Source organism: Rhizobium sp. SU303 (genome assembly GCF_021052345.1).
Lineage (GTDB): Bacteria > Pseudomonadota > Alphaproteobacteria > Rhizobiales > Rhizobiaceae > Rhizobium > Rhizobium laguerreae.
In genome coordinates this window covers 889859-999671 of record NZ_CP088095.1, presented here as the reverse complement: position 1 = coordinate 999671, position 109813 = coordinate 889859, and the positions used below count along the sequence as shown (strand labels likewise).

Here is a 109813-nt window from a genome sequence, read left to right as displayed (position 1 = left end):
ACGACGCGACGTCATGCGCTGGATCCTTTTCGACAACCATAAATTCACGAGCTATTACGCGACGCTGAGGTTCATGTATGGCCTGCAGAAGAGCGGCGAGACACCCGTCGTCGAGTTTTTAAGACTGAGGGCTAAAGCTGCCTATGCCATTGTTGACGAACATCTGGCGCACCGGGCCTTCATGGTCGGCGACCGGCTGACGATCGCGGACCTCTCTCTGGCGGGCTACGTCTTCATGCCGGAGGAAACCGGGATCGATCACAGCGCCTTTCCGGCAATCGCAGCCTGGAAAGATCGGATCAGCAACATGCCCGGCTGGCGTCATCCCTATGATCTCATGCCTGGTCCTACATCCCTATAAGCAGGATCGAGATCGGCCTTCGGAAAATGCAGCGCCCTTTTATCCCGCAAAACCACTGCACACTTTTGCGCGACATGCTTTAACGCCCCGGCACCGCCTTCAGATAGGCGGCGATCGCCTCGCGGTCGGAGGCAGGCAGGCGGGCGATGTTCTGCTGGACATCGACCATCTGGCCGCCGACGGAATCGAAATCGGGGGTGAAGCCGGTTTCGAGGTAGCTCACGATATCGGCCTCGCTCCAGCCGCCGATGCTCTTGGAGGCCGGGGTGATATCGGGTATGCGGCCCTTGCCTTCCGGATTGGGCGCGCCGGCAAGCCACTGATCCGCCTTGAAGCCGCCGAGCGCATCACGCGGCGTATGGCATTCGCCGCAATGGCCGGGGCCTTCGACGAGATATTGTCCGCGCTTGATCTTATCGTCGCTCTTGGCGAGCGCGACGCGCGGCTGATCGTTGAGATAGAGGAACTTCCACCCGCCGAGCGCAAGCCGGATGTTGTAAGGAAAGGGCAGGTCATGCGGGGGCGCGACGTTGGGGCTCTTCGGCAGCGTCTTCAGGAAGGCGAAGAGATCGTTGACGTCCTTGTCACTCATTCGGGAATAGGAGCCATAGGGGAAAGACGGGTAGAGATGCTCACCACCCGGGCCGACGCCGCGCTTCATCGCGTTGCCGAACTCGGCAAGTGTCCAGCCGCCGATACCGGCCGTTTCATCGGGTGAGATGTTCGGCACGTGGAAGGTCCCGAAGGGGCTCTTCAGCGCCAGGCCGCCTGCAAGTGTCAGTTTGGCATCGCCTTCGGAACCGGGCGCGGCATGACAGCTGACACAGCCGCCCGCCCAGAAGACCGCCTGGCCGTTTGCCGGATCCGGTGCGCCGAGACCCGCCCAATGGCTTTCCGGCAGCGGATCGGGTGCGGTGACGAGATAGAAGGCGCCTCCGCCGAGGATGGCGACGCCGATCAGACAGAGCAGTACCCGGATGAACCTGCGGACCATGCGCCGCCTCCCCCTGTTGTCAACATTTCCCTGCGGTCGATCCCGCGACCGGTCCGCGCAGGCGGAGAATAAGGCGATCCGCGCCGGCGACAAGGCAGGCGCGGACCGAGCATCCGGATGAAAATGGCCTATCGCTCACTTGCCGAGGCGATAGGCCTTGTGACAGCCCGCGCAATTGGCCCCGAGCGAGTTCATCGTCGCGCCGATGGCCGCAGGATCGGCAGGAAGCTGAGCCAGCGCGGTTTCGGCATCAGCGGAGAGTTTGGCGGCGCGCGCCTTGAAGTCGTCCATGTTTTCCCAGATCTTCGGGCTCGCTGCCTCGTCGCCGGTCTCCGTGCCCGGCTTGAACTGGTCGGGGAAAACCTTGGCCGTTGTGGCGATCGTCGTCAGCGCCGCCTTCACCGCTTCGGCGTCATAGGGCTTGGTGCCCTTGGCGATGGCTGCTAAGGCCCCGGCCGAACCGCCGATCTGCTTCATCAACGCAACGCGCGAATCATGGGTGCCGTCGGCGGCGGTCACCGAACCGAAGGCCATGCCGGCCATGGCTACGGCCGCAGCTGCTGCTTTCCAATTCATATTGCTCTCCCTTTTCCTCGGCCAACCTGGCCGATGGCCAATCTGCACCGGCAGCATGACAAAATCCATGCTTCCGGGCAGTCACGTTTTGCCGGAGGGACATAAAAACAATGTGATAAACCGCGAGCAGCCCAGAACTGGCCAGCGCCAGATAGGCCGCCAACGCTACCAAACGAAAACAAGGAAGTGCGTTCCCCAGGCGGCGCTGACTTACGACGATAGCCTCGGGAGCGCGTCATGATCGACAATGGACCGTGCTATGCCTCAGAGGCATTTGCTCGCGCTCGCCGCGACTCTGTCTCAGGCACGTCCGAACAGACCCTATACGCCAAGAACCAATGGCAAGGTCTTCGCTACAATTGGCATCGACCGCATGGCAGCCTAAAATACGACAATCCCGTCGCCTGCGAGCGGTATCTGAGCCGTTTTGAATCGCGTGCAGAGAAGCTTCAAATATTCGTAGCAGTGTAAAATTCAAACGGCACGATGTGCTGCGAAACGGTCGGTGATCGGTTGGTATCGAGAGCTTGCGCCATTGCACGCACCAAGGTCTCCCCCAACTGCTTTGCCGGGTGAGATAGGACGACCTTGATCAATCCCTCAGCAAGACCGGCTTTTGTTTCATTCGTGAGCTCGTGTGCTATTACAACAAGGCGTTTTGCTGCCGGACCACCATGCTCCCGCAGGGCTCGCATCACGCCCGTGATGCCGCCGCCGGCAACGTAAAGCCCGACCCAATTAGGCTCGGTCTGCAAAAGGTGGCGCGTGGCCTCATACGCAATTTCGGGCTCTTCAAGAGTTGCAACCGTCTCCAGCATCTTGAAGCCCGGCGCGCTCTCCCGGAAGTATGATCGAAAGCCCATTTCGTTCAGCTCTTGGGCGAGATATCGGTGACTGCCGACGAAGACGGAAACCTTCCCGCCGTCCTTGTTCAGCCCAGCTATGAACCAAGCGGCCGTGCGGCCTTTTTTGATGCAGTCGTTGCCGACATATCCCGCGCGGGAGGCAGTGGAAATATCGGAAATCATGGTCACGACCGGAATGCTCTCTGCTGCAAGCCCATCGACGGCGTGGTTCACCTGCGGGTGGTCGGAGGTGATCATTCCAATGACGTCGGCTTCGCGACTGAGAGCGTAGATCGCCTCGGCAGCCTTATCAGGCGCAAGATCGTCCATGAATCTAACGATGGGCCTTCCGTGGGCATCGGGAAATGCTTCGGTCGCCGCAACGAGAATGTCCCCCCACATTTGATAGAGCTGGCGGTGAGACTGCTTGAGAAGGAAGCCGAACTTAATCACCGGCTTGTCGTGCTGGAGTCGCCGAGCAATGGCCGTCACGCCATGGAAGCCGATCTGGCGGGCGGCGTTAAGAACTCGCTCCGCCGTCTGTGGGCGCACGGGGTCGCGACCGTTCAGCACGCGATCGACTGTTGAAATGCTTACATTCGCGGCCTTTGCCAAGTCGGGGATCGTTGGGCGTGACATAATAAGCCTCTCATAACCTGACGTTATTTATGAGAGTTTCTGGGAGAAAAATCCACCGCTTCGTTGACACTTTCCATAATTTTCGCAATTTCGTCTGTCAGTACAAGCCGGTTTGGCGGGAGGGCTTGGGAGAGCTCTCTCATCTGGAGGAAATACTCTCATGTCTGCGACCTTACAAAAGGTGGCGCCGCCTTCGGGCGGCGATGGCCATCGCACGCCTATAGATAGCGGAGCCGGCTTCGTTCTTGAAATGCGCTCAATCACCAAGGCGTTCCCTGGAGTTCTCGCGCTCGATGGTATGAGCCTGAAGGTTCGTGCCGGCACGGTCCACGTCCTTGTCGGGGAGAACGGCGCAGGCAAGTCGACGCTTATGAAGATCCTGAGCGGTATCTACGCGATCGACGGCGGAGAAATCCTTTTCAGAGGCGAAAAACTCGACCATCAGAGCGCTGCAGCCGCGCTGGATCGCGGAATCTCGATGATCCACCAGGAACTCAGCCCCGTGCTCGACATGACCATCGCCGAAAACATCTTTCTCGGCCGCGAACCCACTTATGGCCGGACGGGCGTTCTGTCCCGTTTCGTGGATTTCACTCGCATGAATTCAGACACGCAGGCGCTCCTCGATCGTCTTGGGCTGAAGTATAACCCCCGAGCTAAGATGCGCGACCTGTCGATCGCGACGATGCAACTCATCGAGATCGTCAAGGCGATTTCGCGCGAGGCCTCTCTCGTCATCATGGACGAACCGACGTCGGCGATCAGCGACACGGAAGTTGCGATGCTATTCCGACAGATCGCAGACCTGAAAGCAGCAGGCGTCGCGATCATCTACATCACCCATAAGATGGACGAGATCTTTCAGATCGCCGACGACATCACGGTGATGCGTGACGGCCAGTTCGTCGCTGCCGCGCCGGCGAGCGAATACGCGCCGACAAAGCTGATTTCTCAGATGGTCGGCCGCACGATCTCCAGCATCTTTCCGAAGGAGGAAGTGCCGATCGGCGAGATTGTCCTTTCCGTCGAGAACCTCTCTCGTGACGGCAGCTTCGAAAATGTCAGCTTCGAGGTACGAGCCGGCGAGATCGTTGGCCTTTCCGGCCTGATCGGCGCAGGGCGAACAGAGGTCGCCCGGGTGATCTTCGGCCTGGACGCGGCGGACGCGGGCGTCATCCGTCTGAACGGAAAACCGCTAAAGCTCAGGTCCCCGAAGGATGCCATCGCCAGCGGCATCGCCATGGTCTCAGAGGATCGCAAAGCGGAAGGTCTGGTGCTTTGCCGGTCCGTCGGCGAGAACATTTCGCTCTCGAACCTCAAGAAGTTCGCTTCCGGCCTTTTCATCAGCGAGCGGCAGGAAGAGACAGCCTCCCAGCGCATGATCAAGATGCTCCAGATCAAGACGCCCAATACGACAATGATCGTGGAGAACCTCAGCGGCGGCAATCAACAGAAAATCGTTCTCGCCAAGTGGCTGCTGGGTGATCTGAAGCTGCTCATTCTCGACGAACCCACACGAGGCATCGACGTCGGGTCGAAATCCGAAATTCACAGACTGATGACCGAGTTCGCTCGCCAGGGGCTCGCGATCGTCATGATCTCCTCCGAGCTTCCCGAGATCCTCGGCATGAGTGATCGCGTGGTGGTGATGAGCGAAGGCCGGGTCACCGGCGAACTAACAAGAGACGAGGCCACTCAGGAAACAGTCATGCGCCTCGCAACGGGAGGACACTGATGAATATTGAACGCGCAGACGCGGCTGTGAAACGAGAAGGCCAGGTGATTTCAGGCTCCTGGAACATGAGCTTTTCCCAGATCTACCGCAAATACGGTACAATCCTGATCTTCGCCGCTATCTGCGTCCTCGCCTCGATCCTAAGTCCGACATTTCTGACAGAAGCCAACCTCACCAACGTCCTGCGTCAGGTCGTCGTGGTGAGCCTCCTTGCGTGCGGCGTTACTTTCATCATCATCCTGGGACACATCGACGTCTCGCTGGGATCTGTCCTGGCGCTCTGTGGCGTCTTGGCGGCCAGCGTGATGGCCATGACCGGAAGCGTCATTCTGGCTGTCTCCGCGGGCGTTACAGTCGGGATCATTACGGGCATCATCAACGGCTTCGTCGTCACTTTTTTCCGCATCCCGTCGTTTATCATGACATTGGCCATGACGACGGTGGCACGCGGCACGGTGCTGCTTTACACGGGCGGTTCGCCGGTGACGGGACTGGGCAATTTCAAAGTGATCGGCCAGGGCTCGCTCGGCCCGATGCCGATTTCCGTAATCATTCTCGCGGCCGTCGTCGTTGTATCGTGGATTCTTCTCAACAAGACCAAGTTCGGCCGGTACGTCTATGCGGTCGGCGGCAATGAACGTGCCGCTCGCGCTTCCGGCATCAATCCTGACAGCATCGTCGTAAAGGCTTTCATCTTCAACGGCATTCTGTGCGCCGTCGCAGGCATCGTCCTTATGTCTCGCATCAATTCCGGCCAGCCGGCCGGCGGCATCGGCTATGAGTTCGATGCGATCACTGCGGTGGTCGTCGGCGGCACCAGCCTGATGGGCGGCACTGGAACTATCACCGGCACAATCATCGGCTCGATGATCATCGGCGTCATCAACAACATGCTCAACCTCATGAATGTCAGCTCGTACTGGCAGCAGATCATCAAGGGTCTGATCATCGCGATCGCCGTGATCCTCGATGTCTGGACCAAGTCTGCCCGCAGTAAAAAGAAGGCATGACCGATGTTCTTCGGCGGGTCAGTCCTGCTCCGGAACCACCTCTTTGTCGGCGGGGATTTCCCGCATCCGAATGAATCTGAAACTCTATGGGAGGACCCTATGAAAGCCATTTCCAAACTCGCTCTCGCGTGCGCCATGTCCGTTGCCGCGATCTCCACCGGCACTGCATTGGCCGCCGATAAATTCGTCGTCGGTTACGCCAACATGGCGGATACGGACGTCTTCGTCATGGCACGCAAAAATGCCTTCATCGAAGCGTCGCAATCCGATCCGGCAGTCGAGGTGAACTTCTCCGACGCGAACAATGACGTCAGCAAGCAACTCGATCAGATCGACAACTTCATTGCGCAGAAAGTCAACGCGATCGTCGTTGTCCCGGTCGATTACCAAGGCATTGTACCGGGTGTCGAAAAAGCCAACGAGGCCGGCATCCCCGTCATCGCCCTCGGCATTCAATCGGCAGGCGGCAAGTACACGTTCGTAGGCTCGAAGAACATCGACGCCGGCCGTCTTCAGGGCGAATACATGAAGGAACACCTGCCGAAGGACGCCAAGATCCTATACCTCGAAGGCACGCCGGGGCTTTCGCACACGCAGGAGCGCAAGAAGGGCTTCGAGGATGCGCTCGGCCGTTCTGACGTGACCACCCTCGCCAGCCTCTCAGCCAACTACGACCGCGCTGAAGGCATGAACGTCACGGAAGACTGGATCCAAAGCTTTCCGAAGTTCGATGCAATCATCGCAGCCAACGACCAGATGGCGCTCGGCGCCCTGGAGGCACTTCAGGGCGCTGACCGCCTCAAGGGCGTAATGATTTCCGGTGTCGATGGCACGGCAGATGCTCTGACCGCGATTAAGGCCGGCACCATGTCGCAGACCATTTTCCAGGACGCCGCAGGCCAAGCGAAGGCCGCTTTCGAGGTCGTGGAAGGCCTGAAAAAGGGTGGGGATGCGCCGGCCGAAAAGCTGGTGCCGTTCGCTTCGATCACCAAGGACAATGTTGATCAATACGCAAAGAAGTAAGCCCTCCCAAGGGTGCGTGCCGGGATGGGTTCCCGGCACGCATTTCACACGAGGAGGTGTAATGCTTGCCGCAGATCGCTGATACTCTAACGACAGGAAAATATCGAAATGACAATAAGGATCGCCGTCATCGGGGCAGGACTGATGGGAGCCGATCATGCAAGAATCGTCGCGGAAGATCTGCCAGGGGCAAGCCTCCAGGTCGTTTGCGACATGGACGCGGACCGCGCCCGAACGGTGGCGGACACTTACGGCGCTCACGATGTCGACTCTGATCCCGATCGGGTCGCCGCTCGTCAGGACGTGGACGCAGTTATCATCGCAAGCCCCGATTTCACACATGCACCCCTGTCGCTGTCCTGCATAAGAGCCGGCAAACGGGCTCTCTGTGAAAAGCCGCTGTCGCAGTCATCGACAGAATGCTTCGAGATCATGCAGGCGGAAGAAGCGGCGGGATCAAAATTCATAATGCTCGGCTTCATGCGCCGCTTCGATCAGTCCTATGTCGAAATGAAGCGGGCTCTGGAGCATGGTGCGATTGGCCGCGCCCTGATGATGCACAACTTTCATCGCAATGTCGCAACGCCCGCGTCGGACTTCACCGGAGCGATGGCGATCACGAATTCCGCCCCGCACGAATTCGATGTCGTCCGACACGTACTCGATACTGAATACGTCTCGATCTCGGCCTTCCAGCCGAAGCGATCCGACGCGCTGGTCGCACCGGTTTATATGGTGCTCGAAACGGCGGATGATCAACTCGTCAATATCGAGATCAACAACAACGCAGCCTATGGATACGACGTCCGCGCGGAACTGGTGGGCGAGAAGGCAACAATCGCCATGAACGCAGTCAACTACACCCGCGTCGACCGGGAACTCGGCCAGAGCACAAGCTACGAGGCGGATTGGCGCGGCCGCTACGCCGAAGCCTATCGCCGTCAAAACCGCGCTTTCATTCGGTTCGTCGAGACCGGAGTCTTCCCGCGCATCGCGTCGAGCAGTTGGGATGGATATTGTGCCGCAAAGGTCGCCGAAGCTGGCGTCAGAGCCCTGAATGACGGCCGCAAGATTCCCGTCGAAATGATTACCAAACCGGAGTTTTACGCATGAAGCTTGGATTCGTATCAGACAGCCTCGGCGGCCTCCCTTTTGAGGCAATGCTCGACCATGCGCAAAGACTGGGCGTCTCCGGCGTCGAGGTCAACACCTGTGGCTGGTCGACGGCGCCGCATTTCGATCTATCGACGATCCTCCGGGACAAGAACGCGCAGAAGTCATTCCTGGGAGCTTTCGCCGACCGGGAACTGGAAGTGGTAAGCCTGAACGCAAACGGAAATCCCCTGCATCCGACCGATCTTGCCCAGGGACAGGGCCTGGAGGATACGATCCGCGCAGCGGGCGAACTGGGAATCAAGACGGTCTGCGCAATGTCGGGACTTCCAGCCGGCAATGCCACCGATACCATGCCGAACTGGGTGGTCTCCTCGTGGCCGCCGGAGACGCAAGCGATCCTTCGCTATCAGTGGGAGGAGAAGCTCCTCCCGTACTGGATCAAGATCGTGGCGCTGGCGAGGGATCACGGCGTGGAACGCATCGCGCTGGAACTGCATGGCAATCAGTGCGTCTATAACGTCCCCTCGTTGTTGAGACTACGAGAAGCAGTTGGCCCGGTTGTCGGCGCGAACCTGGACCCGTCGCACCTCTTCTGGATGGGTGCCGATCCTCTTGTCGCGGCAGAAGCACTCGGCGAGGCCGTATACCACGTTCATGCAAAGGATACCTTCCTCAACACCGCGAAACAGGCCGTCACAAGCCTTTTGGAAAACGGCGGCCTGATGAACCTCCCTGCGCGTAGCTGGTCCTACATAACACTGGGTTTTGGCCATGGCGAAGAATGGTGGCGGCAGTTCTGCTACAGGCTGAGGATGGCCGGTTACGATGGCTGGCTCTCGATAGAGCATGAGGATGTGCTTCTGAACAGCCTTGAAGGGCTGGAGAAGTCCGTTGCTCTGTTGCAGGGCGTGATGCCGGTTGCTGCCAGTGATTTCAAGCCGCAGGCGATCTAGTCGGAGCGAAACGCGTCCGACTTCACTTTGCGGCATCTCATGTGAGGCGCCGCCTCTGTGCAGGCTTCGACTAAGATTGCGTAATGGCGGCTCTTTTGAAAGTGCGTGCAATGCTAAAGGATCGGAACTCTCTTCCTCCCTCAACACTGCAAGAACTGAAGCACCTAATCGCCAGCCGGCGGCTGGTATTTCGCATCAGTCTCGAACGGGTCGCAAGGGAGATTTTAGAAAGACCTGACATAACGGCCTTTGAAAGTGCTGCCGCGGTTGCGCGTAGGTGCCGCGTTTCTCCAACAACGGTCCATCGGCTTGTACGGCACATTGGATTTCAGACATTCGGCGAGTTTCGCGCGATGATAAGAGAAGATCTCTGCAGCACCTCCGCAAGTCATCGCTGAAGATGAAGTGACTTTCGCCGCTGCATCCGCCCCAATCGCCAGATGCAGCAACAGTGCTCGACGATCGGGCTGAAGTGGCAGCACTTCGAGGCTCAGGCGCTTTTCCACCCCTGCCAGAGGCTGAAGGCAGAGACCGCAACCAGCAGCAGTCCGGCGAAGCGGCCGACAAAGGCCGTGACATCAGGGTTGGCGACGAGCAAGTCGCGGCTGCGGCCGGCCGTCATCGCCAGCGTGCCGTAGATGGCGAACTGGGTGACGACGGTCATGGCGCCCATGATCAGCCCCTGCATCCAGATCGGACCATATTCCGGTCTGAGGAACTGCGGATAGACGGCAAACATGAAGATATAGGCCTTCGGATTGACCAGGCAGGTGACGGCGCCCTGGCGGAAGGCGCGCCAGCCGGAGCGTGCGGTTCCCGGCCCGACCGCCTCGACGGTGATCGAACTGCGGATCAGCGAGATGCCGATCCAGATCATGTAGGCGACGCCGGCAAAGAGCAGTACGTTGAAAAACTGCGGCAGCATGGTGACGAGCACGCCGACGCCGGCCGCGCCATAGGCCGAATGCACGGCGCCGCCGGCCATGATACCGCCGGTCGCCGCCAGCCCGCGCTTGACGCCGCCGGTCAGCGAATTGGCGAGCACGAAGAGCATGTCCATGCCAGGCACGATGATGATGCCGAAGAGAAGGGTGAAGAAGAGCCAGAGGTTTTCATGGTAGTTCATGTCAGTTACCGCCTGGGTTCTGCGGGCCTTTTTGAAAGACCCTGATTGATTTCAATCCGATAGGCGGCTCTATACGCAAACCCAACTGACAGTGTATTGTCAGGAGCGTGACGGATGGAGAGGTAAAATGCGCAAGGCCTCACGGCTTTTCGAGATCATTCAGATCCTCAGGCTGGCAAGAAAGCCGATGACGGCGGCGACGATGGCGGAGACGCTCGAAGTGACCGTGCGTTCGATCTATCGCGACATCGCTGCGCTTCAGGCAATGCGGGTGCCGATCGAAGGCGGGCGCGGCATCGGCTACATCATGCGGCCGGGTTTCGACCTGCCGCCGCTGATGTTCTCGATCGAGGAGATGGAAGCGATCGTGCTGTCGCTGGCGCTGCTCGAACGGACGGCGGACGAGGAGCTGAAGCAGGCCGCGCGCCGGGTCAACCGGAAGATATCAGGCGCCGTGCCGGCGCCGCTGCGCCAGGCGATGGACAACAAGGCGCTTTATGCCTGGGGCTCGATTGCGCAGCCGGCAGGCTTCGACCTTGCGATCGTGCGCCGCGCGATCCGCGACGAACGCAAGCTGATGCTCGGCTACCGCGACGAGCTCGGCCGTGCCAGCGAGCGGACGATCCGGCCGGTTGCGCTGATCTATTATTCGCAGACCGCCAATATCGTCGCCTGGTGCGAGTTGCGCCAGGCGATCCGCAATTTCCGCAGCGACCGGGTCGAACGCTGCGTGGTGGGTGAGGATTTCTTCAAGGGCGACGGCGACCGGTTGCGGGAATTGTGGACCAGTGGCTGGACGGATAAACCGATCGCCGTCTAGCTACTCGCCCAAATCGCGATTATTCAGAGCGACATGCCGCCTGAAACCTCGATGCGCTGGGCGTTGACCCAACGGTTGGCATCGCTCAGGAGGGAAGCAATCATCGGCCCTATATCGTCGGGCACACCGGCGCGGCCCAGTGCGGTCATGGAGGCGACTGCACGGTTGATCTCCGGATTGTCCCGCACCATGCCGCCGCTGAAATCGGTTTCGATGGCGCCCGGGGCGACGGTATTGACGGCGATGCCGCGTGGGCCGAGCTCCTTGGCCATGTAGCGCGTCAGCACCTCGACTGCGCCCTTCATCGAGCCGTAGGCCGAAGCGCCGACCATGGCCATGCGGGCAAGACCGCTAGAGAGGTTGACGATGCGACCGCCGTCCTCGATCACCGGCAGGAGCTTCTGCGTGAGGAAGAAAACCCCCTTGAAATGCAGGTTGTAAAGCTTGTCCATCTCCGCTTCGGTCGTCTCCGAAATCGGCGCGTGGTAGCTGGTGCCGGCATTGTTGACGAGAAAGTCGAAATGCTCACGCCCCCAGCCCTTAAGGATCTCGCGTACACTTTCGACAAAGGCATCGAACGCCGCCACGTTGCCGGCATCGAGTTGAAGTGCGGCGGCCTTGCGGCCCAGCGCCTCGATCTCAGCGACGACTTTCTCTGCCTCGTCGCGGTTCGAGTTGTAGGTCAAGATCACATCGACGCCGCTCCTTGCCAGATTGACGACCGTATTGCGGCCCAGGCCGCGGCTTCCGCCGGTAACGATTGCGACTTTCGAGGTTGAATTCTGGTTAGGCATTTCAGGTACTCCTGATGTTTTGATAGACCAGCTTATGCGCCGCAAGCCTGGAATCCTGAATGCCGAAGTCCCGCAATTTCTTGCCTATTTCTCCAAACGCCTTGCCCAGCCGGGCTGAGGGATTAAGATCATCCTCACCGGCGCGGCAGACCGACCCCGCGTTCACTGGAGGCGAAGATGTCCGCAGATCTGAAGCAGGCGCTCAATGGGTACATGGATGCACATGGCGGAGGTGACGGGCTCTTTGCCACCGCTATCGACGGTTTTTTCCTGATGCGCTCCAGCACTCTCTCCATGCCGAAACCGGCGATCTACCGACCGGCGCTCTGCATCATTGTCGATGGCGCCAAGCAGCTCATGTTCGGAGACCGCCTTTTCGATTACGAAGCGATGCAAGCGCTGATCATCAGCGTCGAGATGCCGGCCTTCGGACAGGTGACGAAAGCCAGTGCCGAACGGCCGATGATCGCCATCAACCTGGAACTCGACGTCACGATCCTGCGCGAGGTGCTGGAGGAGATGGATGTACCGCCGAGGCCGGCGGGCGACGGCGGGCCGGGTGTTTTCGTACAAGAATTCGGCCCCGAGCTGCAGGACTGCATACTGAGGCTGATCCGGATGCTCGCGACGCCCAACGCGATCCCAATCCTTCATCCGGCAATCATGCGAGAGATCAGTTTCTGGTTGCTTTCCGGAAAAAATGGCGATGAGATCTGCAAGCTTGCATTGCCCGACAGCCATACGCGCCGCGTGGCCGAGGCCATCTACCTGTTGCGCGGTAATTTTACGGACGCCGTCCGGGTGGAAAAGCTTGCGGCGGCAGCCAGGATGAGCCCTTCCTCCTTTTACCAGCATTTCAAGATGCTGACCTCGATGACGCCACTGCAGTATCAGAAGCAATTGCGGTTGCTCGAGGCCCGGCGGCTGATGGTGACCGATGGGTTCAACGCCGCAAACGCGGCCTATCGGGTGGGTTACGAGAGCGCCTCCCAGTTCAGTCGCGAATATGCCCGCATGTTCGGGACACCACCGAAGCGCGACATCAGTGAAATGACGGCGATGCCGGCTGGGCCGGCGATCAGCTAGATGGACAGCGTGCGGCTCACCTCGCGGCCGAAGCCGCGGATTTCGATGCTGGAGGCATGGACTTCGACGATCGCGAAGGCGTTTTCCGTCTCGGTATCGACCACGCCCCTGAAATTGACGAAGTGGCAGGCGCCGGCCATGCCGTAATTGCCGACGTGGTCGTGACCGTTGAGATAGGCGACGACATTGGCCTGCGAGGCGAGCAGCGCGACGATGCGCTCGCTGTCCCACATGCCGTGCTCACTGGGCGGATGCACCGGATAGTGATTCATGACGATCACCTTCTCGCCGGCCTCGGCCGCTTTTGCGATTTCATCGCCAAGCCAGGCGAACTGCTCGTCGCTCAGCGCGGCATTCCAGCGATGGGCATTCCTCGCACCCTTGGCCTGCAGCTCGGCCAGCATCTCGGCGGCAAGGGCGCGATGATGATGGCCTTCTGGCGGCGCGAAGATGCTGACCTCGTTGCCGTCGAGCACGATAAAGCGCCAGCCGTGGCGCAAGAAGCTGTAATAGGGCGACGGCATGCCGAGGCGCGCGGCGACTTCGGACAAGTGTCCTGCAGAGACCGAGAAATCGTGGTTGCCGAGCAGGAAGAGCGCCTCGTGCCTCAGCTTGCCGTAGACCGGCAGGATATCGTCGAAGCTTGAAAAGCTGCGATCGATGACATCGCCGAGCGTCATGACGAAGCTCAGCTCCTCACCGTTGAAGATCTCGATCGCCTCGGCGACCTTGGAAAGGCTGTTGGCATAATAACGATCCATGGCCACATGCGGCGCGATCGCCGCATATTGCGGGTCGGCGATGATGCCGAAGCGGAACAGGGGAGGAGCAGAAGAAGTCATGGGCGTGATTAGGAGCGGCCGATGACAGGCATGTGACGGCCTCGTGTGAAAACGAAACACCCGGCGTTTGCGGCGCCGGGTGCTGAATTTGAGAGGCGGACGGACATCGCCGCCATAGCGGCGAGCCTGGTACCGCTTACTTCGTGGCTTCTTCGTAACGTTCCAGGACGTAGTCCCAGTTGATCAGGCTGTCGACGAAGGCTTCGAGATATTTCGGGCGGGCGTTGCGATAGTCGATGTAGTAGGAGTGTTCCCAGACGTCGACGCCGAGGATCGGGGTGGCGCCGTGAACCAGCGGGTTTTCGCCGTTCGGGGTCTTGGAGATTTCGAGCTTGCCGTTCTTGACGGAAACCCAGGCCCAGCCGGAGCCGAACTGGGTGGCGCCGGCATTGGCGAAATCGGCCTTGAACTTGTCGTAACCGCCGAGATCGGACGAAAAGGCCGCTTCGAGCTTGCCCGGCAGCTTGTTGCCGCCGCCGCCCTTCTTCATCCACTTCCAGAAATGGATGTGGTTGTAGTGCTGGGCGGCGTTGTTGAAGAGGCCGGCATTGGTGCCGAAGGACTTCTTGACGACGTCTTCGAGCGACAGGTCCGAAAGACCGGCTTCGGCGGCGAGCTTGTTGCCGTTGTCGACATAGGCCTTGTGGTGCTTGTCGTGGTGGAACTCCAGCGTTTCCTTCGACATGAAGGGAGCAAGCGCTTCGTAGTCATAGGGAAGTTCAGGCAATTCGAAAGCCATGTCAGATCTCCTCTTGGCAATAGATTGCGTCTCGGCAGGTGAGGCGGAACATAGGAGGGGAAAGGGGGAGAGGCAACCGGCGAATTATCAAAAAACGACCGGCCGGAGGAAAATTTGCCTCAGTTGCAGGGTTGGAGTCGTGCGTAGAAATCGCCTGGGCAAATCAATGGGAATACCCGCGGCGAAAACCACTTTGCCTGATATGGAGATCAACGGAGACCCGATATGAACAGGAATATAATCCAGCCTCTCGCTGCCGCCGCACTGCTTTCGCTCTCAGGTGTGGCGCATGCCTCCTCCGATGAGGCCTGGAAGCAGCTCGCCGCCGACGTCGAGGCCAAATGCAAGAAGGCAGCGGTCACGATCGAGAAGCCCAGCGCCACCGTCGATCCCTTCGGCAGCTCGCATTACGGGCTTGCCCTGGTGACCGGCAAGCCGAAGGGCGCCAAGGGGCTGATCGCCCAGATCTGCGTCTACGACAAGCAAAAGAAGACCGTCGAGATCGGCAGCGAACTGGACGCCAAACAGCTTGGGCTGATGCCGGCAAAATAGGCGGCAGCGGACTGCCACCCAGGCGCCCCTAAAGTGGTCGCAGGTGAGAATCTGTGCCTTGCGTCACATTTCGTGGGGAACCGGAGCCTACCCTTACGAGTTGAAAGGCTGGGCTTTACGGCGGATCGCGCTATTTCATGGAAGCGCAGAACCGCTGAAATCTTTTGTTTTATGCAATTCCTGGAAAACCGCTTTTCACTTTTCCTGGAATTTTCTGGGGAGGTGCCGGCATGTCAGAGCTTCGCAGCAGGGCGGAAGATCAGCAAAAAATCTATCAGCGCTGGGCACCGGTCTATGACCGGGTTTATCGCGGCATCCTGCGCGATGGCCACCGCAAGCTTGCAGCCCTGGCCGCTGCGGCCGGCACCGACATCCTGGAGATCGGCGTCGGCACCGGCCTGACGCTCGGGCATTACCCGCGCCACTGCCGGGTGACCGGCATTGACATTTCCAAACACATGATCGCGCGGGCGCGTGAAAAGGCGAAACGCGAAAACTTTGAGCATGTGCAGGCGCTGGAGGTAATGGATGCGCATGCGCTCACCTTTGCCGACCGGTCTTTCGATGCGGTCTGCCTGCCCTTCGTCATCACCCTCATCCCCGAACCCGAACGGGCGCTGGACGAATGCGCCAGGGTGCTGAGGCCGGGCGGCGAAATCATCCTTGCCAGCAAACTTGGCGACGGCGCCGGTCTGCAGGGCGCGATCGAGACGGCGGTGGCGCCGCTGGTGCGTCACATCGGCTGGTCCTCCGCCTTCCGCATTCACCGCATCGTCGCCTGGGCCGAGCGCCGCGGCGACTTTGCCGCTGCCGATATCCTGCCGGTCTTTCCGAACGGCTTTTTCAAGATCATCCGGCTGAAGCAGCGCGGACTTGCCGGCTGAGACCGGAAATTTTTTCCCCGCGTCGCTTATTCTGATGCTACCGTTCGTCTGAGGGGACTGCATGACATCGGATTTCTTCTTTTTCATCGTCGTGGGTTTCTGCGCGCAGATCGTCGACGGCGCACTCGGCATGGCCTTCGGCGTGCTGTCGACGACGAGCCTTCTCGCCTTCGGAGTGCCGGCGGCCAATGCCAGCGCCATGACGCATGTGGCGGAAATGTTCACCACCGCCGCCTCAGGCCTCTCGCATGCCTATCATCGCAACGTCGACTGGCGCCTGGTGGCGCGGCTGGCACCCGCCGGCATGATCGGCGGCGCGATCGGGGCCTATCTGCTTTCCAATATCGACGGCAAGGCGATCGAGCCCTTCGTGTCGGCCTATCTGATCGCGATCGGGCTGGTGATCCTCTACAAGGCGTTTCGGCCGCCGCCGAAGCGGGATGTTCGCGACTGGATGGTGCCGCCGGTCGGGCTTTTCGGCGGCGTGCTCGATGCGATCGGCGGCGGCGGCTGGGGGCCGATCGTCACCAGTTCACTCGTCAGCCGCGGCCACGACCTGAAGCGGGTGATCGGCTCGACCAATTTCACCGAATTCGCGGTGACGCTGACGATTTCCCTGACCTTCATCCTGACGCTCGGCTGGTCGGAACTCGATTCGGCGATCGGCCTGATCATCGGCGGCGTCATTGCCGCCCCCTTCGGCGCGATCCTCGTCAAACGGCTGCCGGTGCGGCCGCTGATGGTGGCGGTGTCGATGATCATCATCGGCACTTCGGCGATACGGCTCCTGTAAAGACAGGGCGATCACAGCCTCGGCCGGAGCTACAGATTTCGGCCGAAATAGACATCCACGGAAGCGATCTTGTCGCCGCGGAAGCGAAAGCTCTCGATGTTGCGGAAGCTGCCGCCGTCGCGTTTTTCGGCACGGTAGCGGACGACCGCCTCGTCCCCGTCGATCACCAGGAATTCGATGTCAAAGCCGCGGAAGACCGGCTCCTTCGGCCAGCAACGCTCGAAATAGGTCGCCCGGTCGATGTGGTCGTCACGCGGGCTGGAGAAGGTGAAATCCTCCGTCAACATGGAGCCGACGATATCCTTGCGGTCGTCGAGATAAGCGGCGTAGAGACGACGGACGGTCTGTTCTCGGGATGTGCGCATGTCGCTCATGGCAATGTCCTCAGATTAACCGATTGCATCATGCAATCGGTTAAGTTCTAGCACTTTCGTCCGGGACGGTCCACAGGCGATCGATGCCCGAAGCCGTCTTGAAGGATGGGCCATAGCGCGGTTATATCAGCACGTGCCCGCCCTGAAAGCGGCGAGCGCATGCACCGTTACGGCCTATGCGCTCGACCGCGAAAAACTCGCTCTTCAGGACAGTTTCACCCGCGCCGATTTCCTCGCCGCGGCAACGTGCACATCATTTCATCAGGCGCGGCGGAACCCGTGCCTCCAGATCAATGCCAGGGCCGAGAGAATGACCGATACGCAGTGGGACGCCAGCGCCAGGCCGGGCTCGATCTACTGGAAGCGCAATCTCACCATCTCGCTGATCGGCTCCTTTACCACGATCGTGGCGATGACGCTGCTGCTTCCCTTCCTGCCGCTTTATGTCGAGGAACTCGGCGTCAGCGACCATGCTGACATCGTGCAATGGTCGGGCATCGCCTATGGCGCCACCTTCTTCGCCGCGGCTCTCGTCGCTCCGCTCTGGGGCCGGCTCGGCGACATCTACGGCCGCAAGCTGATGCTGGTGCGCGCCAGCCTCGGCATGACGCTGGCGATCTCGCTGATGGGCATGGCCGGCAATGTCTGGCAGCTGGTGGCGCTGCGCCTCTTCGTCGGGCTTGCCGGCGGTTATGCCTCCGGCTCGATGGTGCTGGTGGCGACGCAGACGCCGAAGGATCGCTCGGCCTGGGCGCTCGGCGTGCTCTCCTCCGGCATCATGGCCGGCAATCTCGTCGGGCCGCTGATCGGCGGGGCGCTGCCGCCGATCATCGGCATCCGCGGCACGTTCCTCGCCGCCGGCGGCATCATCTTCCTCGCCTTCCTCGCCACGGCCTTCCTGATCAAAGAAGAGAAATCGCCGGCCCGCAAAAAGGTGGCCAAGGCCAGCGGCGGCTGGAAATCCATCGCCGACAAGCGGCCCGTCATCGCCATGTTGGCAACCGGCATGCTCTTGATGTTTGCCAATATGTCGATCGAGCCGATCATCACCGTCTATGTCGCGCAGCTCGTGACCGTCGAATCCCAGGTGACGATGGTATCGGGCGTCGTCATGTCAGCCGCCGCCCTCGGCAGCATCCTATCAGCCTCATGGCTCGGCAAGCTCGCCGACAGGATCGGCCATTGGCCGGTGATCGCAGGCGCGCTCGCCATCGCCGGGCTGCTGCTGATCCCGCAGGCCTTCGTCACCAGTTCCTGGCAGCTGATCATCCTGCGGTTCCTGATGGGCGCAGCACTCGGCGGGCTGCTGCCCTGTATCGCCGCGGTCATCCGCCACAGCGTGCCTGATAGTGCGGCCGGCAGCATTCTCGGTCTTTCCATTTCCTCGCAATATGTCGGTCAGGTTGCCGGCCCCATCCTTGGCGGTTTTGTCGGCGGCCATATTGGCATGCGGGCGGTGTTCCTCGGCACCTCCGTGCTGCTTCTCGCCGGTGCGGCCTATGCCTGGATGGTACGGCCGAGCGATACGGAGACTCGGGACTCGACCTAAGAATTATTGGCGCTTCCGCAGATCAGCTCGACGCCCGACCGGGCAATCGCTTCCAGCGTCTCGCGGCTGTCGCCGGCGCGGGCACGGACGGCGAGCGAATGCATGACGGCGGAGGCGAGCCTGGCAAGCATTTGCGGATCGGCGCTCTCCGGAAGCTCACCCCTTTCCACGCCAAGCCGCATGCGCTTTTCGATCTCGTCGTCGAAATCGTTGAGGCTGCGGCCGAGCACCTCGCGGACCCGCTCATGCTGGACCGCCTCGGCCGATGCCGTGCCGATCAGGAGACAGCCGCGGGCGGCGGTTTCACCATGCAGATAGATCGCCAGCGCACCCGCATAGACGCGGGCGATATTGTCGCGCAGCGGCAATGACGGGTCGAGCGCTTCGGCGAGCGTATTCATGCCGTCCTGCCGATAGCCCTCGAGCGTATCGAGATAAAGATCCTCCTTGTCGCCGAAGGCGCCGTAAAGGCTTGGGCGGTTGAGGTTGGTCGCAGCACTCAGATTATCAAGCGAGGCGGCGGCAAACCCCCTGTCCCAGAAGACATCGCGTGCCTTTCCGAGCGCCGCCTTGGCGTCGAAGGCCCTCGGCCGGCCACGCTTCTTCTCGTCTTTCATATTTGTACCGCTTCGCATTAAATTCTTGACGAGAGTCATTTTATGCGAAACAGTACAGATGTTCAACACCATCGACGGGCGGCATCGACCGTCTGCGTGAGAGAGGAAATCCGCAATGAAACTTTATATGCACGCCGCGGCCTGCTCGCTTTCGCCGCACATCATCTGCCGGGAGCTGGGGCTCGATATCGAGCTCGTCCAAGTCGACCGGCAGACCCACAGGACAAGCACCGGCGAGAATTACCTCGCGATCAACGGCAACGGTTATGTGCCGGCGCTGGTGCTCGACGACGGCAAGGTGCTGACGGAGGGGCCGGCGATCGTGCAGTTCCTCGCCGACAGCGTGCCCGAAGGGGCAGCCCTGTTGCCTGAGGTCGGCAACATCCGCCGCAACGAGGTGCAATCCTATCTCAACTTCATCACCGCCGAGCTGCACAAGCCGATGGTGCTGCTCTTCGATCCGACTTATTCCAGTGTTCATGGGGAGGTCCGCGCGCTGATATCGAAGCGGCTGACATGGTTGAACGGCCGTCTTACCGGACCCTATCTCACCGGCGATGCCTTCACGGTGGCGGATGCCTACCTCTTCGTCTGCCTGAACTGGTCACCCTGGACCCACATCGATCTCAAGCAATGGCAGGCGCTGCACACCTTCATGGCCCGCGTGGCGGCGCGGCCAAAGGTGCGCGAGGCGCTGCAGGCCGAAGATCTCGAAGCCTTCGATGCCGACGGCGTCTATTTCGCGCCGCATGCCTATCTCGCTTCATCAGGACGGACGGGCGAGCCGGTCAGGCCGTAAACCCCGGATCGCGCCCGCGCGCATCCCGCCCTTCGACGACCGTCAGAGAGCGCTGACCGCCACCGGCAAAGCGCGCTTGTGGGCAGTCGCCCGATAGGCGGCGAGGATGCGGCGGCGGGCGATCTCGCCGACCGGCTTGCCTTCGAGGAAATCGTCGATCTCGTCATAGCTCACGCCATAGGCCTCCTCGTCGGGGCGCAGCGGCCGCTGGTCCTCGAGATCGGCTGTGGGCACCTTGAACACCAGTTCGTCCGGGGCGCCGAGCCGCTTTGCCAGCAGGCGGACGCGGCGCTTGTTGAGGCCGGCGAGCGGCAGGATATCGGCGGCGCCATCGCCGAACTTGGTGAAGAAGCCCATGACCGCCTCAGCCGCATGATCGGTGCCGATGACGAGGCTGCCAAGCGCCCCGGCAAGGGCGAACTGGGCGATCATGCGCTGGCGCGCCTTGATATTGCCGAGGATGAAATCCTGGCGGCCGGCATCGGCAAAGGCGAGGCCGCCGTCCTGCGCGGCGGCAAGCATCGCATCCGCCGGCGCCTTGATGTTGACCACCATCGAGCGGTCGGCGCCGATCGTTTCCAGCGCCCTTCCCGCATCCGCCTCGTCCGCCTGGACACCATAGGGAAGGCGCACGGCAATGAATTCGGCCGCATGGCCGCTGTCACGCAGCTCGCGCACCGCCTTCTGAGCCAGCAGCGCCGCCGTCAGTGAATCGACGCCGCCGCTGATGCCGAGGACGTAGCCGCGCATGCCCGAGGCGACGAGATAATCCTTGAGGAAAGCGGTTCGCCGTTCGATCTCCCGCTCAGGGTCGATATCGGCGGCGACACCCAGTTCGCGGATGATCTCGCCTTGTTCGTCGAACAGCACAGTCATAAGCCTCTTCCTCCCCGCTTACGGAATTTCGGCGCCACTATGGCGAAAAGATGGGGGAAGACGAAGCCGTTTAGGGCAGACCTGCCATGCATTTTATGCAAGTGGGCTGTCTGGTATCTCGGTGGGTGGACGCAGATCTCGATTCTGCGAGAGGCGGCCGCGCCGACCCTGCGCTTGCGCTTCGGGCGTTCGCCACTGCACGATTCACTGGATCGATTGCTCCCGCTTTGCGGGATCGTGGCTCACTCTTCACTCTCGCTGCGGCCGTGGGCCCAGTCCATGTAGAGATCCAGCGCCTTGCGGGTGACCGGGCCTTCCTGGAGGTCGCGGTCGTCGAGGCGAATGACGCCGACGACTTTGGAATAGTTGCCGGTGGTGAAGATCTCGTCGGCCTGCATGAAATCCTCGACGGAGAGCGTTGCTTCATGCACGTCGAAACCGGCCTTGCGCAGCAGGCCGATCACGCGGGCGCGGGTGATACCGGCGAGGAAAGTGCGGTTGGCGGCCGGCGTCATCACCACGCCGTCCCTGACCATGAAGACGTTCGAGGAAGCGGTCTCGACGACGTTGCCGTTCAGGTCGCGCACCAACGCATTGTCGAAGCCGCGGCTGCGCGCCTCGGCGATCATGCGGCCGCTGTTTGGATAGAGCGAGCCGGTCTTCGCCTCGGTCATCGCCGTTTCCGGCGACGGGCGACGATAGGGCGAGACGGTGAGGCTGGTGCCGCCATGGCCGCCCATCGGCGCCTCGAACAGGCAGAGCGCGAAGCGGGTCGAGTCCCCATCGACCGAGACGACGCTGCCCGGCGAACCGTGCTCGCCCCAATACATCGGCTTGATGTAGATCGCCGTGGCGCCATCGAATTTCGCGACGCCTTCCCAGGCAAGTGCCACAATCTCCTCGGCTGATTTCACCGGCTTCAGGCCCATGGCGAGCGCCGAGCGGTTGATGCGCTGGCAGTGCAGGTCGAGATCCGGCGCGATGCCGTCGAACCAGCGGGCGCCGTCGAAGACCGTGGAGCCGAGCCACATGGCATGCGAGGTCGGCCCGATCAGCGGCGGATTGCCGGGAAGCCACTCCCCGTCGACATGAGTCCAAGTGGTTGAACGGGGTGATGTATCGACGGCCATGATGGTTTCCTCCTGAAGCCGGAGAAGGAAAAACCGCCGCGGCAAGCCGGGTCAAGGACAAATCGGGGCAGGAAACGCGGAAGCAAGAAAATGCCGAGGAATGGCGCCAGGCCGCAATATTCGTGCGCAGCGATGGCAGCGTCATCGATGGGTGCATCAGCAAAAATGATGGAATGGAATGTTGGAATGGCTGGCTGCCGCATGCGATGATGGGCGCAACAGCGGATGAGCAGCAAGGAAAACGCCGATGAGAGCCATGTTCTACGAAGCCTTCGAACAGGCGCCCGAAATCCGCACCGTTGCCGATCCGACACCGACCGAAGACGGTGTCGTCATAGCGGTCGGGGCCAGCGGGCTCTGCCGCAGCGACTGGCACGGCTGGATGGGCCACGACCCGGATATCCGCCTGCCGCATGTGCCGGGACACGAGCTTGCAGGGCAGATCGTCGCCACCGGCCGCGGCGTGATGCGTTTCAAGGTGGGCGACCGGGTGACCGTGCCCTTCGTTTCCGGCTGCGGCCATTGCAGCGAATGCCATTCCGGCAACCAGCAGGTCTGCCCGAACCAGTTCCAGCCGGGCTTCACCCATTGGGGATCGTTCGCCGAATATGTGGCGATCGATTATGCCGACACCAATCTGGTGCACCTGCCCGATACGATCGATGATGCGACGGCGGCAAGCCTCGGCTGCCGCTTCGCCACCTCGTTTCGCGCCGTCGCCGACCAGGCGCGCACCGGGCCTGGCGAATGGATCGCCGTGCATGGCTGCGGCGGTGTCGGCCTGTCGGCGATCATGATCGCCACGGCGCTCGGGGCGAATGCGATCGGCATCGATATATCCGAGGAGAAACTCGCCTTCGCGCGGGATTGCGGGGCGGTAGCGACGGTCAATGCATCCGGCGTCGCCGACGTGGCGGAGGCGGTGCGCGAGATCACCAAGGGCGGCGCGCATGTCTCGATCGACGCGCTCGGCCATCCCGTTACCTGCTTCAACTCGATCAAGAACCTGCGCCGGCGCGGGCGGCACGTGCAGGTGGGACTGATGCTCGGCGAGCATGCGACGCCGTCGATTCCGATGGCGCAGGTGATCGGCCACGAGCTGGAAATCTACGGCAGCCACGGCATGCAAGCCTGGCGCTACGATGCCATGCTGTCGATGCTTTCGGCCGGCAAGATCGCGCCGCAGAAGCTGATCGGACGGCGGGTCAGCCTCGAGGAAGCCGTGTCGGCGCTAATGGCGCTCGACAAGGCTGAGGCGACGGGGATCAGCGTGATTACCCGCTTTTCATGAGGGAACTCCACCCTCCCCTCTCCTGCATCGGAAAGAGGGAGAGCGGAACGGACAATTGGCCTTATTCAGCCACGCCGATCGACGCGAGAAAAGCTGATGAAGCCGGGATCTTCGACTTGTCCTTGATCTCGATGATGAGGCGCGGATTGCTTTCGAGATTGGCAAGGGCCGTGAAGACGGCGTGCCAGTGGATCGAGCCTTCGCCGAGGCTCCAGTGGCGATCGGCATATCCGTCGGCATCCTGCAGGTGGACATGCTGGAGGCGATTGCCGGCGGCCTTGACGTAGTAATCGACCGGCGGCGCACCGGTATAGCCATGGGCATAATGGGCGTGGCCGGTATCGATCGAGGCGGCGACGGCGGCCGAGTTGAAGCTCTCGGCAAGCGCCACGCGAATGTGCGGATCCTTGTCCTCGATGTTCTCGATGACCATGGTGCAGCCGATATCCTCGGCACGCCTGACGGCGTCGCGCAGGGTCATGTGCGTGCGCTCGGTCAAGGCTTCGCGAGCGCCGGCATTGTCGTCCAGATTGTTGTAGGACCAGGACGTATAAGGGCTGTGGATGACCATATGGTTCGCGCCGATGGCGGCGCAGACATCGAGGCCCTGCAGCAGGCGCCGGGTGACGACGGCGCGGATATCGGGATCTTCCGAGGCGATGGTGAAGCCCCAGAACGGGCCGTGAATGCCGAGGCGGCCACCATGACCGTCGAGAAGCCGCCTGGCGCGGGCGGCAAGCGGCGCCCAGTCGCCGTTCAGAACCTCGGCATCGATGAAGCTCTGCAATTCGAGATCGCGGGACTTTTCGAAGAGCCAGTCACGGTGAAATTCGACTTCATCGAGCGTCATGGCGGCGCCGACGACGGGAAGAGAGGACATGGATGCGCTCCATCAATGTGAATGATCAATGTGAATGCCGGGACGGCGTGAAAGGACGGCCCCAAGAACGGCCGCCGCGTTCTATGCGCCCCTTCTGTGTCGGCGGTATTACAGGCGCAGAGCCTTTCGAACCCTTCCGGCCTCCTTCATTTCCGCATAGCTGATGCGGCATTGGCAGGCCTTGCGGAAACGCCACGAAGTACTGATATCGGCCCCGACAGTCTCGTGACGCAGTGGCGCGCGAGCCGCGCTGAACCCCTGGCAACGGAGCCGCTTGTTCATCGCTTCGGCTGACGCGGCGCGCTTCTTTGAAGCGCGTTCGGCGGTGTTACCCCCAACAACAGGGCGGGTTGTCAAAGGCGTCGCAAAGGTCTAACGGCTGCGTCCGCAAGAAAAAGCCCGTAAGAAAAAGAAAGAGACATGATGTCCAACTCATTTGTGAACATGCCCGCGAGCAACGAGCCCAAGCGGTTTTTCGTCCTCGGCGACCGGGTCGAGCGGCGGCTTAGAATCAGTGGAACCTGGCTCAATCTCTTCGACGTCACCGTGCCACCAGGCAGCCGGACTCCAAAACATGCCCATGCGAGCCCCGAAGTCTTCCGCATCATCGAGGGAAACCTGACGATCTGGCGCCTGAGCGACAGCGGCCCTGAAGAGATCGAGGCCAGCGCCGGCGACATCGTCACCATCCCGCCCTTCATGGTGCACGGCTATTCCAACCGCGGAACCATCCCCGTGGTCTTTTCCGCGATCGTAGACCGGGACATGGCCGAGTTCATCGAAGCGGAAGGCACGACGGAGCCCCCGAAAGTTAGCCCTTCGGCCGAAACCATCGCCCGCATGATGGCGGCCGCCAATGCCTACGGGATCACCATCCTTGCGGCCTAGCGGCCGCATCTGGTGGCGTCATTCCGCAGCCATGCTCTCCTCGCCTGGGGGAACTTGGCTGAGAGCTGCAACTGCGAAGGAAGCGAGTTCATGGGCTGATAGCTCGCAGTGACTCAAAGGCAGGGCGCCAATAATTCTGGGGTCCCATAAGGAGATGATTGAGGCGCAAAAGCAGGAAGCGGCCGCGTCAACATTCCTTGGAACGAACTCTTCGGTCGCGATGCCAGTGGAAACGAGCTCCCCGACATACGCATGAAGTCGCTTCAGATGGTCTCTGAACGATGGCCAACTGCCTTCTGCGGCGAGAACAACGAGATGGAACATCTGGCTGTCACCGTGACGGGCCTGCAGCATCAGGCGGCGTTGTCCGAGCGCGGTTTCTTTCAGGCGGCTCGCCGCACTGGTGAGCTCGCCGTCGGCAGACGGGGTGAAGCGGAGAACCGTTTCGAAAAAATTCCCGGCAATGGCATCCCAAATCGCCGCCTTGGAGGGGAAGATTTTGTACACACTTGCCGGCGACTTCCCCAGCAGTCGAGCGATATCGGCGACGTTTGTTTTCGCAGGCCCGTACAGCCGGCACGCTGCCGTGCCGGCTTCGATGATCGAGGACATATTGCCAGCTCGCGGCTGGTTTTTTACGGTCGTGCCAACTTCCATATGCCAATCCTATCTGGTCCTCATGCGAACGGGTCTCAGACAGCGTCTGATCGAGGCGGCTGACGATCAGTACGCAATCTGACCATCCACCATCTTCCCCTCATTCGAGGAGAGTTCCCGCTTCAGGATTTCTCGCGCCTCCGGGCTGATGACCGCGACGGGAGCCGCAACGGCTACGCGCGCTGCCGAGCCGGCGAAATTGGCCGCTGTCATCCCGATCTGATCGGCAACGCTTGCCTTTCCGCCCTCGAGGCTCTGCCCTGCCAGCCGCCGCCCAAGCAGGCGCACGACCTCGGGACTGTCGGCGAAGGCGTTGTGGCCGAGCGGATCGTTCGTCGCGATGGCGCTGGTGTCGATGACCGAAACGCCGAGTTCGTCGAGAAGAGGCACGTAGGGTCTAAGATCGGATCCGCCGACGCGGTCGATGCCACCAGATAGCCAGCCGGAGACCTCCAGCGCCTTGTCGCGTGTGGACGTCAAGATCACAAAGTGCGGCCGCTTCGGCCCCATCTCGGTGAACTGGCGACGGAACACGTCGATGTCGATGTCCGGCGATGCGAGAACGACGTTCTTGACCTTCGTCGGGATTGATTTCTCGCGCATGGCGACGCCGCGCAGCGCCTCGGCCGCAAGCCAGCCGCCCATGGAATGGGCGAGGATCGTCACATCGGAGACATCGGGACTTTTCGCAGCCTGGAGGATCAGATCCTCCAGAGCGCGACGCGAATAGTTGGCGCTCTCCTTGTCGTAGAGGTAATCGAAGACACGTCCCCTTGATGGCCAGGTGAAGAGGATCGGTGCGGCGTCGGTTCCCGAGTCATGGACGATCTGCGCGAAACGGAAGACCGCGTCGGCGTAGGTGTTGTTGAAGCCATGCACGAAAATGACGACCTGATGCTTCTTGTTTCGATTCTTCCGGTACCAGTCGAACGCCTGGCCCTCGGATTGCACCTTGGCAACCTGCGTGACCGCAAACTCCTTTTGCGGGTTGGGCGGCATGCGGGACGGCCACTGCACCTCTCCGATCTTACGGTTCCGATCGGGCGGGATGGATACGTCGACGCTGTTAAGGGAAATCGCCGTCCCGCGGTCGCCGGAATAAAGCTTGCCGGGATCCTCCGAAGGCTTGCGTGTCGTAGCGACCAGCATGGTGACCCGGCTTGTGCCGGTCGGGGTCACGGCGAGAGGCTGAAGGACATCCTGCACCCGGTTGGCGCAACCCGATGTAACAAGGGATAGGGCCACAAGGACCGGGACGGCGCGCCCCAAGCGGGCAGCGATCGCCTTGGCGACCCCAAACCCGGTGAGACCCTGGGCAATGCGCCCAGGGAGTGAGAGCGATGTGGTCATCTCAATGCTGCTCGACTTCGCGAGGAATCCGGAACCAGGCGACGTAGAGCGCCGGCAGGAAGAGAAGTGTCAGCGCCGTCCCGACGACGATCCCACCCATCATCGCGTAGGCCATGGGACCCCAGAAAATCTCATGCGAGATCGGGATCAGGGCCAAGGTCGCGGCTGCGGCAGTGAGCATGATCGGCCGCATGCGGTGTTCGGTCGCCTCCACCACCGCCTTCCACGCCGACATTCCCTCTGCGCGCAACTCCTCGATCTGCACGATCAGGATCACGGAGTTGCGGATGAGAATTCCGACCAGCGCGAGCACACCCAGGAGTGCGACGAACCCAAGCGGCGAGTTGCTGGCGAGCAGCGCCACGACGACGCCGATGAGGGCCAGCGGCGCTACCGAGAAGACCAGGAACAGCCTGTGGAAGCTCTGAAGCTGGATCATCAGCAGCGTCGCCATGATGACGAACATGGCCGGCGCCACCTTGGCGATCGGGCCTTGCGACTTAGCGCTTTCCTCGACCGCGCCGCCGATCTTCACGGAATACCCGGCCGGCATCGTCTTTTCGAAAGCCGAAACCTTGTCGGAGAGCGCCTTCACAACGGTCGCCGGCTGCGTCGCATCGCCGATGCCGGCCTTGATCGTGATGGTCGGAACTCTGTCGCGCCGCCAGATCGTCGGTTGCTCAAGCTCGTAACGGAAGGTTGCGACGGATGACAGCGGGACGGATTGACCACTGCTGCTCTGCAGTTGCAGGTCAAGCAGGGTGTCGATCGAGCCGCGCTCCTTTTCCGCGGCACGGCCGATGACATCGACCAGATAGATGTCGTCCCGAACCTGCGTTACGGCATTCCCTTGTACGACGGTGTTGAGCGCCATTGCGATGTCCTGGGACGAGACGCCGAGCTGTCGGGCCTTGTCCTGCAGCACGTCAATCTTCACGACACGGGCCGGCTCGTTCCAGTCGAAGGCGATGTTCCTGAGGGAAGGATAGGTGCCGACGATCGAGCCCAGCTTCTGTGCCAGGTCGCGCACCATCTGCAGATTTTCGCCGGACACACGGTACTGGATCGGCTTGCCAACCGGAGGCCCGATGTCCAGAAGCTTCACGTAAGCGTCCGTTCCCGGAAACGTCTTCTGAAGGTAGGTTTCCATCTGCTGCTTCAGCTTGTCCCTGATGTCGAGGTCCTTGGTGACAACGACCGTCTGGCCGAAAGAAACGTCAGCCGGCTGCACGTCGAAGGAAAGAACGAAGCGCGGCGCACCCCTGCCAACGTATGTCGACCAATGTTCGACGCCAGCGTTGCCAGTCAGCATCTCACGCTCGAACTGGGCCATCTGGCGGCTCGTTTCGGCGATCGAACTGTTCTGCGGCAGGTTCCAGTCGACGATCAGTTCCGGACGGTCGGAGCTCGGGAAAAACTGCTGCTGCACCATCGACAGACCGACGATCGATCCCGCAAAGAGAAGAACCGTCGCGACGATCGTCATCCAGCGCCAGCGCAGGCAGAACTGCAGCAGGCTTGAAAACACCCTGGCAAAGCGCCCCTTATGCTCGGCGTGCTTCTTCATCGTTTTTGGAAGAATGGTCACACCGATCAGGGGCGTGAACACGACCGCGACCACCCACGAAACGACGAGCGAAACCGCGATGACGACAAAGAGCGAGAAGGTGAACTCGCCGGCGTTGCTCTTGTTAAAAGCGACGGGGATGAAACCCGCGACGGTGACGAGCGTGCCCGTCAGCATCGGGAAGGCCGTGGATGTGTAGACGTAGGTAGCCGCTTTCGTGAGACTGTCGCCCGTTTCCAGCCGTGCAACCATCATCTCGACGGCGATCATGGCGTCGTCGACAAGGAGGCCGAGCGCGATGATCAGCGCTCCGAGCGAGATGCGCTGCAGCGATATGCCGGTGTAGAACATGACCATGAAGGTGATGGCGAGAACGAGCGGGATCGCGATTGCCACCACCAGGCCCGCCCTCATCCCCAGACTGATGAAGCTGATCGCGAGCACGATCGCGACCGCCTCGAACAGAGCTTTTGTGAAGCCGCCGACTGCCTCTTCAACCACCTTCGGCTGGTCGGATACCTGTTCGACGGAGACGCCGACCGGAAGCTCCTGGGTGACTTTGCTCATCGTCTTGTCAAGCGATTCCCCGAAGGCAAGCACATTGCCGCCCGTCTTCATACCAATCGCGAGCCCGATGGCGGGCTTTCCGTTGAAGCGGAAGAGCGACGTCGGCGGGTCGACATAGCCGCGGGTGATCATGGCGACGTCGGTCAGCGGGAAGAAGCGGTCGTTTACCCGAAGATTGATCCCGCGCAAGGTGTCTTCGGAGATGAAGCGCCCGCCGACCCGCAAGGCGACCCGCTCCGGTCCGGTTTCGACAAAGCCGGACTGGGTGACGGCGTTCTGCGCCTGCAGCGTGGCAATGATGGCCGAACGGTCGATGCCGAGGGCGGCGATCTTGCGGGTCGAGAATTCGAGGTAGATCACCTCGTCTTGCGCGCCGACGATGTCGACCTTGCCGACGTCGGGGATGCTGAGGATCTGCGTCCGGGCATTCTCGGCGAAATCGCGCAATTCCCTCTGGCTAAGTCCGCTGTCGCCCGTGAAGGCGAAGATGTTGCCATAGACATCGCCGAACTGGTCATCGAAGAAGGGTCCGACGACGCCTTGGGGGAATTCGTGCTTGATATCGTCAATCAGGTTGCGGACGCGCGACCAGGTGGGCTTTACGTCCAGCGCGATTGTATCCGGCAGCAAATCGACGAAGACGATCGTTTGACCGGCCGTCGTAATGCTGCGGGTATGTTCCAGTTTGTCGAGCTCCTGCAGCTTCTTTTCGATGCGGTCGGTAACCTGCTGCGTCACCTCCTGGGCAGAAGCGCCTGGCCATTGGGCCTGGATCACCATCGTCTTGATCGTGAAGGACGGATCTTCTTCGCGGCCGAGCCCAAGATAAGCAAAGGCGCCCGCCACCGCGAACATGATCATGAAGTACCAGACAAGCGAACGATGCTCGAGCGCCCAGTCCGAAAGGTTGAATTTATTCACGGGCGTGGCTCCTGTCCGAGTTGCACTTTCTGTCCATCGGTGAGCTCATCGACTCCGGCGATGACGATCTCTTCCCCTTCCCGCAGGCCCGCTTGAACCAGGACGGAACGGGGGGCGGACGCGGGACCTTCCAGTTCAACCGGCCTCAGGGCGACCTGGGCCGTGGAGCGATCCACCACCCATACCTGGCTGGCACCGTCTTTATGACGGATGGCGGAGAGCGGCAGCGTGATCGCCTGCTTCCTTTCTCCGACAAGCGGCGTAACGGTGACTACGGCGCCAAGGCGGAAGATGTCCGGCGCCTGATCGATCCCGATCTTCAGCCGATAGGTGCGGGTATTGGGGTCGGCCTGCGGCGCGATCTCGCGGACCACGCCAGTGGCCTGGATCCTGCTGTCGAGCTGGAGGGCGACGCTGAAGCGGTCGTCCAGGCGAATGCGACTGAACTGCGCTTCCGGCACGTCGACGACCACGTCGCGCTGCTCGAGGCGTGCCAGTTTCAAGACCGGCTGGCCCGCTGAAACCGTCTGGCCCACTTCTGCGGACGTGGCGGTCACGACGCCGTCGAACTCGGCCCTCAGCTCGGCGTAGCCTAGCTGCTCATTCGCCTTGGCAAGGCTGGCGGTTGCTTTCGCGGCATTGGCGGTAGCCGACTTGAGCTGCTGTTCGGCAAGATCGTGATCGGCAACGCTTGCTGCGCTGCTCTGCATAAGCTTTCGCTTGCGCGTTTCGGTCGTCGCGGCGTTCTCCAACTGCGCCTGGGCGTTGCGAAGTTCGGCCTCCGCACTTCTGACTGCGAGCTGCAAAGTGAGAGGATCGATTTCCGCCAGGACATCGCCCTTGTGCACCAGGTCGCCGACATCGACCTTGCGAGAGACCATTCGCCCGAGCGTCCGAAACGCCAGGTCAGTCTCGATGCGGGCCCGCACCACGCCGGGCGAGCTTGCGATTTTGCCCTGTTCGGGCGTAGCCATGACGACTTTGACAGGACGGGGCGTCGCCTGCTCTCCTGCTTCCGTACTTTGGTCGCAACCGACAAGCAGGGAGATCGATAGAAGAAATGGAAGAGAGGTACATATGCGGTTGAGGGTCATCTCACTTGCCTTCCCAGGCGACTGCCTGGCCTTCCTTGAGAAATTTTCCGCCTTCGGTGACGATCAGGTCTTGTGCGGCGACGCCGCCGGTGACGACGAAATCGCTCTGGCGGTATCGGTCGACCGAAATCTTCCGGAGCGAAACGGAATGGTTTTGAGTGTTGACGAGCCACACGGCGGGTTCGCCTTCGGCTGATGCGATCGCGGTATAGGGGAGCACGATTCCGTCGCGCGGCGAGGCGCGCAGCTTGACCACGACAGGCGTGCCGAGCGGCCATGGCGCGCCCTCCTGGAGCCCCACCTTGATCCGGATCGTGCCTGCCTTCGCGTCGATGACGGGCGAAACCTCCCGTATGCTGGCATGAACGTCGCGCGAGGGGTCGGAGACCGGTGCGACCTCGACGTCGTTTAGCGGCCGGCCATCCAGGAAGAAGGCCTCGAAGACGTCGAACACCGCATCCCGCGGTCCGTCATGGGCGAGCGTGAAGGCCGACTGCGCTGCTGATACCACCTGCCCGGCTTCGATGCCGCGCGCCGTGATGATGCCGTCTGCGGCGGCCTTCAGTTCGGTGTAGGACAGCGCGTCCTCGGCCGTCGCGAGCGCGGCGTCGGCCGCCTCGAGGGAAGCCTGTGCGCTCAGCAGCTCCTTCTGGGCATCGTCAAAGACCGCCCTTGGAACGGCCTGCGACTGCAGGAGTGACTTCGCCCGGTCGAAGGCGAGTGTCTTCTGCGCAACGATGGCCTGCGCCGACTCCAGCGCCGCGCGGGCGACGCTGACGTCCGCCTGTTGTTCCGTGTCGTTGAGCCGGGCAAGGACGTCGCCGGCGTGGACATGCGATCCGACGTCGACCCTTCTCTCAAGAACCCGGCCGCTGACGCGAAAGGAGAGTTCGGTCTGAACCCTTGCCTTCACCTCGCCGGTGATTTCCGCACCCGGTTGATACCGAGCCTCGGCGGCCGCAACGACGCGGACCTGCTGCGGCGGCGGCGCAACTTCAGCTTTTTCTTCGCAGGCAGCCAGAACTGCGCAGGCGAGACCAATTCCCAGCAATCGAAAGGACTGCATTTTTTGCTCCTAACAGGCCATCGCCCGATGTTGACAACGCCCACTTAATGGGTAAAGTAGACGATGTCAACATATCTAGATCAAAAATGTTGACACGCGCAACATCGAGACAAGATGAGCGGGTACGGTCAAATCGCGGCTGCCACTGCAGATCGCGCCACCACCAAGGATCCTGAGCGGACCACCAAAGGTGTGTCTCCGGATATCCTCAAAGAATCCAATGGGATGTGATGAAACGAGTTGAAAAGAAGACATCGAGGGCGGAGCGGAAGGCAAGGCGTCCTGATGAAATACTAGAGGCCGCGTTCGCGCAGTTCGCGGCGAAGGGTTATGCGGCGACGCGTGTCGAAGACGTCGCAGCCCGACTGGGGATAACAAAGGGAACGATCTACTTCTATTTCCCGACCAAGGAAGTTCTTTTCCAGGAAACGTTTAGCCACGCTTCCACGTCATACGCAGCCCCCTCGACCGCCATCGGCAGCCTTCGTGGATCCACCGCCGACCGGATACGGGCCCTGCTGCTGATCTCTTATGAAAGCACGGCCAACGACCGAAAGACGGGAGACCTCCTGCGCTTGTCCCTCGCCGAAGGCACTCGCTTTCCCGAAGCAGTCGATTGCTATCATCGCCGCTTCATCACGCCGACGCTTGCGGCCCTCGCGGCCCTAATCGAGCAAGGCGTGAAATCGGGAGAGTTTTGCCAACACGCGGCGGCCTATGCGCGGGACGTGCTCGCGAGTTCGATTTTTCAAGTTGCCGTCTGGCGTCTCATGTTTGCGGATCGAACACCTATCGACGGCAAGGCGCTTCTTGAGGCGCACATCGACCTCGTGATGAGCGGGCTCATGCAGCGTTCGGAACGCAGATACTGATTTGGTGAATTGTGTCAGAGCGGACGGAGCTTCGCATTCTTCGATGCGTGGCAAGGCCGGATGCCTCATGCGACGTCCGGCCTGAGCCTCCCGTGCCGAGCGGAATCTAATTCCCGCCAGGCCCGCGACCATAATTCGGCGGCGGAACTTCGCCCGTGACCACGATATTTTCCTGGATCTTATAGACGATCCGCAGATTGGCGGCAGCGGCCTGAAGCCAGCCGACCGCATCTTCGGACGTCCATGCCGCGCCCTCCGGCGGCAGGCTCTCAAACAGGCCAACGATCAGAGGATTCGCAGACTGGGAGCTGCTATCGCCGCCCCTCTGGTCCGTTCCGCCGCCGCCGACGACGGCCGGGTCCGAACGGCTCTGATCGGAAGAGTTCACATATATCCCGCCGGAAGAGCCTGAAGACCTGGCGAGAGACGAACCCGAAGAGCCGCCGTGATGCGAACCCGACGACGACGCGTTGGCAGAGCCCCCGCTGCCTTGGGATGAACTCGAGGACGCTACGCCAGAGGAACTCGTAGTGGATCCAGACTGATCTCCATAGGAATACGTAGTTCCGCCTGTGCTCGAAGCTGCCGCAGTACCGACGGCGACGCCTGCCGCATACCCGCCCAGGACGTAGGCTTCGCGGCGATAGTATCCACGGCCATAGTCTCCACGGCCGTATCCGCGCCCATAGTCTCCACCGCCATACTCTCCGTGACCATGGCCGCCGCCGACGCCGTCTCCACGACCATAATATCCACGGCCAAAGTAACCGTTACCGTTGCCCGAGACCTTGAGATCGCCGGAATTGTTGACGGTGAGGTTGCCTGAGTCCTTCGCGACGATATTGCCCCCGGAATTCATGAAGGAGCGGATCCCGTTGACGTTACCGCCCGAGTTCAGCGTGTTGCGGATATTTCCGGACAGGTTGCCCCGTCCGCGGCCAGGCCCTTCCGCCAATCGCCCCTTGGCGCCACCGACATTTGGCACACGAGTACGAGGGTTCACCGGTGGACGGTTCTGCACGCGCATCGGCGGCCGACCGTGGCTCGCCATCGGCGGACGCGGGGTGCGGCCTATCTGCGGACGTGGGAACCCTCCCGGCCCTCCCGACGGCAGGTGGGGTGGACCTCCAGACGGCAAGGGCGGCGGACCGCCAGGGGGCGGTCCAAACTGACCGAATGCCGCATCCGATGTGATGGCCGTGAAAGCGAGAAAAACAAAGCAGGTGCGCTTCAGATAGTTCATCACTTGCTCCCTTTCGTTCCCGATGCGACGGCTGGTGTCGGGCCGATCTTTTTCACATCGGCGGGAGGTTCAAAGGTGAATTCGGAGTCGGACAGAGGAGGTTGGATCTTCCAACTCGTGAATTCGGCGACGAAGCTTGGTTGGCCCTGCAGCAACGGGTAGGTGACGACCAGACGATGCGGCGTCGCCGCGGCATTCTTCTCGACCCACAATTCCAGATCAATGCCGGACTTCTGAGAGAAAAACAGATGCCGGCACTCGATGCCGTCGACGGTAGCCGTTCCCACCTGCCAGGCGGCCAAGGCATCGCCCAACAGGACCTTGTCCGGAAAGTCTGCAAAAAGGGCGCCGAGCGGAAAATCGACGTCCAGCTTGGTTGCCACCTCGTTGAGCGCAGATGGTATGTCGCCCGAGGCCGGGATCGTTGCGTATTTCTTGCTGTCGGGAAAGAAGACCGAGGCCGACTTGCCGTCGTAGAACAGATCGTGCTTGCCGTCATCGCCGGTAAACTCGACAGCGATCCGGTCGGGACGGCGCACGGTGATTTTCATCGTATGGAAGATGTGAAGCGGTTGTCCTGACTGATCCAGATAAATGCTGATCGTTCTAGCCGTGATCGTCAGGTCCCTGGCAAGGAGCGTCTTTCCCATCTGCGAAACGGCGGTCGCGGCCTCGTCGCTGATCGCCCGTTTTATCGGCGGGCTCGGCTCATCCGCTCTGGCTGTCGGCAGTGTGGCGAATCCTACGAACATGCCGAGCGCAGTAGTCTGGGCGGCATGCCGCAGCATCGCAGTCACTCCATACACGCCTGCACCACCGACAGAGCGGCTCGTGGCCACCGAAGGTCGCCGGGCCTTCGTGAGGGCCCGCCGCAAACCATTACAGACTTTCATGTTCATTTCCTTTGATACTCAAGAACGAGATAGCGCGAGCCCACTGCGGCTCGTCGCGAGATAGAGTTGGTCCGGGGTCTGGAGCGTTCCAGTCGTACGGCGCCGCAAAGGGTGTCGTCCGTCTGTCCGTCCGCAATCGATCCTACTGCATGAACCAGCCGTGGCTCACGACCAGCGACTGACCCGTCACGGCATTGGACCTGGCTGCGGCGAAATAGAGAACAGCGTCGGCCACGTCATCGGTGCTGGTGAACTCGCCGTCGACCGTGTCCTTGAGCATCACCGTCTTGACCACCTGCTCCTCGCTGATGCCGAGCTCCCGCGCCTGTTCGGGGATCTGTTTGTCGACGAGCGGCGTGCGCACGAAGCCGGGGCAGACCACGTTAGCCGTGACGTTGTGTTCGGCCCCTTCCTTTGCCAGTACCTTGGCCAGTCCGATCAGTCCGTGCTTGGCCGTGACATACGGCCCCTTCAGCTTCGAGGCTTCCTTGGAGTGCACGGAGCCCATGTATATCACTCGGCCATAATTGGCGGCATACATGTGCTTGAGGCAGGCGCGAGTGGTCAGAAAGGCGCCGTCGAGATGGATCGAAAGCAGCTTTCTCCAGTCCGCAAAGGGAAAGTCGACCAGCGGCTTGACGATCTGGATGCCGGCGTTGCTGACCAGCACGTCGATCTTGCCGAACTTGGCGATCACCTCGCCAACGGCCTTTTCCACCTGCTCTTCGTCGGCGACGTTCATCGCCACGGCGAAGGCATCGCCGCCCCTGCTTTTGATCTCGGCGGCCGTTGCGTTCGCGGCGTCGAGATTGAGGTCGGCGATCACGGGAATGCCGCCTTCGGCTGCGAAGCGAAGCGCGACTTCCTTGCCGATGCCGCTCGCGGCTCCGGTGATAATCGCTACTCTTCCATCAAATCGAGACATGGATAATTCCTTTCAGTTGCAGGAGATCAGTCGTTTTGGAGGTAGTCGAACACGACCTCGCCGAGGCCGAGGGTCAGGTCGGCGACGTAATGGCTGGCCGAGGTGACCTCGCGCACGGGTAGACGCGCGACGTCGCACATCGCGTGTTCGAACAATTGCAGGGCTGCCGGCCCGGCCCATGCGCCCTTCAGCGTCACATCCTCAAGATAGTAGCGCACGAGTTCGCAAATCCGGGGCGAACCGTCGACGTGCGGGATGACCTTCAGCACGAAGGCGGGCTTCGCCATCGCCTTTGCCAGCGGCTCCAGCGGGAGCTCGCGATGCTTGTAGCCCATGGTCGCTGTCACGCACATAACCGAGCCGTAGTGGAGCGTCCCGACGAGCGTCTCCTGCTCGTGCGACAACTTCGGCGTCGCCAGCTTCTTCGGAAAGCCCCAGATCTCCCGGCCGCCGGCGATCGGAGAGTTGTCGTCAAGATACATGGCATGCACGTAGCTGCCTTCCTGCACCTTGCCCGATCGCGTCGTGAAACGCACCGGAATGACCTGCCCGGTTTCCGTATAATCACCGAAGCCGGTCGAATCCGGCATGCGGATGAATTCATAGGCGACGGTGTCGCCAATCACTTCCAGCGGCTCCGGCACGACGGCGCGCAGGGTCTCCGGATCGGTCCGGTAGTTGATGACGACAAATTCGCGGTTGTAGAACTTGTAGGGTGGCCTCGGATAGGCCGGATTGTTGAGCGGCATCGCGAAGGCATTTTCGCGGACTGCGGCGATCTTCATGGTCGTGCTCTTCTCTTTGGGTGAAAACTCAATCGAAGTCGAAAATGGCGACACCGTCCTGCGTGCCGGGCCGCTGCAGCACCTCGGGGTGGCGCAGTGTTCGAAGGGCGTCGTTGTAGCCGGAGGCCCAGTGCTCCTCCATCGTCAGCCGGGAGAACTCGTAATCCTTGGAGCTCGCTTCGTATTTCTTGGCGCGATATATGAGCTGGACGATGTTGTAGACCTTCTCGTCGGCCTGATCGACGAGCAGCTTGATCTCCGGATCGGCTTGCAGCAGCGCGTCCTGCGGGACGAGTTCGACGAGATGGCCGAGTGCGCGGCGCAGCCGCTGCTGCGTCTTGAAATGGCCGGTCGCCGCGCGCGTGCGGCTCGAGAAGCGGATATCCTTCTGCCGCAGTTCGATTCCGAGGAGGTCACGCGGGAACTCGCCACTCGCGCTCCAGAGGTCGACCTGGAAGGCCAGCGTGTCCTGGCGCGGCGCGTTGTCGAGGACCCATTGCAGCGGCGTGTTCGATATGAGGCCGCCGTCCCAGTAACACTCGCCGTCGATCCTCGTGGCCGGGAAACCCGGCGGCAAGGCGCCGCTCGCCATGATATGTTCGGGGCGGATATTGTGGGTCGTAGTGTCGAAGTACTCGAAGTTGCCGGTGCGCACGTTGACGGCGCCGACGCTGAAACGCATGGCCCCTGTATTGATGCGGTCGAAGTCCACCAGTCGTTCCAGCGTCGCCTTCAGCGGTGCGACGTCGTAAAAGCTTTCCGCCTCGATGCTGCCGGCGGATGAAAAGAAGGGCGGCACCGGACGGGGCGTGAAGAAGCCCGCGGCGCCGTCCATAAGGGTGGCGAAGGCGTGTGCCTGATTGAGCAGGCCACGCGCGAAATCACCCTGGAGCCCCATCGCCCCCAGCATCGCCGAAAACAGAGTGGGAAACCCGTGAACCGGGGCGGTTACCGTCTCCCAGAAGCTCCGGAGCGCCTCCACTCGTCTTTCAGGCGGATTGCCCGCAATCAGGGCACTGTTGATAGCACCGATGGAGATGCCGGCGACCCAGTCTGGATGCAGACCGGCTTCGGCCAATGCTTGATAGACGCCGGCCTGATATGAGCCGAGCGCTCCTCCGCCTTGCAACAACAGCGCGATACGCTCGAATGGCGGGCGCTCCGCCATGCGGTGCGTCTTGTTTTTGACCAGATGTTGAGCGGCCATGCAGTTTACCTCGGTTGTTGATCCCGCTGCCGTTCCGGACCGGCCGCAGCATGTTGACATCGCCCACTTAAGTGCTAGAGTAGACAATGTCAACATCCATCGAACAGAATGTTGACATGAGCAACTTAACAACCTAAATGGATGGCATGACCCAAGACATTTCCACGAAAGACCAGCGCCCGTACCACCATGGCGACCTGCAGAGGGCGATCGTAGAGGCCGCCCTGGACGTCCTCAGCGAATCTCAAAGCACGGAGTTTTCGCTTCGTGAGCTCGCACGTCGGGCGGGCGTCAGTCACAACGCCCCGTACAAACACTTCGCCGATAAGCGCGAATTGCTGGGAGCCGTCTCGGCGGTTGGGTTCGAACTGCTGGCGAAGCGGATGGCCGAAGCGACCAAGGAACTCGACAGTCCGCGCGAGCGGCTGACCGCTATGGCGCGCGCATATGTCTCCGGCGGCGTCAACAATCCGGCGCTCTACAGATTGATGTTCGGCGGCTACCTCGCCGGGCAGGACGAAAGGCGCCCCGCGATCGAAAGAACGGCGGCTTACAACATGAAAGCCCTTATAGTTGGCGCGATCTCCGACGGCGCTCTCGGGCGCCCGATTGCAGATACCGAGGCCAATACCCGCACGATCGATGGGGCGATTCTTGTTTTTTGGTCTCAAATGCACGGTCTAACTTTGCTGCTGGCGGATCGCCTCGTCGGCCCCAGCGACAAGATGGAGGAGCTGACTGAGAGCGTCTTGCAAGGCATGCTCGACGGATTGGCGAATTGTATCCCTGCAATACCATCAGGCGTGTGGGTGGGTCCTCCGCTTGCCGAGTAGGGCTTGAGGCTCGCGGGCAACCACTCTGTCATTTACGTGGTGCCCGCGCCGGCTCGTTCCGAGGAGAAATCTCATGGACGCATACATCTCTGCTCTGATGGGGCTCGCCGGCATCGCGATTGGCAGCCTGACCTCGTTTGCCTCCACCTGGCTGACGCATCGATCACAGGTGAAGGAAAAACAACGCGAGGCCGAGATTGCCAAACGCGAAAAGCTGTTTTCCGATTTCATCACCGAAGCCACGCGGCTTTATGGTGACGCAATAAGCCACCAGAAGGACGACGTCTCCGACCTCGTGCTGCTTTATGCGTTGGTCGCCCACATGCGTCTGATCGCATCCCGCCCGGTCGTGGATGGAGCCGAGCTGGCAATGGTAAGGATCGTCGAGACCTATTTGACGCCAAATCGCTCACTCTCTGAAATCCGCGATCTCGCGCGTTCCGGCGAGATGAACTTTCTCCTCGATTTTGGTGAGGCTTGCCGGGCAGAATTGGCGACAGGGAACCTGTCTATTGGACGATAGGATTTTGCGGAACTCAGTAGAAAGCTACCATCTGCCACGTTCGGTGCGCAAACACGATCCTCGCGGGGCGACGACGTGCGTGCATGATGCCGTTTTCAGACGACATCACCGTCTCCTTGGTGGCTGCGCTACGGTCTTGGTGGAAACTGCACCTGCCACTTCGGCCGGTTGAAGAGATTGGATGGCGGCTCTATGCCCGGCGCGAGGTCGAAGACATATTGGTAGCCTCTGCCAAGGCCAGCGGGCAGGCGCGCGATCGGCTTCCTGATCGTATAAAACTGCCTGCCATTGGCCTCGATCGATCCGTCCTGCAGGAGCTTCATCAGCCCGAATTCGAGCGGCGGAACCTCGTATGGCGCCACATCGGCTGAAGCCACGACACTGGCGGCGTCGATCTCGACGAGCTCGCCTGGACGGCGGCTTCGCAGGCTCTTCAATGGGTCCTCATCCCAGCGTGGCGGCATCGGCGGGGGTAGAACGCTTGTCCGATTGCCCGGCGTCTTTTCCGGCGCCGTGGCGTCCGATGGCAGCTTCATGCTCACGCGCGGGCTATCGATCATACCGCGAACAGGGCTGCCGATAGCATCCTCGAATGCCACCGCGGTCGCCTGGGCGGCGCTCGGCCTGTCCGTCAGCCGGCTTGAAATGCAGTTGGTACCCGGCAAAAGCGTGACCGCATCTTTCGGCAGACCGGTAACACCCGCGGCTTTCGCCGGCGACATCGCAACAAAACGCGTGACGCGTTTGGCATCGCCCGTGACACGCCAGATGGTCGGCGATCGGGCCAGTTCCACGATGTAAAGCGGTGTTTCGCCCGGCTCCACGACAATCTCGGCGGTTTCGGTCACCTCGTCCTGTCCCACCAGACTGACGCTGGAAAGCGCGCCAACACCGTATGCATTGACGAAGAATACGTCTTCCTGACCGGCTGCGCGCGGGAACATGCAGCGTGCAACCTCTTGCTTGCGTCGCAGTATCTCGTCGTCTTGCGAATTTTCAGCGGAGACAGCCGTCCTTTCCCCTTTGCTCAGAACACCATCCTTGTCGCGGTCGTAATAGGCGAAGGCGGCGCGGCCGAGCTGTTCCAGCTCAGCCGCCGTCAAAGTGCCGTCTTGGTTCGGATCAACGGCAAGAAGCTGCTGGAGCCGACCGGCGACATCGCGGCCGGATTCCGTCTGACCTGGTTTTTCGGCAGCCGCTTTCGCTTCTTCGAAAGTCACCGTGCCGTCACCATCGAGGTCGAGTTTGGCGAAGCCCTTGCCAAGTGCCGAGGAGATATCGATGGATGTCTCGTACCAGGGCTGCTCCTGCGCATCCTTGAATTCGGCAAGCGTCAAATGGCCGTCGCCATCGAGATCGGAAGCGAAGAAAGTGGTGACACCCGAAGCGCGTTGCCTTGCCGCGGCGGTCTGCTTCAACCGCTCGATATCCTCCTGCCTCAAGACCCGATCGGCACCCGCTGAGGCGCGAAACGGCTGGAAGAGTTGCGCCATGTAGCTTTCAGGAAAACTCGTCATCCCCTGACGCAGCGCCGGTGGCGGACGCCAGCCATTCGGCAGCTCCTGAGCCCCTGACGGCGTGGCCAAGCAGGTGAAAAACCCCGCAATACATATTCCTGAAGCCGTCGCGCGCAATGCAACTCTCATTCCGTCCCCCCTGAAAATTTCGTCCATAAATAGCTGAGGCGCGCGAACCTTTCGTTGCGAAAACTCAGAAAATTCATTTAAAATCTTCAACCAGGACGTTTCGTAGTCATCGCATCGCCAGCGACTTCAATCGGCTCACCAGCTCATCCAAAACGGCGTCGACAGTTTTCGAAGCCGTATCGATGACGGTTGCATCGTGCCATTCGTCATAGGCTCTTTCGGAAATCTCTTCCCATGTCGGCTTTACCAGACCTTCGACGTCGGTGAGGCGCGTTTCAACGCGGTTGCGGTGCTCGGCTTTGTCCGAGCAAACGATCTCGATCTCGGCCGCCGCCACCCCGGCCGCTTGCGCGACCGAAAGCCACGCTGACCGGGTTATCCGGAGCGGGTTGACGGAGTCGGCGATAACGGTTCTGCCGAGGGTCAGATTGTCTCCGGCGACACCGTAAGCCGCGATATAGCCTGCAGGCCCGGCATCATCGGCTATCCCGGAAGCGCGAATTGCCTGCTCGATGGTATCGACGCGCACATGGACCGCATTCAACCGTTCGGCCAAAGCGCGGGCGATCGTCGTCTTTCCACTGCCAGGCAGACCGCCAAAAATAATGAGCATCGTGACCTCGGCGTTGGTTGCAGAAGCTCCACGAGAACGTCTGAGCAGCTCGCGGTCAGCGCAATAGTTCACCATTCAGGCCCGGTTCGCAATTCCTTAGTCAGCACCGGGTTTTCACCGCCGGATTCAACGACGGTCCACCCGAGCGCGCCGTAGAATCCCACGGCGTCTCGCGCCGCATTCACAAGCAGTCTCTCGACCCCGTGTTGTGATGCGAATTTTTCGAGACCGGTCATGAGCATCCGCCCGTACCCTTTTCCCTGGCATTCCTCGCTGATTGCGACGGTTCGCACCCATGCTGTCTCGTCTCCCGTCAGATCGAGGCGAGCCGCACCGACCGGCGTATTTTCAAGCAGAAGAAGCAAAGGGAAATGCCCATCCCTTCGATCATCGGGGTGGTTCGCATCATAGCCAATCAACCCGCGGGCCTCGAAAAGGACAGCGCGGCGGATGTCGTGGTAGGCGTTCCAGTGTTCATCCGCAGACACCTGGACGACGATCCAGGCGTCTTTGCCCTCGTCATTCGGAAATATGGGCTCTTTCATCGGCGGCCTCGTCGATGCTGGTGGACAACCGGTCGGCAAAATCGGTGACTGCCTCACGGCTCGATAACTGAAACTTCGGACGGGAAAAGACCGAGAACAGTCGCGCGTGCGTCTCAAATGAATTCCAGTTGTTCGCTCTACTCCGGTATTCGGCCACCCACTTCAAAAGGCCATCGAATTGCGTTTCGGTCTCGCCGCCTTGGATGCCTCGCAGCTTGATGTTGGCGATGCATTCCTCCTCCGGCAGATCAATCCAGACCAGGATCGTCGTGCGGCTGAGGACCATGTTCGCCAGCTGCCCGTAAACGCCCTCCATGACCCAGACATCGCGTTCGGCCGCTGTCTTGACCATCTCATCCCGCAACGCGCTGTCGCGAGCGATGCCGTAGCCCCCCGGCTCCCAATGCATGTCATCAAGGTGGACAACCGGATGGTGAAGCTGTTCACCGATACGACGGGCAAGCCATGTTTTGCCTGCGCCGCCATTGCCCATGATGAGCATGCGGTCAAAGGCGATTGGCGGATCGGAAAACGTCACCGGCAACTCCGAAGACTTTGCGCTGATGCTGGTTTTGTGTGACCTTAGCGCGAGATATCGAATGCTTTCAAATTAAAATTGAGCGCGTCCTATCCTTGCAGGCCTGTCCGCTTGAGGAAAACAATATCTGCCGGCTTCGAGGACGCGCGCCAAATGCCTAGAACTCTTCCCAGTTGCCCTCGGTCGAAGCCGGTGCGGCTGAGGTGCCGAAAGCGGCTGCGAGCTTACCGCCGAGTGCGCGGGCCGGCGAGGGAGCGGGCTTGGCATGGTCGGTGGCCGAGGCGGGAACCTGTCTGCGCGCCGCAAGCGTCGCCGCGACCGGGCGCGCGAGCGGCTTGGCAGCCGTCCGCGCGACGGGGGCCGCCTTTGCCATCTGGCCGAGATTGAACTGCGCCAGACGCTCCGAGAGTGCAGACACCTCAGTCACCAGCGTGTGCGAGGCGGCATTCGATTCCTCGACCATTGCGGCGCTCTTCTGGGTCGACTGGTCCATCTGGTTGACTGCCGTGTTGATCTCCAGGAGACCCGTCGACTGCTCGCGGGCGGCCTGGACGACCGCCTGGACATTGCTGTTGATCTGCTGGACTTCGGCAACAATCGCCTGCAGCGCCTTGCCGGTCTGGCCGACGAGATCGACGCCACGCTTGACCTGGGCGCCGGACGAGGTGATCAGCGCCTTGATCTCCTTGGCGGCCGTCGCCGAGCGCTGCGCCAGTTCACGCACTTCCTGTGCGACGACGGCAAAGCCCTTGCCGGCCTCCCCTGCACGTGCTGCCTCAACGCCTGCATTGAGGGCCAGCAGGTTGGTCTGGAAGGCGATATCGTCGATCACGCCGATGATGTTGGAGATCGACTGCGAGGATTGCTCGATGCCGGTCATGGCGTCGACGGCATTGCGCACGACCTCTCCGGACTTTTCCGCACCTTCCTTGGTGCGGCTGACGAGCGCGCCCGCTTCTTCGGCGCGAAGGGTGGAGTCCTTGACCGAGGTGGTGATCTGCTCGAGCGCGGCGGCGGTCTCCTCGACGGAAGCGGCTTGCTGTTCGGTGCGGCGGGCGAGATCGTCGGCGCCCGAGCGGATTTCTTCCGAACCGGCCTGGATGACGGCGGCGTTTTCGGAGAAGGAAATCAGGGCCGCCTGGAGCTTTTCGACAGAGGCGTTGAAATCGACGCGGATTTCGTCAAGCGAGTCGGCAAAGGGCTTTTCCAGCCGGACGGTCATGTCTCCATTCGAAAGGCCGGCCAGTCCGTTGCCGAGTTCGCTGACTGCGAACTTGATCGAATCCTCACGCGCGGCATGGTGGACGGAACGCTCCTGCCGTTCGATCTCTTCGCGGGCCCGGGAGGTTTCCGCATCGGCTTCGAGCTTGATCTTCTGGCGATTGCTTTCCAGCAGGATGGCGAGGGAGCGCGAGAGGTCGCCGATTTCGTCCTTTGCACGTCTGTCGCTCAATTGCACGTCGAGCTGGCCATGGGCGATACGATCGGTCTCGGCGATCACGCCCTCTATGCGGCGGATGAATTTACGGGCAATGAGCCAGCCTGAAAGACCGAGCAGGAGAGCAGCGATGGCGGTGATCGCAACGGCGCTCCAGGCCATGTTGTTGAGCTGGGCAAAGACGGTGGATTTGGGCACCGAAACGACGGCGTACCAGTTCAGGTCAGTCGTGAGCTTTACCGGATAGGCGACCGAGAAATAGGTCTGGCCGTCCGGGCCCGCGATCTCTTGCTCGACACCGGGCTTGGCGATCAACTGATCCCAGCCGGCGGTCAGATCACCGCCGTCCTTGATATTCTTGCCTGCGAGCTCGGCGGAGGGATGGCTGATGATGCTGCCGGCGCCCGTCACCAGGCTGAGATAGCCGGTCTCCATCGGGTGGACTGCCGAGATCGCCTTGTTGGCGTCGTCGAGCGAAATATCCATGCCGGCGACGCCGAGCGCCTTGCCCTCGACCATGATCGGCTTGGCGACCGAGGTCATCAGCACGTCCTTGCCGTCGACCGCGTAGACATAAGGTTCAACGACCACGGTCTTTTTCTGGGTAAAGGGCAGCTGGTAGTAATCGCCGGCGCCCGATACGGCATAGTCGACCAGGGGCGTGTGCTGGATCTTGTCGCCACTGCGGACCCAGTAAGGCACGTAGCGGCCGGTCGTGTCATGGCCTTCCTTGCCGGCGAAATCCTTGTCCTTGCCGTCAAAGGCATTCGGTTCCCAGCCGGTCCAAACACCGAGCGCCATCGGATTATCCTGCAGCATGTTCTTCAGCAGGGCGTCGGCGGCCGCACGATTGGCGTTTCCGCCATCCTTCATCGTCGACAGCGACGTTTCCAACGCATTGACGATGCCGAGCGCCACACTCATGGATTTCTCGACGTTGAGCGAGTTGGCAGCAGCGATCTGCAGCATCTCGTCGAGGCTCGATTTGCGCATATCGTTGTAGGCGATGTAAGAAAGAACGCCCGATGCCGCGATCGTGGTGATGACACCGCAGGCTGCCACGGAAAAAATGTTGCGTTCGGTCGCCGATTTGAACTGCATGCGCTTAACCTCCTCGAGCGGGCAGGTCGTCGATCGCGCACCGATCTATTCCGTCCCGGCTTCCCCCTAACCGAGAACTGATTTCAGGACGTGGCTGCACGTCGCGGAAATCGTTCGCAATTTAATGAAAATACAAAGATGCTGTTAATTTACGGTGTATTGCGCCAGCTTTACTGATGACAAGGCAGCCTGCTGCGCCTCTTTTAAGACGCGCAGATGCGGTGCTGCTGCCGTTGGCGAAACTGTCACATCAAGACGCTATAAGGATTTTCGCCCGGCGCCTCTTGCGTCGGCACTGTTTCACCGTCAAAATTGCAACATGCCTGACAGCGACCCATCCAGTACAAGCTCCGCCCCTTCCAACCGGGATCTCCCGGCCGAGGAAGCAGGCGACCATTGTAGACGGTGCGATGACCTCCGCCTCCCCTCAGGCATGTCAAAGCTCCCGCAGAGAGGGCCGCTTCCCATTGTCAATGACGGGTGGCCGCAGCCTGCCGGTTTTACCGATGTCCTGACTTTCACTTCAGAGGAGCGGTCTGATGGAACCTCAACTGAGGTCAACACGATAATGGAAAGACGATCGGCGACGCGTATATGCGTATATAGAGCGTCCCTTCGAATGCCTCGCCGCTTCGCCTGACGAATGCGGCATTACAACCTCAACGAATAGGGTCCCCGTGTTTCTGGAAATTGGAATTGTGGCGTTTCTCACCATCCTGAATGGTGTGCTCGCCATGTCTGAGCTGGCCGTCGTGTCTTCTCGAACGGCCCGCCTGAAGGTTCTCTCCGACAATGGAAGCAAGGGCGCAGCTCAAGCGATCAAACTTGCCGAAAACCCCGGTCGTTTTCTCTCTACGGTGCAGATCGGCATCACGCTGGTCGGCGTTCTATCCGGCGCTTTCTCAGGGGCCACGCTCGGCGGCCGCCTGAGCGGATGGCTGGAAGCCCAGGGAATGTCATCGACGGCCGCTGATGCCATTGGCGTAGGTTCGGTCGTTGTGGCAATCACATATCTTTCGTTGATCATCGGCGAACTTGTTCCAAAGCAGATCGCATTGCGGGAACCCGAAGCGGTTGCGGCCAAGGTCGCACCAGCTATGGCGGTCCTTTCAAAAATCGCGCTGCCACTTGTGTGGCTTCTAAACGCCTCCGGAAATCTTGTGCTCAAGCTCTTGGGCCAGGCAGGAAAAGGTGGCGACAATGTCTCTGACGCAGAGATCAAAACTGTTCTGGCCGAGGCGCAGTCGGCTGGAGTGATCGAAAGCGAAGAGTCCGCGATGATATCGGGTGTCATGCGGCTGGCGGACCGCACCGCCCGAGCGCTTATGACGCCCCGACGCGACGTCGAAATTATCGATATTGACGACAGCCTTGATGAAATCCGGACCCAGTTGCACAGGACGAAGCGGTCGCGGTTGCCCGTTCGAAAAGGCAGTTCGGACGAGGTGATCGGCATCCTTCCGGTCAAGGACTTCTACGACGCGATGTCCGAACACGGGACTGTCGACATCAGGGCGCTGACGCAGGATGTCCCGGTGGTTTCAGACCTCGCAACTGCCATCAATGTTATTGAAGCCATCAGGAAATCGCCCATTCATATGGTGCTGGTTTTCGACGAGTACGGCCACTTCGAGGGGATTGTCTCGTCGGGTGACATTTTGGAAGCAATCATGGGGGCTCTGCAGGAGGGACCTGTCGATGAACAGGCCATCGCTCGTCGAGACGACGGCTCTTATCTCGTGTCGGGCTGGACGCCGATTGACGAATTCGCTGAATTCTTAAACCTCAGGCTCGATGACGATCTGGAATATCAGACTGTCGCCGGTCTGGTGTTGGAAGAGCTGAAACATCTGCCCGAATTGGGGGAGAGCTTCACGAGAGGTGGATGGCGCTTCGAGGTCATCGATCTCGACGGGAGGCGCGTCGACAAAATACTTGTGTCTGAAGATCGAGGGTGACGGCTTGGCCCGTGTCGTCAAGCTCGACGGCAGCAACATCGACACCGTCCGCATGGAAGACGTGGTCCGACACCAGGAGGTACCGCCATGGCATGGTCCGCCAGCCAATATGTGAAATTCGAGGACGAACGCACGCGGCCGGCGCGCGATCTTCTGGCACAGGTGCCGTTGCAGAGTCTTCGTCGCGCCATCGACCTCGGCTGCGGGCCGGGCAATTCCACCGAACTCATCATCGAGCGTTATGGGGCTGCCGGCATCTCCGGCCTCGACAGCGACATCAACATGCTGGAGGCGGCGCGCAAAAGGCTGCCGGGCACAGCCTTCGTCGAGGCTGATCTCGCCAGCTGGCACCCGGCCGAACCGGCCGATCTGCTCTTTGCCAATGCGGTCTTCCAGTGGCTGCCCGATCACCTCGACATCTTCGAGAGACTGATGGACGGGCTTTCCGAAGGCGGCATTCTTGCCGTGCAGATGCCCGACAATCTCGGCGAACCCTCGCATCTGGCAATGGAAGAGACCGCCCATGCCGGCCCGTGGAAATCCGCCTTCGAAGCGAAGAGCGTGCGCCGCAAGGCGCTGCCGCCGTCGTCCACTTATTACTCCAGGCTGATTGCAAAAGCATCGCGCGTCGATATCTGGCACACCGTCTACAATCACCCGATGGCGGATGCTGCAGCGATTGTCGAATGGGTGAAGGGAACCGGACTGATGCCCTACCTCGCCCATGCCGGCGAGGAGCATCGCGAGGCATTCCTGGCCGAATACCTGGAGCGGGTGGAAAAGGCCTATCCCAAGATGTCGGACGGGCGGGTGCTGCTCAGGTTTCCGAGGACCTTCGTGGTGGCTGTGAAAGGGTAATCGGCCGCCCACCACCAAGCTGACGTGGGCTCATCCAGTCCGGATGGTGTCAAATGCTTGTTATCCCTCGCCTGCATATGTTGCGGCAAAGCCGGCGCGCAGTATAGTCGGCCGCAAATTCCAAGGAGATGACACATGGACGCTGCCCCTACCCCGCCGGTCACCCTCGTCATCTTCGGCGCCACGGGCGACCTGACGCGCCGCCTGCTGGTGCCGGCGATCATCAATCTGACGCGCAGCCGCCTGGTCGGCGAGGATCTCCACATTCTCGGCATCGGCATCGAACCGGGTGACGACGAATTCCTGCGTGGGCGGCTCGATCAATTCCTCAACCATCTGAGCGGCGAAGCGCCGACGGTGAAGGACGAAGCCTGGGAAAGTCTGCGCCGGCGCATTTCCTATACGTCCGGAGATTTCACCAAGGACGATATTTTCGTCGAGATCGGCAAGCGGCTGGGGTCGCATGCCAATGCCGCCTTCTATCTCGCGGTGCCGCCATCCTTCTTCGGGACGATCGTCGAGAAACTTGCCGCCCATGGGCTGACCAATGAAAGCGACGGCGTCTTCCGCCGCGTCGCCATCGAAAAGCCGTTCGGCACCGATCTCGCCTCGGCGCAGGCGCTCAATGCACAGATCCTCGCGCAGGTCGGGGAAAGCCAAGTCTACCGGCTCGACCATTTCCTCGGCAAGGAAACCGTGCAGAACCTGATGACGGCGCGTTTCGCCAATATGATGATCGAATCCTTGTGGAACAGCCGCTACATCGACCATGTGCAGATCACCGCCGCCGAAATCGTCGACGTCGGCAGCCGCGGCAAATTCTACGATGCAACCGGCGCATTGCGCGACATGGTGCCGAACCATCTCTTCCAGCTGCTGGCGATGATCGCCATGGAGCCGCCGAACAGCTTCGATGCCGAAGCGATCCGCAACGAGAAGAGCAAGGTGCTGAAGGCGCTGCGCATCTATACGCCTGAGGAGGCCAAGACGCATGGCGTGCGCGGCGCCTATGGCGCAGGCCCCCTCAACGGTGCTGAGCTTCCGGCCTATCGCGATACCAAGGACGTCACGCCCGACAGCAGGACCGAGACTTTCGTGGCGCTGAAGCTCTATGCCGATACCTGGCGCTGGGCCGGCGTGCCCTTCTATTTGAGAACCGGCAAGGCGCTGACGGCGCGTGACACCGAGATCGTCATCACCTTCCAGCCGGTTCCCTTCGCGCAGTTCCGCGAGACCGACGTCAAGCGCCGCCTGCCGCCGAACCGGCTGGTGATCCAGGTGCAGCCCGACGAAGGCATGAGCATGGAAATCTCGATCAAGTCGCCGGGGCTTTCCGTCGATACCGTGCCGGTCTCGCTCGATTTCCGCTATTCCGACAAATTCGATATTGCCAAGACGACCGGCTATGAATCACTGCTCTACGATCTCTTCGTCGGCGACCAGACTCTGTTCCAGCGCGCCGACGGCATCGAGGCCGGATGGGCGGCGGTGCAACCCTTCCTCGATATCTGGGCTAGGGATCAGAGCGTGCCGGACGTTTACGCGCCGGGCAGCATGGGACCGATCTGCGCAGACGAACTGATCCAGCGCGACAGGCGGCAGTGGCACGAACTCGGCGTCGTGCTGCACAAAAACGACAAATAGCCGGTCCTGCTTTCTGATCTGGGTCTACCCCGTCAGCGGCAGGCGTCGCTTAACGTACCGTCGCGCTCGGCCGCGCGGTACTGACGCGTCCCGGGCCGCGGGCAGGTGGTCCGATCCGACGGAATGACGACGTTGATATCACCGGTTTCGACTGGATCGAGCGGAATCATGAGTCCGCCATTCGATTCCGCCCCCGGCACCGTGCCGGGTGGCATGCCGCCGAAGCGGCCGCTAGAGTCCATATCAGCAAGTGCCTGGGAGAAAGCCGGAGCGGCGAAGCCGAGGAGAATGATCGAGGCTGCTGCAAGAAACATACGCATGATGCTATTCCCTATGGTTTCAGCGATGCGACAGAAACAGTAGGATGACCTCATTGTTCCCCCGGAAGCGGGGGCGGACGATCAAAGTTTGGCGATCGGAATATGGCGCCTCACAGCGGGCGATTTCCGGCTCAATCGCGCCAGCGCGACAGCAGCCTGTCGAGACCTGTCGGACAGAGATCGATGCCGGCGTCCCGCAGACTGTCGCGGCCGAACCAGCGCGCCGTCGCCGCCGTCTCGTCGAGTTCGGAATAGCGGATTTCCTCGCGCTGATAGAGCGACGCATCGGCCAGTTCGATATCGGCCGCGAAGATGTATTCGTGACCGATTGCGCCTTGATGCTCGTAGATGTTTTCAAGCAGATGCCAGGGACCGACGATGCGGATATCGGTCTCGAGTTCCTCCCTGAATTCGCGGTGCAGAGCCTCTTCGCGGCTTTCGCCGAATTCGATCGCGCCGCCGAGCGGGCGAACGCCCTTGATGCGGCCGCTGTCATCCTCCACTTCGGCGGCAAGCACCTGATCTTTCCGCCAGGCGAGGCCGATCACCTTCACCCTGATCTGCTGCGATGGGCGCCAGACGGTCACGAGCTCTCCTTCCATCCAATGGCAGCCGTTAATTAGCGGGCGGAGGCTGCAAGGCAAGGCGATCAGGGCCACCGCGGCGGGATACCGCCGATCACCAGACGATCGGATGAGTAGCGACCTGCTTAACGTCAAGGATTGACATCTATTGCCATCACGGTGTGACAGCTTCATATTGACGACAACGAAACGAAAACCATGCCCAACGTTGCGCTCGGGAACCACTACGAAGAATTTGTCCGGAAGCAGCTCGAGTCCGGCCGCTACAATAATGCCAGCGAGGTTGTCCGTGCAGGCCTGCGGCTACTGGAGGATCATGAGGCGGCCCGCGAGCGCTGGCTCAATGAAGAAATTCCGGCGCGCTACGACGACCTAGTGAACAAGCCGGGCCTCGGCATCCCGGCCGAGACAGTGCGCGCCCGCTTTGAAACCAAGCGCCGGAATGACGCGGCGAAAGCCAAGTAGGGCATAGCCTACCGCATTATCTACCATCCGAAGGCAGAAGCCGAACTCGACAAGCTCTAGCCGATATCGCCGTTGAGGCGGGAACCGGCATCGCCGGCGACTTCGTTCACGCAGTGATCACTTTCATTGAGGCCCTGGAGACGTTTCCGGAACGGGGCACGGTGCGGGAAGGCCGGATTCCTGGCCTCCGGATCATCGGCTATCGGCGCAGCGTCAGCGTGGCGTTCTCGGTGAGCGGCAATAACGTCACCATATTGGGCGTGTTTGCGCGTGGGCGTGATATCACCGACGAACTCCTCGGGGAGCGACAACGGTGAGCCGACCGGCGAGCGCCTTCCGAATGAACGGCAGGTACGGCTCCCTCAGGTTCAGCTTGCCGTGCTGCCGACTGGCCACCTCTTCAAGTGGGACCAGGGCAAAATATGATGAGCCTCGCGGCGACGCCGCGAAGGCTCTTTCTCGTCGTCGCTCAGACGAACTGGCTGAGGCCCGGGACGGAAGCGACGACCTCGTCGACGACCTCCTCGCCGGCATATTGCTTGGCGATCGCGATGGTTTCCTTGGCAAGCGAGGTGATCTCGCCCATGCCGAGGCCTTCGCCCATCAGCTGCTGGCCGAGCCCCATGATGCCGCCGCCGCCGAGCGAGCTCATCAGCCCGCCGAGCAGACCGCCGCCGCCGGCGCCCTCGCCATTGAACTGGGCAACGAGATCGGCGCCGCCGGGGATCGCTTCGATCATCTTGGCAACCGGACCATCGGCGGCCTCGCGCTGCAGGAAGCCGAGCATCATGCCGAGCGCCTTTTCGGCCAGATCAGGCGCAATACCCACGCGATCGGCGATCTGGGTCACAATTTCATTCATCGTCAGCCTCCTGTTTTTTGACGTTAACGTCAACGTTAATCGAGATTCGACCACAACTCAAGCCGGCCCCTCCCCGGGCCGCACTTTGTCCGGTTTTGCTTTCAATGCAAACAGTTGTCCGCATCCATCTCCCTGCTTATAACAGGGAAACGATGGTTCGATGAAGGCGGCAGAAGCACGCCTTCTCATACAAATGGCGGCAGAGTCCCAGGGGAGCATTTTGAATGATCGAGGAAGGCAAGATTTTCATCGGCGCGAGCCGCAATCCCGATGACAGTATCAACAAGCCGGAATATCTCGACCTGAAATTCGGCAATCGCCACGGCCTCGTCACCGGCGCAACCGGCACCGGCAAGACGGTGACGCTGCAGGTGCTGGCTGAAGGTTTCTCGCGGGCCGGCGTTCCGGTGTTTGCGGCCGATATCAAGGGCGACCTTTCCGGCATCGCCGCCAGGGGCGAGCCCAAGGATTTCCTGACGAAGCGCGCCGAGCAGATCGGCTTTGCCGACTACGAATTCGACCAGTTTCCGGTGATCTTCTGGGATCTGTTCGGCGAGAAGGGCCACCGGGTGCGCACCACCATCGCCGAGATGGGACCGCTGCTGCTCGCCCGCCTGATGGATGCCTCCGAACCGCAGGAAGGCGTCATCAACATCGCCTTCAAGATCGCCGACCAGGGCGGGTTGCCGTTGCTCGACCTCAAGGATTTCAGCTCGCTGCTCAACTATATGGGCGAGAACGCCAGCCAACTTTCCAACCAGTACGGACTGATCTCCAAGGCTTCGGTCGGCTCGATCCAGCGGGCGCTGCTCGTTCTCGAACAGCAGGGTGCGGAGCACTTCTTCGGCGAACCGGCGCTGAAAATCACCGACATCATGCGCACCAGCAACAGCGGCTACGGCCAGATCTCGGTGCTGGCCGCCGACAAGCTGATGATGAACCCGCGTCTTTACGCAACCTTCCTGCTCTGGCTGCTTTCCGAGCTCTTCGAGGAATTGCCCGAAGTGGGCGATGCCGAAAAGCCGAAGCTCGTCTTCTTCTTCGACGAGGCGCACCTGCTCTTCAACGACGCGCCGAAGGTGCTGACCGAACGTGTCGAGCAGGTGGTGCGGCTGATCCGTTCCAAGGGCGTCGGCGTCTACTTCGTGACGCAGAATCCACTCGACGTGCCGGAAACGGTGCTCGCCCAGCTCGGCAACCGGGCGCAGCATGCGCTGCGCGCCTATTCGCCGCGCGAGCAAAAAGCGGTGAGGACGGCCGCCGATACCTTCCGGGCGAACCCGGCCTTCGATTGCGCCACCGTCATCACCAATCTCGGCACCGGCGAGGCACTGGTCTCGACGCTCGAGGCCAAGGGCGCGCCTTCGATCGTCGAGCGCACGCTGATCCGCCCGCCCTCCGGCCGCGTCGGCCCGGTTACGGATGCCGAGCGCCGGCAGATCATGGACAAAAGCCCGGTCCTCGGCGTCTATGACGAGGATGTCGACCGCGAATCCGCCTTCGAGATGCTGGTGGCGCGGGCAAAGAAGGCGGCCGATGCCGAGGCGGCCAAGCGAGCGCAGGAAGAAGCGGCCGAGCAGCAGCCGGGCAGCACCACCTCCGGCTGGACCCTGCCGGGTTTCGGCGGCGGCAATGACGACGACAACCGGGGCCGCGGCCAATCGCGCGGCCGGACGTCCGGCTATCAGCGCGAAACAGTGGTGGAAGCGGCGATGAAAAGCGTGGCGCGCACGGTGGCGACGCAGGTCGGCCGCGCGCTGGTGCGTGGGATCTTGGGGAGCTTGAAGCGGTAGGATCGCGGCGAGCTGTAAGCCCCTCATCCGCCTGCCGGCACCTTCTCCCCGCTCGCGGGGCGAAGGGGAATAGCCGCAACCTCTCCGTTCCTCGCCGACGTCTCGCAAGGCACGTCCCCTCGCCCCGTTTACGGGGAGAGCGTTAGGGTGAGGGGCAACTTCCCACTCCTTCTCTGATCGTTCCCCTTCTTGAACCGGCAGCCTTTATTCCCTAAATTACCTGCCATCGACCATTTCAACAGGATGTGTGCCGCAATGGATTTCAACCCGATCGCAACGCCAGTTCGCCTTGCCAACGGGGAAATCCATATCCATGCCTGCATCCATCACCCTCTCCCAAATTTCATGGTCCGCTCCTGACGGGCGGCCGCTTTTTTCTAATTTCGACCTGAGTTTCGGGGGCGAGCGTACCGGTCTCGTCGGGCGCAATGGTGTCGGCAAGACGACGCTGCTCAAACTCGTCTCCGGCGAGATCCAGCCGCATTCCGGGACGGTATCCGTCGGCGGCAGCCTCGGCGTGCTGCGGCAGAACGTTCAGGTGACACCCAAGGAAACGATCGCCGATCTCTTCGGCGTGACCGATGCGCTCGCTATTCTTCGCCGCGCCGAATGTGGCGAGGCAACGGCCGACGAGCTTGCATCGGCGGACTGGATGCTGGAGGCGCGCATCGCCGCAGCGCACAATCGGACGGGGCTCAACGCACCGCCGGAGACGCCACTTGCGGTACTCTCTGGCGGGCAGCGTACCCGTGCCGGGCTTGCCGCGCTTGTTTTCACCGAACCGGATTTCCTTTTGCTCGACGAACCGACCAACAATCTCGATCGCGAAGGCCGCGAGGCGGTGATCGCGCTGATGTCAGACTGGCGGGCCGGCGCCATCATCATCAGCCATGATCGGGAACTGCTCGAAAGCGTCGATGCGATCGTTGAACTGACGTCGCTCGGTGCCACGCGCTATGGCGGCAACTGGAGCCATTTCCGCGAGCGCAAGGCGCTCGAACTTGCGGCTGCACAGCACGATCTCACTGAAGCCGGAAAACGCATGGCAGAGGTGGCGAGGAAGGCGCAGGCGACGGTGGAGCGTCAGGCGCACAGAGACAGCGCGGGCCGAAAGACGGCCGCCAAGGGCGGCATTCCGCGCATCATGCTCGGCGGCATGAAGGAGCGGAGCGAAACGACGGGTGGCGACAATGCCCGTCTTGCCGACCGCCGGCGCGCCCAGGCGCTGGAAGAGGCAAGGGCAGCGCGCGAGAAGATCGAGATCCTCCAGCCCTTGTCGGTCACCCTGCCGCCGACCGGGCTGCCCGCCAGCAAGATCGTGCTGAAGATAGATGGCGTGACATCGGGCTACCAGCCGGGTGATCCCGTCATCCGCGATCTCTCCTTCGACGTGACGGGACCGGAGCGTATCGCCGTCACCGGCCGCAACGGCTCGGGCAAGACGACCTTGCTGGCGCTTGTTACCGGCGCGCTGAAACCCTGGGCCGGCACGGTTAGCGTCATGACCGCTTTCGCGATGCTCGATCAGACGGTCAGCCTGCTCGATCCGTCGGCGTCGATCCGCGACAATTTTCGCCGGATCAATCCGCTTGCCGATGAAAATACCTGCCGAGCCGCCCTTGCCCGCTTCATGTTCAGGGCCGATGCGGCGCTGCAGACCGTGTCGACGCTGAGCGGCGGGCAATTGCTGCGCGCCGGCCTTGCCTGCGTCCTCGGCTCGGCACCGCCGCCGCTGTTGATCCTCGACGAGCCGACCAATCATCTCGACATCGACTCGATCGCTGCGGTCGAGGCAGGGCTGCGCGCCTATGACGGCGCGCTGCTGGTGGTCAGCCACGACGAGACATTCCTCAGGAGTATCGGGATAACGCGGCGGCTGGAACTGTCACCCGCCGACCCGGGATAATTCCGGCTCATGCCTGCTGCCGACCTCCGACGCGACGGTTTCGACAGACGGCGACGATCAACGCGGTGACGCAGATCAGGAGCTCAAGAGCGAAGGTCCAGTGCAGCATGAAACTGATGACCCAGTTGCTGTAGGTCGCCGGCACCGTCGTCAGCTCGAATTTGGACCAATCGAATGGCGCCAGCCAGAGCATCGGCGCGGCGACCGTATCCATGATCATGTGAAGCATGACGGCTGCGAAAAAGACGGCGGTTGCGGGAAACCAGCGCGGCGCCAGCCTTCCGACAGCCGGGAGGACCACAACAGCGGCAGCAAGCCAGAAGAGCGGCCAGTGGGAGACATAGTCGTGATGATGGACCTTGCCCCCGGTCAGAAAGAAATAGCCCATGTCGAAATCCGGAAGCACGCTGCCGACCAATGCGGCAGCCATGATGCGGGGCGCAGCGGACCGTTGCCGCGCGACGCTCGCCAGAATGTAGCCTGCAGGCAAATGAGCAATGAGCATGCGCCTTGTTCTCCCAGTCGACTCCGAGGATTCCTCTATGCACGGTTTATGGCTGGACATCGGCACACTTCCGGCTCCCTTGCGTCCTTTTGCGGGCAATGTTATTGGAATCCCGCAACCTTTCGAGAAAGGAGGATCACGCAATGCAATATTATTTTCGGTTTAATCGCCAGCGTGGTCCCGTCAACGCCCTGCAAATGCGTTTGCAGGGCTGACCAGAGACCGTTTCTCGACATCTCTTCCTGGTCTGCCCTTCGTGGCCAATGCGGCGCCGTAGATGACAGCGCGCATTCCTTTCATTTCCCGGGTTCGAACCGCGCAATCCCGTGATGGCTGAACGCCCCGAACCGCGCCTGATACCCGGTCAAGACCAGAGAACGATCATGACACTCATCAATATCCGCAGTCTCGGCGTGACGCTGGGTAATCCCTTGTTTTTCAAGCTCAATCTCGTCGTCAATGCCGGCGACCGCATTGGCCTCGTCGCCGCCAACGGGCGGGGGAAATCGACGCTGCTTGCCTGCATCACCGGCGCGCTGGAGCCGAGCGAGGGCGAGATCACCAGGGCGCGCGGACTGACCGTCGGCCATGTCGCGCAGAATGTGCCCCCTGCCCTTTTCGACACGCCGTTCTACGATGCGGTGCTGCAGGCTTTGCCGGCCGACCAGGCCGAAAGCGAAAGCTGGCGGGTCGACGTGGTGCTGGAATCGCTCGACGTGCCGGAGGCGATGCGCGGCCGGCCGCTGAAGCAGTTGAGCGGCGGCTGGCAGCGGCTTGCCATGCTTGCCCGCGCCTGGGTCAGCGAACCCGACGTGCTTCTGCTCGACGAGCCGACCAACCATCTCGACCTTGAAAAGATCGCGCAGCTGGAGGGCTGGCTGAATGCGCTGCCTCGCGACGTGCCGGTTATCCTGTCCAGCCACGATCGCGCCTTCCTCGATGCGACGACCAACCGGACGCTGTTCCTGCGGCCGGAGCAATCGCCGGTCTTCGCCCTGCCCTATACAAGGGCGCGCGCCGCCCTCGACGAGGCCGACGCCTCGGAGGCGCGGCGCTACGAGCGCGACATGAAGGTGGCGGAGCAGTTGCGCAAGCAGGCGGCCAAGCTCAACAATATCGGCATCAATTCCGGCAGCGATCTGCTCGTCGTCAAGACGAAGCAGCTCAAGCAGCGGGCGGAGAAGCTGGAGGATGCGGCAAAACCGGCGCATCTGGAGCGCTCGGCCGGCGCCATCCGGCTTGCCAATCGCGGCACGCATGCCAAGGTTCTGATGACGCTGGAGGATGCGGCGGTGACGACGCCGGATGGAACGCTGCTGTTCAAGACCGGCCGGCAATTCATCTGCCAGGGCGACCGCATCGTGCTGTTCGGCCTCAACGGCGCCGGCAAGTCGCGGCTGGTGTCTATGCTGAAGCAGGCGATCGAAGGACCGGAGACGGCGCGCGACAGCATCAAGGCGACGCCTTCGCTGGTGCTCGGCTATGGCGACCAGGCGCTTGCCGATCTTGCCGACACCGACACGCCGATCGGCACGATCATCCGCCGCTTTGATGTCGGCGACCAGCGGGCACGGGGCTTGCTGGCCGGCGCCGGCATGACAATCGACATGCAGGCAAAACCGATCGGCCAGCTCTCCGGCGGCCAGAAGGCCAGGCTCGGCATGCTGGTGCTGCGGCTGACGGAGCCGAACTTCACCCTGCTCGACGAACCGACCAACCACCTCGACATCGACGGACAGGAGGCGCTGGAGAGCGAGTTGATGGCGCACGAAGCGAGCTGCCTGCTGGTCTCGCACGACCGCAGTTTCGTGCGGGCGGTGGGAAACCGATTCTGGCTGATCGAGAGGAAGCGGATGGTGGAGGTGGAAAGCCCGGAAGGGTTTTTTGCTTCGGTGGGAGGGTGATGGATGGTCGGATCCGGAGCGTAATTGTTGTTGACGGTGTGCCGTGCAGCCCCCTCATCCGCCCTACGGGCACCTTCTCCCCGAGGGGAGAAGAGGGAATCGAGACGTCGCCACGAGTCTCTTCTCCCCTCGGGGAGAAGGTGGCGGCAGCCGGATGAGGGGGCCTCACGGCACACCGCCAACGCAGTGCCCAAACCTACCGCTTCGGTGCCACCAGACAAAAGAAGGCTCCTTGCGGGTCGGTGGCCTGGATGATCCAGCTGCCGCCGGGGACTTCCATCGGGCCGTGGACCACCTTGCCGCCGCCTGAGGTGACGCGTTCGATCGCGGCATCGAGGGTCGGCACGATGAAATAATAGCACCAGAAGGGCATCGGCATGTTTTCCGGCTTGGTCATCATGCCGCCGGTCTGCCTGCCGTTATGGGCGAAAAGATAATAGACGCCCATCGGTCCCATATCCATCTCGCTGTCCTTCGTCCAGCCGAACAGCTTGGAATAGAAGGCCAGCGCCTCTTTGCCATTGCCGGCATAGAGTTCGCGCCAGCCGATATTGCCGGGGGCATCGAAGGCCAGTTCCGGCATGGGTTTCTCCATCGGCGCCGGCGTCATGATGCAGAGCACCGCGCCATGCGGATCGGCGACGACGGCGAAGCGGCCGATGGTCGGAATGTCTTCCGGCGGACGGCGGACCGAACCGCCATTGGCGGCGAAATCCTTGGCCGACTGGTCGACGTCGTCGACATCGACATAACCCGTCCAGTTCGGTGGAATGCCCTTACCCTCAAGTTCGGCCGGAAATTCCATCAGCCCGGCGACGCCGATGCCGTTCGCCTCGAAGATCGTATAGGTGGGCATGCCCTCCATTTTCATCTCGGAGGTGGTCCAGCCGACGACCGAGCTGTAGAATTTCGCGGCAGCCGATGTGTCGGGGGTCATCAACTCGCACCAGATGAACTTTCCATGCGTCTCAGACATCATACTCTCCCTTTTTCGACGCCGCTTTTCCTGGGCCCCGTTTTCGGGGTTTGGGGCGCGCCGTGATTGTCAGATCTTCCGGGCGTAGTGCGCTTCCATGAACTGCTTCCACGAGCCATCCGGCTGTTTGGTGCTGGAGACGAAAGTGCGATGATCGGCGTCGACGAAGATGATCTGCTCGCGATAATCGGCAAGGCCTTCGGTGTTGAAGTCGGGCCCTGTCGTATAGAGGTCGAGCACATTGCCCGACGCGTCGACCTCGCCCTCATAGACCCACATATAGTCCATCATGCTGCCGATCCAGCTGCCGATGTACTTGGCTTTCGAAGCACTGTAGCCGAGCGTCAGGATGCTGGTCGCCTCCTTACCATCAGGCATACGGCCGGTCCCTTCGGCGACGAACCAGATGCCGTGCAGCGAGCGGACGGTCTCCGTCCAGGGCTCGCCGCCAGTCATGTCGGGTGCGGTGACCGTCCAGTCGCCGAGCAGTCTTTCCAGGAAGGAATGTTCCTTCAGCACTTCAGCGGTCTTCATCATCCTCTTCTCCCTTGAATGATGGTGGTGTTAGTTTTTCCGCATCCCGGGAAAGTCACTTCGCGACTTTCCCGGCAAAGCCGCTTACACTTTTCGGCATGATGCTCCGGCTCAGTGACAGCAGGATGGCGCCTTGGCGGCCTCCTCATATTCGTCGTGGCGGCGCACGAAATTCATCGTGCTGTCCTCGTTGCGGCCCTTCGGCGCACGGTCGAGGATCATCAGGGTGCCGATCAGTTCTTCCGGCCCTCGGGCATAACTCGAATAGGTATGGAAGACCTCGCCCTTGTCGTTGCGGTAGAAAGCGCTGAGGCCCGGCAGTTCGTCATTGGCATCAGCCGGCGGCATAGGTGTGAAATTGTAAAAGACCTTGTCTTTGGCAAGATCCTCCGGGCTGAAAGAAACGTGATAATCGAAATTGAAATCGCTGCCGAAGGAAGAGACCCAGGGAAATTTCCAGCCCATGCGTTGTTTATAGGCGGCGATCTTATCGAGCGGTGCGCGCGAAACGGCGACCCAGGTGACGTCGTGATGGTTCAGATGCGGCAGGGCGCCATCGACATGATCCGACAGGAAGGAGCAGCCGGTGCAGCCGGCATCCCAATCGGGACCCAGCATGAAATGATAAATCAGCAACTGGCTGCGGCCGTCGAAGAGATCGGCGAGCGACTTCCTGCCCTCCGGCGTTTCGAAGACATAATCCTTGTCGACCTTCACCCAGGGCAGCGCCAGACGGGCGGCGTTGACGCTGTCGCGCAACCGCGTCGCCTCCTTCTCCTTTGCCAGCAGGACACGGCGGGCTTCGAGCCACTCTTCGCGGGACACAACTTCATGCTGCATGGAATGCGCCCTCCTCCGGCGCTTGCCGGTGAAGCCGGCTCATCTCCTTCTCCTTGACTAAATAGATTGATATCAATAGAAATGGAGCATGTCAAATTCGATCGAGATTCCCTTTTCCACGACGCTGATGGTGCGCGACACCTGCCTCTGCCTGCATGTGCAGCGGGCAGCACGCGCGCTTGCCCGGCTGTTCGACGATGCGCTGAGGCCGGCCGGGCTGACCAACGGGCAGTTTTCGCTGATGATGTCGCTGAACCGGCCCGAGCCACCGCCGATGGGGCCGGTCGCTGCCCTGCTCGCCATGGATCAGACGACGCTGACGGCGGCGCTGAAGCCGCTGCAGCGCAAGGGCTGGGTGACGGTGATGGAAAATCCGCGGGATAGGCGCGGCCGGCTGCTGTGTCTCACCCCTGAGGGCAAGGCGGTGCTGGCAAAGGCCCTGCCGATCTGGAAAAGCACACATGCAATGATAGACGGCAAGCTGCCGGATGGCAGCGCCGAACGGCTGCGGCAGGATCTGCAGGCGCTGTCATGAATGACGGCAAAAACGCCGAAGCCGGCCGGAAAGTACGCTGCCCGGCCGGCAAATGGCGGCAGCCGATACGGCTACCAAGTTTTTTAAAATCGATCAGGCGACGGTGACCGGGACCTCGGTCGAGGTGCGCATGGCGTGGCTGTAGGGGCAGACGATGTGAGCCGCGGCGGCGAGCTTTTCGGCGGTTTCGTGGTCGAGACCCGGGATGTTGACCGTCAGCGCCACTTCGATGCCGAAGCCGCCGCCATCTTCACGCGGGCCGATGCCGACCTTGGCAGAGACCGTCGTGTCCTCGGGAATCTTGACCTTCTGCTGGCCCGCGACAAATTTCAATGCACCGAGGAAGCAGGCGGAGTAGCCGGCAGCAAAGAGCTGTTCGGGATTGGTGCCGGTTGCGCCGTCGCCGCCGAGCTCCTTGGGAACGGTCAGCGTCACGTCCAGAACGCCGTTTTCGGAAACGGCGCGGCCCGCGCGGCCGCCGGTGGCAGAGGCTTTGGTCGTATAGAGAATAGGCATGACAATCTCCTTTGGTTGGCCCTTCGATCGGGTTGGATTTTTATTATCGCACAATTAAATTGTACGCAAGTGAATTTTGCAAATTGCATTTCGGATTCGAAAAGAGGACAATCAGGCTTCAGGGATAATAGATATGAGAGCGCAAACGACGAAGACGATGGAGATACCGCAAGAGGAGAAGCGACTGGAAAAGCAGTTGTGCTTCGCGGTCTACGCGACGGCGCATGCTTTCACCCGCGCCTACAAGCCAATCCTCGACAGGGTCGGCCTGACTTATCCGCAATATCTGGTGATGCTGGTGCTGTGGGAACGCGGCGAACTGCCGGTCAAGACGATCGGCGAGCAGCTGGATCTCGATTCCGGCACGCTATCGCCGCTGTTGAAACGGCTCGAACAGAGCGGGCTGCTCAAGCGCATCCGCGACCTGCGCGACGAACGGCAGGTGATCGTGTCACTGACCCCGCAAGGTCAGGCAATGAAGGGGGAGATCGATACGATCATGACGGCGATCGGGCAAGCCGCAGGCTGCACGCTTCAGGAAATGGCAGAGATGCGCGACATGCTGCATCGGCTGCGGGGCAATCTCGGGCGGGCCGGCACGGGCGGCGGCTGAACGCATTTGCCCCGTAAGAGCCGGCACCTGGTAGAGCCGGCGTGCGCCGAGATCAGGGCCGCGGCTTGGCCGGCGACCGGCGCTTCTTTGCAGGCGCCGCCTTAGGTTCGGCCTCGGCCTCCTGCTGCAAACGCAGTGCCTTCAGCTTCTCCGTCTTCTTGTCACGGGCCGATGCCTCGGCGGCGATAATGGCGCGCGCCGTGTGATCGGTCGCTTCTGCCTTGTCGCGAGACGAAAGCTTGGCGGGATTGAAGAATTCTCCCTTGGTGGCGGTCATAGGCCCCTTTCCCAGGTGATGGCGGCGTTACTGCATAGTTCCTCAAATCGGAATCGGTTCAAGGAATTATGCTGAATTCAAGTGTTACAGCCTCCTTGCGCGTCTGGAAAAGACGCGCGGCGCTGTAAGCCATGGCTCCACGGCAGAAACCATGATTCACGGCTGAACCGTGATTCCACGGTTGGGCCGTGATGCCAAGCCCGGGATTAGCGGGTGGGGCGGAGAACCTTCTTCGGCGCCGGCAGCAGACCTTCGCGCTGCAGCTTCTTGCGGGCGAGCTTGCGCTGGCGGCGAATGGCCTCGGCCTTTTCGCGGGCGCGCTTCTCGGATGGCTTTTCAAAGGCGCTGCGCGCCTTCATTTCCCGGAACAGACCTTCCCGCTGCATCTTTTTCTTGAGCACGCGGAGCGCCTGATCGACATTGTTATCTCTGACGAGTACCTGCAAAACGATATCCTTCCTGTTGCGGCGGCGAGGCCGCACTGTCCAAAATAAAAAACCCGGGCGAAAATAAAAAACCCGGAACTACTTCCCGATTTTGATACTCGAAAACTTCAGCCAGGGCTCGGCGCCGTCGGACTTGGCCGCCGCCTCGGGGGAAGCCCTCGACGGAGATTCACCGGTGTCGATGTCGGCCTCAGTGATGCGGCGCTCGAAATTCTCCGCGTCGAACTGGACGCGATATTGCACATGCCCGTGGTCGTTGGGCAGGATGCTGGAGATCCGGCACCGCTTGTCGGCTTTCGCCGTGCGGGTAAGGCCGGATTTCAGCACGATCATGTCGCCGACTTTATAGTTTGGTCTGCCCATTTCAGCGTCCCTTCGACTCTTCGGCTGCTCAATCGGTCAATCAGAACGACCGGGGTCATTCAGGAACGACCGGGGCATTCCGGAAAAGCCTGCGATCAAAGCAAAAAGGCCGGGCTCGAACCCGACCTCTTCCAGTCACTCAGCCCGCTGCCAGTTTGGTCAGCCCGCTGCCAGTACATCCGTGGTCAGCGTAGGCGAATGACAAATTATGCGGCCTGAAGATTGTCGGCCGAATTCTTGCCGGACTTCTTGTCGCGGACGAGATCGTAGCGGATCTTCTGACCTTCAACGAGTTCGCGCATGCCGGCGCGTTCAACCGCCGAGATATGGACAAAAACGTCCGTAGAACCATCATCGGGCTGAATGAAGCCAAAACCCTTGGTGCCATTGAACCACTTTACGACGCCTGAATTCATAACGATCTCCTTTTCAACCGTTTGTGTTCGCCTGCGGGAAGATGTCCGACAAGCCGTATCGATGTTGAGAGGATATCTGACGGAGCGCTCAAGCGCGTGGACAAAGGTCGCAAGCAATTCGATACGCACCATGTAGGATATTTACCGAATTAAGCAATGGTATTTCGGAAAATAATTCTCTTGAGGGGCCAAAATGAAGCTCTTGCCCCAGGGGAAAGCACCTGTTTTCCCGGGGCAAAGCAACCGCTTGCCCGGGAAAAGCGATCGATCCGAGGCGGCCGGATTGCGGCCGCCTCGGTAACGATTATTGCCAGACAACGATGGGCGCCTTTGTCGGCACGCGGTCGTAGAGATCGATGATATCCTGGTTCATCAGCCGCACACAGCCCGACGAGACGGCCTTGCCGATCGAGCGCCAATCGGGATTTCCGTGCAGGCGGTAGAGCGTGTCCTCTCCGTTCGAGAAGATATAGAGCGCGCGGGCGCCGAGCGGGTTCTTCAGACCCGGCTCCATGCCGCCGTTCTCGATCGAATATTTGACGAGTTCGGGCTGGCGGGCGACCATCTCGTTCGGCGGCTTCCAGCGCGGCCATCTCTGACGCCACTGGATGACGCCCGACCCCTGCCAGGCGAAACCCTCGCGGCCGATGCCGACGCCGTAACGCATCGCCATGCCGTCGCCCTGGACGAGATAGAGGAAACGCGACGGCGTATCGACGACAATGGTGCCGGGGGGCTGACCGGTGGGATCGACGACGCGCTGGCGATAATAGCGCGGATCGATCTGCTCGTAGGGAACGGCTGGAATGAGAAAGCCGCCGTCTTCGATGGGGCCATACATGACGGCAAGCTCAGCCCCACTTGGCACGCTCGAAGTCCCCATCGACTGGAACAGGCGCATGGGCGAACGGTAAATGATCGTCGTATCGCCTGATGTCACGGTGTTGGCTGAGGAGGCGCAGCCGGCGAGTGCCGAGGCTGCGGTCAACGCCGAAAAGGAAAGAAAGCTGCGGCGGGAAAGATGTCTATCGAAGCTCATGACGCGAGACTGATTTCCTTTGATACGGGAAGCCGGACAAGACGCCGGTTAAACCGGTGATTCGTCCGATGCCGATAACGACATTAGGAATATCTATCGGCTTGCGCCAAATAAACCATAGCTTCACGCAGACGTGTCCGGCCCGGAGCAGACGATATGGGAAGCGCTGTTGCAGCGCTACATCACAACGATCTCGGCCTTGGCAGGAAGGCGGTCGTAGAGATCGACGACGTCCTGGTTCAGCATGCGCACGCAGCCCGACGAGGTGGCCTTGCCGATCGACTGCCAGTCGGGTGTGCCGTGGACACGGTAGAGCGTATCCTGCCCATCCTTGAAGATATACATGGCGCGGGCGCCGAGCGGGTTCATCAGCCCCGGATTCATGCCGCCATTCTCCGCGCCAAACGGGCGAACTTCTGGCTGGCGCGAGACCATTTCGACCGACGGCGTCCAGCGCGGCCATTTCTGCTTCCACTGGATGACGCCGCGGCCGGACCAGGCGTAACCGTCGCGGCCGAGGCCGACGCCGTAGCGCATCGCCTTGCCGTTGCCCTCGACGAAATAGAGGAAATGCGCCTTGGTATCGACGACCACGGTGCCGGGGCGCTCGGTCGTCTGATAATCGACCTCCTGGCGCAGCAACTGCGGCTGCACGCGGCTGACCGGGATCGCCGGCAGGGTGAAATCCTCGTCACGCTGCTGGCCGTACATCGCCATGTGCACGGGATTGGTGACCGGCAGGCCATAGGTCTGGTGGAACTGGGTCTTGTAGAGCTCGCGCGTCTGCGGCACCGGCTGATCGGGGATCGGCCGCACCCGGCGCGGATCGACGCCGGGCGGCTGATAGAAGACCGGCGAGGTCTCCTGGACGAAGCGGGCGGGCGAATCAGCGGCGACATCGGGAATGAGGATGTTGCAGCCGCTCAGCGACGCAACCGCAATCACGAGCCCGGCAAGCGGGAAGACCCGGCGCAGAAAATTCATGGAACCACCCTTATCAACGATCGGCGAGACAGCGATATCTGCCGGAACGATGGCATCTGCGGCTGGCGCGAAGCTGGCGTTGATGTGGGAAAGGCGGCGGCGAAAGTCAGGCCGCCACCCCGCGGAAGAAGCGGATGCTCTGTTCGATCTCGGCCGGCAGCGCCGAGGTGTGGTTGCCGGCGACGGTTTCCGTCTCGATGTGAACGCCGGCGCCGCGGGCGCGGCGGGCCAGCAGATCGGCGCGGTCGTTGAAATGCGGCTCCTCGGTGCCGTGGACGACACGGACCGGGCATTTGAAGCTGTGGGCGTAACATAGCGCCGAACGCACCTCGAATTCATGCGCGTTGCTATCGTCGAAACGGATGTCCTGGGGATAGCGGTTGAAGAAGCGGAAGGCATCGGGGTTGCCTGAAATCGGTGCAGCGGCGCGGAATTTGTGAGTGCTCATCGCCGTCAGCATTGTCAGCGTGCCGCCGATGCTGTGACCGGCGATGAAGAGGCGCTCGGGATCGACGCCCGGCAGATGCGCCAGGCGCTCGGTGGCGGCGAGCACGTCGTCGACCTCGTCGTAGAAGCCGGAGAAATTGCCCATCTGGCCGTTTTCGCCGCGCAACGACGGCATCATCACCACGTAACCAGCATCCATATAGGGCTTCATCAGCTGCCAATGGCCGATGCCCATGGCATTGCCGCCGTGCAGGAAGAGCACGGCCGGCCTGGCGGCGCGCTCGCGCTTGTATTTCGAGACAAAGGCCGCCAGCTCCAGCTCGCCGTAACCGGAGCGGTAGAAGATCTTGTCGGCATCGGCAGGCGCATTCAGCAGTTCGTATTTGTCGGGCGCCGGGCCCTTCTGCAACAGCTTGGTGCGGAAATGGTGGCGGACCTTGGCGTAGTCGTGCTTGGCAAGGCGCGGCTCGTCCGGGACATCGAAAGCGGCCGCCATGCGCGGCAGGATAAATGCACCGGCAAGACCCGCCAGCATGGCACGGCGCTGGAGGAAAAGGGAATTTCGTTCACGCGAGTTCATAACGCAGCATCCATCATTTCCCCGGCCATTCCAAATTAGACAGAGCATGATGTCGTGCGAAACCGCTTGCACTTTTCGGCATCATGCTCTGGAAAATCTGCACCGGAAGATCGTTGCCGCCAATACACATGCTGTTGAAAATATTGCCCTGCGTCATTGTTGCGCAGGGTTTGCAACTTCACGCCGGCTTGGCCTCGATCATGGCGATCAGCGTGCGCAGCCGGTCGGCCTCGTAGGAGGGTTTGTCGGGGCGAAGGCGGGCGATGCGGGGGAAGCGCATGGCGACCCCCGATTTGTGCCGCGTCGAACGGTTGATGCCCTCGAAGGCCACTTCGACGACGAAGCCGAAATCCTTGTCGGCGCGCACGGCCCGCACCGGACCGAAACGCTCGGTGGTATTATTGCGCACGAATTTGTCGAGCACCTCGAGCTCGGCATCGGTGAAGCCGAAATAGGCCTTGCCGACGGGCACCAGCTGTTCGCCGTCCTCGTCATCGGCCCAGACGCCGAAGGTGAAATCGGAATAGTAGCTGGAGCGCTTGCCGTGGCCGCGCTGGGCATACATCAGCACCGCATCGACATTATAGGGGTCGCGCTTCCACTTGAACCAGGGACCCTTCATGCGGCCGGCCTGGTAGATGCTGTCGCGGCGCTTGATCATCACGCCTTCGATGACCGGATCGGGAGGGGCGGCGCGCAGAGTATCGAGCTCTTCCCACGACGAGAACGGCACGAGCGGCGAGAGGTCGAAACGGTCATGGGGGGCGCGGTCGATGATCTCGGTCAGCCGGTCGCGGCGATCGACATAGGTGCGGCCGCGGACGTCGTCGTCGCCATCGAAGAGCAGGTCATAGGTGCGGATGAAAGCGGGGTAATCGCCAAGCATCTTTGCCGTCACCGTCTTGCGGTTCAGGCGCTGCTGCAGGTCCGAGAAGGTGCGGGTCGGGCTATTGGAGCGGGCGGTGCCGCCGACCAGGAGCTCGCCGTCGACGACGCCGGAAAAATTGATCGCGTCGAGAATATCGGGAAAGGCGCCTGATATGTCGTCGCCGGAGCGGGAATAGATCTTGCGCCTGTCGCCGGAGCGGGAGAGCTGGACGCGGATGCCGTCCCATTTCCATTCGGCGGCATAATTCGCCGGATCGAGACTGGTCAGATCCCCCTCCTCCACCGCATTGGCGAGCATGACTGAATGGAATATCGCCGGTGTGGCCAGCACCGGTTTTTCGCCGCCACCCGCCAGCCATTCGAACAGCGTCTCATAGGGCGGCTGCAGGCCATGCCAGAGAGTTTCGATCTCGGTGACGTCCTTGTCGCCGAGATCGGCGAGCGCCTGCTTGGCAAGGCGGGCGGAAACGCCGATGCGCATGGCGCCGGTGGCAAGCTTGATAAAGGCGAAACGGCCGGACGAATCCAGCCGGTCGAGCAGATCGCGGACGTAGCTGCGCACTTCGGTGCGGCCGAGCGCATTCATGCCGGTGACGATCTCGCCGAGACGCGGCTGGGCAAGGGCCGAGCGGTCGATATCTCTCTCATTGTCCCAGACGAGCGAGATGGTTTCGGCAAGATCGCCGACATAGTCGTAGGAATAGCGAAACAGCACCTCATCCATGCGCTCCAGCACCAGCTCGCGCAGCATGGCGGGCTTGACGTTGCGCACCTCCAGCGTGCCGGCGATGGCGGCAAGGCCGTAGCCGCGGTCTGGATCCGGCGTGTCGCGGAAATAGTCGGTCAGTAGCTTCAGCTTGCCGTTGCGGCTGGGGGTCAGCACCAGGCGGTCGAGGAGATCGGCGAAGGCTTTCATGGGTGCCTCCCTACATGCAAGGAAGACCCCTCCCCAATGGCATAGGGAAAAGACCCCTCCCCAACCCCTCCCCACAAGGGGGAGGGACTTAACGCGCGGCCCTCGCCGCATTCACCTTCCAGCGCAGGGCATGCAGCAGGGCTGGTTTGCGAGGCGGCGCCACGGATTAGCCCCTCCCCCTTGTGGGGAGGGGTTGGGGAGGGGTTTGGACGCAGGATACTGCTCATCTCCTCAATCCCCCTCATCTTCGTAACCCACCAGATGCAACGGCTTCGCCTTGATGCCCTGCAATTGGCACCAGCGCACCAGGGCCTCCTCGCGGCCATGCGTCACCCAGACCTCGGCCGGGTGCAGTTCCCGGATCGTTTCCGTCAGTTCCGGCCAGTCGCAATGGTCGGAGATGACGAGGGGCAGCTCGACGCCGTGCTGTTTGGCGCGCTGGCGCACCATCATCCAGCCGGAGGCGAAGGCCGGCAGCGGCTCGTTGAAGCGCCGAGCCCAGCGGTCGGCGAAGGCCGATGACGGGCCGATGACGACCGCACCCCTGAAGGCGGATTTGTCGCGGCTTTCGATTGTCGCCGGCAGCAGTTCCCCGAGATCGATGCCCTGCCCGATGTAATAGTCGCAGAGAGTTTCCATGGCGCCGTGGATATAGATCGGTTCGGCATAACCGGCATCGCGCAGCAGCCGGATGACGCGCTGGGCCTTGCCGAGCGCATAGGCGCCGACGAGATGGGTCCGCTCGGGAAATTGCCGCAGCGATGCCAAAAGCTTGCCAATCTCGTCCATCGGATCGGGATGATGGAAGACCGGCAGGCCGAAGGTCGCCTCGGTGATGAAGACATCGCAGGCAACCGGCACGTAGGCGGCGCAGGTCGGGTCGGGGCGGCGCTTGTAGTCGCCGGAGACGACGATGCGGGTGCCGTTCTTCTCGATGGCGATCTGGGCGGAGCCGAGCACATGGCCGGCTGGGTGAAAACTTACCTTGACGCCGTTGACTAGCAGCTCCTCGCCGAAGGCTGCCGCCTGCTCACTGGCGCAGAAACCGTCGCCGTAACGCAAGCGCATGATGTCGAGCGTCTGGCGGGTGGCAAGCACGTTCACATGGCCGGGGCGGGCATGGTCCGAATGGCCGTGGGTGACGAGCGCCTGCTCGACGGGCCGCACCGGATCGACATAAAAGCCGCCTTCCGGGCAATAGAGCCCCTCGGGGGCGGGATAAAGCAGCGCATCAGATCTCATGAAACGAGAGATAGCGGCAAATGGACGCGAGGCCAGAGGGCAGGAAGAAGGGACTGGCGAATGCGCCGCGGCTCAACTGCGGCGATCGTCACGATCCTATTCCATCGAGGAAGGATTCCACAGCGGCATTAAATTGCGACGGCCGCTGCAGCGGCGCGAAATGGCTGACGCTTGTGAGATAAATCATCTCAGCGTTCGGAATGCTGCGGGCAAGATATTCGGCATGGTCTGGCTTGATGAATTCGTCGTGCTCGGCGAGGACGACGGCGACCGGCACGCGGATCAGACCCAAGTCGGCGGCCTGATAATTCGGCTCCGTCCGCATCATCAGGCTGACCGCCTCGACGAAGGGATTAAAATCATCCGGCGTGGTGGACAATGCGGCATAGTCCTTGGCGTGCCGGCTGAAACATCGGTCGATGACCGGAGTCGCGACGAATTCCCGCGTGCCGCTCGGATCCATGTTGCAGCCGAAGAAAAAGACGCCCTCGACCCGCGACGGCGCCGCCATGGCGAGGATCAGAGCGATGCAGGCGCCGTCGCTCCAGCCGATGATGGCCGCCTTGTCGAGATGCAGTTCGTCTATGACGGCGAGCACATCTGAAGCCATCAGCTCATAGCTATAAGGACGGGAATCGCGGGTGCTTCGTCCATGGCCGCGGCTGTCGATCAGCACGACGCGGCGGCCGCGGCGCACGAGCGCCGGGACCTGATAGCCCCAGTTGCCGCTGTGGCCGAGGCCGCCATGCAGCAGAATGACGGGTGGGCCAGAGCCATAGCTCGCATACCAGATACGGGCGCCGTCATGCGCGACATGACCGTCGACTGCTGCCGGCGGCAACGGGGCAGCGCCGTGCGCTTCAAAATGGATAAGCTCGTCGTCGTCAAATTCCATAGCGATCAGACTCATTGTTGTCGCAGCATAGAAAAGGCGGAAAACAGCCCAAGAACAACCGGAATCGCTTTCTAGCACTTGCTCGTCGATGCAACCAGAGGGGGATCAACTTTGGGCAGGAAGCTTTTTTATTGCGCCGCGGCGATCGCGGTTGCAGTCGCCGGCATCTACCTCAACAATACCAGTCTGCTCGCCGAACATCGGCCGGGAAAGCCGGTGCTGCTTGCCCATCGCGGCATCGCCCAGCGGTTCGACGAAACCGATCTCAAGAACGACACCTGTACGGCGAGCCGCATGCTGCCGCCGAAACACGACTATCTGGAAAACACACTTCCGTCGATGCAGGCAGGCTTTGCCGCCGGCGCCAACATCGTCGAAATCGACGTGCATCCGACGACGGACGGGCAGTTTGCGGTTTTTCACGACTGGACGCTCGACTGCCGCACCGACGGGCATGGCGTCACCCGCGAGCATTCGATGGCTGACATGAAGAGGCTCGACATCGGCTATGGCTATACCGCCGATGGCGGCAAGACCTTTCCCTTCCGCGGTCGGGGCATCGGCATGATGCCGACACTTGCCGAGGTGCTGTCCACCTTTCCGAATCGGCGCTTCCTCATCAACGTCAAGAGCCGCGATCCTTCCGAGGGCGAGAAGCTCGCCACCGTGCTCAATGGGCTTTCCACTGAGCGACAGGCCGAGATCATCGTCTATGGCGGTGACGAGCCGATCGACGTGCTCCGCCTGATGGCACCCGATATCAAGACCGCCTCGCGCAAGAGCCTGAAGGGCTGCCTCACCGGCTATATCGGCTATGGCTGGACGGGCCTGCTGCCGAACGAATGCAAACATGCGATGATGTTGGTGCCGATCAATATCGCCCCGTGGCTCTGGGGCTGGCCAGACCGTTTTCTCAACCGGATGGCGGATGCCGGGACCGAGGTTTTCGTGCTCGGCCCCTATCGCGGCAGCGATTTTTCCACCGGCATCGACGACCCCTCGCAACTGGCGCGGCTGCCGCCAAACTATGCAGCGGGCATATGGACGAATGAGATCGAGGCAATCGGTAAGCTTGTGAAATGAGGTTCGTCCTCGGACATCGTTGAGGACGTGTCCGAGCTGTCTTCGAGATTACGCCGCTCGTGCTTGATCTGCGGCCGCCTCAATACGGTCGCGGCCATGCTTCTTCGCCGTGTAAAGCGCCTGGTCCGTGGCCGCGACCAGTTCTGACGGCGTCGCAAATCGATCTGAGATGTTCGCCACGCCGATACTGACTGTCACGATCGCTTTGCTGCTTTCGCTGTGCGGGATTGCGCGTCGATGCAATGCCGAGCGCAGCATCTTGGCAAGCCGCAGCGCGCCATCCCTGTCTGTGCCGGGCAGCAGAATGGCGAACTCCTCCCCGCCAAATCGCGCAGCGAGGTCGCAGGGTCGCTTGGCAATCGACCTGAGGACCTCCCCAATCATCCTTAGGCAATTGTCTCCTTCGAGATGACCGTAGGTATCGTTGTAGGCCTTGAAGTGATCGACATCGATCAGCAACAGGCTGAGAGCGGATTCGGCCCGGCGGGCGCGCGCAAACTCTTCCGCGATCGCCTCGTTGAACATCTTCGATTGGCAATACCGGTCAATGCGTCGGTGTCCGCCAGCCCTTTCATCTTCACGAGGCGCTTTTTCTCGGTGACATCGCGGGGCGCGCCGGAAAGCCCGATCAGATCGCCGTGGCGGTTCCGCAACGGGACCCTTCGACGTCAGGAACCAGCGTTCCCGGCCATTCCCTTGGACGAGCGGTTCCTCGAAGTCGACGATGGATTCGCCGGTCGCCATGATCTCCTGTTCTCGAGCCGAAGCCAAGTTTCGCCTGGACCTTGGAAAGGCGATAGAGCTTGTAGTGCAGGTGCATCCACACCGAGATAACGAGCGAGACCGCAGCCACATTGCCTATCAACACTTGCCAGGGCACAATATCTTCCCCCTCATACGCACGATAACTTGCTGTAAATTTCTTGATGAAATCGGCATGCCGGCGCACTGCCGATCTCGGGGTCCGAGACCGCCAGCCGCCTCATGCGCGATCAGAACTCTTCCCACTCGCCTCCTGCAACCGTGGCATTCCCGTAAAAGGCGGCAGCCACCTTGGCCGTCCTTGCCCGGGCCGGCGACGTCACAGGCTTGGAGGCCGCAGTTACCGCGGTCGGGCGATATTGACGTTGCGCCGTGCCGCCGATGTTGAACTGACCCAGCAGTTGGAAAAGCGCATCAGCTTCTTTGGCGAGGCCATGGGCCGCGGCCGTCGATTCCTCCACCATGGCGGCATTCTGCTGCGTACCTTGGTCCATGGTGTTTACGGCCGTGTTGATTTCCTTCAATCCCGTCGCCTGCTCCTTGGAACTTTCGACGATCGCCAGAACATTGCCGTTGACTTGCTGAACCTGGGCGACGATCTCTTCCAGGGCCTTGCCGGTTTCGCCGACCAGGGTCACCCCGCTCTTCACATGCTCGTTGGAGGCGCTGATGAGCTCCTTGATCTCCTTTGCCGCTTTGGCCGATCTCTGGGCAAGCTCGCGAACTTCTTGCGCGACCACCGCAAAACCCTTGCCGGCATCGCCCGCGCGTGCCGCCTCGACGCCCGCGTTCAGCGCCAACAGATTGGTCTGAAACGCGATTTCGTCGATCACGCCGATAATATTGCCGATCTCCGCGGACGATGTCTCGATCTTTCCCATGGCATCGACGGCGTTGCGGACCACCGCGCCGGAGCGCTCGGCATTCTCGCGGGTGCTGCGCACCAGTTGGCCGGCCTCCTGGGCGCGGTTGCTGGAATCGGAGACCGTTGTGGTGATCTGTTCAAGGGCGGCTGCTGTTTCCTCGACGGAGGCTGCCTGCTGTTCCGTGCGCTTCGACAAATCGTCCGAGGCGGAACGAACCTGCTGGGCCCCGGCGGCAATGCCCGTTGCGTTCTGGGCCACGACCTGCATCGCAGTGCGCAGCTTGCTCACCGCCGCGTTGAAGTCGATCCGGAGTTTTTCCAGTGTCGGAATGAACGGTGTCGCGACTTCCTGGGTCAAATCCCCTGCGGACAGGGACGTCAGGGATGCCGCGAGCTGATCGACATTCCTGACGCGGGCAGTGACGTCAGTCGCGAATTTAACGACCTTGAAGACCTTGCCGTTCATGTCGAAGATCGGATTGTAGGAGGCCTGGATATAGATCTTTTTCCCGCCCTTGCCGATGCGCATAAACTCGTCAGCCACGAATTCGCCACCTGACAGACGCTCCCAGAACCGCCGATAATCGTCGCTGTTTGCGTAAGCGCTCTCGCAAAACATCGAATGGTGGCGCCCCTGGATCTCGGCAAGCTGGTAGCCGAGCGCCGACAGGAAATTCTCGTTCGCCGTCAGAATCTCGCCTTTCGGTGTGAATTCGATTACCGCCTGGGCCCGCGAAAGCGCGCTTATTTTGCCGGCATCCTCGGCGCTTTGCAGCTTCTGCTTCGTGATATCGGTGGCGAACTTCACGACCTTATACGGTTTTCCGCCACTGAAAACGGGATTATAGGAGGCTTCGATCCAGATTTCCTTGCCGCCCTTGCCGATGCGCTTGTATTGCCGCCGATCGAACTCGCCCCGGCTGAGCTTTGCCCAGAACTCGCGATAATCGGCCGACGAGGCTTCTGCCGGCTCGACGAACATCCGGTGGTGCTGGCCGACAATCTCGGACAGTTGGTAACCGAGCGCAGTGCAGAAATTGGCATTGGCCGTTAGAATCTTGCCGGTAAGGTTAAATTCGATGATGGCCTGCGACCTGCTCATCGCGGCCAGTACAGCCTTAGCATCCAAACCGAAGCCGAATCCTATCTTCGTCATGCTTTCCCCCTAACTCAACTCTGAGCGTGCCTGCCGCGACCCATCGCGGGCTTGCGCTGGACGAGCAACCTGAAAATAAAATCCGATAAATTCTTTAAGCATCCATTAACCGGGCCATCGCAGAACTGGCCCCTGCATACCGCGGCCGCGCGAGAAAATAACAAAGTAGAATCAGCTATTTGTATGGGAGATGCCAGAAGGGTCGCTTCGGCAGAGGATCTTCCGGCGAGAATTTCGCGCGCGAACATAGCGCTTTTTTATCTCGGCCTGCTCCGGAAATTCGTAGCCACGTTTACTCTTTGTTAAGCACAGACTGCCCTTTATATTCGTGTTCCCGGCAGCCGGAGGCCTTCTGTCTTTCCCCTGCAAGAGCATATTTCACCGTCCTTCGAGCGTGTAGAATCAACCTCCGATACGAGCGGATAAGGTGGACACATCAGCCGCCAAGCGCCGGATACGACCGGCGATCGGAGAAAGTCATGATACTCGAGGCCGAGTTCAATCGAATTGAGGAAGTCGCCGCAGGCTTCAACACGCATTACGAAGTTTTCAAATATATGAAGGGCCTCACTCAGGATCTGGGAATGACTGCCTTCCTGATCATGACGCTACCCACGGTCGACTTCGTTGAAATAGGCGCAACAAAGATCATCACCAACTGGCCGGCGGAGATGATCGATTATTATGATGCGCATAACCTGATGGTCGACAGTCCGGTCATCCGCCGGATGCTGAGATCGACCAGCCCCTTCAACTACGATGTCGAAGCGATCAATACCAATCGTGGAGGAGGCAAGAAGTCCACGGTCATCGAGCTGTTCAACCGATACGGCATGGAAAAAGGGGCCTATTTTCCTGTTCACGATGCCGCGGGTGGACGCGGCGCCATGTCGATTTCGGGATCTCGGAATTTCAGCATGATCGAAATGGCGAAGCTGCTGTTCATCGCCACACTGATCTATGACCGGATCTCGCAGCTGACATTGAACGAGAAACACAAGCCCATCGAGTTTACGCCGAGCGAACTGGACTGCCTGAGGCTGACCGCCGGCGGCAGGAAGGGCAATGAAATTGCCAAGCTTCTCGATCTCACAGAAAATGCGGTCAACAATCACATCGGCAACGCGATCAGGAAGCTCGGATGTACGACAAGAACGCAGGCCGTCGTGAGCGCTCTGCGGCTCAATATCATTCGTGTTTAGAGATCGAGGCGATCGGCAGGCTGATGAAATAAGGCTCAGAGACTGCGTGCCCGCAGCAATGCCGGGATCTCCTCCGGGGAGACCGGTTTGGAGAAGCGGAAGCCTTGCGCCTCCTCGCAGTGCGCCTGGCGCAGGAAATCCATCTGAGCGTCGGTTTCGACGCCTTCGGCGAGAACCGAGAGCTTCAGCGTCTGCGCCAGCGAAATGACCGCCGAGGCGATGGCGACGGCGGTCTTGTCGCCCGGCAGGGCCTCGACCAGCGAGCGGTCCATTTTCAGGCGGTCAAAGGGGAAGGTCTTCAGCGCCGCAAGGCTGGAATAGCCGGAGCCGAAATCGTCGATCGACAGGCGCACGCCAAGCCCCCGCAGCGTTTCCATCATGGCAAGCGCCCGTTCGGCATTCTGCATCACCACGCTTTCGGTGACTTCAAGCTCCAGCCAGCGGGACTGCAGGCGGTGGCGCTCCAGCGCCTCGGCGACATGGGTTGCGAAATCCGGATCGGCGAACTGCTTGGCCGATACGTTGACGGCGATCGTCAGCGGCGGCAGGCCCATGTCTTGCCAAAGACGCGCCTGGCGGCAAGCCTCGTTCAGCACCCAGAGACCGAGGGGGACGATCAGGCCGGTCTCTTCGGCGAGCGGAATGAAATTGACCGGCGGCACCCTGCCCTTTGCCGGATGGTTCCAGCGCACCAGCGCCTCGAGCCCGGTGATGCGGCCGGTGGCGACATCGACCTGCGGCTGGTATTGCAGGAACAGCTGGTCGCCGGTGATCGCCTGGTGCAATTCCTCGTGCTCGCCAAGCGGCATTCCGACGGGCGTGCTGCCGCCCTCGTGATGTTGCAATGTGTTGCGGCCGAGTTCCTTGGCGCGGTACATGGCGCGGTCGGCATTGGCGAGAAGCTCTTCCGAGGTTGCGCCATCGAAGGGGAAGGCGGCAACGCCGATGCTCGAGGTGACGGTGATCTCGCCGTCGGCGCCGCGGATCGGCCGGTTGATCGCCTTCTGCAGCTCGCGAAGGCGGCGCGTGATGCCGGCATCGTGGCTCGACTGGTGGACGAGCACCACGAGGAATTCGTCGCCGCCGAGACGCACCACCATATCCGACGCCCTGACGCTATTGGCCATGCGGGCGGCAATCTCCTTCAGCACCTCGTCGCCGGCGGCGTGGCCGCGGCCGTCATTGATGTTCTTGAAATTGTCGAGATCGATATAGGCGACGGTCACCTTGCGATTGTTGCGCCGGGCCTGGTCGAGGATACTCGCCAGCCGCTCCTTCAGGAAGGCGCGGTTCGGCAGGCCCGTCAGATCGTCATGATGGGCCATGAAATGAATGCGGTCGTCGACACGTTTGCGCTCGATGGCGATGCCGGCGATATGGGTGGCGAGCGCCACCAGCGTCATCTCGTGCTCGGTGGGACGGCGGACTTCCCTGGAGTAGAGCGCGAACGTGCCCAGCACATTGTTCTGCGAGGTGGCGATCGGCGTCGACCAGCAGGAGCGGAACCCGAACGGGGCGATCAACGCGCGAAAATCCTCCCAGAGCGGATCGCTCATCACATCCTCGACGATCACGGTCTGACCGCGCCACGCGGCGGTGCCGCAGGAGCCGACCTTGGGACCGATCGTGACACCATCGATGAGGCGGCTGTAGCCGCCGGGCAGATTGGGAGACGCGCCGTGATAGAGCCTGGTGCCCTCGCTGTCGAGCAGCAGCACCGATCCGTCGATCCCTGTCAGTTGCTCCTCGATCATCAGCACGAGCGCCTCGAGGATCATCGGCAACGGCTCGTTGCGGGCAATCATTTCGAGCAGGCTCGCCTGGCCGCGATGCAGATCCTCCTGGCGCTTGCGTTCGGTGATATCACGGGAAACGCCGATCAGGCCGACGATCTCGCCGCGATCGTTGCGCAGCGGTATCTTCGAGGTCAGCCGGCATATCGGTCTTCTGCTGCCGGAAAGGACGTAGGATTCCTCCATGTCGATGCGGGCTTCACCCGTCGTCATGATCTGCTGTTCGATATCGAAATGGTGGAGCGCCGTCTCGAAATCGAAAAGGTCGAAATCGCGCTTGCCGGTGATCAGCGCAGCGCGCTCCAGACCAAGGCTGCTGGCGGTGACGGCATTGGCGAAGACGAAGCGGCTGTCACGATCCTTGACGTAGAGAAAATCCGGAAGTTCGTGGACGATTTCCTTGAGGCGCAGATTCTCGATGCCCTCGGAAAGGTGGTGGGCGGTCGATGCCATCATTGCCTCCGTCGCGGCGACGATACGCCGCGTTTCGGCCGTCAGGGCATCGGCTGATTCCCATCGCCTGGCACTCGGTTCGTACATGCCGCCATTCTCCCCGCCGACCGAAGGCCGTATCCCGCACCCGTCATCAAAGAAATTCCCTTAAAAGTAGTCCTCATTTCCTTCGGCTTGCTTAAATGAAAGGGTGAACAAGACGACAATATAAGCGGCGATATCCTGCCGTCGGCCTCGGCCATAACGGCAATTTCGCCCGCCGTTGCCAAGCTTGTGCCAAAAGAATACTGCGCGCTTGGCACGTTTCCTGCTACGGGCGCGTTATGACAAGTGATCCCCGGATGCCCTCACGCCGCGATATGCTTCTATTCCTCGCTGCCTCGGCCGTTGCGGGAGGGACATCGCGCGCCCTTGCCTCGCCGCTGACGGCAGCCGCTCAGCCCGATCTGCGCGGGGCGATCGACGCGGTGGAATATCGCGCCATTCCCGAAAGCGGCAACCGCAAGACCCGCAACCTGCAGCAGATGATAGAACAGGCGGCGCGCGAGAACGTGCCGGTCTTCCTGCCACCCGGCACCTACCGGGTCTCCGATCTCACTTTGCCGGACAATACGCGCATCACTGGTGTGCCCGGTGCCTCGCGGATCGTCTATACCGGCGAAGGCCACCTGTTTGCGGCCGAGAACGTGCGGCGGATCGAGCTTTCCAATCTCGTCATCGACGGCGGCAACCGCTGGCTCGGCGACTATGCCGGCGGACTTTTGCAATTTACCGGCGTCGACGAGGTGCTGATCGACAATTGCGAGATCGGCGGCAGCCGCAAGCACGGGCTGCAACTGGAGCGCTGCGGCGGGCGGATCGAGCGCAGCCGCATCTCGGGAGCTGCCCAATCCGGGCTTTACGCGGTGGATTCCACCACCCTCTCGGTCACCGGCAACACGGTCTCGGATTGCGGCAATGGCGGTATCCTGGTGCACCGCTGGAAGAAGGCGGAGGACGGCACTGTCGTCTCCGGCAACCGCATCTCCAACATCCGCGCCAATGACGGCGGCACCGGGCAAAACGGCAACGGCATCAACATCTTCCGCGCCGACGGCGTGATGGTGGTGAACAACCAGATCTCCGATTGCGCCTTTACAGCGATCCGCGCCAATTCGGCCTCGAACATCCAGATCAGCAGCAATCAGTGCCGGCGTTCCGGCGAGACGGCGATCTACGTCGAATTCGCCTTCGAGGGCGCCGTCGTTTCCGCCAACATGATCGACGGGGCGGCAAACGGCATCTCGATCGCCAATTTCGACGAGGGCGGCAGGCTGGCAAGCGTCACCGGCAATGTCGTGCGCAACCTGACGCTAAAAGGCCCCTATCAGCACGAGGTCGGCTTCGGCATCGGCATAGCGGCGGAGGCCGATACGCTGATTTCAGGCAATGTGATCGAGGGCGCGCCGCGCTGGGGGCTGCAGATCGGCTGGGGTCCTTATCTGCGCAACGTCGTTGTGACAGGCAATGTGGTGCGCAAGGCGCCTGTGGGATGCGCGGTTTCGGTCGCCGATGGCGCCGGGACCGCCGTCATCACCGACAACGTCTTCCAGGAGACCGCCAAAGGGGCGGTTTTAGGATTCCAATGGGAGAAGAAGGTCTCCGGCGAGATGGCGGGCGGTGGCGCGCCCTATGCGCAGCTCACCGTCGAGCGGAACCGCGTCTCCTGAGGAGCACGTCGTCATCCACGGTCAATTTCCATCGGTTATCGCGCCTGATAGGTGCCGGTGACGGTCGCTTCCTCCAATGTGTGTTTCTTTGCCTCTGCCCACATCACGCCTATGCCGGCGGCATCGGGAATCGAAAGTGTCGGCACGTCGAGAGCAGCGAGGCGGAAGATATAGCGATGCGGGGGATCGCCGGGCGGCGGTTGCGGGCCGTCATAACGGGCGTGGCCGAAATCATTCTGATAGAATCGCGGCGCGTGCTCCGGCGCCGTATCGGCACTTTCGTCAAGAGCAGTCCACTCAGCCGGGATGTTGGCGATCCCGCAATGGCGGAACGTGCCATGAGGGGCGTCCGGATCCTCGACCACCAGAGCGAAGCTCCTGGTTTTGTCAGGAGCTTCGCTCCAGGCCAGCGGCGGGAAGAGGTTCTCGCCCGTTCGCGCATATTTCGCAGGGATCGGCTGGTCTTGGGCAAAAGCTTTGCTGATCAATGTCAAAGCCATGACGTTCTCCTTCCCTCTCAGGGGCGACCGCTTCCCTTTTTATGCCCGCTTTCCTGATTGCGGCCGCGCACAATGCTCCGATCCTCGTTTCCGGAATCGGTGCCGGTCTTCAGATCGCTTCCTTTTCGATAAGCTTCTTTCGCCTGTTCATTGCGGTGCAGATCCGCCGCCGCGTGGAAGGCCTCGTCGGCATTGGCGGTTTTCTCGCGTTTTTCGATGATGCGAAGCTGCTGTTCATGCGTCTTCTTCCCCGTCATGACATTCTCCTTTCGTTGCAGCTATGTTTTGGGGTGCGGTTGATCGCTGTGGACACCTTGGGGGTTCCAATCTCCGAGTCGAACCCGCTGGCGTTGCCATTGTTCCTTCGAAACGGCAGCAATTGTGCTTCGATCTTTGCGGGCGGGGGAAGTGCATCCGAACTGAGCCCTGGTCGGTCCAAGCACTCGCATCAAAAGCTTTCATCATCCCATTAGCGGCAGGGACTTTTCGCAACCCGATCCAGCATTTACGCTCTCCTGGACAAATATCGAGGGGGATATTCATCATGCTGACAGTCTACGGGGTCTATCGCTCGCGCGCATCGCGTGTCTACTGGATGGCCGAGGAGCTTGGGCTCAAATTCCGGTCGGTGCCGGTGCTGCAGGCAAGGCGGCTCGCAGATCCGCTGGCGCCGGAGGCGGCGCTTAACACGCACTCGTCTGACTTCGCTGCCGTCAATCCGATGGCGCAGATTCCCAGCATCAGGGACGGCGAGTTCGTCATGCACGAGTCGCTCGCCATCAACCTCTACCTCGCGCGCAAATATGGCGGACCGCTTGGCGGGCAAACCGTCGAAGAAGACGGATTGCTGACAATGTGGACGGTCTGGGCGGCGTCGCAGGTCGAACCGCAGACGGTGAAGATCGTGCTCACTTACGATGACGGGCTCGAAAACAGCGAAGACGGCAAGCAGACGATCGCCGTCGCCTGTCGCCTGCTGCGCAGGCCGCTGGCGGCTCTCGAAAGCCACCTTCACGGCCGGCAATGGATCGTCGGCGACCGCTTCACCGTCGCCGATCTCAACATCGCCGAGGTGCTGCGCTACGCCCAGAGCGAAGAGGCCCTGTTCGACGCGCATCCGAATATCAAAGCCTGGATCGAGCGCTGCCAGTCCCGCCCGGCCTATAAGGCGATGCAGGCGACGCGTGCCAAGGAGCCGATCGAGGTTTGACACTACTTGAAGAGGCTTAGGGTTCCGGCCATTTCCTCACGGATCCAGGCCTTGAAATCCTTGACCTTCTTCGGCTCGCGCGTGCCTTCGGCGGTGACGAAGTAGTGACCGAAGCCGGTGCGGGCGCGAATGCCGAAGGGGGCGACGAGCCGGCCCTCGACGAGCGCGAAGCCGGCAAGGGTCTGCCAGGCCAGCATGACGCCCTGACCGGCGATCGCCGCATCGAGGCAGAGCGAGGCATCGTTGAAGACGTGGCGGGTCGAAAGGGTGGCGCCGGATAGTCCGGCCTCGCGCATCCAGACCTCCCAGGTAAACATGGCGCGGCCATCGATGATGGCAGGCAGTGCGAGGATATCGGCGGGTTCCTTCAAATTCGCCGCCATCTCGGGGGAGCAGACGGGAAAGACCTCCTGTGCCAATAACAGTTCGGCCTTCACGTCAGGCCACTTGCCGTTGCCGACTCGGATGCCGATATCGACGTCGCAAAGCGCCGGATTGACGAGATTGGTCGTCGCATCCAGCCGCAGCTTGATGTCGGGATGCCGCTCGGCGAAGCGATCGAGCCGGCAGACGAGCCAGCGGGCGGCGAAAACCGGCGCCACCGAGATCGTCAGAATCGTATCGTCCTTGCGGCTGGCGATCGACACCGCCGCCGAAAGACGGGCAAAACCCTCGTCCAGCGCCAGAAGCACCGGCCGGCCGGCTTCGGTGGCGACCATGCCTCTGGCGGTGCGCTCGAAGATCACCTGACCGAGTTGGGCTTCGGCCTTGATGACCTGCTGACTGACGGCGCCGACCGAGACGCCGAGTTCATCGGCAGCGGCCTGCAATGAGCCGAGACGGCCGACCGCTTCCAGCGCCCGCAGGCCGTTGAGATGGACCATGTTCAAGTTCTTCATGTAGTTTTTCTATAGCGCCTCAGCGTTATTCTCAATTGAAAATCTGCCTGTTGAGGCCGACATTGCAAGCATAGGCAATCCATTCGAACGTAATTGCGCGGACGGATGGGATGGCAGAGGCGAAAAACCGCTGCGCGATCACGTCCGCGCCACTGAAGAAAGCGAGGCATGCCATGTCGTTGCTGAAGTTTTTCTTGAAGCCTGTCCTTCATCTGGGCAATGCGGAAATTGCCGATGCCGCCTGGAAGGACGATCCGTTGCGGCATCCCGAGGTCGAGCGCATGTCGATGCGCGAAATCGCCGATCTGCCGCTCGGAATGCAGGCCGGTTTCCAGGCAGAGGCCAAGCCGCCGCTGGCGAAATGCGCGTAAAAATATGATAGCTTCGCCCTGGCAGAAAGGGTGGAACTATGGCCGGCGATGTCGATGCGATCTTCGAACGCCTGAAGCGGCTGGCGGCGGAAGCCGGGCTGCCTGATGTCGAGGAGAGCACCTCCGACGGCAATCCGGCGCTGAAGGTCGGCGGCAAGAGCTTCGTCGCGGTGAAGAATGCAGAGACGATCGTGATCTCGATTTCGCTCGACGACAAGGATCACCTGCTGGAGATGGCGCCCGACGTCTATTTTCAAACCGATCATTATGTCGGCTGGCCGCATCTGCCGGTGCGCGCCGCCGTGATCGGCGACGAGGAATTGCGGCTGCGGCTGATCGGCGCCTGGCTATTCCGGGCGCCGAAAAAACTTGCCGCAGGTTTTAGAGATCAGGCCCGGTCGTAGGCCAGCGCCCGCTGGACGGCGGGACGCTGCAGCATACGGGCGTGATGGTCGCTCGCCTTTTCGAACCGGGCGGGATCGACGCCGTCCGACGGCAGCCAGTCGGTCATGACGAAGAGGTAGGGATCGGCGAGCGAATAGGCCTCGCCCATCACCCATGGGCCTTCGAACATCGTCTGCTCGATCAGCGTAAAACAATCGGCCATATTCTCAGGCACCTTGGCCTTCATCGCCTCGATTGCCGCCGGCTCGTCGGCCCAGCGCGAGCCGCGCGGGCGATGGGCATGGTTCACATGCACGGTCGAGCAGATATAGCTGTTGAAGGACTGGAGCCTGGCAAATTCGAAGGCATCGTCAAGCGGCGCCAGCTTGGCGGCCGGCGCGCTCTGGGCGATATAGGCAAGGATCGCCGGCGTTTCCGTCAACACGCCATAATCGGTGACCAGTGCCGGCACACGGCCCTTCGGGTTGATCTTCAAATAGTCCGGCGAGCGCTGCTCGCCATCGCGGAGGCTGATCTTCTTGACTTCGAAGGCCAGGCCGGATTCTTCCAGGGCAATAAGGCTTGCAAGCGCGCAGGTTCCCGGCGCGTAGTAGAGTGTCAGCATTGGTTTCGACTCCCTTTCGGCAAGGGTTATAGCGTAGCGGTGCGCGGGCTGGAACGGGTGGGATTGGGTTTTGCTTCTCCCAGGACAAAGGTGCGTTGCGCGCGAGCGAAGGGCAACGAATGGTGTGCCGTGTGGCCCCCTCATCCGCCTGACGGCACCTTCTCCCCGCTGGGGAGAAGAGATTTGTGGCAGCGTCTGTTGTGGAACCGAAGCCAATCCGCTTGCTCCCTCTTCTCCCCAGCGGGGAGAAGGTGGCCCGAAGGGTCGGTTGAGGGGGTGAGCGGCAAAGCCGCGAATGGCCTGAGCGCAAGCGAAGGGCAATGTAGAGGCGCGCCGACGCCGCGAACCTCTCACCCGCAGCCCGGCACATCCTCCAGCCTGTGCCAGACCGGGATGCCGCGTTCCCTGGCGATGCGTACGTCGTTGTCCGCTCCCTTGGAATCGCCGGGCAGGCGCAGCACGCCCTCGCAGAGCTGCAGCAGCCGGCCGGCGACCGGGTGGAAGATCTCTTCGTAGAGCGCGTCGCCGACCGACCGGCCGCCGGCAGCGTGCCAGATCGGCAGGGCCACCCATTCGCCGATCATCGGCACATGGCCGGCTTCAAACAGCGCATGCGAGGGCGCTTCCAGCCGCTTCAGGTTGGCGGCCATCTTTTCCGGGTCGTCGCCCGTTCCGGACCGATAAGGCCCGGCAATCAAAATCAACATGATCCACTCCTTCGCTCCGCTTTATGCGTGAGCACTCTCCCGGCCTCATGCACGGGATTTCGTGAAAGTGCACGCTATTTCTTGAATGTCGAGTCATTTTGTGCAATATTAGGCTATTATGTTAATTTTCGTGCAGAGAACCGATGCTGACAACCCAACGCAAGTCTCTCATTCTCGACATCCTGCGCCGTGACGGCCAGGTGGTCGCCAAGCGCGTCGCCGAGGATTTCGCCCTTTCGGAAGACACGATCCGCCGCGACCTCAGGGAAATGGCAGCGGAAGGGCTGTTGAAACGGGTGCATGGCGGGGCGATGCCGCTGGCGCCTGACCTGCCGGATTTTACCGCGCGGCGCACCGTCTCTTCACAGATCAAGGCGCGGCTCGGCGCGGCGGCGGCGGCGATGGTGAAGCCCGGTCAGATGATCTTCCTCGACGGCGGCACGACGACGGCGGAGATCGCCAGGCACTTGCCCCGCGACATGCCGCTGACGGTTGCGACCCACAGCCCGACCATCGCCGCCGAACTCGAACACCATCCGACGGCCGAGGTGATCCTGACCGGCGGACGGCTTTACAAACATTCGATGGTGGCAACGGGCGCGGCGGCGATGGCGGCGATCGCGCAGCTGCGCCCCGATCTCTTCTTCCTCGGGGTGACCGCGGCGCATCCGGTGCACGGGCTTTCCACCGGCGATTTCGAGGAAGCGGCGATCAAGCGGCACATCGCCCGCTGCTCGGCTGAAACGCATGTGCTGCTGACCGAGGAGAAGTTCGACCTCGTCTCGCCCTGCCCGGTGCTTGGCATTTCCGAGGTGGCGGGGCTGATCGTGCCCGTGGAGATGACGGCCGAACAGCTGAAACCCTATCGCGATCTCAACGGCGCAATCGCCGCAGCATGATGGTGCTGCGAGAGGGCTGCGGCGCGGCAGCACGTGGCAGGAGACTTGCGGCAAGGGCCGCGATGAAGGCCGCCAGCACGGCATAGGCCGGCGCCATGCTGCCGGTTCCAAGGGTGAGCACCGTCTGCAGATAGGGTTGCGCCAGCGCGATGATGACGGAAAGTGCCGGCATGTCGAGCAGGGTCCCGGCGATCCGCGACAGGTCCGGCATAAAGGCCGCACCGGCAAGAGCGCCGTAGACCGCCGTCAGGCGGAGTGTGAGGTGCAAGGGCACGGAGGCTGCAAGCGGCAGCCTGTCGCCATCCTCGACGGCAATCACGAGATAGGCGACGAGGGCCGCCAGAAACAGGAAGGCGACGGGCAGCGCCGCCAGGGTGGCGGGCTGCGTCAGAGCCACTGCATCCGCCGCCAGGAAAAGCAGGATCGGCGTGGAAGCGACGAACCAGATGGCGACGATCGGCCCCCAGAACCAGATGAGCGAGAGAGTGTGAAGACGGAGCAGCGTCGCCATGAAGAGCATGCCGATCGCAGCCCAGATGCAGGCGGGTTTCAACATGCCCGATATCAGCCGGAGAACCGGCTCGCAGGCGCCGGACATATCGCCGCAGCCGGACAGCTGGATCGTGAGCCAGGTGATATAATCGAGGCTCAGCGCGGCGAACATGAAGATGCCGATCCCCATCAGCATCCACCAGAGATAGCGGCCTGCAAACATGCCCTGCCCTCACGGCTTCCAGGACTGTGCTCACGTCGCCGCGAAAGGGTGCATCCGCGATCGCAGGACGTACTCCTTTATATTAGGCAATTCTTATTTTTCTAATAACTTATATATGCAAGCTCGCACTCACCCGGCAAAGGCGGAGGTGACCCTGATATCGCCGACATGGATGCCGTTCCAATTGCGCATCGGCGTTGCGGCATAGGCCATCAATGCCGCATGTATCTCGCTCTCCGTCTCGAAGAAACGGGCGAGTGTCGCGGCCACCATGGCTTCGGCGGCGCGGGTCATGCCATCCTCGCATTTGAGCGCGATGGCGATGCCCTTTTCCGGAATCGCGGCACAGAAGACGCCCTCAGCGCCTGTCTTGCAGAAGATGCGGCCTGGGGCGATCTGCATCAGCTTGGTGCAGGCGCGGCCGGAACCGGCGACATAGAAAGGCTCGGCCATGCAGGCCTCGATCAGCCGGCGGGATGCCTTGGCGCGCAAGGGTTCGAGGCCGGTGCCGGTCGCCATCTTGGCGAAACCGTGGGCAAGGCTCCTGAGCGGCACGGCATAGGTCGGAATGGAGCAGCCATCCGTGCCGCAGCTTTCCGCGCCGAGCACGGCTCCCGTGAGGCTTTCCATCGCCGCGCGGATCTCAATCTGCAGCGGGTGCTGGGTGCCGACATAGCCCGTCGGATCGATGTCCTGATGGCAGCAGGCGCAGATGAAGCCGGCATGTTTTCCCGAGCAATTGTTGTGCAGCGCCGTCGGCGCATCGAGCGTGCGAGCCTGCTGGATCAGGATCTTCTGGCTCATCGACCAGTGGGCGCCGCACTCCAACGTGTCGATATCGCGGCCGGCACGCGACAGCATGGAAGCGGCAAGCGCCACGTGCTCGTCCTCGCCATTATGCGAGGCGCAGGCCAGCGCCAATTCCTTGTCGCCGAAGCCATAGGCATCGGCAGCACCACTCTCGACCAGCGGCAGCGCCTGCATCGCCTTGCAGGACGAGCGCGGGAAGACCGCAGCTTCGATGTCGCCCAGCGAGAAGACAAGCTTGCCATTACCATCGACCACAGCCACCGCGCCGCGATGGCGACTTTCGACGAGCAGGCCGCGGGTGACTTCGACGGTGACGGGATTGGTCATGAGCTTTTATCCGGATGCTGGCGGGATAGCGCAGTCCATAACGCGTCACGCGAGGAAAGCCAACGGGGTTGACGTTTTGCGGCTGCGCGGGTGCCTGGTGATAGTGCACCGGCTCTATCGGTGGCTGGGCGTCACCGCATATTCCGTCCTCCTCTGCCTTGAGCCGAGGATCCATGCCCGCTGCCGGTGGAGGCCGGCGTAGATCCTCGGCTCAAGGCCGAGGAGGACGGAGGGTGGGGTGAGCCTCTGGAGCAAGTACAGCGAAGTCACCGGAATTGCGCCTCCTGCGGGTCGCGCCGCAACCTCCGCCATCCCAGGCCTTGAGTTTGGACGCATCGGGACGCTATCGTGCAGCCGGGTTCACATTCCAGGGATTATTTTGCAAGCAGGCTTGTCTATGACCCAGTCCATATTGTTGGCATTTTTCACAATTGTCTCTCTGGGTCTGGCGTCTTGGCTGGCACGCCGGCCGGCAAAGGCGAGCGTTGGAATAATCCTCGGAACACTTCTGGGGCTAGCGCTGATCGTCAGCACCTCAGCTCTGGTCGGATTTTTGGGAAAGGTGCTTCCCTTCGGGCAAATCGACTTCTGGCTCTCAGGTTTGGTCGCCAAATTCTGAGCTGGGCGCTCGACCTCGCCGCGGACTCGGCCGCGATCACATCGTCCAAATATTCATCACATAAATTGACCGAGGCGATCGAAAACTATCGTTTCTCTGATGGGTTCGATGCGGCTAAGAGTGGGGCATCAGGAACCACTCCCCATGCCATCCACCTTTTCCTTGATCCTTCGTGACAACAGGATCCGCATCCCAACCGTGACCCTCGTCGCGCTCGCCTTCACCTATGCGTCGACCGCGCCCTACCAGTCGATCATCGGGATCAACGAACTCGGCTTGAGCAACGGCGCCTATTCGGCACTGGTGTTCTTCTCTTCGATCGTCAACGTCACGACGAGCCTGACGCTCGGCATCTGGTCGGACAGGCTGAAGGAGCGCCGGCCGCTGGTGCTGGGGCTTTCCGTCGCCGGCATGCTCGGCTTCGGGTCGATCGCGCTCATTCATAGCCCCGTGGTCTTCATCTTCTCCACGCTGTTGCTGGTGCCGATGAGCAATTCCACCTATTCGCTTTTGTTCGCCAGCCTGCGCGCTAGGACCAACCAGATGGACAGCGGCCAGGGGGCGGCGATCACCGCAATGGTGCGGGCGCTCTTTTCCGGCTCATGGGCGCTGGCGCCGGGGTTGATCGGCCTCTATCTCGTCAGTTCGCCGTCGATGACGCCGGCTTATGGGATCGCGGCATTGGCAAGCTGCACCTGCTTCTGCCTGTATTTCTTCTTCGCACCCGGAAATGGCGCCGGCGGCCCTGCCCCCGACCCAGTCGGCTTCTTTGCTTCGCTGAAACGGATTTTCGTGCCGCATGTGCTGTCGCGCGTCATCGTCATGGCGATGCTGTTCGGTCTGCAGCGGCTGAACGCCATGCTCCTGCCGCTGATCATCACCCATGCGGCCGGCGGCACCGTGGTCGATGTCGGCTTCATGGCAGGTTTGACGGCCTTGCTCGAGATGCCGTTCATGATGATGTGGGGCTTTGCGCAGCGCCGCTTCCGGACCGTGCACGTGCTCGCCTTCGGCGCACTGATCTACTGCGTCTATCTGCTGCTGCTCGGCCTTGCTTCCGCACCCTGGCACGTCTACGCACTCCTCCTCTTCAATGCCTGCGGGGCGGCAGCGATCCTCAGCGTGCCGATCACCTATCTGCAGGACCTGATCGCGGACCGGCCGGGGCTCGGAACCTCGTTGATCTCGCTGAACACGTTCATTGGGGTTGGCGTCAGCGCCGGCCTCTTCGCCTTCGGCACCGCGATCACCGATTATTCCGGCACTGCCTTCGTCGGCGCGGCCGCGGGTCTCGCATCGATCGGCGTGCTGCTCTATCTCGAAAGCAGCAGGCGGCAGGCGCGGCAACCGGCGTGAAATACGGCGCTCCGATCGACAGGCGTCAATGCGGCGTGATGCGATAGGCACAACGGCGGGCGCCGGCGAGGATGTGTTCGCTGCGTTCGACCTCGGCGTCGAGGACGGCGCGGAAGGTTTCGAGTTCGGAGCGGCAGAAGCCGACGCAGGCGGTGGCGGCGGCGCAGATCGGGCAATGGTTTTCGACCAGCATGAAGGCGCCGTCGGCCTCCTGCCAGTGATCAGCCATATAGCCCTCGCGGGTGCGAATGCCGGCAAGAGCCGCGACGCGCGAGGCAAGGTTGTCGGCATTGCCGAGTTCCTGCCGATAGCGCTGCAGCGTCTCGGCCTCGCGGGCGGAGATGACGGTATCGAGGGCTGCGGGGCCGAGCTGTTCGACGAGCGTGCCGAGGAGATTTGCCGTCAACTCGGCATGGCCATCCGGGAACTGGCGGTTGCCGCTGGCTGTGAGGTGCCAGAGCTGGCGCGGCCGGCCACGGCCCGCGCCGGCAAGGGTGACCGGTTCCACCAGCCCCTCCTCCGCCATCTTCGACAGCTGCTGGCGGGCGGCTTCGCCTGATATGCCGAGCGCATCGCCGATCGCGGCGGCGAGCTGTGGCCCGTCGGTCTTTATCAGAATCAGGATCCGGTTGGCTGGGGACTGGCGCATAATTTCCAAGTCAAGTCTTGTTTAATTCGAAACGGCGTGTAATTTTCCAATTTATAACTTGGAAAATAATCCTTCGCCAGCAAAAATCTCCAGGCCCTCCCATGTCGAATATCGACCAGACAGCAACCATCCCCAGCGCCAGCTCCGTCTTCCACCTCTTTGCGCCCGAGCACCTGCCGGCAACGCTGATGCTGGCAGGCGGCGTGACGCTTTATGCGGTGGAGACTTACATCATGGCGACGATCGCGCCCTCGATCGTGCGGGATATCGGCGGCCTCGCGCTGTTTTCCTGGGTCACCAGCCTGTTCGTCGCCGCGGCCGTACTCGGCTCGATCTTCGTCGCCATGCGGCCGCGCGGCATCGGACTTCGATCCGTCTATGTGATCGCGGCGCTGGTCTTCGGCGTCGGCAGCCTGATTGCCGCAGCCGCGCCGTCGATGCCGGTGGTGCTGATCGGACGTGCGGTGCAGGGTCTCGGAACAGGCGCGCTTGCCGCGCTCGGCTATGCCTTCATCCGCTTCGTTTATCCCGAGCCGCTATGGCCAAAAGCCTCGACGCTCTATGCGGCGATCTGGGGTGTGGCGACCGTCATCGGGCCGACGTTCGGCGGCTTCTTTTCATCCGGCCACGCCTGGCGCTACGCATTCATCGTGCTCGTGCCGCTCGGCCTGCTGATGGCCTTCCTGGCGCCGCGGCTGTTGCCAGAGGTCGAGGACGACCGCGAGCAGGTAAAGACGCCGATTGCCCAGATCGGGCTGCTGCTTGCCGCCGTCCTGATGGTCAGCACGGCCGGCGCGATCGAGACGACAGCCACGAAGGTCGCGCTGATCGCCGCTTCGGTCGTCGCGGTCGCCGGCATGATCATCATCGAGGGCCGAAGCCCGAACCGCCTGCTGCCCTCCGGCGCCGTCAACCTTTCCCAGCCGATTTCACGGGTCTACCTGGCGATGCTCGCCATGACCGTCGTTCTCGTCAGCGACGTCTTCATTCCCTATTTCCTGCAAACCTTGCATGGGGTGCCGGCGATCGACTCGGGCTATCTCGTGGCGCTCGTCGCCCTCGGCTGGACCTTCGCGGCCTTCCTCAGCGGCTCGTGGACCGGCGGCCGAGCCTACTGGGCAATCGTCATCGGCGCCCTCATCGAAGCGGCGGCGACCGCCTGCCTCGCCGTCTTCCTCGCCAAGGACAATCCCGAGGGGCATATGCTCCTCATTGTGCCGGCGGCGATCGGCATGTTCATGATGGGCTTCGGTATCGGTCTCGGCTGGGCGCATCTGGTCGCCATGGTTTTGAGGCTCGTCGCCGACAACGAGAAGGACAAGGCTTCTGCCGCGATCCCGACAATGAGTTCGCTCGGTGGGGCGTTCGGGGCCGCCTTTGCCGGCGGCATCGCCAATGGCGCCGGCCTCGTTCATCCCGGCGGCATATCAGGCGCGCTGTCGGCAGCGCACTGGCTCTATCTGCTGATGGCGCTGCCCGGTGTTCTCGCCGTCGGCATCTCGCTAACGCTAGAGCGCCGCGCGTCCGACGGGACGCGCTAAGGACGCTCTATCTCTTTGTTTTGGCGCAATTCCCGGCAAAAGCGCTTCGCGCTTTGCCTGGCAAAACCGTTGCACACTTTTGCTGGAATTGCTTTAGCCGACGCGCAGCATGACCTTGCCGACATGGCTGCCCTCTTCCAGCAGCTGGTGGGCTTCGACGACATCTTCGAAGGCAAAGACCTTGTGGATGACGGGGGCGACTGTCCCGGCTTCCAGCAGCGGCCAGACCTCGGAGAGCAGGTCGTCACGGATGGCGCGTTTTTCTTCCGCCGTGCGCGGCCGCATGGTGGAGCCGGTGACCGTCAGGCGCTTGACCATGATCGGCGAGAGATTGACCTTTTCAGCCAGCGCGCCGCCGAGGAAGGCGATGATCGACAGGCAGCCATCCCTTGCCAGCGAGGCGATGTTGCGCTCGAAATAGGAGGCGCCGATCATGTCGAGGATGATATCGACGCCGTGGCCGGTCTCGGCCTTGATCACCTCGGCGAAATCCTCGGTCCTGTAGTTGATCGCGCGCTTGGCGCCGAGCCTCTCGCAGGCCTCGCATTTCTCCTTCGAGCCCGCCGTCGCGTAGACCTCGGCGCCGAAGGCGCGGGCGAGCTGGATTGCCGTCGTGCCGATGCCGCTGGAACCGCCATGGATCAGCACCGTCTCGCCTTCCGTCAACCCGGCCATCTGGAAGAGATTGGCCCAGACGGTGAAGAAGGTCTCAGGCAAAGCTGCCGCCTTCACCGCGTCATAGCCCTTGGGAAAGGGCAGGATCTGGCCCGCCGGCAGCAGGCAATACTCGGCGTAGGCGCCACCATTGGCGAGGCCGCAGACCTTGTCGCCGACGGCATGGCCGCTGACGCCCGAGCCGACGGCAACGATTTCGCCCGACAATTCCAGGCCGAGGATCGGGCTCGCATCCTTGGGTGGGGGATAGCTGCCCTGGCGCTGGGCAATATCGGGGCGGTTGACGCCGATCGCCTCGGCGCGCACCAGGACCTCTCCGTCGCCGGGCACAGGAAGCGGACGCCTGCCAATCGCCATCACCTCCGGTCCGCCGAAGGACGGCAGATCGACGAAACGCATATCCTGAGGCAAAGGCATGACCGGCTCCTCCCTAATCGGAAGCAACCGGAATAAATCAGCCCCGCAGGCTTGGGAAGGCTGGATGTGGCAAAGGCGTCAATTCGCCTCGCCCAGCAAATGGAAGACGAGACCTTCCTCACTGTCCTTGGCGGCCGACTTGATGATGGCGATTTCGGCGCTGACGCGGTTGATATCGTCGATGACGAGGCCTTGCGGCAGTTCGATGACGCCGATCGAGCAGCGCATCAGCGGGAACAAAGCTTCGGCACCGGTGCGGTCGTGACCGAGGATACGGCCGGCGGCACGGTCCTCATCGGAATAGAAATCCCGCACATCGTCATGAAAATCGCTGATCAGCCGGTCGAGGATCTCCGTCAGCTCTTCCTTGCTCCAGCCGACGACGCCGATGAAGAAATCGTCGCCGCCGACATGGCCGAGGAAATGGCGCTCGGCGAAGAAATAACGGCGCATCAGCGCGGCAAACAGCGAGATCGCGTGGTCGCCGAGATGGAAGCCATAGGCATCGTTGAACGGCTTGAAATTGTCGAAGTCGCAATAGCAGAAGTGGCGGAGTTCATCGCCGTCACGGCCGGACTGGCGCATGAAATCGCGGATGGCGCGATTGCCCGGCAGGCCGGTCAGCGGGTTCTGGTCCTGCGCGGTCTTCAGCTGTTTCTCGTTGATGACCTTGATCAGCGAGGCGGCGGAGACGACGCCGGCATAGCGCATATTGTCGGTCAGGATCAGGCAGTTGCTGCCTTCCATATTGGCGAAGATCGCCATCAGCTGCTCGGCGTCGCTGTCGAGGCCGACGATCGGCGCCATCTCGACGAAATGCGAGATGCTGCGCTCATACATTTTGTTCTTCAGGAGATCGCGGCCGAAGGGCTGGTAGATATATTCCTTGAGATGATGCTCGTGAATGATGCCGCGCGGCTCGTCATTGGCGTTGAGGACGGGAAAGTAGGCCTGGCGCGGATTGCGGCGGAAGAGTTCGAAGACGCTGTCGATGCTGTCGTTCTCGTAGACCGTCGGCAGCAGCTCGATCTGCTTGCGGATGAGGATTTCGTCGAGCGACTGGCTGCCCCGCTTGCTCTTGCCGAGCTCCTGCAGATGCGGAAAGGACGGCGCCAGCTCCGATATATGCGTCGTCGGGCGGGAGATGAACCAGCCCTGGACGAGGTCGACGCCATATTCGCGGCAGGCGATGAACTCGGCCTCGGTCTCGATGCCTTCGGCGATGACGCGTGTGCCGAGCACATGGGCGATGTTGACGATGCTCTTCAACAGATGGCGCTTGCGCGGGCTGCGATCGATCTCGGCGACGAAATGGCGGTCGATCTTGAGATAATCGACGGCGTAATCGCAGAGCAGCTTCATCTCGCCGTGACCAACGCCGAAATCGTCGATCGCCAGCTTGAAACCGGCCTTCCGCAGCCTGGAAACCAGGCCGGAAAATTCCGGCACGCTGGTATTATCGAAACGTTCGGAGAATTCGAAGCAGACGGAGGATGGCGGAATATTGGCCTTGCGCAAGTGTTGCAGCAGGGTCTCGACCAGGCTTTCGCCATGTGGAATGAGCCGCACATCGAGATTGAGGAACAGCGTCGAGGTGGAGAAATTCGACAGCGTCGCGAATTTGGCAAGGGCGCGGCTGGCGACCATCTGTTCGAGCTGCAGCAGCTGGCCGGCCTGGTGAGCCTCGTCGAGGATGTCGACCGGCGTCTCGTAGCCGATGCGATCCTGGCCGCGCATCAGGGATTCGTAGCCGAAAACCGTGCCGGTGCCGGCCTCGACGATCGGCTGGAAGGCATTCTCGACCACGAGCTTGGCAAGGGTGACGATCTGGTCGCTGGCGTAGCGGCGCAGGACATCCGGCGCGACGGTGGCAGCCAAGGACATCCCAGTCTTCACGTGGCCGGTCTTCATTTGGCTGATCTCCACTGTGACTTGTTCTTTTTCGTCCGGAACATGCCGCAGAAGGGTCAATGAACTCTTTCGCCAGTGTGAAAGTTTTATGAAACGCGCAAGGGTATCCTGCGCGTTCCGCGTTTATTCAATTTTTCCAATGCAATCAAATGCTTGTTCAGGCGGAGCGACGGCGCTCCGCCTCGTGATCGGCGAACATGTCGGCGACGCATCTGCCGCCGGATGGAGCGCCGTCGTCGAGAACATCGTCCCGGAACTCATTGAGCTTGCGGTTGGTATCCCACAGGCGTAGCGCCTCGCGGACGACCTCGCTGCTCGAGGCATAACCGCCATTGTCAACGGCGGCGCGGATGCCCGCTGCCTGTTGCGGAGAGATGGAAACGGTGACCATCGGCATGAACTTCCTCCCTTTTCTGATCAGGCAGAACCCTGCCTCTGGGGGACGCATGACCATTTTCAGCATTCTCGGCGATCTCGCCGGTGCCTTGGTGCATTCGCACATCGGACCATCCGTGTGCTGGGATTGGTCCGTAACCCCTTAAGTCTAATCCCCTGTCCTAGTCTTGTCAAAAAAGAACGGGTCTTGTCAAAAAAGAACGGTCAGCGGCATCAGTTTCAACTGCGGATGCCAATGCCGAAGGCAATCATCGTCGAGCCCTGGACGATGAGATCGGCGGCCAGGAACAGGCCAAGGATCCACAAGCTATTCACCGGCCAGCCGAGCGCGATGACGAAACCCGCAAGAGCGGTGATGACGCCGCTAGCGACGATCCAGCGCCAGCCCTTGGTGGGCTTCATGCGCATGCCGACCCAGGTGCGGAAGACGCCGGCGACGACGAGTGCCAGCGACAGAAACAGCGTCAGCGCCGCCGAAGTCAGGATCGGATTGACGAAGGCGCAGATGCCGGCAAGCACATAAAGCAGGCCACTCAGTATCCAGAACAGCACGTGATCCCAGCCGCGCACCTGGAAGGCATGGACGAGATAGATCACGCCGCCGAACAGCATCAACATGCCGACATAATAGACAGAGACGACGGTGGCGAGCATCAGATTGCCGAGCGCGATCAGACCGCAGACGAGCAGCAGCACGCCGAGGCCGGCAAACCAGATCCATTTCGACTGCAGCGAAGATGTCGGCGTTCCCTCGAAGACATCGGCCATGACGCACCTCCTGACAGATTCGAATATGCTGCAGCAATTCGGGAGGGAAAGATCTGCGTTCGAGCAAATCGGCAAAGATTTTTATTGATTGATCAGTCAATCAAAAATAACCTGTCGCTGATTTCAAAGGAGTGGTCTGTTGCCGAAGGTCGGAATGGAGCCGGTACGCCGCAAGGCGCTTGTCGATGCGGCGCTGCGGGTGATCGGCGATCACGGCTCGCTTGCCGTCACCATGTCCGACATTGCCCGGCAGGCCGGCGTGTCGCCAGCCCTGGCGCATCATTATTTCGGCAGCAAGGAACAATTGCTGATCGAGACGATCCGCTCGCTTCTCCGACAGTTGCGCAGCGATACGGTGGCAGCACTTAAGGCCGCCAGGACGCCGCGGGCGCGACTTTCGGCCGTCATCCGTGTCAGCTTCCACGCCGATCAGTTCGCGCCAGAGACGATTGCCGCCTGGCTTGCCTTTTACGCCGAAGCGCAGCGCTCGGAAGAGACGCGGCGCTTCCTGGTGATCTATGCGCGGCGGCTGCGCTCCAATCTGCTGGCCAATCTGAAAGTGCTGTTGCCAGATGACGCCGCAGAACGCATCGCCGAAGGCGCTGCGGCGATGATCGACGGGCTCTATATCAGGCAAAGTTTGAAATCCGCGCCGATCGGCATTGAAGCCTCGATCGCGCTGACGGAAGACTATCTGAATGCGCTTTTGGCCACCGCCTCCCCTTCTCCCCGGAGGGAGAAGGGACGACCACATCGAACCACCCAAGGACAAATGACATGAAAGCCCAGCCGAAAGCCTCGCACTTCATCGACGGCGAATATGTCGAGGATACCGACGGCACCGTCATCGAGAGCCTCTATCCCGCGACCGGCGAGGTGATCGCCCGGCTGCATGCCGCAACGCCTGCGATCGTCGAAAGGGCGATCGCCGCCGCCAAACGCGCCCAGCCGGAATGGGCGGCGATGAGCCCGATGGCGCGTGGGCGCATCCTGAAACGGGCAGCCGACATCATGCGCGAGAGAAACCGGGCGCTGTCCGAACTGGAAACGCTCGATACCGGCAAGCCGATCCAGGAGACTGTTGTCGCCGACCCGACCTCGGGTGCCGATGCCTTCGAATTCTTCGGCGGTATTGCGCCGGCCGGTCTCAACGGTTCGCAGATCCCGCTCGGCCAGGATTTTGCCTATACCAAGCGGGTGCCGCTCGGCGTCTGCGTCGGCATCGGCGCCTGGAACTATCCGCAGCAGATCGCGTGCTGGAAAGCTGCGCCGGCGCTTGTCTGCGGCAATGCCATGGTGTTCAAACCCTCCGAAAACACGCCGCTCGGGGCGCTGAAGATCGCCGAGATCCTGCATGAGGCAGGACTGCCGAAGGGGCTCTTCAATGTGATCCAGGGCGACCGCGACACCGGCCCGCTGCTCGTCAACCATCCCGACGTCGCCAAGGTGTCGCTGACCGGCTCGGTGCCGACCGGGCGCAGGGTGGCGGCGGCTGCCGCCGGCAACCTCAAGCATGTGACGATGGAGCTCGGCGGCAAGTCGCCGCTCATTGTTTTCGACGATGCCGATCTCGATTCGGCGGTCGGGGGCGCGATGCTCGGCAATTTCTATTCGACCGGCCAAGTCTGCTCGAACGGCACGCGTGTCTTCGTGCAGAAGGCGATCAAGGACGAATTCCTCAAGCGGCTGAAGGTGCGCACCGAGGCGATGTTGATCGGCGATCCGATGGACGAGGCGACGCAGGTCGGGCCGATGGTCTCCTGGGCGCAACGCGAGAAGGTGATCTCCTATATCGAGAAGGGCAAGACGGAGGGCGCGACGCTGATTGCCGGCGGCGGCATTCCAAACAACGTCTCCGGCGAAGGCTATTACGTGCAGCCGACGGTGTTTGCCGATGTCACCGACGACATGACCATCGCCCGCGAAGAGATCTTTGGCCCCGTCATGTGCGTGCTTGATTTCGACGCCGAGGACGAAGTGATTGCCCGCGCCAATGCCAGCGAATTCGGCCTTTCCGGCGGCGTCTTCACCGCCGACCTCACCCGCGCCCACCGTGTCGTCGACCGGCTGGAAGCGGGCACGCTGTGGATCAACACCTATAATCTCTGCCCGGTGGAAATCCCCTTCGGCGGCTCGAAACAATCCGGCTTCGGCCGCGAGAATTCGCTGGCCGCGCTGGAGCATTATTCCGAACTGAAGACGGTCTACGTGGGCATGGGGCCGGTGGTGGCGCCTTATTGAAGAATATCTGGTTGCCCCTCACCCTAACGGGGTCGAGCCACTCGTCTCGACCCGTCCTCCGGACCCCCGCTCGCGGGGACGTGGCATACGCAGCGTCGAGGTTGGGGGAAGCCGGTGCGGCATGCCCCTTCGCCCCGTTTACGGGGAGAAGGTGCCGGCAGGCGGATGAGGGGCAGGCTCTGGGAAAACAAGACGCAGCCGGATGATGGCAGCTCGAGGGGAACAAGACTATGCAAGCAGATTTCGTCATCATCGGCTCGGGCTCCGCCGGCTCCGCCCTCGCCTACCGCTTGTCGGAAGACGGCAAGAACAGCGTCATCATCATCGAGGCGGGCGGCAGCGATTTTGGGCCGTTCATCCAGATGCCGGCTGCCCTTGCCTGGCCGATGAGCATGAAGCGCTATAATTGGGGTTATCTGTCCGAACCGGAGGCGAACCTCAACAACCGGCGCATCACCGCGCCGCGCGGCAAGGTGATCGGCGGCTCCTCCTCGATCAACGGCATGGTCTATGTGCGCGGCCATGCCGAGGACTTCAACCGCTGGGAAGAGCTCGGCGCCAGCGGCTGGGCCTATGCCGACGTGCTTCCGTATTTCAAGCGGATGGAACATTCGCATGGCGGCGAAGAAGGCTGGCGCGGTACCGACGGGCCGCTCCATGTCCAGCGCGGCGGTTTCACCAATCCGCTCTTCCAAGCCTTCATCGAGGCCGGCAAACAGGCGGGCTTCGAGACGACGGAAGATTATAACGGCAGCAAGCAGGAAGGCTTCGGTCTGATGGAGCAGACCATCTTCGGCGGCCGCCGCTGGTCTGCCGCCAATGCCTATCTGAAACCGGCGCTGAAGCGTGACAATGTCAGGATCATCTACGGCTTTGCGCAGAGGATCGTGATCGAGGACGGGCGGGCGACCGGCGTCGAGATCGAACGCAACGGCAGGATTGAGGTAGTGAAGGCGAACCGCGAGGTGATCGTCTCGGCCTCCTCCTTCAATTCGCCGAAGCTCTTGATGCTGTCGGGCGTCGGTCCCGGCCAACATCTGCAGGACATGGGCATTGCGGTCAAGGCAGACCGGCCGGGCGTTGGCGCCAACCTGCAGGACCATATGGAATTCTACTTTCAGCAGGTCAGCACCAAGCCGGTGTCGCTCTATTCTTGGCTGCCGTGGTTCTGGCAGGGGGTGGCGGGCGCACAATGGCTGCTCTCGCGCGGCGGGCTCGGCGCCTCCAACCAGTTCGAGGCCTGCGCTTTCCTGCGCTCGGCGCCGGGACTGAAGCAACCTGACATCCAGTATCATTTCCTGCCGGTGGCGATCAGCTATGACGGCAAGGCGGCGGCAAAAAGCCACGGCTTCCAGGTTCATGTCGGTTATAACCTGTCGAAATCGCGCGGCAGCGTGAGCTTGCGCTCGGCCGACCCCAAGGCCGATCCGGTGCTGCGCTTCAACTATATGAGCCATCCGGAGGATTGGGAGAAATTCCGCCACTGCGTGCGCCTCACCCGTGAAATCTTCGGTCAGAGCGCCTTCAACGACTATCGCGGGCCGGAGATCCAGCCGGGTGAAGGCGTGCAAAGCGACGATGAGATCGACGCCTTCCTGCGCGAACATCTGGAAAGCGCCTATCACCCTTGCGGCACCTGCCGGATGGGCGCCAAGGACGATCCGATGGCGGTGGTCGATCCGCAAACGCGGGTGATCGGCATCGATGGCCTGCGCGTCGCCGACAGCTCGATCTTCCCGCACGTCACCTATGGCAACCTGAACGGACCATCGATCATGACCGGCGAGAAGGCGGCCGACCATATTCTCGGCAAACAGCCGCTGGCACGCTCGAACCGGGAGCCATGGGTCAACCCACGCGCGGCCGTCAGCGATCGATAAGAAGCGAGCCGTCCGACGTTACCTTGTCCGCCCATGCAGGTGACCGCTTCGGCGGACGCGGTGAAAGCCAGCGACCGAGGCGTTCGCCAGAATGATCGCCGTCACGGCCCGACCCGTCTGATGTAAGGCGCGATGTCTGCGATATCGAAAGCATGAATCAGCGGGCCGGGTTCGTTTTTTAATGCCAGGAGACAGGGCCCTCAACGCTGTTCGAGAGCCCCGATCACTCAGGCAGTGCGGTAGGATGCGAGCCAATGTGCGTAAGGGGCAGGCAATGTCCAGGACGGACGCTCGACACCGAGCTTGCGCGCGGCTTCGTAGGGCCAATGCGGATTGGCGAGCATCGCTTTGCCGATCATAACCAGGTCAAGCTGCCCGCTTCGGATGAGTTCGTCCGCTTGCTCCGGCTGAGTGATGTTGCAACTTGCGGCACCGGGGAGGCCAGTGGCCTTGCGGACTTGATCGGCGTAAGGCGCGATGAACCCTGGACCCCAGGGAATATTGGCGGCCGGGGTTGAGAAGCCGAGGCTGACGTCGATGAAGTCAAGGCCGGCCTCCTTGAATTTTCCGACAAGATCGATTGCGTCCCGCAGGGTTTCCTGGTCGCGACCGTCAAACTCGATGACGCCGAAGCGAGCCGTCAGCGGACGGTCCTCGGGCCAGACTTCACGAACGGCCGCCAGCGTCTCGAGGAGAAAGCGTCCACGGTTATCGGCGCTGCCGCCATATTCGTCGTCGCGCTGGTTCGAATGCGGCGAGAAGAAGCTCTGGCCGAGATAGCCGTGAGCAAAATGCAGCACGAGCCAGCGGAATCCGATGTCGCGCGCGCGGATCGCTGCAGCGACAAAATCGCCGCGGACGCGATCTATGTCGGCCTTCGTCATGGCGCGCGGCACCTTCGCCAAGCCGCCGCCGAACGCCATGGCGGACGGTGCGATGGTTTCCCAGCCGCGCGAGTCGCTATCGGCGATATGATCGTCGCCTTCCCAAGGACGGTTTGCACTGGCCTTGCGGCCGGCGTGGCCGATCTGGATCCCTGCAACCGCGCCCGCCTTTTCGATGCTGGCGACGATCGGCCCGAAGGCCTCGGCCTGGACATCATTCCAAAGACCGGTGCAGCCCGGCGTGATCCGCCCCTCCGGAGAGACAGCCGTGGCTTCGACGTTGACAAGGCCAGCACCACCGCGCGCCAAGCTTGTGAGATGGGCGGCGTGCCAGTCGTTCGGAACGCCATCAATCGCGGAATATTGGCACATGGGAGATACCGCGATGCGGTTTCGGAGGATGACGCCTTTCAGCGTGAATTGGTCGAACAAGCTGGGCAATGGAAGCTCCTTAAAATGAAGTTCGAGCAACCGCACGGATCTGCCGACGCCGCTGGCGTACGGGTTAATCCGTGCGCTCGACCCTTCGTGGTGTCTAGACGGCGCGGTAACGGGGCGCAGGTTCACCGGTCTGCGTCGCGGCGAACAGTGTGGATCGGGCTTGGTCGAACTTGTCCCACAGACTGGCGTCGGCAACGGATGGCAGCGTGATATCTTCGCCCTTGTCGAAACCGGCCAGGGCGGCGTCGACCAGGTTTTCGGACGTCATGACGGTCGCCTGGTTGAGCGACGCCAGCGGTACGCCCGACAAATCCCAGAGTTCGGTCGCCGTGGCCGCCGGCATGACGAGTTGCAGGCGGACATTGGTCTCGGCCAGCTCCTGCTGCAGACCCCGGCTGAAGTTCATCACATAGCCCTTGGTACCGCTGTAGATCGCGCTGATCGGCAGGGCATGAAAGGACAGGACCGAAGCGACGTTGATGATCGCGCCGTGGTTGCGGCTGAGGAATGCAGGCAGAATGGCGTGCGTCAGCCGCGTGAGCGCAGTGACGTTGAGTGCGATCATCGCGACCGCGTCTTCCTCAGCGGTCTTGGCGACTGGAGCCAAGGTCGAGTTGCCGGCGTTGTTGACGAGGAGCGTGATCGCTGAATATTCCTTCAGCACCTTTTCGACGCGGGTGACGTCGGCGTCTTTCGTCAGGTCGGCTTCCACGACCTCGACTTTCGTGCCGTGGGCAGCGCCGAGCTTGTCCGAGAGCGCCTTCAGACGATCGGCCCGCCGGGCGACGAGGATGAGATCATAGCCCCTTTCGGCGAGGCGCGCCGCATAGATGGCGCCGATGCCAGCGGAGGCGCCGGTGACAAGGGCGACGGGCTTGAGCGATGATGCAGACATGTCAAAATCCTATTTGGTTGAGTGCTCAAGTTTACGTATGATCGCGATGTCGTCTTGTCAATGGATGAGCCCTCAACTATTTTAATTGGATGGGCAAGAAACTTTCGATTGGCGATCCAGGGGAGGAGTTGCGCGCGGGCAGGCTAACCCCGCCGGAGCTCCTGGCCGAACTCGTGTGCACAAACACCGCCCTCCGGCGCGCGTCACGGCGGTTGGGGCAGATCTATGATGACGCGGTGGCGCCAACCGGCCTGAAGGCGACCCAGGTCGGGCTTCTGACCCAGATAGCAGCGTTGCATGAGGGCAGCCATGGATGGCCAACCTTGCTATTGCTCGCCGAGCGCCTTGCCGTCAGCATTTCCGCTTTGACCCACGCCCTTCGCCCGCTCGTCCGGGACGGACTGATCGAGCTTATGCCTGACGAACATGATGGCCGGACGAAGCACGCAATGCTGACGACGTCCGGCGAGCAACGCCTGCACGAGGCATTGGCCCTGTGGGCCGATGCCAATCAGCGCGTTGAGGTGGTGCTGGGTCCTTCCGCAGCTGCGCTTCGCGCGCTCGCCGATGACGTCGCCTCTCCGGAGTTCCTGGAAGCTTATGAAGCTCGTCGCATGCTGAGAGGCTGACCGCCTTGACCTGAAGCTCGGAGAGAGACCCGCTCAGTGCATCAAAGTGCAGCTCGTCGCGCTCTACGATGCCTTTCCGACATCAAAAGACCTCCTTGGAAAATTGAAGCAGGCGGGCCGGCCGTGGGATGGACGCGGCAGACGATTCGGGCGACGAATTCTAACAAGCATGTTGAAGCCGCCGTGCCGCGCGAGCCTTTGGGCGGGGTGCGCGTCGCCGACAGCTCGATCTTCCCGCACGTCACCTACGCCAACCTGAACCGCCCCTCGACCATGACCGGAGAGAAGGCGGCCGACCATGTCCTCGGCAGACACCCGCTGGCGCGTTCGAACCAGGAGCCGCGGGTCAACCCGCGCGGCCGTCAGCGACCGCTGAAGCGTAGAGAGCTATTGGGCAGCACTGCCACCGACCGGTCGTCGCTGGTCGTCGGGAATGTCTATCGTCAGAGCGATAGAAATACGGATGCCGGTATCAGAAATCGCTCACTCAGCGCGCGGGCTTGTCGAACATTGATTTGTCGCTTCCCGCTCAAAATCTCAGACACGACGGACTGAGCGCCCACTTCCGGCAGTTCGGACTGGCCAAGGCTGCGCTCCTCCATGACATAACGGAGTGCATCGGCGCCAGTCACCGGAGGCATTGGGCGGTTTTGCTCGTCATAGGCCTCAACAAGGTCCGCCATGCGAGACGCAAGCAACGCCAAAGGATGGTCCTCATTGTCGCCCACTTCAGCGAGAATCTCGTCAAGTTGCTTCACGAGATGATCATACTCAGCTTCGTTGGCCGGCATGGCAAGAAGAGGAGCCACATACGTCCAGTGCTCGCTTACCAGTTTTACAAGTGCGCTCATCGGCCTAATCCTTCCATGCTCCTTTGTCGTATTCGGCATGATCCATAATCCGCTGAATATAGACCTTCCTAAATTTGTAGTGCACCACCGCGATCAAGCGCAGCTTGTTGCCGCCTATGTCGAACACGTGGTGCTGCCCGACTTTGTCTATTGCCGGAAACAGTGATTTCATGTCGGCGAAGTCTGTCGGCTCCGACGACTTCATCAGTCGATACCAAGTATCCAGGGCATTGGCTGTTTGAGGCCATCGGTCTTTCGCCTCCCAGATCTTTTTCTGTGTGATGACGTGCATAAATCCGGAATCGTGTATCGCATTTTGCTATGGCTGCAATCTAGCGCAACTATCTGATTATAGCAAGTTGCTATGGATGAGATCGAAGACCAGCAACCGGGTCTTTGCCTCAGAGAAATCCGATCCACCGTCCGGCGATCACGGCGGCGATCCAGATCGCGGCCGACAGGGCGGCGGAGAAGCGCAGGCCGGGCCGGACGATACCTGTCGACACCGCCGTTTTCCAGCCTCGCCCGAGATGCACGATCGACAGGTTGAGAAGGCCGAGGGCGACCAGGCAAAGCTTGGCGAGGAAGGCGGGATTGCCGGCATATTCGATCGCCCGGACGCTGAACAGGCAGAAGCCGGTGACAATAGCCGCGACCAGGCCGACGCCGGCGGCGCGCGACAGAAACGGCGCGAGGATCTCAACCGGCACCTTGCGGAAGAAGCCGGCGAGCCTCAGATCAAGCGGCAGGATGGCGCCGACCAAAAGGCCGATCGCCAGAATATGGGCGGCGTTGACGAACATGTAGAGCGTTCCGGAGCGCCGGAGCGCGAGCGCAGGCGTGGTAGCCGACAGCCATTCGAGGGTGTCCATCACGACAGGTCAGTTCGCCCAGAGGTCAGTTCGTCTTGATGCGGTCGGGATAGATATCGTAGCGCTTCTCGCCGATGGTGAGGCGCACGGCCTTCAGCCGCTTCTCTTTTGCATCCTGCGAACGGTTTCCAAGGGCCACCACCTGGTCGCCGGGCTTGGCCACACCTTCGACGAAACCGGAGCGTTCCGTCTGGCGTGGATTACCGAGTTCGACGAGCCAGACGCCGTCATCGGCGGTGGCAACGTCGAGCGTCGGATGTGGTCCGCCCATGGAGATCTTCTCGATGGTGCCGCGCAGCTCGATCTGATCCGCCTCGGCCCACGACCAGCCGTGATGAGCGGCCGCGCCTGTCGCGAGGGCCGCCGAGAATATGGCCGCAGCCACGATCCGCTGTGCTGAAATTCCAAACATGATATTCTCCCTACCAGCATGAGCAGGCAGGTGGAGCATCCCGACTGGAAGAAAAGGGATTTCACCAAATCTTGAAGCAAGAGGCGGGCGTATGCTCAAGCCAGCAGTCGAGTGACTTCGGCGCTGTGCTTTGGGGCGATGGCATCGGCGATGGTGGTGGAGAACAGCACCTTGCGGGTGGCGTCTGCGACCTTGGCGAAGACATGGCGGATCTGGCAGTTCTGTTCGCCGTCGCAATCGTCGCACCTTCTATAGGCGGTGATCGACAGGCATGGAAGCGGCGCGATCGGGCCGTCGATGATGCGCAGGATCTCGCCGAAGGTAATGGTTTGGGCAGGCTTGAGAAGGAGATAACCGCCCTGCTTGCCGCGACGGCTGGCAACGACGCCGTGATGTTTCAGGTCGAGCAGGATCTGTTCGAGGAACTTCTTCGGGATCTTCTGCTGCGCCGCGATATCGGAAATCATCACCGGTTCGTCGGCATCGGCATCAGCCAAGACCGTGAGCGCCCGCAGCGCATATTTCGCCTTTTGCGTAATCATTTTTGACCATCGACACACACAGGCGGCACGAATCTTCGCACCGCTACGGAAGTACTTTTGCCTCTATGGCACAACCAGCATGAACGGAATTTGAACGCGCCGGAGAAAGCCTTGAGAGACAAGAGTTTTGGCCTTGTTTTTCGCCCTCGGCCAAGCTCTCTTAATCTATCCCAAAACCGTGTCTTCTGCACCATTTTCGGCATCACTTCAGATTTCGGATTGACAGGCTGCGTGTAACTCTACTATTTCTATAGACATTCGAGCTGCCGATGTGGATTTTCATCCGCAGGCGGCTGCTTTTCTGCATCGCGGCAGCTTGGGAGAGATATTTGCTCCTCCGGCCGCAGCTTTCGAAATCCCTTTTTCTGTCCGATCCATGCGCGAACTGCGATACTCCCGTCAACAAAGGACAGGATTCCCATGACTGTTAACAATCCCATCGCAGAGGCCGAAGCGCTGAACGACCGACTGGCAGGCCTCGACCTTGCCGGACGTCTGTCGCTGGTCTCCGGCCTCGGCGGCCGCGTGGTGTTCACGACGTCACTCGGCATCGAGGACCAGGTGATCACCGCCGAGATCGGCACGCACCGCCTGCCGATCGATATCGCGACGCTGCAGACCGGCCGGCTCTTTGCCGAGACGCTGTCGCTGATCGACGAGACCGAAAGCCAGTACGACATCCATATCCATCGTTTCGAGCCCCAAAAGGCCGATATCGACGCCTATGCGGCGCAATACGGCCTCAACGGTTTCTACGAGAGCGTCGAGGCCCGCCATGCCTGTTGCGGCGTGCGCAAGCTGAAGCCGCTTGCACGTGCCCTTGAAGGTGCTGCGATCTGGATCACCGGCCTGCGCCGCGGCCAATCGGCCAACCGCGCCGAAACGCCCTTTGCCGAATATGACGCCGAACGACATCTGCTGAAGGTCAATCCGCTCGCCGATTGGGACCTGGAGGCGATCAAGGCCTTCGTTTCCGCAAACGGCGTGCCGGTCAATCCTCTGCACGCTCGCGGTTATCCCTCGATCGGCTGCGAACCCTGCACCCGGGCGATCAAGCCCGGCGAGCCGGAACGCGCCGGCCGCTGGTGGTGGGAGCAGGACGAGACGCGCGAATGCGGCCTGCATGTCGCCGAAGAGGCCGCAGCGATCGCCGCACAGTAAATCATCTCACGGCTTTCCCAATCAGGGCGCGGCGACCGCCGCAGCCTTGGGAAAGTCAACACCAAGGAATTGCTTTGCGGGCACCCGCAAAGGATCGACAGTCTGGAGTAAGACATGCCCGATAGCCGTCCGGATACGGAACTCAGCAATCCGCAGAGCGCCAAGGCACCGCTCGACCCGCATCTGAAAGCGCTGGAAAACGAATCCATCCACATCTTCCGCGAGGTTGCGGCCGAATTCGAGCGTCCCGTCATGCTCTATTCGATCGGCAAGGATTCCTCGGTGCTGCTGCATCTGGCGCGCAAGGCCTTCTATCCCGGCCGGGTGCCCTTCCCGCTGTTGCATGTGAACACCGGCTGGAAATTTTCCGAGATGATCGCCTTCCGCGACGAGACCGCGAAGAAGTACGATCTCGATCTGATCGAACACATCAATCCGCGCGGCAAGGCCGAAAACATCACGCCATTCACGCATGGATCGGCCGCCTTCACCGACATCATGAAAACCGAGGGGCTGCGTCAAGCGCTTGATGCCGGCCAGTTCGACGCCGCTTTCGGCGGCGCGCGGCGCGACGAGGAAGCCAGCCGCGCCAAGGAGCGGATCTATTCCTTCCGCACGCCCGATCATCGCTGGGATCCGCGCAACCAGCGGCCGGAACTCTGGAACATCTATAACGGCATGATCCGCAAGGGCGAGAGCGTGCGCGCCTTCCCGCTGTCGAACTGGACCGAAGTCGATATCTGGCGCTACATTCAGGCCGAAGACATTCCGCTGGTGCCGCTCTATTACGCCAAGAAGCGGCCGTTCGTGGAGCGCGACGGCATGATGATCCTGGCCGAGGATCCGCGCCTGGAACTGCTGCCCGGCGAAGTCCGCCAGGAAGGCATGATCCGCTTCCGCACCCTCGGCGACTTTCCGCTGACCGGCGCCATCCGCTCACAGGCCACCACCCTCGAAGAGGTGATTGCCGAACTCGAAATTGCAACGGTGTCCGAACGCCAGGGCCGCGCCATCGATCGCGACCAGTCCGGCTCCATGGAAAAGAAGAAGCGTGAAGGATATTTCTGAGATGACCGCCGCCCAAACCGCCGTCTCGGCCGCAACCGTCGTCAACCTGCCCGCCGCCGAGCCGCTCAAGGCCCTGCGCGATACCAGGCCGCTGCGCCTCATCACCTGCGGCAGCGTCGATGACGGCAAGTCGACCCTGATCGGCCGCCTGCTCTGGGACACCAAGGCGGTCAAGGAAGACCAGGCCGCCACCCTGCAGCGCGATTCCACCGGCAAGCAGAACGATCTCGGCCTGCCCGACTTCGCGCTGCTGCTTGACGGCCTGCAGGCCGAGCGCGAACAGGGCATCACCATCGATGTCGCCTATCGCTATTTCTCGACCGACAAACGCTCCTTCATCGTCGCCGACACGCCCGGCCACGAGCAATATACCCGCAACATGGCGACCGGCGCCTCGACCGCCGATCTCGCCATCCTGCTCGTCGATGCCCGCTTCGGCATTCTCGAGCAGACGCGCCGTCACGCGACGATCGCCTCGCTGCTCGGCATCAAACAGTTCGTGCTCGCGATCAACAAGATCGACCTGACGGGCTACGACCGCGCCGGCTTCGACAAGATCAGCCATGATTTCCGGGAATTTGCCCTGTCGCTCGGCGTCAAGCAGATCACCGCCATTCCGATGTCGGCGCTGAAGGGCGAAAACGTCGTCTATTCCGGCCAGGCCGCCATGCCCTGGTATACCGGCCCGACGCTGGTGGAAACGCTGGAGCTTGCCACCGTGCGCTCGTCGCAGACGGTCGGCTTCCGCCTTTCCGTCCAGCGCGTCTCGCGTCCCGGCGAAAGCTTCCGCGGCTATCAGGGCACGGTTGCCGGCGGTTCAGTCAAGCCGGGCGACAGCGTTATGATCCTGCCGTCGGGCATGGTCGCCAATGTTTCCAAGATCGTCACTTTCGATCTCGTCCGCAACGCCGCCGTTGCCGGCGATGCGATCACCCTGGTGCTCGACCGCCAGGTGGATGTGGCGCGCGGCGACATGATCGTCTCGATCGACGCCCAGCCGCAGGTCGGCCTTGCCTTTGACGCGCAGATCGTTGCCTTGCAGCCTGAGGGTATCGAGCCCGGCAAGCGCTACTGGCTGAAGAGCGGCAGCCGCCGCCAGCGCGTGCAGGTGCAGCCGCTCAGCCAGCTGGAGCTGAAGACCGGCACCTGGAACGCCGCCCAGCGGCTCTACATGAACGCCATCGGCAAAGTCCGGCTCGTCTTCGACGAAGCGGCGATCTTCGACCCCTATGAGCAGAACCGGCTTTCCGGCTCCTTCATCCTGATCGATCCGGAGACCAACAACACGGTCGCCGGCGGCATGGTGACCGGCAAGCGCACGGAACTCGGCGGCCTGCACAATGGGGAAGCCCGCGTCATCCTCTCGCTTCCGGCCGATCTTGCCGAGCAGATCATGGCGAGCGAACTCTTCGCCAGCCGCAGCCACGAAGCCGAAGTACGGCGCATGACGGCAGCCGAAGCGGCCGACCTCTGGTCGAGCGCTGCGAGCGATATCTGACAAGGGATAAGGGGCCAGCAAGACTGGCCCCTCACCGCAGCCGAATCCACTGGCTGCAGGGCTGGCGGATTCCCTGTCGAACGGCAAAGAACCGATCAGAACCTGAGACTTTGCGCTACGCGGCCCCCCGCTGCTTGAACGCAAAATTGGCTGGTCCCCCAGCTCAATTTTTTGTGTCGGCCTCTACGGCCGCTAAAAAAGTCAGAGTTTGCAGAAAACGGACTTTTCCCATTCACGATTCGCTGTTTTCCGCTTGCCCGCGGGCCAATGTAGGACCATTCTTAGATCGGATCCTGGCGGTGCGGTAAAACGAGAGGTCAGGCCTTGCAACGCTCAATCTAGACCTCGAAGCACTTAACGTGGCGCCTTTTCTCGACTGATCCCGAGGAGGTTGTCCATGTCCACGCTCTATGTCGACCATCCGCTACAACCGGGCGACCGGGTCCCGAACGTTGTCTTTGATGCGATCTCTCGCGAGGGGAAAATCGCACTTGATGATTTTCGAGGCCGCAGCCCGTTGTTGATCGGTTTGTTTCGAGGCCTGCATTGTCCGTTCTGCCGGCGCCACGTCGCGGCCATGGCATATCTCAACCCGGTGCTGCGTGAGAAAGGCGTCCAATCCCTGGCGGTGGTAAACACCCCGGTCGAACGCGCG

113 protein-coding genes and 3 pseudogenes (2 of these 116 cut by a window edge) are annotated in these 109813 nt (G+C 61.5%); 48 read left to right on the top strand and 68 right to left on the bottom strand.

The window, feature by feature from the left end:
- Window positions 1-361 carry the 3' portion of a glutathione S-transferase family protein gene (locus RlegSU303_RS05025; protein WP_017959597.1) on the top strand. It extends 269 nt beyond the left edge of the window, so only the last 361 of its 630 coding nucleotides appear in the window; the start codon falls outside the window, past its left edge; the stop codon is at window positions 359-361.
- Between the two features lie 79 nt (window positions 362-440).
- Here the strand turns inward: RlegSU303_RS05025 and RlegSU303_RS05020 are convergent, their stop codons facing one another.
- The 3 genes from RlegSU303_RS05020 to RlegSU303_RS05010 form a co-directional block, all read right to left on the bottom strand.
- Complete coding sequence (locus RlegSU303_RS05020; RefSeq protein ID WP_094086411.1) at window positions 441-1355, bottom strand: cytochrome c; 915 nt, start codon at window positions 1353-1355, stop codon at window positions 441-443.
- A gap of 135 nt (window positions 1356-1490) precedes the next feature.
- Window positions 1491-1931, bottom strand: a complete 441-nt coding sequence (locus RlegSU303_RS05015; protein WP_094087656.1) for a c-type cytochrome — start codon at window positions 1929-1931, stop codon at window positions 1491-1493.
- 449 nt (window positions 1932-2380) lie between these two features.
- A complete protein-coding gene (locus RlegSU303_RS05010) occupies window positions 2381-3415 on the bottom strand; it encodes a LacI family DNA-binding transcriptional regulator (RefSeq protein ID WP_231283541.1) in 1035 nt (344 codons plus the stop codon).
- A 160-nt stretch (window positions 3416-3575) separates the two neighbouring features.
- Between RlegSU303_RS05010 and RlegSU303_RS05005 the strand changes: the two genes are divergently transcribed.
- The 6 genes from RlegSU303_RS05005 (at window position 3576) to RlegSU303_RS04980 (ending at window position 9650) form a co-directional block, all read left to right on the top strand.
- On the top strand, window positions 3576-5150 hold the full coding sequence (locus RlegSU303_RS05005) for a sugar ABC transporter ATP-binding protein (RefSeq protein WP_231283540.1): 1575 nt from the start codon (window positions 3576-3578) through the stop codon (window positions 5148-5150).
- Window positions 5150-6160, top strand: coding sequence for an ABC transporter permease (locus RlegSU303_RS05000; protein WP_231283539.1), 1011 nt, complete (start codon window positions 5150-5152; stop codon window positions 6158-6160). Before RlegSU303_RS05005 ends, RlegSU303_RS05000 begins: the two co-directional genes overlap by 1 nt.
- A 99-nt stretch (window positions 6161-6259) precedes the next feature.
- Window positions 6260-7183, top strand: coding sequence for a sugar ABC transporter substrate-binding protein (locus RlegSU303_RS04995; protein WP_231283538.1), 924 nt, complete (start codon window positions 6260-6262; stop codon window positions 7181-7183).
- A gap of 108 nt (window positions 7184-7291) precedes the next feature.
- On the top strand, window positions 7292-8296 hold the full coding sequence (locus RlegSU303_RS04990) for a Gfo/Idh/MocA family oxidoreductase (protein WP_231283537.1): 1005 nt from the start codon (window positions 7292-7294) through the stop codon (window positions 8294-8296).
- A complete protein-coding gene (locus tag RlegSU303_RS04985; RefSeq protein WP_231283536.1) occupies window positions 8293-9252 on the top strand; it encodes a sugar phosphate isomerase/epimerase family protein in 960 nt (319 codons plus the stop codon). Before RlegSU303_RS04990 ends, RlegSU303_RS04985 begins: the two co-directional genes overlap by 4 nt.
- Window positions 9253-9362: 110 nt before the next feature.
- Entirely contained in the window at window positions 9363-9650 is a 288-nt protein-coding gene (locus RlegSU303_RS04980) for a MurR/RpiR family transcriptional regulator (protein WP_231283851.1), read from the top strand.
- 92 nt (window positions 9651-9742) lie between these two features.
- Here RlegSU303_RS04980 and RlegSU303_RS04975 read toward each other — a convergent pair whose 3' ends face one another.
- On the bottom strand, window positions 9743-10378 hold the full coding sequence (locus RlegSU303_RS04975) for a LysE family translocator (RefSeq protein WP_017959594.1): 636 nt from the start codon (window positions 10376-10378) through the stop codon (window positions 9743-9745).
- Window positions 10379-10505: 127 nt separating this feature from the next.
- Between RlegSU303_RS04975 and RlegSU303_RS04970 the strand changes: the two genes are divergently transcribed.
- Window positions 10506-11198: a helix-turn-helix transcriptional regulator gene (locus RlegSU303_RS04970; RefSeq protein WP_017959593.1), complete on the top strand. Its 693-nt coding sequence runs from the start codon at window positions 10506-10508 to the stop codon at window positions 11196-11198.
- 23 nt (window positions 11199-11221) lie between these two features.
- Here RlegSU303_RS04970 and RlegSU303_RS04965 read toward each other — a convergent pair whose 3' ends face one another.
- The gene (locus RlegSU303_RS04965; protein ID WP_003546554.1) at window positions 11222-11992 is read right to left on the bottom strand and encodes an SDR family NAD(P)-dependent oxidoreductase; all 771 of its coding nucleotides are present in this window, start codon (window positions 11990-11992) and stop codon (window positions 11222-11224) included.
- A 177-nt stretch (window positions 11993-12169) separates the two neighbouring features.
- Between RlegSU303_RS04965 and RlegSU303_RS04960 the strand changes: the two genes are divergently transcribed.
- On the top strand, window positions 12170-13078 hold the full coding sequence (locus tag RlegSU303_RS04960) for an AraC family transcriptional regulator (RefSeq protein WP_231283535.1): 909 nt from the start codon (window positions 12170-12172) through the stop codon (window positions 13076-13078).
- On the opposite strand, the gene RlegSU303_RS04955 is transcribed toward RlegSU303_RS04960, so the two are convergent.
- Both RlegSU303_RS04955 and RlegSU303_RS04950 read right to left on the bottom strand, forming a co-directional pair.
- Complete coding sequence (locus RlegSU303_RS04955) at window positions 13075-13920, bottom strand: metallophosphoesterase (RefSeq protein ID WP_231283534.1); 846 nt, start codon at window positions 13918-13920, stop codon at window positions 13075-13077. The genes RlegSU303_RS04960 and RlegSU303_RS04955 overlap by 4 nt on opposite strands.
- A gap of 136 nt (window positions 13921-14056) precedes the next feature.
- Window positions 14057-14659 carry a superoxide dismutase gene (locus RlegSU303_RS04950; protein WP_094086416.1) on the bottom strand — a complete coding sequence of 201 codons (603 nt, stop codon included), beginning with the start codon at window positions 14657-14659 and terminating at the stop codon, window positions 14057-14059.
- 225 nt (window positions 14660-14884) lie between these two features.
- Here RlegSU303_RS04950 and RlegSU303_RS04945 point away from each other — a divergent pair, with 225 nt between their 5' ends.
- The 3 genes from RlegSU303_RS04945 (at window position 14885) to RlegSU303_RS04935 (ending at window position 16888) form a co-directional block, all read left to right on the top strand.
- A complete protein-coding gene (locus tag RlegSU303_RS04945; RefSeq protein ID WP_131708478.1) occupies window positions 14885-15211 on the top strand; it encodes a hypothetical protein in 327 nt (108 codons plus the stop codon).
- A 230-nt stretch (window positions 15212-15441) separates the two neighbouring features.
- Window positions 15442-16095: a class I SAM-dependent methyltransferase gene (locus RlegSU303_RS04940; RefSeq protein WP_017959588.1), complete on the top strand. Its 654-nt coding sequence runs from the start codon at window positions 15442-15444 to the stop codon at window positions 16093-16095.
- A gap of 61 nt (window positions 16096-16156) precedes the next feature.
- Window positions 16157-16888 carry a sulfite exporter TauE/SafE family protein gene (locus RlegSU303_RS04935; RefSeq protein WP_017959587.1) on the top strand — a complete coding sequence of 244 codons (732 nt, stop codon included), beginning with the start codon at window positions 16157-16159 and terminating at the stop codon, window positions 16886-16888.
- A gap of 29 nt (window positions 16889-16917) precedes the next feature.
- On the opposite strand, the gene RlegSU303_RS04930 is transcribed toward RlegSU303_RS04935, so the two are convergent.
- Window positions 16918-17262: a nuclear transport factor 2 family protein gene (locus RlegSU303_RS04930; RefSeq protein WP_131629140.1), complete on the bottom strand. Its 345-nt coding sequence runs from the start codon at window positions 17260-17262 to the stop codon at window positions 16918-16920.
- 310 nt (window positions 17263-17572) lie between these two features.
- Here RlegSU303_RS04930 and RlegSU303_RS04925 point away from each other — a divergent pair, with 310 nt between their 5' ends.
- Window positions 17573-18811, top strand: coding sequence for a multidrug efflux MFS transporter (locus tag RlegSU303_RS04925; protein ID WP_231283850.1), 1239 nt, complete (start codon window positions 17573-17575; stop codon window positions 18809-18811).
- On the opposite strand, the gene RlegSU303_RS04920 is transcribed toward RlegSU303_RS04925, so the two are convergent.
- Window positions 18808-19428, bottom strand: a complete 621-nt coding sequence (locus RlegSU303_RS04920) for a TetR/AcrR family transcriptional regulator (RefSeq protein WP_017959584.1) — start codon at window positions 19426-19428, stop codon at window positions 18808-18810. The genes RlegSU303_RS04925 and RlegSU303_RS04920 overlap by 4 nt on opposite strands.
- 115 nt (window positions 19429-19543) lie before the next feature.
- Between RlegSU303_RS04920 and gstA the strand changes: the two genes are divergently transcribed.
- On the top strand, window positions 19544-20227 hold the full coding sequence (gene gstA / locus RlegSU303_RS04915) for a glutathione transferase GstA (RefSeq protein WP_017959583.1): 684 nt from the start codon (window positions 19544-19546) through the stop codon (window positions 20225-20227).
- A gap of 42 nt (window positions 20228-20269) precedes the next feature.
- Here gstA and nadE read toward each other — a convergent pair whose 3' ends face one another.
- Window positions 20270-21103, bottom strand: coding sequence for an ammonia-dependent NAD(+) synthetase (gene nadE / locus RlegSU303_RS04910; RefSeq protein WP_012756608.1), 834 nt, complete (start codon window positions 21101-21103; stop codon window positions 20270-20272).
- A 242-nt stretch (window positions 21104-21345) separates the two neighbouring features.
- Window positions 21346-22233, bottom strand: a complete 888-nt coding sequence (locus tag RlegSU303_RS04905; RefSeq protein ID WP_231283533.1) for a branched-chain amino acid aminotransferase — start codon at window positions 22231-22233, stop codon at window positions 21346-21348.
- Between the two features lie 247 nt (window positions 22234-22480).
- Between RlegSU303_RS04905 and RlegSU303_RS04900 the strand changes: the two genes are divergently transcribed.
- A complete protein-coding gene (locus RlegSU303_RS04900; protein WP_231283532.1) occupies window positions 22481-23524 on the top strand; it encodes a zinc-dependent alcohol dehydrogenase family protein in 1044 nt (347 codons plus the stop codon).
- 61 nt (window positions 23525-23585) lie between these two features.
- On the opposite strand, the gene RlegSU303_RS04895 is transcribed toward RlegSU303_RS04900, so the two are convergent.
- Window positions 23586-24404: a sugar phosphate isomerase/epimerase family protein gene (locus RlegSU303_RS04895; protein ID WP_231283531.1), complete on the bottom strand. Its 819-nt coding sequence runs from the start codon at window positions 24402-24404 to the stop codon at window positions 23586-23588.
- Window positions 24405-24824: 420 nt separating this feature from the next.
- Here RlegSU303_RS04895 and RlegSU303_RS04890 point away from each other — a divergent pair, with 420 nt between their 5' ends.
- A complete protein-coding gene (locus RlegSU303_RS04890; RefSeq protein ID WP_231283530.1) occupies window positions 24825-25292 on the top strand; it encodes a cupin domain-containing protein in 468 nt (155 codons plus the stop codon).
- Between the two features lie 18 nt (window positions 25293-25310).
- On the opposite strand, the gene RlegSU303_RS04885 is transcribed toward RlegSU303_RS04890, so the two are convergent.
- From RlegSU303_RS04885 to RlegSU303_RS04865, 5 genes are all read right to left on the bottom strand, one after another.
- Window positions 25311-25949 (bottom strand): TetR/AcrR family transcriptional regulator, encoded by a 639-nt coding sequence (locus RlegSU303_RS04885; protein ID WP_231283529.1) that lies wholly within the window; start codon window positions 25947-25949, stop codon window positions 25311-25313.
- 66 nt (window positions 25950-26015) lie between these two features.
- Entirely contained in the window at window positions 26016-27299 is a 1284-nt protein-coding gene (locus RlegSU303_RS04880) for an alpha/beta hydrolase (RefSeq protein WP_231283528.1), read from the bottom strand.
- Between the two features lies 1 nt (window position 27300).
- A complete protein-coding gene (locus tag RlegSU303_RS04875) occupies window positions 27301-30354 on the bottom strand; it encodes an efflux RND transporter permease subunit (RefSeq protein ID WP_269207226.1) in 3054 nt (1017 codons plus the stop codon).
- Window positions 30351-31448, bottom strand: a complete 1098-nt coding sequence (locus RlegSU303_RS04870) for an efflux RND transporter periplasmic adaptor subunit (RefSeq protein ID WP_231283527.1) — start codon at window positions 31446-31448, stop codon at window positions 30351-30353. Before RlegSU303_RS04870 ends, RlegSU303_RS04875 begins: the two co-directional genes overlap by 4 nt.
- Before the next feature lies 1 nt (window position 31449).
- Window positions 31450-32514, bottom strand: coding sequence for an efflux RND transporter periplasmic adaptor subunit (locus RlegSU303_RS04865; RefSeq protein ID WP_168292453.1), 1065 nt, complete (start codon window positions 32512-32514; stop codon window positions 31450-31452).
- A 230-nt stretch (window positions 32515-32744) separates the two neighbouring features.
- Between RlegSU303_RS04865 and RlegSU303_RS04860 the strand changes: the two genes are divergently transcribed.
- Entirely contained in the window at window positions 32745-33386 is a 642-nt protein-coding gene (locus RlegSU303_RS04860) for a TetR/AcrR family transcriptional regulator (RefSeq protein WP_168292452.1), read from the top strand.
- Window positions 33387-33492: 106 nt separating this feature from the next.
- Here RlegSU303_RS04860 and RlegSU303_RS04855 read toward each other — a convergent pair whose 3' ends face one another.
- The 5 genes from RlegSU303_RS04855 to RlegSU303_RS04835 all read right to left on the bottom strand — a co-directional run bounded on the left by RlegSU303_RS04855 (window position 33493) and on the right by RlegSU303_RS04835 (window position 38439).
- Window positions 33493-34389: a hypothetical protein gene (locus RlegSU303_RS04855; protein ID WP_231283526.1), complete on the bottom strand. Its 897-nt coding sequence runs from the start codon at window positions 34387-34389 to the stop codon at window positions 33493-33495.
- A 239-nt stretch (window positions 34390-34628) separates the two neighbouring features.
- The gene (locus RlegSU303_RS04850; protein WP_231283525.1) at window positions 34629-35528 is read right to left on the bottom strand and encodes a DUF2092 domain-containing protein; all 900 of its coding nucleotides are present in this window, start codon (window positions 35526-35528) and stop codon (window positions 34629-34631) included.
- Between the two features lie 136 nt (window positions 35529-35664).
- Window positions 35665-36447 (bottom strand): 3-hydroxybutyrate dehydrogenase, encoded by a 783-nt coding sequence (locus RlegSU303_RS04845; protein WP_231283524.1) that lies wholly within the window; start codon window positions 36445-36447, stop codon window positions 35665-35667.
- 26 nt (window positions 36448-36473) lie between these two features.
- Window positions 36474-37232 carry an acetoacetate decarboxylase gene (locus tag RlegSU303_RS04840; protein WP_027665058.1) on the bottom strand — a complete coding sequence of 253 codons (759 nt, stop codon included), beginning with the start codon at window positions 37230-37232 and terminating at the stop codon, window positions 36474-36476.
- 28 nt (window positions 37233-37260) lie between these two features.
- Complete coding sequence (locus RlegSU303_RS04835; protein WP_027665057.1) at window positions 37261-38439, bottom strand: patatin-like phospholipase family protein; 1179 nt, start codon at window positions 38437-38439, stop codon at window positions 37261-37263.
- Between the two features lie 146 nt (window positions 38440-38585).
- On the opposite strand from RlegSU303_RS04835, the gene RlegSU303_RS04830 reads away from it, so the two are divergent.
- A complete protein-coding gene (locus RlegSU303_RS04830) occupies window positions 38586-39272 on the top strand; it encodes a TetR/AcrR family transcriptional regulator (protein ID WP_027665056.1) in 687 nt (228 codons plus the stop codon).
- 73 nt (window positions 39273-39345) lie between these two features.
- Window positions 39346-39795 carry a hypothetical protein gene (locus RlegSU303_RS04825; RefSeq protein WP_027665055.1) on the top strand — a complete coding sequence of 150 codons (450 nt, stop codon included), beginning with the start codon at window positions 39346-39348 and terminating at the stop codon, window positions 39793-39795.
- A gap of 128 nt (window positions 39796-39923) precedes the next feature.
- On the opposite strand, the gene RlegSU303_RS04820 is transcribed toward RlegSU303_RS04825, so the two are convergent.
- From RlegSU303_RS04820 to RlegSU303_RS04800, 5 genes are all read right to left on the bottom strand, one after another.
- Window positions 39924-41288 carry an EF-hand domain-containing protein gene (locus RlegSU303_RS04820; RefSeq protein ID WP_231283523.1) on the bottom strand — a complete coding sequence of 455 codons (1365 nt, stop codon included), beginning with the start codon at window positions 41286-41288 and terminating at the stop codon, window positions 39924-39926.
- A 259-nt stretch (window positions 41289-41547) separates the two neighbouring features.
- Window positions 41548-42054 carry an AAA family ATPase gene (locus tag RlegSU303_RS04815; RefSeq protein ID WP_168292444.1) on the bottom strand — a complete coding sequence of 169 codons (507 nt, stop codon included), beginning with the start codon at window positions 42052-42054 and terminating at the stop codon, window positions 41548-41550.
- 68 nt (window positions 42055-42122) lie between these two features.
- Window positions 42123-42599, bottom strand: coding sequence for a GNAT family N-acetyltransferase (locus RlegSU303_RS04810; RefSeq protein WP_168268278.1), 477 nt, complete (start codon window positions 42597-42599; stop codon window positions 42123-42125).
- The gene (locus RlegSU303_RS04805) at window positions 42574-43137 is read right to left on the bottom strand and encodes an AAA family ATPase (protein WP_231283522.1); all 564 of its coding nucleotides are present in this window, start codon (window positions 43135-43137) and stop codon (window positions 42574-42576) included. The genes RlegSU303_RS04810 and RlegSU303_RS04805 overlap by 26 nt, the downstream gene beginning before the upstream one ends.
- A 157-nt stretch (window positions 43138-43294) precedes the next feature.
- Entirely contained in the window at window positions 43295-45676 is a 2382-nt protein-coding gene (locus RlegSU303_RS04800) for a methyl-accepting chemotaxis protein (protein WP_231283521.1), read from the bottom strand.
- 677 nt (window positions 45677-46353) lie between these two features.
- Here RlegSU303_RS04800 and RlegSU303_RS04795 point away from each other — a divergent pair.
- From RlegSU303_RS04795 to zwf, 3 genes are all read left to right on the top strand, one after another.
- On the top strand, window positions 46354-47634 hold the full coding sequence (locus RlegSU303_RS04795; RefSeq protein ID WP_094086428.1) for a hemolysin family protein: 1281 nt from the start codon (window positions 46354-46356) through the stop codon (window positions 47632-47634).
- A gap of 87 nt (window positions 47635-47721) precedes the next feature.
- Window positions 47722-48492, top strand: a complete 771-nt coding sequence (gene tam / locus RlegSU303_RS04790) for a trans-aconitate 2-methyltransferase (protein ID WP_131629136.1) — start codon at window positions 47722-47724, stop codon at window positions 48490-48492.
- 135 nt (window positions 48493-48627) lie between these two features.
- A complete protein-coding gene (gene zwf, locus RlegSU303_RS04785) occupies window positions 48628-50136 on the top strand; it encodes a glucose-6-phosphate dehydrogenase (protein WP_131629135.1) in 1509 nt (502 codons plus the stop codon).
- A 32-nt stretch (window positions 50137-50168) separates the two neighbouring features.
- On the opposite strand, the gene RlegSU303_RS04780 is transcribed toward zwf, so the two are convergent.
- Window positions 50169-50510: a hypothetical protein gene (locus RlegSU303_RS04780; protein ID WP_331275222.1), complete on the bottom strand. Its 342-nt coding sequence runs from the start codon at window positions 50508-50510 to the stop codon at window positions 50169-50171.
- A 77-nt stretch (window positions 50511-50587) separates the two neighbouring features.
- On the bottom strand, window positions 50588-51043 hold the full coding sequence (locus tag RlegSU303_RS04775) for an NUDIX hydrolase (RefSeq protein ID WP_231283519.1): 456 nt from the start codon (window positions 51041-51043) through the stop codon (window positions 50588-50590).
- A 195-nt stretch (window positions 51044-51238) separates the two neighbouring features.
- Here RlegSU303_RS04775 and RlegSU303_RS04770 point away from each other — a divergent pair, with 195 nt between their 5' ends.
- Complete coding sequence (locus RlegSU303_RS04770) at window positions 51239-51505, top strand: type II toxin-antitoxin system ParD family antitoxin (RefSeq protein ID WP_017959568.1); 267 nt, start codon at window positions 51239-51241, stop codon at window positions 51503-51505.
- 3 nt (window positions 51506-51508) lie between these two features.
- A pseudogene (locus tag RlegSU303_RS04765) lies at window positions 51509-51822 on the top strand (type II toxin-antitoxin system RelE/ParE family toxin).
- Window positions 51823-51974: 152 nt separating this feature from the next.
- Here RlegSU303_RS04765 and RlegSU303_RS04760 read toward each other — a convergent pair.
- Window positions 51975-52367 carry a hypothetical protein gene (locus RlegSU303_RS04760; protein ID WP_017959566.1) on the bottom strand — a complete coding sequence of 131 codons (393 nt, stop codon included), beginning with the start codon at window positions 52365-52367 and terminating at the stop codon, window positions 51975-51977.
- 224 nt (window positions 52368-52591) lie between these two features.
- Here RlegSU303_RS04760 and RlegSU303_RS04755 point away from each other — a divergent pair, with 224 nt between their 5' ends.
- Entirely contained in the window at window positions 52592-54160 is a 1569-nt protein-coding gene (locus tag RlegSU303_RS04755) for a helicase HerA-like C-terminal domain-containing protein (RefSeq protein ID WP_231283518.1), read from the top strand.
- 313 nt (window positions 54161-54473) lie between these two features.
- Window positions 54474-56066 carry an ABC-F family ATP-binding cassette domain-containing protein gene (locus RlegSU303_RS04750; RefSeq protein ID WP_231283517.1) on the top strand — a complete coding sequence of 531 codons (1593 nt, stop codon included), beginning with the start codon at window positions 54474-54476 and terminating at the stop codon, window positions 56064-56066.
- Between the two features lie 7 nt (window positions 56067-56073).
- Here the strand turns inward: RlegSU303_RS04750 and RlegSU303_RS04745 are convergent, their stop codons facing one another.
- Window positions 56074-56571, bottom strand: a complete 498-nt coding sequence (locus RlegSU303_RS04745; RefSeq protein WP_017959563.1) for a metal-dependent hydrolase — start codon at window positions 56569-56571, stop codon at window positions 56074-56076.
- Between the two features lie 383 nt (window positions 56572-56954).
- On the opposite strand from RlegSU303_RS04745, the gene RlegSU303_RS04740 reads away from it, so the two are divergent.
- Window positions 56955-58475: an ABC-F family ATP-binding cassette domain-containing protein gene (locus tag RlegSU303_RS04740; RefSeq protein ID WP_231283516.1), complete on the top strand. Its 1521-nt coding sequence runs from the start codon at window positions 56955-56957 to the stop codon at window positions 58473-58475.
- A 47-nt stretch (window positions 58476-58522) separates the two neighbouring features.
- Here the strand turns inward: RlegSU303_RS04740 and RlegSU303_RS34505 are convergent.
- The 4 genes and pseudogenes from RlegSU303_RS34505 to RlegSU303_RS04725 all read right to left on the bottom strand — a co-directional run.
- Window positions 58523-58657 (bottom strand): annotated as a pseudogene (locus RlegSU303_RS34505) (endonuclease domain-containing protein); the annotation flags it as partial.
- A gap of 14 nt (window positions 58658-58671) precedes the next feature.
- Window positions 58672-59451 carry a VOC family protein gene (locus tag RlegSU303_RS04735; protein ID WP_026158589.1) on the bottom strand — a complete coding sequence of 260 codons (780 nt, stop codon included), beginning with the start codon at window positions 59449-59451 and terminating at the stop codon, window positions 58672-58674.
- Between the two features lie 69 nt (window positions 59452-59520).
- Window positions 59521-59988, bottom strand: coding sequence for a DUF1579 domain-containing protein (locus RlegSU303_RS04730; RefSeq protein WP_017959560.1), 468 nt, complete (start codon window positions 59986-59988; stop codon window positions 59521-59523).
- 108 nt (window positions 59989-60096) lie between these two features.
- Window positions 60097-60825, bottom strand: coding sequence for a DUF899 domain-containing protein (locus tag RlegSU303_RS04725; protein WP_017959559.1), 729 nt, complete (start codon window positions 60823-60825; stop codon window positions 60097-60099).
- An 88-nt stretch (window positions 60826-60913) separates the two neighbouring features.
- Between RlegSU303_RS04725 and RlegSU303_RS04720 the strand changes: the two genes are divergently transcribed.
- A complete protein-coding gene (locus tag RlegSU303_RS04720; RefSeq protein WP_017959558.1) occupies window positions 60914-61360 on the top strand; it encodes a MarR family winged helix-turn-helix transcriptional regulator in 447 nt (148 codons plus the stop codon).
- 93 nt (window positions 61361-61453) lie between these two features.
- On the opposite strand, the gene RlegSU303_RS04715 is transcribed toward RlegSU303_RS04720, so the two are convergent.
- Window positions 61454-61876 carry an organic hydroperoxide resistance protein gene (locus RlegSU303_RS04715; protein ID WP_017959557.1) on the bottom strand — a complete coding sequence of 141 codons (423 nt, stop codon included), beginning with the start codon at window positions 61874-61876 and terminating at the stop codon, window positions 61454-61456.
- 124 nt (window positions 61877-62000) lie between these two features.
- Between RlegSU303_RS04715 and RlegSU303_RS04710 the strand changes: the two genes are divergently transcribed.
- Window positions 62001-62489, top strand: coding sequence for a MarR family winged helix-turn-helix transcriptional regulator (locus RlegSU303_RS04710; protein WP_026158588.1), 489 nt, complete (start codon window positions 62001-62003; stop codon window positions 62487-62489).
- 52 nt (window positions 62490-62541) lie between these two features.
- Here RlegSU303_RS04710 and RlegSU303_RS04705 read toward each other — a convergent pair whose 3' ends face one another.
- The 10 genes from RlegSU303_RS04705 to RlegSU303_RS04660 all read right to left on the bottom strand — a co-directional run bounded on the left by RlegSU303_RS04705 (window position 62542) and on the right by RlegSU303_RS04660 (window position 70982).
- Window positions 62542-62766, bottom strand: coding sequence for a hypothetical protein (locus RlegSU303_RS04705; protein WP_003546479.1), 225 nt, complete (start codon window positions 62764-62766; stop codon window positions 62542-62544).
- Window positions 62767-62972: 206 nt separating this feature from the next.
- Entirely contained in the window at window positions 62973-63212 is a 240-nt protein-coding gene (gene rpsU / locus RlegSU303_RS04700; protein ID WP_003546477.1) for a 30S ribosomal protein S21, read from the bottom strand.
- A gap of 78 nt (window positions 63213-63290) precedes the next feature.
- Complete coding sequence (locus RlegSU303_RS04695; RefSeq protein ID WP_012756578.1) at window positions 63291-63575, bottom strand: hypothetical protein; 285 nt, start codon at window positions 63573-63575, stop codon at window positions 63291-63293.
- A 206-nt stretch (window positions 63576-63781) separates the two neighbouring features.
- Complete coding sequence (locus RlegSU303_RS04690; protein WP_003546468.1) at window positions 63782-63991, bottom strand: cold-shock protein; 210 nt, start codon at window positions 63989-63991, stop codon at window positions 63782-63784.
- A gap of 304 nt (window positions 63992-64295) precedes the next feature.
- Complete coding sequence (locus RlegSU303_RS04685; RefSeq protein WP_017959555.1) at window positions 64296-65030, bottom strand: L,D-transpeptidase; 735 nt, start codon at window positions 65028-65030, stop codon at window positions 64296-64298.
- 177 nt (window positions 65031-65207) lie between these two features.
- Complete coding sequence (locus tag RlegSU303_RS04680; RefSeq protein WP_094086442.1) at window positions 65208-66014, bottom strand: L,D-transpeptidase; 807 nt, start codon at window positions 66012-66014, stop codon at window positions 65208-65210.
- Between the two features lie 106 nt (window positions 66015-66120).
- The gene (locus RlegSU303_RS04675) at window positions 66121-67041 is read right to left on the bottom strand and encodes an alpha/beta hydrolase family protein (RefSeq protein WP_094086443.1); all 921 of its coding nucleotides are present in this window, start codon (window positions 67039-67041) and stop codon (window positions 66121-66123) included.
- A gap of 178 nt (window positions 67042-67219) precedes the next feature.
- A complete protein-coding gene (locus RlegSU303_RS04670; protein WP_017959551.1) occupies window positions 67220-68845 on the bottom strand; it encodes a cisplatin damage response ATP-dependent DNA ligase in 1626 nt (541 codons plus the stop codon).
- Between the two features lie 231 nt (window positions 68846-69076).
- Window positions 69077-70087: a ligase-associated DNA damage response exonuclease gene (locus tag RlegSU303_RS04665; RefSeq protein WP_131623946.1), complete on the bottom strand. Its 1011-nt coding sequence runs from the start codon at window positions 70085-70087 to the stop codon at window positions 69077-69079.
- An 88-nt stretch (window positions 70088-70175) separates the two neighbouring features.
- Window positions 70176-70982 carry an alpha/beta fold hydrolase gene (locus RlegSU303_RS04660; protein ID WP_094086445.1) on the bottom strand — a complete coding sequence of 269 codons (807 nt, stop codon included), beginning with the start codon at window positions 70980-70982 and terminating at the stop codon, window positions 70176-70178.
- Between the two features lie 111 nt (window positions 70983-71093).
- Between RlegSU303_RS04660 and RlegSU303_RS04655 the strand changes: the two genes are divergently transcribed.
- On the top strand, window positions 71094-72065 hold the full coding sequence (locus RlegSU303_RS04655; protein WP_231283515.1) for a glycerophosphodiester phosphodiesterase family protein: 972 nt from the start codon (window positions 71094-71096) through the stop codon (window positions 72063-72065).
- 48 nt (window positions 72066-72113) lie between these two features.
- Here RlegSU303_RS04655 and RlegSU303_RS04650 read toward each other — a convergent pair whose 3' ends face one another.
- Window positions 72114-72809 carry a GGDEF domain-containing protein gene (locus RlegSU303_RS04650; RefSeq protein ID WP_231283514.1) on the bottom strand — a complete coding sequence of 232 codons (696 nt, stop codon included), beginning with the start codon at window positions 72807-72809 and terminating at the stop codon, window positions 72114-72116.
- A gap of 248 nt (window positions 72810-73057) precedes the next feature.
- Window positions 73058-74848 carry a methyl-accepting chemotaxis protein gene (locus RlegSU303_RS04645; RefSeq protein ID WP_231283513.1) on the bottom strand — a complete coding sequence of 597 codons (1791 nt, stop codon included), beginning with the start codon at window positions 74846-74848 and terminating at the stop codon, window positions 73058-73060.
- Window positions 74849-75327: 479 nt separating this feature from the next.
- Here RlegSU303_RS04645 and RlegSU303_RS04640 point away from each other — a divergent pair, with 479 nt between their 5' ends.
- Window positions 75328-76050 (top strand): helix-turn-helix transcriptional regulator, encoded by a 723-nt coding sequence (locus RlegSU303_RS04640; RefSeq protein ID WP_017959545.1) that lies wholly within the window; start codon window positions 75328-75330, stop codon window positions 76048-76050.
- Between the two features lie 35 nt (window positions 76051-76085).
- On the opposite strand, the gene RlegSU303_RS04635 is transcribed toward RlegSU303_RS04640, so the two are convergent.
- Entirely contained in the window at window positions 76086-78383 is a 2298-nt protein-coding gene (locus RlegSU303_RS04635) for a sensor domain-containing protein (protein ID WP_231283512.1), read from the bottom strand.
- A gap of 254 nt (window positions 78384-78637) precedes the next feature.
- Here RlegSU303_RS04635 and RlegSU303_RS04630 point away from each other — a divergent pair, with 254 nt between their 5' ends.
- Window positions 78638-80005: a TIGR03808 family TAT-translocated repetitive protein gene (locus tag RlegSU303_RS04630; protein WP_231283848.1), complete on the top strand. Its 1368-nt coding sequence runs from the start codon at window positions 78638-78640 to the stop codon at window positions 80003-80005.
- A gap of 35 nt (window positions 80006-80040) precedes the next feature.
- On the opposite strand, the gene RlegSU303_RS04625 is transcribed toward RlegSU303_RS04630, so the two are convergent.
- Both RlegSU303_RS04625 and RlegSU303_RS04620 read right to left on the bottom strand, forming a co-directional pair.
- Window positions 80041-80505, bottom strand: a complete 465-nt coding sequence (locus tag RlegSU303_RS04625; RefSeq protein WP_065279282.1) for a YbhB/YbcL family Raf kinase inhibitor-like protein — start codon at window positions 80503-80505, stop codon at window positions 80041-80043.
- Window positions 80506-80522: 17 nt separating this feature from the next.
- On the bottom strand, window positions 80523-80762 hold the full coding sequence (locus RlegSU303_RS04620; protein ID WP_017959541.1) for a hypothetical protein: 240 nt from the start codon (window positions 80760-80762) through the stop codon (window positions 80523-80525).
- Window positions 80763-81049: 287 nt separating this feature from the next.
- Here RlegSU303_RS04620 and RlegSU303_RS04615 point away from each other — a divergent pair, with 287 nt between their 5' ends.
- Window positions 81050-81715, top strand: a complete 666-nt coding sequence (locus tag RlegSU303_RS04615) for a glutathione S-transferase family protein (protein ID WP_168280190.1) — start codon at window positions 81050-81052, stop codon at window positions 81713-81715.
- 2 nt (window positions 81716-81717) lie between these two features.
- Here the strand turns inward: RlegSU303_RS04615 and RlegSU303_RS04610 are convergent, their stop codons facing one another.
- Window positions 81718-82614 (bottom strand): LysR substrate-binding domain-containing protein, encoded by an 897-nt coding sequence (locus tag RlegSU303_RS04610; RefSeq protein WP_222361933.1) that lies wholly within the window; start codon window positions 82612-82614, stop codon window positions 81718-81720.
- A gap of 173 nt (window positions 82615-82787) precedes the next feature.
- Between RlegSU303_RS04610 and RlegSU303_RS04605 the strand changes: the two genes are divergently transcribed.
- A complete protein-coding gene (locus RlegSU303_RS04605; protein ID WP_027665018.1) occupies window positions 82788-82985 on the top strand; it encodes a hypothetical protein in 198 nt (65 codons plus the stop codon).
- A gap of 38 nt (window positions 82986-83023) precedes the next feature.
- Entirely contained in the window at window positions 83024-83389 is a 366-nt protein-coding gene (locus RlegSU303_RS04600; RefSeq protein WP_231283511.1) for an MmcQ/YjbR family DNA-binding protein, read from the top strand.
- On the opposite strand, the gene RlegSU303_RS04595 is transcribed toward RlegSU303_RS04600, so the two are convergent.
- Window positions 83374-83994 (bottom strand): glutathione S-transferase family protein, encoded by a 621-nt coding sequence (locus tag RlegSU303_RS04595; protein ID WP_077975906.1) that lies wholly within the window; start codon window positions 83992-83994, stop codon window positions 83374-83376. The two genes, RlegSU303_RS04600 and RlegSU303_RS04595, sit on opposite strands and share 16 nt — an antisense overlap.
- 350 nt (window positions 83995-84344) lie before the next feature.
- A complete protein-coding gene (locus tag RlegSU303_RS04590) occupies window positions 84345-84701 on the bottom strand; it encodes a hypothetical protein (protein WP_003546432.1) in 357 nt (118 codons plus the stop codon).
- A 143-nt stretch (window positions 84702-84844) separates the two neighbouring features.
- On the opposite strand from RlegSU303_RS04590, the gene RlegSU303_RS04585 reads away from it, so the two are divergent.
- Window positions 84845-85600, top strand: a complete 756-nt coding sequence (locus tag RlegSU303_RS04585; RefSeq protein WP_017959534.1) for a DeoR/GlpR family DNA-binding transcription regulator — start codon at window positions 84845-84847, stop codon at window positions 85598-85600.
- Here RlegSU303_RS04585 and RlegSU303_RS04580 read toward each other — a convergent pair.
- On the bottom strand, window positions 85575-86315 hold the full coding sequence (locus tag RlegSU303_RS04580) for a hypothetical protein (RefSeq protein WP_231283510.1): 741 nt from the start codon (window positions 86313-86315) through the stop codon (window positions 85575-85577). The genes RlegSU303_RS04585 and RlegSU303_RS04580 overlap by 26 nt on opposite strands.
- Before the next feature lie 129 nt (window positions 86316-86444).
- A complete protein-coding gene (locus RlegSU303_RS04575; protein ID WP_131645856.1) occupies window positions 86445-87452 on the bottom strand; it encodes an asparaginase in 1008 nt (335 codons plus the stop codon).
- Window positions 87453-87690: 238 nt separating this feature from the next.
- Here RlegSU303_RS04575 and RlegSU303_RS04570 point away from each other — a divergent pair, with 238 nt between their 5' ends.
- Together RlegSU303_RS04570 and RlegSU303_RS04565 are read left to right on the top strand one after the other, a co-directional pair.
- Entirely contained in the window at window positions 87691-88071 is a 381-nt protein-coding gene (locus RlegSU303_RS04570; RefSeq protein WP_017959531.1) for a hypothetical protein, read from the top strand.
- A 144-nt stretch (window positions 88072-88215) separates the two neighbouring features.
- The gene (locus RlegSU303_RS04565) at window positions 88216-89427 is read left to right on the top strand and encodes an MFS transporter (RefSeq protein ID WP_168291664.1); all 1212 of its coding nucleotides are present in this window, start codon (window positions 88216-88218) and stop codon (window positions 89425-89427) included.
- Between the two features lie 25 nt (window positions 89428-89452).
- Here RlegSU303_RS04565 and RlegSU303_RS04560 read toward each other — a convergent pair whose 3' ends face one another.
- Window positions 89453-90076, bottom strand: coding sequence for a helix-turn-helix transcriptional regulator (locus RlegSU303_RS04560; protein ID WP_131630554.1), 624 nt, complete (start codon window positions 90074-90076; stop codon window positions 89453-89455).
- A gap of 101 nt (window positions 90077-90177) precedes the next feature.
- Between RlegSU303_RS04560 and RlegSU303_RS04555 the strand changes: the two genes are divergently transcribed.
- Window positions 90178-91617 carry an MFS transporter gene (locus tag RlegSU303_RS04555; protein ID WP_231283509.1) on the top strand — a complete coding sequence of 480 codons (1440 nt, stop codon included), beginning with the start codon at window positions 90178-90180 and terminating at the stop codon, window positions 91615-91617.
- A 93-nt stretch (window positions 91618-91710) separates the two neighbouring features.
- Here RlegSU303_RS04555 and RlegSU303_RS04550 read toward each other — a convergent pair whose 3' ends face one another.
- From RlegSU303_RS04550 to RlegSU303_RS04535, 4 genes are all read right to left on the bottom strand, one after another.
- A complete protein-coding gene (locus RlegSU303_RS04550; protein ID WP_131623912.1) occupies window positions 91711-92709 on the bottom strand; it encodes an NAD(P)H-quinone oxidoreductase in 999 nt (332 codons plus the stop codon).
- Between the two features lie 78 nt (window positions 92710-92787).
- Window positions 92788-94620 (bottom strand): GGDEF domain-containing protein, encoded by a 1833-nt coding sequence (locus RlegSU303_RS04545; RefSeq protein WP_231283508.1) that lies wholly within the window; start codon window positions 94618-94620, stop codon window positions 92788-92790.
- Window positions 94621-94777: 157 nt separating this feature from the next.
- Window positions 94778-95017, bottom strand: a complete 240-nt coding sequence (locus RlegSU303_RS04540; protein ID WP_064647464.1) for a ribbon-helix-helix domain-containing protein — start codon at window positions 95015-95017, stop codon at window positions 94778-94780.
- Between the two features lie 218 nt (window positions 95018-95235).
- Window positions 95236-95784, bottom strand: a complete 549-nt coding sequence (locus RlegSU303_RS04535) for an HdeD family acid-resistance protein (RefSeq protein WP_017959524.1) — start codon at window positions 95782-95784, stop codon at window positions 95236-95238.
- A 154-nt stretch (window positions 95785-95938) separates the two neighbouring features.
- On the opposite strand from RlegSU303_RS04535, the gene betI reads away from it, so the two are divergent.
- The 3 genes from betI (at window position 95939) to betA (ending at window position 99905) form a co-directional block, all read left to right on the top strand.
- On the top strand, window positions 95939-96565 hold the full coding sequence (gene betI / locus RlegSU303_RS04530) for a transcriptional regulator BetI (protein ID WP_131623952.1): 627 nt from the start codon (window positions 95939-95941) through the stop codon (window positions 96563-96565).
- A complete protein-coding gene (gene betB, locus RlegSU303_RS04525; RefSeq protein WP_131630550.1) occupies window positions 96562-98025 on the top strand; it encodes a betaine-aldehyde dehydrogenase in 1464 nt (487 codons plus the stop codon). Before betI ends, betB begins: the two co-directional genes overlap by 4 nt.
- A gap of 230 nt (window positions 98026-98255) precedes the next feature.
- Window positions 98256-99905: a choline dehydrogenase gene (betA, locus tag RlegSU303_RS04520; protein ID WP_131630549.1), complete on the top strand. Its 1650-nt coding sequence runs from the start codon at window positions 98256-98258 to the stop codon at window positions 99903-99905.
- Window positions 99906-100132: 227 nt separating this feature from the next.
- On the opposite strand, the gene RlegSU303_RS04515 is transcribed toward betA, so the two are convergent.
- Window positions 100133-101230: an NADH:flavin oxidoreductase/NADH oxidase gene (locus RlegSU303_RS04515; protein WP_231283847.1), complete on the bottom strand. Its 1098-nt coding sequence runs from the start codon at window positions 101228-101230 to the stop codon at window positions 100133-100135.
- 94 nt (window positions 101231-101324) lie between these two features.
- On the bottom strand, window positions 101325-102125 hold the full coding sequence (locus tag RlegSU303_RS04510; protein ID WP_231283506.1) for an SDR family NAD(P)-dependent oxidoreductase: 801 nt from the start codon (window positions 102123-102125) through the stop codon (window positions 101325-101327).
- A gap of 89 nt (window positions 102126-102214) precedes the next feature.
- On the opposite strand from RlegSU303_RS04510, the gene RlegSU303_RS04505 reads away from it, so the two are divergent.
- Together RlegSU303_RS04505 and RlegSU303_RS34500 are read left to right on the top strand one after the other, a co-directional pair.
- Complete coding sequence (locus RlegSU303_RS04505; RefSeq protein ID WP_017959518.1) at window positions 102215-102754, top strand: MarR family winged helix-turn-helix transcriptional regulator; 540 nt, start codon at window positions 102215-102217, stop codon at window positions 102752-102754.
- 204 nt (window positions 102755-102958) lie between these two features.
- Window positions 102959-103130 (top strand): annotated as a pseudogene (locus RlegSU303_RS34500) (choline dehydrogenase); the annotation flags it as partial.
- Between the two features lie 67 nt (window positions 103131-103197).
- On the opposite strand, the gene RlegSU303_RS04500 reads toward RlegSU303_RS34500, so the two are convergent.
- From RlegSU303_RS04500 to RlegSU303_RS04480, 5 genes are all read right to left on the bottom strand, one after another.
- Window positions 103198-103605, bottom strand: coding sequence for a helix-turn-helix domain-containing protein (locus tag RlegSU303_RS04500; RefSeq protein WP_017959517.1), 408 nt, complete (start codon window positions 103603-103605; stop codon window positions 103198-103200).
- A gap of 4 nt (window positions 103606-103609) precedes the next feature.
- A complete protein-coding gene (locus RlegSU303_RS04495) occupies window positions 103610-103897 on the bottom strand; it encodes a type II toxin-antitoxin system HigB family toxin (protein ID WP_131708496.1) in 288 nt (95 codons plus the stop codon).
- Between the two features lie 109 nt (window positions 103898-104006).
- Window positions 104007-104480, bottom strand: coding sequence for a DUF6644 family protein (locus RlegSU303_RS04490; RefSeq protein WP_017959516.1), 474 nt, complete (start codon window positions 104478-104480; stop codon window positions 104007-104009).
- A gap of 22 nt (window positions 104481-104502) precedes the next feature.
- Window positions 104503-104889: a DUF6152 family protein gene (locus tag RlegSU303_RS04485; protein ID WP_131630546.1), complete on the bottom strand. Its 387-nt coding sequence runs from the start codon at window positions 104887-104889 to the stop codon at window positions 104503-104505.
- A 95-nt stretch (window positions 104890-104984) separates the two neighbouring features.
- Window positions 104985-105431, bottom strand: a complete 447-nt coding sequence (locus RlegSU303_RS04480; RefSeq protein WP_027664993.1) for an RrF2 family transcriptional regulator — start codon at window positions 105429-105431, stop codon at window positions 104985-104987.
- 420 nt (window positions 105432-105851) lie between these two features.
- Here RlegSU303_RS04480 and RlegSU303_RS04475 point away from each other — a divergent pair, with 420 nt between their 5' ends.
- The 4 genes from RlegSU303_RS04475 to RlegSU303_RS04460 form a co-directional block, all read left to right on the top strand.
- Entirely contained in the window at window positions 105852-106592 is a 741-nt protein-coding gene (locus tag RlegSU303_RS04475; protein ID WP_151520008.1) for a phosphoadenylyl-sulfate reductase, read from the top strand.
- A gap of 114 nt (window positions 106593-106706) precedes the next feature.
- Complete coding sequence (gene cysD / locus RlegSU303_RS04470; protein ID WP_003546395.1) at window positions 106707-107660, top strand: sulfate adenylyltransferase subunit CysD; 954 nt, start codon at window positions 106707-106709, stop codon at window positions 107658-107660.
- 1 nt (window position 107661) lies between these two features.
- Window positions 107662-109158 (top strand): sulfate adenylyltransferase subunit CysN, encoded by a 1497-nt coding sequence (gene cysN / locus RlegSU303_RS04465; protein WP_094086467.1) that lies wholly within the window; start codon window positions 107662-107664, stop codon window positions 109156-109158.
- Window positions 109159-109555: 397 nt separating this feature from the next.
- A protein-coding gene (locus RlegSU303_RS04460; RefSeq protein WP_151520009.1) for a peroxiredoxin-like family protein crosses the window boundary here: on the top strand, window positions 109556-109813 show its start. 384 nt of this gene lie beyond the right edge of the window; the window shows 258 of its 642 coding nt (coding positions 1-258); the start codon lies at window positions 109556-109558; its stop codon lies off the right edge, out of view.

What these genes read in the sequence shown, in the direction of transcription:
- RlegSU303_RS04845 (WP_231283524.1), bottom strand. Translation starts at nt 36,447, where the DNA reads ATGTCTCGATTTGATGGAAGAGTAGCGATTATCACCGGAGCCGCGAGC.
- gstA (WP_017959583.1), top strand. Translation starts at nt 19,544, where the DNA reads ATGAAACTTTATATGCACGCCGCGGCCTGCTCGCTTTCGCCGCACATC.
- RlegSU303_RS04940 (WP_017959588.1), top strand. Translation starts at nt 15,442, where the DNA reads ATGTCAGAGCTTCGCAGCAGGGCGGAAGATCAGCAAAAAATCTATCAG.
- RlegSU303_RS04580 (WP_231283510.1), bottom strand. Translation starts at nt 86,315, where the DNA reads ATGTTTGCAGGCCGCTATCTCTGGTGGATGCTGATGGGGATCGGCATC.
- RlegSU303_RS04895 (WP_231283531.1), bottom strand. Translation starts at nt 24,404, where the DNA reads ATGTCCTCTCTTCCCGTCGTCGGCGCCGCCATGACGCTCGATGAAGTC.
- RlegSU303_RS04920 (WP_017959584.1), bottom strand. Translation starts at nt 19,428, where the DNA reads ATGAAAGACGAGAAGAAGCGTGGCCGGCCGAGGGCCTTCGACGCCAAG.
- RlegSU303_RS04865 (WP_168292453.1), bottom strand. Translation starts at nt 32,514, where the DNA reads ATGCAGTCCTTTCGATTGCTGGGAATTGGTCTCGCCTGCGCAGTTCTG.
- RlegSU303_RS04745 (WP_017959563.1), bottom strand. Translation starts at nt 56,571, where the DNA reads ATGCTCATTGCTCATTTGCCTGCAGGCTACATTCTGGCGAGCGTCGCG.
- RlegSU303_RS05015 (WP_094087656.1), bottom strand. Translation starts at nt 1,931, where the DNA reads ATGAATTGGAAAGCAGCAGCTGCGGCCGTAGCCATGGCCGGCATGGCC.
- RlegSU303_RS04995 (WP_231283538.1), top strand. Translation starts at nt 6,260, where the DNA reads ATGAAAGCCATTTCCAAACTCGCTCTCGCGTGCGCCATGTCCGTTGCC.
- RlegSU303_RS04615 (WP_168280190.1), top strand. Translation starts at nt 81,050, where the DNA reads ATGCTGACAGTCTACGGGGTCTATCGCTCGCGCGCATCGCGTGTCTAC.
- RlegSU303_RS04730 (WP_017959560.1), bottom strand. Translation starts at nt 59,988, where the DNA reads ATGATGAAGACCGCTGAAGTGCTGAAGGAACATTCCTTCCTGGAAAGA.
- RlegSU303_RS04925 (WP_231283850.1), top strand. Translation starts at nt 17,573, where the DNA reads ATGACCGATACGCAGTGGGACGCCAGCGCCAGGCCGGGCTCGATCTAC.
- RlegSU303_RS04900 (WP_231283532.1), top strand. Translation starts at nt 22,481, where the DNA reads ATGAGAGCCATGTTCTACGAAGCCTTCGAACAGGCGCCCGAAATCCGC.
- RlegSU303_RS04930 (WP_131629140.1), bottom strand. Translation starts at nt 17,262, where the DNA reads ATGAGCGACATGCGCACATCCCGAGAACAGACCGTCCGTCGTCTCTAC.
- zwf (WP_131629135.1), top strand. Translation starts at nt 48,628, where the DNA reads ATGGACGCTGCCCCTACCCCGCCGGTCACCCTCGTCATCTTCGGCGCC.
- betB (WP_131630550.1), top strand. Translation starts at nt 96,562, where the DNA reads ATGAAAGCCCAGCCGAAAGCCTCGCACTTCATCGACGGCGAATATGTC.
- RlegSU303_RS04680 (WP_094086442.1), bottom strand. Translation starts at nt 66,014, where the DNA reads ATGAATTTTCTGCGCCGGGTCTTCCCGCTTGCCGGGCTCGTGATTGCG.
- RlegSU303_RS04575 (WP_131645856.1), bottom strand. Translation starts at nt 87,452, where the DNA reads ATGACCAATCCCGTCACCGTCGAAGTCACCCGCGGCCTGCTCGTCGAA.
- RlegSU303_RS04480 (WP_027664993.1), bottom strand. Translation starts at nt 105,431, where the DNA reads ATGATTACGCAAAAGGCGAAATATGCGCTGCGGGCGCTCACGGTCTTG.
- RlegSU303_RS05020 (WP_094086411.1), bottom strand. Translation starts at nt 1,355, where the DNA reads ATGGTCCGCAGGTTCATCCGGGTACTGCTCTGTCTGATCGGCGTCGCC.
- RlegSU303_RS04675 (WP_094086443.1), bottom strand. Translation starts at nt 67,041, where the DNA reads ATGAACTCGCGTGAACGAAATTCCCTTTTCCTCCAGCGCCGTGCCATG.
- RlegSU303_RS04830 (WP_027665056.1), top strand. Translation starts at nt 38,586, where the DNA reads ATGACCCAAGACATTTCCACGAAAGACCAGCGCCCGTACCACCATGGC.
- RlegSU303_RS04965 (WP_003546554.1), bottom strand. Translation starts at nt 11,992, where the DNA reads ATGCCTAACCAGAATTCAACCTCGAAAGTCGCAATCGTTACCGGCGGA.
- RlegSU303_RS04665 (WP_131623946.1), bottom strand. Translation starts at nt 70,087, where the DNA reads ATGAGATCTGATGCGCTGCTTTATCCCGCCCCCGAGGGGCTCTATTGC.
- RlegSU303_RS05005 (WP_231283540.1), top strand. Translation starts at nt 3,576, where the DNA reads ATGTCTGCGACCTTACAAAAGGTGGCGCCGCCTTCGGGCGGCGATGGC.
- RlegSU303_RS04985 (WP_231283536.1), top strand. Translation starts at nt 8,293, where the DNA reads ATGAAGCTTGGATTCGTATCAGACAGCCTCGGCGGCCTCCCTTTTGAG.
- RlegSU303_RS04635 (WP_231283512.1), bottom strand. Translation starts at nt 78,383, where the DNA reads ATGTACGAACCGAGTGCCAGGCGATGGGAATCAGCCGATGCCCTGACG.
- RlegSU303_RS04840 (WP_027665058.1), bottom strand. Translation starts at nt 37,232, where the DNA reads ATGAAGATCGCCGCAGTCCGCGAAAATGCCTTCGCGATGCCGCTCAAC.
- RlegSU303_RS04670 (WP_017959551.1), bottom strand. Translation starts at nt 68,845, where the DNA reads ATGAAAGCCTTCGCCGATCTCCTCGACCGCCTGGTGCTGACCCCCAGC.
- RlegSU303_RS04820 (WP_231283523.1), bottom strand. Translation starts at nt 41,288, where the DNA reads ATGGCGCAACTCTTCCAGCCGTTTCGCGCCTCAGCGGGTGCCGATCGG.
- RlegSU303_RS04640 (WP_017959545.1), top strand. Translation starts at nt 75,328, where the DNA reads ATGATACTCGAGGCCGAGTTCAATCGAATTGAGGAAGTCGCCGCAGGC.
- RlegSU303_RS04735 (WP_026158589.1), bottom strand. Translation starts at nt 59,451, where the DNA reads ATGTCTGAGACGCATGGAAAGTTCATCTGGTGCGAGTTGATGACCCCC.
- betI (WP_131623952.1), top strand. Translation starts at nt 95,939, where the DNA reads ATGGAGCCGGTACGCCGCAAGGCGCTTGTCGATGCGGCGCTGCGGGTG.
- RlegSU303_RS04535 (WP_017959524.1), bottom strand. Translation starts at nt 95,784, where the DNA reads ATGGCCGATGTCTTCGAGGGAACGCCGACATCTTCGCTGCAGTCGAAA.
- RlegSU303_RS04885 (WP_231283529.1), bottom strand. Translation starts at nt 25,949, where the DNA reads ATGGAAGTTGGCACGACCGTAAAAAACCAGCCGCGAGCTGGCAATATG.
- RlegSU303_RS04800 (WP_231283521.1), bottom strand. Translation starts at nt 45,676, where the DNA reads ATGCAGTTCAAATCGGCGACCGAACGCAACATTTTTTCCGTGGCAGCC.
- RlegSU303_RS04565 (WP_168291664.1), top strand. Translation starts at nt 88,216, where the DNA reads ATGCCATCCACCTTTTCCTTGATCCTTCGTGACAACAGGATCCGCATC.
- RlegSU303_RS04990 (WP_231283537.1), top strand. Translation starts at nt 7,292, where the DNA reads ATGACAATAAGGATCGCCGTCATCGGGGCAGGACTGATGGGAGCCGAT.
- RlegSU303_RS04625 (WP_065279282.1), bottom strand. Translation starts at nt 80,505, where the DNA reads ATGGCTTTGACATTGATCAGCAAAGCTTTTGCCCAAGACCAGCCGATC.
- RlegSU303_RS04980 (WP_231283851.1), top strand. Translation starts at nt 9,363, where the DNA reads ATGCTAAAGGATCGGAACTCTCTTCCTCCCTCAACACTGCAAGAACTG.
- RlegSU303_RS04690 (WP_003546468.1), bottom strand. Translation starts at nt 63,991, where the DNA reads ATGAATTCAGGCGTCGTAAAGTGGTTCAATGGCACCAAGGGTTTTGGC.
- RlegSU303_RS04740 (WP_231283516.1), top strand. Translation starts at nt 56,955, where the DNA reads ATGACACTCATCAATATCCGCAGTCTCGGCGTGACGCTGGGTAATCCC.
- RlegSU303_RS04475 (WP_151520008.1), top strand. Translation starts at nt 105,852, where the DNA reads ATGACTGTTAACAATCCCATCGCAGAGGCCGAAGCGCTGAACGACCGA.
- RlegSU303_RS04605 (WP_027665018.1), top strand. Translation starts at nt 82,788, where the DNA reads ATGTCGTTGCTGAAGTTTTTCTTGAAGCCTGTCCTTCATCTGGGCAAT.
- RlegSU303_RS04555 (WP_231283509.1), top strand. Translation starts at nt 90,178, where the DNA reads ATGTCGAATATCGACCAGACAGCAACCATCCCCAGCGCCAGCTCCGTC.
- RlegSU303_RS04860 (WP_168292452.1), top strand. Translation starts at nt 32,745, where the DNA reads ATGAAACGAGTTGAAAAGAAGACATCGAGGGCGGAGCGGAAGGCAAGG.
- RlegSU303_RS04685 (WP_017959555.1), bottom strand. Translation starts at nt 65,030, where the DNA reads ATGAGCTTCGATAGACATCTTTCCCGCCGCAGCTTTCTTTCCTTTTCG.
- RlegSU303_RS04955 (WP_231283534.1), bottom strand. Translation starts at nt 13,920, where the DNA reads ATGACTTCTTCTGCTCCTCCCCTGTTCCGCTTCGGCATCATCGCCGAC.
- RlegSU303_RS04485 (WP_131630546.1), bottom strand. Translation starts at nt 104,889, where the DNA reads ATGTTTGGAATTTCAGCACAGCGGATCGTGGCTGCGGCCATATTCTCG.
- RlegSU303_RS04620 (WP_017959541.1), bottom strand. Translation starts at nt 80,762, where the DNA reads ATGACGGGGAAGAAGACGCATGAACAGCAGCTTCGCATCATCGAAAAA.
- cysN (WP_094086467.1), top strand. Translation starts at nt 107,662, where the DNA reads ATGACCGCCGCCCAAACCGCCGTCTCGGCCGCAACCGTCGTCAACCTG.
- cysD (WP_003546395.1), top strand. Translation starts at nt 106,707, where the DNA reads ATGCCCGATAGCCGTCCGGATACGGAACTCAGCAATCCGCAGAGCGCC.
- RlegSU303_RS04695 (WP_012756578.1), bottom strand. Translation starts at nt 63,575, where the DNA reads ATGGGCAGACCAAACTATAAAGTCGGCGACATGATCGTGCTGAAATCC.
- RlegSU303_RS04600 (WP_231283511.1), top strand. Translation starts at nt 83,024, where the DNA reads ATGGCCGGCGATGTCGATGCGATCTTCGAACGCCTGAAGCGGCTGGCG.
- RlegSU303_RS04505 (WP_017959518.1), top strand. Translation starts at nt 102,215, where the DNA reads ATGGGCAAGAAACTTTCGATTGGCGATCCAGGGGAGGAGTTGCGCGCG.
- RlegSU303_RS04550 (WP_131623912.1), bottom strand. Translation starts at nt 92,709, where the DNA reads ATGCCTTTGCCTCAGGATATGCGTTTCGTCGATCTGCCGTCCTTCGGC.
- RlegSU303_RS04975 (WP_017959594.1), bottom strand. Translation starts at nt 10,378, where the DNA reads ATGAACTACCATGAAAACCTCTGGCTCTTCTTCACCCTTCTCTTCGGC.
- RlegSU303_RS04705 (WP_003546479.1), bottom strand. Translation starts at nt 62,766, where the DNA reads ATGACCGCCACCAAGGGAGAATTCTTCAATCCCGCCAAGCTTTCGTCT.
- RlegSU303_RS04545 (WP_231283508.1), bottom strand. Translation starts at nt 94,620, where the DNA reads ATGAAGACCGGCCACGTGAAGACTGGGATGTCCTTGGCTGCCACCGTC.
- RlegSU303_RS04970 (WP_017959593.1), top strand. Translation starts at nt 10,506, where the DNA reads ATGCGCAAGGCCTCACGGCTTTTCGAGATCATTCAGATCCTCAGGCTG.
- RlegSU303_RS04540 (WP_064647464.1), bottom strand. Translation starts at nt 95,017, where the DNA reads ATGCCGATGGTCACCGTTTCCATCTCTCCGCAACAGGCAGCGGGCATC.
- RlegSU303_RS04590 (WP_003546432.1), bottom strand. Translation starts at nt 84,701, where the DNA reads ATGTTGATTTTGATTGCCGGGCCTTATCGGTCCGGAACGGGCGACGAC.
- RlegSU303_RS04870 (WP_231283527.1), bottom strand. Translation starts at nt 31,448, where the DNA reads ATGACCCTCAACCGCATATGTACCTCTCTTCCATTTCTTCTATCGATC.
- RlegSU303_RS04595 (WP_077975906.1), bottom strand. Translation starts at nt 83,994, where the DNA reads ATGCTGACACTCTACTACGCGCCGGGAACCTGCGCGCTTGCAAGCCTT.
- RlegSU303_RS04610 (WP_222361933.1), bottom strand. Translation starts at nt 82,614, where the DNA reads ATGAAGAACTTGAACATGGTCCATCTCAACGGCCTGCGGGCGCTGGAA.
- RlegSU303_RS04650 (WP_231283514.1), bottom strand. Translation starts at nt 72,809, where the DNA reads ATGGCGACCGGCGAATCCATCGTCGACTTCGAGGAACCGCTCGTCCAA.
- RlegSU303_RS05010 (WP_231283541.1), bottom strand. Translation starts at nt 3,415, where the DNA reads ATGTCACGCCCAACGATCCCCGACTTGGCAAAGGCCGCGAATGTAAGC.
- nadE (WP_012756608.1), bottom strand. Translation starts at nt 21,103, where the DNA reads ATGACTGTGCTGTTCGACGAACAAGGCGAGATCATCCGCGAACTGGGT.
- RlegSU303_RS04585 (WP_017959534.1), top strand. Translation starts at nt 84,845, where the DNA reads ATGCTGACAACCCAACGCAAGTCTCTCATTCTCGACATCCTGCGCCGT.
- RlegSU303_RS04495 (WP_131708496.1), bottom strand. Translation starts at nt 103,897, where the DNA reads ATGCACGTCATCACACAGAAAAAGATCTGGGAGGCGAAAGACCGATGG.
- RlegSU303_RS04815 (WP_168292444.1), bottom strand. Translation starts at nt 42,054, where the DNA reads ATGCTCATTATTTTTGGCGGTCTGCCTGGCAGTGGAAAGACGACGATC.
- RlegSU303_RS04835 (WP_027665057.1), bottom strand. Translation starts at nt 38,439, where the DNA reads ATGGCCGCTCAACATCTGGTCAAAAACAAGACGCACCGCATGGCGGAG.
- RlegSU303_RS04750 (WP_231283517.1), top strand. Translation starts at nt 54,474, where the DNA reads ATGCCTGCATCCATCACCCTCTCCCAAATTTCATGGTCCGCTCCTGAC.
- RlegSU303_RS04850 (WP_231283525.1), bottom strand. Translation starts at nt 35,528, where the DNA reads ATGAACATGAAAGTCTGTAATGGTTTGCGGCGGGCCCTCACGAAGGCC.
- RlegSU303_RS04770 (WP_017959568.1), top strand. Translation starts at nt 51,239, where the DNA reads ATGCCCAACGTTGCGCTCGGGAACCACTACGAAGAATTTGTCCGGAAG.
- RlegSU303_RS04660 (WP_094086445.1), bottom strand. Translation starts at nt 70,982, where the DNA reads ATGGAATTTGACGACGACGAGCTTATCCATTTTGAAGCGCACGGCGCT.
- RlegSU303_RS04950 (WP_094086416.1), bottom strand. Translation starts at nt 14,659, where the DNA reads ATGGCTTTCGAATTGCCTGAACTTCCCTATGACTACGAAGCGCTTGCT.
- RlegSU303_RS04760 (WP_017959566.1), bottom strand. Translation starts at nt 52,367, where the DNA reads ATGAATGAAATTGTGACCCAGATCGCCGATCGCGTGGGTATTGCGCCT.
- RlegSU303_RS04645 (WP_231283513.1), bottom strand. Translation starts at nt 74,848, where the DNA reads ATGACGAAGATAGGATTCGGCTTCGGTTTGGATGCTAAGGCTGTACTG.
- RlegSU303_RS04755 (WP_231283518.1), top strand. Translation starts at nt 52,592, where the DNA reads ATGATCGAGGAAGGCAAGATTTTCATCGGCGCGAGCCGCAATCCCGAT.
- RlegSU303_RS04630 (WP_231283848.1), top strand. Translation starts at nt 78,638, where the DNA reads ATGCCCTCACGCCGCGATATGCTTCTATTCCTCGCTGCCTCGGCCGTT.
- RlegSU303_RS04560 (WP_131630554.1), bottom strand. Translation starts at nt 90,076, where the DNA reads ATGCGCCAGTCCCCAGCCAACCGGATCCTGATTCTGATAAAGACCGAC.
- RlegSU303_RS04500 (WP_017959517.1), bottom strand. Translation starts at nt 103,605, where the DNA reads ATGAGCGCACTTGTAAAACTGGTAAGCGAGCACTGGACGTATGTGGCT.
- RlegSU303_RS04720 (WP_017959558.1), top strand. Translation starts at nt 60,914, where the DNA reads ATGTCAAATTCGATCGAGATTCCCTTTTCCACGACGCTGATGGTGCGC.
- RlegSU303_RS04810 (WP_168268278.1), bottom strand. Translation starts at nt 42,599, where the DNA reads ATGAAAGAGCCCATATTTCCGAATGACGAGGGCAAAGACGCCTGGATC.
- RlegSU303_RS04905 (WP_231283533.1), bottom strand. Translation starts at nt 22,233, where the DNA reads ATGGCCGTCGATACATCACCCCGTTCAACCACTTGGACTCATGTCGAC.
- RlegSU303_RS04725 (WP_017959559.1), bottom strand. Translation starts at nt 60,825, where the DNA reads ATGCAGCATGAAGTTGTGTCCCGCGAAGAGTGGCTCGAAGCCCGCCGT.
- tam (WP_131629136.1), top strand. Translation starts at nt 47,722, where the DNA reads ATGGCATGGTCCGCCAGCCAATATGTGAAATTCGAGGACGAACGCACG.
- RlegSU303_RS04715 (WP_017959557.1), bottom strand. Translation starts at nt 61,876, where the DNA reads ATGCCTATTCTCTATACGACCAAAGCCTCTGCCACCGGCGGCCGCGCG.
- RlegSU303_RS04880 (WP_231283528.1), bottom strand. Translation starts at nt 27,299, where the DNA reads ATGACCACATCGCTCTCACTCCCTGGGCGCATTGCCCAGGGTCTCACC.
- RlegSU303_RS04780 (WP_331275222.1), bottom strand. Translation starts at nt 50,510, where the DNA reads ATGAGGTCATCCTACTGTTTCTGTCGCATCGCTGAAACCATAGGGAAT.
- RlegSU303_RS04935 (WP_017959587.1), top strand. Translation starts at nt 16,157, where the DNA reads ATGACATCGGATTTCTTCTTTTTCATCGTCGTGGGTTTCTGCGCGCAG.
- RlegSU303_RS05000 (WP_231283539.1), top strand. Translation starts at nt 5,150, where the DNA reads ATGAATATTGAACGCGCAGACGCGGCTGTGAAACGAGAAGGCCAGGTG.
- RlegSU303_RS04510 (WP_231283506.1), bottom strand. Translation starts at nt 102,125, where the DNA reads ATGTCTGCATCATCGCTCAAGCCCGTCGCCCTTGTCACCGGCGCCTCC.
- RlegSU303_RS04825 (WP_027665055.1), top strand. Translation starts at nt 39,346, where the DNA reads ATGGACGCATACATCTCTGCTCTGATGGGGCTCGCCGGCATCGCGATT.
- RlegSU303_RS04960 (WP_231283535.1), top strand. Translation starts at nt 12,170, where the DNA reads ATGTCCGCAGATCTGAAGCAGGCGCTCAATGGGTACATGGATGCACAT.
- betA (WP_131630549.1), top strand. Translation starts at nt 98,256, where the DNA reads ATGCAAGCAGATTTCGTCATCATCGGCTCGGGCTCCGCCGGCTCCGCC.
- RlegSU303_RS04890 (WP_231283530.1), top strand. Translation starts at nt 24,825, where the DNA reads ATGATGTCCAACTCATTTGTGAACATGCCCGCGAGCAACGAGCCCAAG.
- RlegSU303_RS04945 (WP_131708478.1), top strand. Translation starts at nt 14,885, where the DNA reads ATGAACAGGAATATAATCCAGCCTCTCGCTGCCGCCGCACTGCTTTCG.